General features: G+C 63.7%; 102 protein-coding genes, 1 tRNA gene and 2 pseudogenes (2 of these 105 cut by a window edge). 47 read left to right on the top strand and 58 right to left on the bottom strand.

All coding sequences use genetic code 11. From position 1 onward, the window contains the following. The 3 genes in view from LB532_RS03860 to LB532_RS03850 are tightly spaced (each overlapping or abutting the next) and all read right to left on the bottom strand, a layout consistent with a single transcriptional unit that may run on beyond the window. Nucleotides 1-311 carry the start of an ABC transporter permease gene (locus tag LB532_RS03860; RefSeq protein WP_140639349.1) on the bottom strand. Its footprint begins 598 nt before the window's first position, so 311 of the gene's 909 nt are visible here — the first part of the coding sequence; it begins with the start codon at nt 309-311; its stop codon lies off the left edge, out of view. Continuing rightward, nucleotides 289-906: an ANTAR domain-containing response regulator gene (locus LB532_RS03855; RefSeq protein ID WP_140639350.1), complete on the bottom strand. Its 618-nt coding sequence runs from the start codon at nt 904-906 to the stop codon at nt 289-291. The genes LB532_RS03860 and LB532_RS03855 overlap by 23 nt, the downstream gene beginning before the upstream one ends. Then, nucleotides 903-1,997, bottom strand: coding sequence for a transporter substrate-binding protein (locus LB532_RS03850; protein ID WP_140639351.1), 1,095 nt, complete (start codon nt 1,995-1,997; stop codon nt 903-905). The genes LB532_RS03855 and LB532_RS03850 overlap by 4 nt, the downstream gene beginning before the upstream one ends. 992 nt (nt 1,998-2,989) lie before the next feature. Between LB532_RS03850 and LB532_RS03845 the strand changes: the two genes are divergently transcribed. The 3 genes from LB532_RS03845 to LB532_RS03835 all read left to right on the top strand — a co-directional run bounded on the left by LB532_RS03845 (nt 2,990) and on the right by LB532_RS03835 (nt 5,654). Beyond that, nucleotides 2,990-3,844 carry a MetQ/NlpA family lipoprotein gene (locus LB532_RS03845; protein WP_224556383.1) on the top strand — a complete coding sequence of 285 codons (855 nt, stop codon included), beginning with the start codon at nt 2,990-2,992 and terminating at the stop codon, nt 3,842-3,844. An 87-nt stretch (nt 3,845-3,931) separates the two neighbouring features. After that, the gene (locus tag LB532_RS03840) at nt 3,932-5,020 is read left to right on the top strand and encodes a methionine ABC transporter ATP-binding protein (RefSeq protein WP_140639353.1); all 1,089 of its coding nucleotides are present in this window, start codon (nt 3,932-3,934) and stop codon (nt 5,018-5,020) included. Further along, nucleotides 5,001-5,654, top strand: coding sequence for a methionine ABC transporter permease (locus LB532_RS03835; RefSeq protein ID WP_140639354.1), 654 nt, complete (start codon nt 5,001-5,003; stop codon nt 5,652-5,654). Before LB532_RS03840 ends, LB532_RS03835 begins: the two co-directional genes overlap by 20 nt. A gap of 43 nt (nt 5,655-5,697) precedes the next feature. Here the strand turns inward: LB532_RS03835 and LB532_RS03830 are convergent, their stop codons facing one another. Continuing rightward, entirely contained in the window at nt 5,698-7,383 is a 1,686-nt protein-coding gene (locus LB532_RS03830; RefSeq protein ID WP_140639355.1) for a hydantoinase B/oxoprolinase family protein, read from the bottom strand. 1 nt (nt 7,384) lies between these two features. Then, nucleotides 7,385-9,469 carry a hydantoinase/oxoprolinase family protein gene (locus tag LB532_RS03825; RefSeq protein WP_140639356.1) on the bottom strand — a complete coding sequence of 695 codons (2,085 nt, stop codon included), beginning with the start codon at nt 9,467-9,469 and terminating at the stop codon, nt 7,385-7,387. Nucleotides 9,470-9,691: 222 nt separating this feature from the next. On the opposite strand from LB532_RS03825, the gene LB532_RS03820 reads away from it, so the two are divergent. The 5 genes from LB532_RS03820 (at nt 9,692) to LB532_RS03800 (ending at nt 16,211) form a co-directional block, all read left to right on the top strand. Further along, complete coding sequence (locus LB532_RS03820) at nt 9,692-10,519, top strand: ferredoxin--NADP reductase (protein WP_140639357.1); 828 nt, start codon at nt 9,692-9,694, stop codon at nt 10,517-10,519. A 208-nt stretch (nt 10,520-10,727) separates the two neighbouring features. After that, nucleotides 10,728-11,768 (top strand): deoxyribose-phosphate aldolase, encoded by a 1,041-nt coding sequence (gene deoC / locus LB532_RS03815; protein ID WP_140639358.1) that lies wholly within the window; start codon nt 10,728-10,730, stop codon nt 11,766-11,768. A gap of 69 nt (nt 11,769-11,837) precedes the next feature. Then, nucleotides 11,838-14,210, top strand: a complete 2,373-nt coding sequence (locus LB532_RS03810; protein WP_140639359.1) for an aldehyde dehydrogenase family protein — start codon at nt 11,838-11,840, stop codon at nt 14,208-14,210. Between the two features lie 255 nt (nt 14,211-14,465). Next, nucleotides 14,466-15,197, top strand: a complete 732-nt coding sequence (locus LB532_RS03805; protein WP_140639360.1) for an SDR family oxidoreductase — start codon at nt 14,466-14,468, stop codon at nt 15,195-15,197. 168 nt (nt 15,198-15,365) lie between these two features. Further along, a complete protein-coding gene (locus LB532_RS03800) occupies nt 15,366-16,211 on the top strand; it encodes a fumarylacetoacetate hydrolase family protein (protein ID WP_140639361.1) in 846 nt (281 codons plus the stop codon). A 52-nt stretch (nt 16,212-16,263) separates the two neighbouring features. On the opposite strand, the gene LB532_RS03795 is transcribed toward LB532_RS03800, so the two are convergent. From LB532_RS03795 to LB532_RS03770, 6 genes are all read right to left on the bottom strand, one after another. Next, nucleotides 16,264-17,262, bottom strand: coding sequence for an ABC transporter ATP-binding protein (locus LB532_RS03795; protein ID WP_140639362.1), 999 nt, complete (start codon nt 17,260-17,262; stop codon nt 16,264-16,266). Between the two features lie 226 nt (nt 17,263-17,488). Next, complete coding sequence (locus LB532_RS03790) at nt 17,489-18,550, bottom strand: Gfo/Idh/MocA family protein (protein ID WP_140639363.1); 1,062 nt, start codon at nt 18,548-18,550, stop codon at nt 17,489-17,491. Nucleotides 18,551-18,620: 70 nt separating this feature from the next. After that, the gene (locus tag LB532_RS03785; RefSeq protein ID WP_140639364.1) at nt 18,621-19,460 is read right to left on the bottom strand and encodes a carbohydrate ABC transporter permease; all 840 of its coding nucleotides are present in this window, start codon (nt 19,458-19,460) and stop codon (nt 18,621-18,623) included. Between the two features lie 10 nt (nt 19,461-19,470). Next, on the bottom strand, nt 19,471-20,400 hold the full coding sequence (locus tag LB532_RS03780) for a carbohydrate ABC transporter permease (protein ID WP_140639365.1): 930 nt from the start codon (nt 20,398-20,400) through the stop codon (nt 19,471-19,473). Between the two features lie 239 nt (nt 20,401-20,639). Further along, nucleotides 20,640-21,899 (bottom strand): ABC transporter substrate-binding protein, encoded by a 1,260-nt coding sequence (locus LB532_RS03775; protein WP_140639366.1) that lies wholly within the window; start codon nt 21,897-21,899, stop codon nt 20,640-20,642. A gap of 117 nt (nt 21,900-22,016) precedes the next feature. Beyond that, nucleotides 22,017-22,967, bottom strand: a complete 951-nt coding sequence (locus LB532_RS03770) for an N-acetylmuramic acid 6-phosphate etherase (RefSeq protein ID WP_140639367.1) — start codon at nt 22,965-22,967, stop codon at nt 22,017-22,019. 199 nt (nt 22,968-23,166) lie between these two features. Between LB532_RS03770 and LB532_RS03765 the strand changes: the two genes are divergently transcribed. From LB532_RS03765 to LB532_RS03745, 5 genes are read left to right on the top strand one after another with little or no spacing between them, the layout of a single operon-like run. After that, the gene (locus LB532_RS03765) at nt 23,167-24,045 is read left to right on the top strand and encodes an N-acetylglucosamine kinase (protein WP_140639368.1); all 879 of its coding nucleotides are present in this window, start codon (nt 23,167-23,169) and stop codon (nt 24,043-24,045) included. Continuing rightward, nucleotides 24,042-24,824 carry a GntR family transcriptional regulator gene (locus LB532_RS03760; RefSeq protein ID WP_140639369.1) on the top strand — a complete coding sequence of 261 codons (783 nt, stop codon included), beginning with the start codon at nt 24,042-24,044 and terminating at the stop codon, nt 24,822-24,824. The genes LB532_RS03765 and LB532_RS03760 overlap by 4 nt, the downstream gene beginning before the upstream one ends. Continuing rightward, nucleotides 24,821-25,873, top strand: coding sequence for an SIS domain-containing protein (locus LB532_RS03755; protein ID WP_140639370.1), 1,053 nt, complete (start codon nt 24,821-24,823; stop codon nt 25,871-25,873). The genes LB532_RS03760 and LB532_RS03755 overlap by 4 nt, the downstream gene beginning before the upstream one ends. Next, nucleotides 25,870-27,048 (top strand): N-acetylglucosamine-6-phosphate deacetylase, encoded by a 1,179-nt coding sequence (gene nagA / locus LB532_RS03750; RefSeq protein ID WP_140639371.1) that lies wholly within the window; start codon nt 25,870-25,872, stop codon nt 27,046-27,048. Before LB532_RS03755 ends, nagA begins: the two co-directional genes overlap by 4 nt. Nucleotides 27,049-27,057: 9 nt before the next feature. After that, complete coding sequence (locus LB532_RS03745) at nt 27,058-28,170, top strand: NAD(P)/FAD-dependent oxidoreductase (RefSeq protein ID WP_140639372.1); 1,113 nt, start codon at nt 27,058-27,060, stop codon at nt 28,168-28,170. Between the two features lie 65 nt (nt 28,171-28,235). Here LB532_RS03745 and LB532_RS03740 read toward each other — a convergent pair whose 3' ends face one another. From LB532_RS03740 to LB532_RS03730, 3 genes are all read right to left on the bottom strand, one after another. After that, entirely contained in the window at nt 28,236-28,766 is a 531-nt protein-coding gene (locus LB532_RS03740) for a hypothetical protein (protein WP_140639373.1), read from the bottom strand. A gap of 88 nt (nt 28,767-28,854) precedes the next feature. Beyond that, complete coding sequence (locus LB532_RS03735; protein ID WP_140639374.1) at nt 28,855-30,369, bottom strand: malonate--CoA ligase; 1,515 nt, start codon at nt 30,367-30,369, stop codon at nt 28,855-28,857. Between the two features lie 216 nt (nt 30,370-30,585). Next, nucleotides 30,586-31,332 carry a GntR family transcriptional regulator gene (locus LB532_RS03730; protein WP_140639375.1) on the bottom strand — a complete coding sequence of 249 codons (747 nt, stop codon included), beginning with the start codon at nt 31,330-31,332 and terminating at the stop codon, nt 30,586-30,588. A 118-nt stretch (nt 31,333-31,450) separates the two neighbouring features. Here LB532_RS03730 and LB532_RS03725 point away from each other — a divergent pair, with 118 nt between their 5' ends. Continuing rightward, on the top strand, nt 31,451-31,705 hold the full coding sequence (locus LB532_RS03725) for a hypothetical protein (RefSeq protein WP_140639376.1): 255 nt from the start codon (nt 31,451-31,453) through the stop codon (nt 31,703-31,705). A 49-nt stretch (nt 31,706-31,754) separates the two neighbouring features. Here LB532_RS03725 and rpe read toward each other — a convergent pair whose 3' ends face one another. The 3 genes from rpe to LB532_RS03710 form a co-directional block, all read right to left on the bottom strand. Next, on the bottom strand, nt 31,755-32,432 hold the full coding sequence (gene rpe, locus LB532_RS03720) for a ribulose-phosphate 3-epimerase (protein ID WP_140639377.1): 678 nt from the start codon (nt 32,430-32,432) through the stop codon (nt 31,755-31,757). Nucleotides 32,433-32,745: 313 nt separating this feature from the next. Then, nucleotides 32,746-36,495 carry a DUF11 domain-containing protein gene (locus tag LB532_RS03715; protein ID WP_140639378.1) on the bottom strand — a complete coding sequence of 1,250 codons (3,750 nt, stop codon included), beginning with the start codon at nt 36,493-36,495 and terminating at the stop codon, nt 32,746-32,748. A 10-nt stretch (nt 36,496-36,505) separates the two neighbouring features. Beyond that, on the bottom strand, nt 36,506-38,485 hold the full coding sequence (locus LB532_RS03710) for a hypothetical protein (protein ID WP_224556381.1): 1,980 nt from the start codon (nt 38,483-38,485) through the stop codon (nt 36,506-36,508). A 591-nt stretch (nt 38,486-39,076) separates the two neighbouring features. Between LB532_RS03710 and dnaK the strand changes: the two genes are divergently transcribed. The 9 genes from dnaK (at nt 39,077) to LB532_RS03665 (ending at nt 46,394) form a co-directional block, all read left to right on the top strand. After that, nucleotides 39,077-40,993 (top strand): molecular chaperone DnaK, encoded by a 1,917-nt coding sequence (dnaK, locus tag LB532_RS03705; protein WP_140514198.1) that lies wholly within the window; start codon nt 39,077-39,079, stop codon nt 40,991-40,993. Nucleotides 40,994-41,205: 212 nt separating this feature from the next. Then, nucleotides 41,206-42,336, top strand: coding sequence for a molecular chaperone DnaJ (dnaJ, locus tag LB532_RS03700; RefSeq protein ID WP_140551706.1), 1,131 nt, complete (start codon nt 41,206-41,208; stop codon nt 42,334-42,336). 200 nt (nt 42,337-42,536) lie between these two features. After that, nucleotides 42,537-43,142, top strand: coding sequence for a phospholipid N-methyltransferase PmtA (gene pmtA, locus LB532_RS03695; RefSeq protein ID WP_140582727.1), 606 nt, complete (start codon nt 42,537-42,539; stop codon nt 43,140-43,142). Between the two features lie 124 nt (nt 43,143-43,266). Beyond that, complete coding sequence (locus LB532_RS03690) at nt 43,267-43,863, top strand: NADPH-dependent FMN reductase (RefSeq protein WP_140639380.1); 597 nt, start codon at nt 43,267-43,269, stop codon at nt 43,861-43,863. An 11-nt stretch (nt 43,864-43,874) separates the two neighbouring features. Further along, a complete protein-coding gene (gene pyrF, locus LB532_RS03685) occupies nt 43,875-44,573 on the top strand; it encodes an orotidine-5'-phosphate decarboxylase (RefSeq protein ID WP_140639575.1) in 699 nt (232 codons plus the stop codon). A 27-nt stretch (nt 44,574-44,600) separates the two neighbouring features. Then, on the top strand, nt 44,601-44,888 hold the full coding sequence (locus LB532_RS03680) for a DUF1330 domain-containing protein (protein ID WP_140639381.1): 288 nt from the start codon (nt 44,601-44,603) through the stop codon (nt 44,886-44,888). Between the two features lie 278 nt (nt 44,889-45,166). Continuing rightward, a complete protein-coding gene (locus LB532_RS03675) occupies nt 45,167-45,487 on the top strand; it encodes an ArsR/SmtB family transcription factor (protein ID WP_140491640.1) in 321 nt (106 codons plus the stop codon). Continuing rightward, nucleotides 45,484-45,948: an SRPBCC family protein gene (locus LB532_RS03670; RefSeq protein ID WP_140639382.1), complete on the top strand. Its 465-nt coding sequence runs from the start codon at nt 45,484-45,486 to the stop codon at nt 45,946-45,948. Before LB532_RS03675 ends, LB532_RS03670 begins: the two co-directional genes overlap by 4 nt. A gap of 29 nt (nt 45,949-45,977) precedes the next feature. Beyond that, the gene (locus LB532_RS03665; RefSeq protein ID WP_140639383.1) at nt 45,978-46,394 is read left to right on the top strand and encodes a GFA family protein; all 417 of its coding nucleotides are present in this window, start codon (nt 45,978-45,980) and stop codon (nt 46,392-46,394) included. 26 nt (nt 46,395-46,420) lie between these two features. On the opposite strand, the gene LB532_RS03660 is transcribed toward LB532_RS03665, so the two are convergent. The 7 genes from LB532_RS03660 to LB532_RS03630 all read right to left on the bottom strand — a co-directional run bounded on the left by LB532_RS03660 (nt 46,421) and on the right by LB532_RS03630 (nt 54,396). Next, nucleotides 46,421-47,473, bottom strand: coding sequence for a D-alanine:D-lactate ligase-like protein (locus LB532_RS03660; RefSeq protein ID WP_224556379.1), 1,053 nt, complete (start codon nt 47,471-47,473; stop codon nt 46,421-46,423). Nucleotides 47,474-47,654: 181 nt separating this feature from the next. Next, nucleotides 47,655-48,536 carry an SMP-30/gluconolactonase/LRE family protein gene (locus tag LB532_RS03655; RefSeq protein ID WP_140639385.1) on the bottom strand — a complete coding sequence of 294 codons (882 nt, stop codon included), beginning with the start codon at nt 48,534-48,536 and terminating at the stop codon, nt 47,655-47,657. Then, nucleotides 48,533-49,177, bottom strand: a complete 645-nt coding sequence (locus LB532_RS03650) for a 2-dehydro-3-deoxy-6-phosphogalactonate aldolase (protein ID WP_140639386.1) — start codon at nt 49,175-49,177, stop codon at nt 48,533-48,535. The genes LB532_RS03655 and LB532_RS03650 overlap by 4 nt, the downstream gene beginning before the upstream one ends. After that, complete coding sequence (locus LB532_RS03645; protein ID WP_140639387.1) at nt 49,174-50,148, bottom strand: 2-dehydro-3-deoxygalactonokinase; 975 nt, start codon at nt 50,146-50,148, stop codon at nt 49,174-49,176. Before LB532_RS03645 ends, LB532_RS03650 begins: the two co-directional genes overlap by 4 nt. Continuing rightward, on the bottom strand, nt 50,145-50,912 hold the full coding sequence (locus LB532_RS03640) for an SDR family NAD(P)-dependent oxidoreductase (protein ID WP_224556376.1): 768 nt from the start codon (nt 50,910-50,912) through the stop codon (nt 50,145-50,147). Before LB532_RS03640 ends, LB532_RS03645 begins: the two co-directional genes overlap by 4 nt. A 157-nt stretch (nt 50,913-51,069) precedes the next feature. Then, entirely contained in the window at nt 51,070-52,419 is a 1,350-nt protein-coding gene (locus LB532_RS03635) for a putative bifunctional diguanylate cyclase/phosphodiesterase (RefSeq protein ID WP_140491655.1), read from the bottom strand. Nucleotides 52,420-52,572: 153 nt separating this feature from the next. Next, complete coding sequence (locus tag LB532_RS03630) at nt 52,573-54,396, bottom strand: GtrA family protein (RefSeq protein WP_224556374.1); 1,824 nt, start codon at nt 54,394-54,396, stop codon at nt 52,573-52,575. A gap of 168 nt (nt 54,397-54,564) precedes the next feature. Between LB532_RS03630 and LB532_RS03625 the strand changes: the two genes are divergently transcribed. After that, entirely contained in the window at nt 54,565-55,182 is a 618-nt protein-coding gene (locus tag LB532_RS03625; RefSeq protein WP_224556372.1) for a class I SAM-dependent methyltransferase, read from the top strand. 24 nt (nt 55,183-55,206) lie between these two features. Here LB532_RS03625 and LB532_RS03620 read toward each other — a convergent pair whose 3' ends face one another. Both LB532_RS03620 and LB532_RS03615 read right to left on the bottom strand, forming a co-directional pair. Next, nucleotides 55,207-55,614 carry a GtrA family protein gene (locus LB532_RS03620; protein ID WP_140639390.1) on the bottom strand — a complete coding sequence of 136 codons (408 nt, stop codon included), beginning with the start codon at nt 55,612-55,614 and terminating at the stop codon, nt 55,207-55,209. After that, nucleotides 55,611-56,855 (bottom strand): glycosyltransferase family 2 protein, encoded by a 1,245-nt coding sequence (locus LB532_RS03615; protein WP_140639391.1) that lies wholly within the window; start codon nt 56,853-56,855, stop codon nt 55,611-55,613. The genes LB532_RS03620 and LB532_RS03615 overlap by 4 nt, the downstream gene beginning before the upstream one ends. 270 nt (nt 56,856-57,125) lie before the next feature. Here LB532_RS03615 and gshB point away from each other — a divergent pair, with 270 nt between their 5' ends. The 5 genes and pseudogenes from gshB (at nt 57,126) to LB532_RS03590 (ending at nt 62,004) form a co-directional block, all read left to right on the top strand. Continuing rightward, nucleotides 57,126-58,067 carry a glutathione synthase gene (gene gshB, locus LB532_RS03610; protein WP_140639392.1) on the top strand — a complete coding sequence of 314 codons (942 nt, stop codon included), beginning with the start codon at nt 57,126-57,128 and terminating at the stop codon, nt 58,065-58,067. A gap of 184 nt (nt 58,068-58,251) precedes the next feature. Continuing rightward, nucleotides 58,252-58,899, top strand: a pseudogene (locus LB532_RS03605) (magnesium chelatase domain-containing protein); the annotation flags it as partial. Between the two features lie 113 nt (nt 58,900-59,012). Beyond that, nucleotides 59,013-59,441, top strand: coding sequence for a very short patch repair endonuclease (locus LB532_RS03600; RefSeq protein ID WP_224556371.1), 429 nt, complete (start codon nt 59,013-59,015; stop codon nt 59,439-59,441). Between the two features lie 134 nt (nt 59,442-59,575). Then, on the top strand, nt 59,576-60,937 hold the full coding sequence (locus LB532_RS03595) for a DNA cytosine methyltransferase (RefSeq protein ID WP_224556370.1): 1,362 nt from the start codon (nt 59,576-59,578) through the stop codon (nt 60,935-60,937). Continuing rightward, on the top strand, nt 60,934-62,004 hold the full coding sequence (locus LB532_RS03590) for a hypothetical protein (protein ID WP_224556369.1): 1,071 nt from the start codon (nt 60,934-60,936) through the stop codon (nt 62,002-62,004). Before LB532_RS03595 ends, LB532_RS03590 begins: the two co-directional genes overlap by 4 nt. A gap of 150 nt (nt 62,005-62,154) precedes the next feature. Here LB532_RS03590 and LB532_RS03585 read toward each other — a convergent pair whose 3' ends face one another. After that, nucleotides 62,155-62,916 carry a hypothetical protein gene (locus LB532_RS03585; RefSeq protein ID WP_224556368.1) on the bottom strand — a complete coding sequence of 254 codons (762 nt, stop codon included), beginning with the start codon at nt 62,914-62,916 and terminating at the stop codon, nt 62,155-62,157. Nucleotides 62,917-62,922: 6 nt separating this feature from the next. After that, nucleotides 62,923-63,495, bottom strand: coding sequence for a hypothetical protein (locus LB532_RS03580; protein ID WP_224556367.1), 573 nt, complete (start codon nt 63,493-63,495; stop codon nt 62,923-62,925). A gap of 283 nt (nt 63,496-63,778) precedes the next feature. Here LB532_RS03580 and LB532_RS03575 point away from each other — a divergent pair, with 283 nt between their 5' ends. Continuing rightward, a complete protein-coding gene (locus LB532_RS03575; protein ID WP_224556366.1) occupies nt 63,779-64,399 on the top strand; it encodes a hypothetical protein in 621 nt (206 codons plus the stop codon). Nucleotides 64,400-64,435: 36 nt separating this feature from the next. On the opposite strand, the gene LB532_RS03570 is transcribed toward LB532_RS03575, so the two are convergent. Continuing rightward, entirely contained in the window at nt 64,436-65,071 is a 636-nt protein-coding gene (locus tag LB532_RS03570; protein WP_224556365.1) for a recombinase family protein, read from the bottom strand. A 128-nt stretch (nt 65,072-65,199) separates the two neighbouring features. After that, the gene (locus LB532_RS03565) at nt 65,200-65,511 is read right to left on the bottom strand and encodes a hypothetical protein (RefSeq protein WP_224556363.1); all 312 of its coding nucleotides are present in this window, start codon (nt 65,509-65,511) and stop codon (nt 65,200-65,202) included. 152 nt (nt 65,512-65,663) lie between these two features. Here LB532_RS03565 and LB532_RS03560 point away from each other — a divergent pair, with 152 nt between their 5' ends. Next, on the top strand, nt 65,664-65,843 hold the full coding sequence (locus LB532_RS03560) for a DUF982 domain-containing protein (protein WP_224556362.1): 180 nt from the start codon (nt 65,664-65,666) through the stop codon (nt 65,841-65,843). Between the two features lie 20 nt (nt 65,844-65,863). On the opposite strand, the gene LB532_RS03555 is transcribed toward LB532_RS03560, so the two are convergent. The 3 genes from LB532_RS03555 to LB532_RS03545 all read right to left on the bottom strand — a co-directional run bounded on the left by LB532_RS03555 (nt 65,864) and on the right by LB532_RS03545 (nt 66,849). Then, complete coding sequence (locus LB532_RS03555) at nt 65,864-66,127, bottom strand: hypothetical protein (protein ID WP_224556359.1); 264 nt, start codon at nt 66,125-66,127, stop codon at nt 65,864-65,866. Then, nucleotides 66,117-66,449: a hypothetical protein gene (locus LB532_RS03550; RefSeq protein ID WP_224556357.1), complete on the bottom strand. Its 333-nt coding sequence runs from the start codon at nt 66,447-66,449 to the stop codon at nt 66,117-66,119. Before LB532_RS03550 ends, LB532_RS03555 begins: the two co-directional genes overlap by 11 nt. Before the next feature lie 220 nt (nt 66,450-66,669). Continuing rightward, on the bottom strand, nt 66,670-66,849 hold the full coding sequence (locus LB532_RS03545; RefSeq protein WP_224556355.1) for a hypothetical protein: 180 nt from the start codon (nt 66,847-66,849) through the stop codon (nt 66,670-66,672). A gap of 100 nt (nt 66,850-66,949) precedes the next feature. Here LB532_RS03545 and LB532_RS03540 point away from each other — a divergent pair, with 100 nt between their 5' ends. The 4 genes from LB532_RS03540 (at nt 66,950) to LB532_RS03525 (ending at nt 69,533) form a co-directional block, all read left to right on the top strand. Beyond that, nucleotides 66,950-67,270 carry a hypothetical protein gene (locus tag LB532_RS03540; protein WP_224556354.1) on the top strand — a complete coding sequence of 107 codons (321 nt, stop codon included), beginning with the start codon at nt 66,950-66,952 and terminating at the stop codon, nt 67,268-67,270. A gap of 84 nt (nt 67,271-67,354) precedes the next feature. Next, entirely contained in the window at nt 67,355-68,728 is a 1,374-nt protein-coding gene (locus tag LB532_RS03535) for a hypothetical protein (RefSeq protein ID WP_224556353.1), read from the top strand. Between the two features lie 8 nt (nt 68,729-68,736). Beyond that, nucleotides 68,737-69,126 carry a hypothetical protein gene (locus LB532_RS03530; RefSeq protein ID WP_224556352.1) on the top strand — a complete coding sequence of 130 codons (390 nt, stop codon included), beginning with the start codon at nt 68,737-68,739 and terminating at the stop codon, nt 69,124-69,126. Between the two features lie 23 nt (nt 69,127-69,149). Next, nucleotides 69,150-69,533 (top strand): hypothetical protein, encoded by a 384-nt coding sequence (locus LB532_RS03525; protein ID WP_224556351.1) that lies wholly within the window; start codon nt 69,150-69,152, stop codon nt 69,531-69,533. 49 nt (nt 69,534-69,582) lie between these two features. On the opposite strand, the gene LB532_RS03520 is transcribed toward LB532_RS03525, so the two are convergent. Then, complete coding sequence (locus LB532_RS03520; protein ID WP_224556416.1) at nt 69,583-70,293, bottom strand: SOS response-associated peptidase; 711 nt, start codon at nt 70,291-70,293, stop codon at nt 69,583-69,585. A 515-nt stretch (nt 70,294-70,808) separates the two neighbouring features. Further along, nucleotides 70,809-72,368: a recombinase family protein gene (locus LB532_RS03515; protein ID WP_224556350.1), complete on the bottom strand. Its 1,560-nt coding sequence runs from the start codon at nt 72,366-72,368 to the stop codon at nt 70,809-70,811. A gap of 35 nt (nt 72,369-72,403) precedes the next feature. On the opposite strand from LB532_RS03515, the pseudogene LB532_RS03510 reads away from it, so the two are divergent. Further along, a pseudogene (locus LB532_RS03510) lies at nt 72,404-73,306 on the top strand (YifB family Mg chelatase-like AAA ATPase); the annotation flags it as partial. 55 nt (nt 73,307-73,361) lie between these two features. Here LB532_RS03510 and LB532_RS03505 read toward each other — a convergent pair. From LB532_RS03505 to LB532_RS03470, 8 genes are all read right to left on the bottom strand, one after another. Next, nucleotides 73,362-74,939, bottom strand: coding sequence for an HNH endonuclease family protein (locus LB532_RS03505; protein ID WP_140639394.1), 1,578 nt, complete (start codon nt 74,937-74,939; stop codon nt 73,362-73,364). A 104-nt stretch (nt 74,940-75,043) separates the two neighbouring features. Further along, nucleotides 75,044-77,212: a malate synthase G gene (locus LB532_RS03500; protein ID WP_140639395.1), complete on the bottom strand. Its 2,169-nt coding sequence runs from the start codon at nt 77,210-77,212 to the stop codon at nt 75,044-75,046. Nucleotides 77,213-77,590: 378 nt separating this feature from the next. Next, nucleotides 77,591-79,630, bottom strand: coding sequence for a hydantoinase/oxoprolinase family protein (locus LB532_RS03495; protein WP_140639396.1), 2,040 nt, complete (start codon nt 79,628-79,630; stop codon nt 77,591-77,593). 146 nt (nt 79,631-79,776) lie between these two features. Continuing rightward, the gene (locus tag LB532_RS03490; protein WP_140639397.1) at nt 79,777-80,403 is read right to left on the bottom strand and encodes a CDGSH iron-sulfur domain-containing protein; all 627 of its coding nucleotides are present in this window, start codon (nt 80,401-80,403) and stop codon (nt 79,777-79,779) included. A gap of 106 nt (nt 80,404-80,509) precedes the next feature. Beyond that, entirely contained in the window at nt 80,510-80,881 is a 372-nt protein-coding gene (locus LB532_RS03485) for a hypothetical protein (protein ID WP_140639398.1), read from the bottom strand. A 115-nt stretch (nt 80,882-80,996) separates the two neighbouring features. Continuing rightward, nucleotides 80,997-81,353 (bottom strand): hypothetical protein, encoded by a 357-nt coding sequence (locus LB532_RS03480; protein WP_140639399.1) that lies wholly within the window; start codon nt 81,351-81,353, stop codon nt 80,997-80,999. Nucleotides 81,354-81,401: 48 nt separating this feature from the next. Beyond that, a complete protein-coding gene (locus tag LB532_RS03475) occupies nt 81,402-82,886 on the bottom strand; it encodes a pyridoxal phosphate-dependent decarboxylase family protein (protein WP_140639400.1) in 1,485 nt (494 codons plus the stop codon). Nucleotides 82,887-82,899: 13 nt separating this feature from the next. Next, on the bottom strand, nt 82,900-83,988 hold the full coding sequence (locus LB532_RS03470) for a PLP-dependent cysteine synthase family protein (RefSeq protein WP_140639401.1): 1,089 nt from the start codon (nt 83,986-83,988) through the stop codon (nt 82,900-82,902). A gap of 231 nt (nt 83,989-84,219) precedes the next feature. Between LB532_RS03470 and LB532_RS03465 the strand changes: the two genes are divergently transcribed. Both LB532_RS03465 and LB532_RS03460 read left to right on the top strand, forming a co-directional pair. Then, nucleotides 84,220-86,274 carry a transcriptional regulator gene (locus LB532_RS03465; RefSeq protein ID WP_140639402.1) on the top strand — a complete coding sequence of 685 codons (2,055 nt, stop codon included), beginning with the start codon at nt 84,220-84,222 and terminating at the stop codon, nt 86,272-86,274. A 96-nt stretch (nt 86,275-86,370) separates the two neighbouring features. After that, complete coding sequence (locus tag LB532_RS03460; protein ID WP_181165187.1) at nt 86,371-86,547, top strand: hypothetical protein; 177 nt, start codon at nt 86,371-86,373, stop codon at nt 86,545-86,547. Nucleotides 86,548-86,730: 183 nt separating this feature from the next. On the opposite strand, the gene LB532_RS03455 is transcribed toward LB532_RS03460, so the two are convergent. From LB532_RS03455 to LB532_RS03410, 10 genes are all read right to left on the bottom strand, one after another. Beyond that, nucleotides 86,731-86,815, bottom strand: a tRNA-Leu gene (locus tag LB532_RS03455). Between the two features lie 138 nt (nt 86,816-86,953). Next, the gene (locus LB532_RS03450) at nt 86,954-87,574 is read right to left on the bottom strand and encodes a 2,3-bisphosphoglycerate-dependent phosphoglycerate mutase (RefSeq protein ID WP_140639403.1); all 621 of its coding nucleotides are present in this window, start codon (nt 87,572-87,574) and stop codon (nt 86,954-86,956) included. Between the two features lie 92 nt (nt 87,575-87,666). After that, nucleotides 87,667-88,509 (bottom strand): 4-hydroxy-tetrahydrodipicolinate reductase, encoded by an 843-nt coding sequence (dapB, locus tag LB532_RS03445; RefSeq protein ID WP_140639404.1) that lies wholly within the window; start codon nt 88,507-88,509, stop codon nt 87,667-87,669. Beyond that, nucleotides 88,506-90,377: an ABC transporter ATP-binding protein gene (locus LB532_RS03440; protein WP_140639405.1), complete on the bottom strand. Its 1,872-nt coding sequence runs from the start codon at nt 90,375-90,377 to the stop codon at nt 88,506-88,508. The genes dapB and LB532_RS03440 overlap by 4 nt, the downstream gene beginning before the upstream one ends. Before the next feature lie 160 nt (nt 90,378-90,537). Next, nucleotides 90,538-91,563: a glucokinase gene (locus tag LB532_RS03435; protein ID WP_140639406.1), complete on the bottom strand. Its 1,026-nt coding sequence runs from the start codon at nt 91,561-91,563 to the stop codon at nt 90,538-90,540. Nucleotides 91,564-91,696: 133 nt separating this feature from the next. Continuing rightward, complete coding sequence (locus tag LB532_RS03430; protein ID WP_224556349.1) at nt 91,697-92,287, bottom strand: cation transporter; 591 nt, start codon at nt 92,285-92,287, stop codon at nt 91,697-91,699. A gap of 100 nt (nt 92,288-92,387) precedes the next feature. After that, complete coding sequence (gene mepA, locus LB532_RS03425; protein ID WP_140639408.1) at nt 92,388-93,473, bottom strand: penicillin-insensitive murein endopeptidase; 1,086 nt, start codon at nt 93,471-93,473, stop codon at nt 92,388-92,390. Nucleotides 93,474-93,629: 156 nt separating this feature from the next. Next, nucleotides 93,630-94,532, bottom strand: a complete 903-nt coding sequence (locus LB532_RS03420) for an SDR family oxidoreductase (protein WP_140639409.1) — start codon at nt 94,530-94,532, stop codon at nt 93,630-93,632. After that, nucleotides 94,529-95,683: a tRNA epoxyqueuosine(34) reductase QueG gene (gene queG / locus LB532_RS03415; RefSeq protein ID WP_140639410.1), complete on the bottom strand. Its 1,155-nt coding sequence runs from the start codon at nt 95,681-95,683 to the stop codon at nt 94,529-94,531. The genes LB532_RS03420 and queG overlap by 4 nt, the downstream gene beginning before the upstream one ends. Continuing rightward, nucleotides 95,664-96,356 carry a glutathione S-transferase family protein gene (locus LB532_RS03410; protein ID WP_140639411.1) on the bottom strand — a complete coding sequence of 231 codons (693 nt, stop codon included), beginning with the start codon at nt 96,354-96,356 and terminating at the stop codon, nt 95,664-95,666. The genes queG and LB532_RS03410 overlap by 20 nt, the downstream gene beginning before the upstream one ends. A 318-nt stretch (nt 96,357-96,674) precedes the next feature. Here LB532_RS03410 and LB532_RS03405 point away from each other — a divergent pair, with 318 nt between their 5' ends. Both LB532_RS03405 and LB532_RS03400 read left to right on the top strand, forming a co-directional pair. Beyond that, entirely contained in the window at nt 96,675-97,481 is an 807-nt protein-coding gene (locus tag LB532_RS03405) for an undecaprenyl-diphosphate phosphatase (protein WP_140639412.1), read from the top strand. A 201-nt stretch (nt 97,482-97,682) separates the two neighbouring features. Continuing rightward, entirely contained in the window at nt 97,683-99,323 is a 1,641-nt protein-coding gene (locus tag LB532_RS03400; protein ID WP_140639413.1) for an ABC transporter substrate-binding protein, read from the top strand. Nucleotides 99,324-99,871: 548 nt separating this feature from the next. Here LB532_RS03400 and LB532_RS03395 read toward each other — a convergent pair. After that, entirely contained in the window at nt 99,872-100,066 is a 195-nt protein-coding gene (locus tag LB532_RS03395; protein ID WP_140639414.1) for a hypothetical protein, read from the bottom strand. A 203-nt stretch (nt 100,067-100,269) separates the two neighbouring features. Here LB532_RS03395 and LB532_RS03390 point away from each other — a divergent pair, with 203 nt between their 5' ends. After that, nucleotides 100,270-102,726, top strand: a complete 2,457-nt coding sequence (locus LB532_RS03390; RefSeq protein WP_224556348.1) for a toll/interleukin-1 receptor domain-containing protein — start codon at nt 100,270-100,272, stop codon at nt 102,724-102,726. Nucleotides 102,727-102,729: 3 nt separating this feature from the next. Here LB532_RS03390 and lepA read toward each other — a convergent pair whose 3' ends face one another. Next, nucleotides 102,730-104,535, bottom strand: coding sequence for a translation elongation factor 4 (gene lepA / locus LB532_RS03385; protein ID WP_224556347.1), 1,806 nt, complete (start codon nt 104,533-104,535; stop codon nt 102,730-102,732). 209 nt (nt 104,536-104,744) lie between these two features. On the opposite strand from lepA, the gene LB532_RS03380 reads away from it, so the two are divergent. From LB532_RS03380 to msrA, 5 genes are all read left to right on the top strand, one after another. Beyond that, the gene (locus LB532_RS03380) at nt 104,745-105,824 is read left to right on the top strand and encodes a TadE/TadG family type IV pilus assembly protein (RefSeq protein WP_140639417.1); all 1,080 of its coding nucleotides are present in this window, start codon (nt 104,745-104,747) and stop codon (nt 105,822-105,824) included. A 104-nt stretch (nt 105,825-105,928) separates the two neighbouring features. Beyond that, a complete protein-coding gene (locus LB532_RS03375) occupies nt 105,929-106,300 on the top strand; it encodes an endonuclease domain-containing protein (RefSeq protein WP_140639418.1) in 372 nt (123 codons plus the stop codon). Nucleotides 106,301-106,568: 268 nt separating this feature from the next. Then, the gene (locus LB532_RS03370) at nt 106,569-107,279 is read left to right on the top strand and encodes a DUF1223 domain-containing protein (protein WP_140639419.1); all 711 of its coding nucleotides are present in this window, start codon (nt 106,569-106,571) and stop codon (nt 107,277-107,279) included. 125 nt (nt 107,280-107,404) lie between these two features. Continuing rightward, nucleotides 107,405-107,683 carry a hypothetical protein gene (locus LB532_RS03365; RefSeq protein WP_140639420.1) on the top strand — a complete coding sequence of 93 codons (279 nt, stop codon included), beginning with the start codon at nt 107,405-107,407 and terminating at the stop codon, nt 107,681-107,683. 133 nt (nt 107,684-107,816) lie between these two features. Beyond that, the gene (msrA, locus tag LB532_RS03360) at nt 107,817-108,542 is read left to right on the top strand and encodes a peptide-methionine (S)-S-oxide reductase MsrA (protein ID WP_140639421.1); all 726 of its coding nucleotides are present in this window, start codon (nt 107,817-107,819) and stop codon (nt 108,540-108,542) included. 94 nt (nt 108,543-108,636) lie between these two features. On the opposite strand, the gene LB532_RS03355 is transcribed toward msrA, so the two are convergent. From LB532_RS03355 to LB532_RS03345, 3 genes are all read right to left on the bottom strand, one after another. Beyond that, complete coding sequence (locus tag LB532_RS03355; RefSeq protein WP_140639422.1) at nt 108,637-111,246, bottom strand: mechanosensitive ion channel family protein; 2,610 nt, start codon at nt 111,244-111,246, stop codon at nt 108,637-108,639. Nucleotides 111,247-111,380: 134 nt separating this feature from the next. Further along, complete coding sequence (locus LB532_RS03350) at nt 111,381-112,385, bottom strand: cytochrome d ubiquinol oxidase subunit II (RefSeq protein ID WP_140639423.1); 1,005 nt, start codon at nt 112,383-112,385, stop codon at nt 111,381-111,383. Nucleotides 112,386-112,396: 11 nt separating this feature from the next. Continuing rightward, the gene (locus LB532_RS03345; RefSeq protein WP_140639424.1) at nt 112,397-113,758 is read right to left on the bottom strand and encodes a cytochrome ubiquinol oxidase subunit I; all 1,362 of its coding nucleotides are present in this window, start codon (nt 113,756-113,758) and stop codon (nt 112,397-112,399) included. 388 nt (nt 113,759-114,146) lie between these two features. Between LB532_RS03345 and LB532_RS03340 the strand changes: the two genes are divergently transcribed. Beyond that, a protein-coding gene (locus tag LB532_RS03340) for an ABC transporter ATP-binding protein (RefSeq protein ID WP_140639425.1) crosses the window boundary here: on the top strand, nt 114,147-114,333 show its 5' end (the start). It continues 740 nt past the right edge of the window; only the first 187 of its 927 coding nucleotides appear in the window; the start codon lies at nt 114,147-114,149; its stop codon lies beyond the right edge, outside the window.

The raw sequence follows: 114,333 nt of genomic DNA, 5'->3' as shown, positions 1-114,333 counted from the left end.
ATGATCAGCGAGGTGCGGGCGCCGTAGAGAATGCGGGTCAACAGGTCGCGGCCGAGCAGATCGGTGCCGAGCCAGAATTTTGCGTCGGGCGGCAAGGGCGAGCCTTCCAGCGTCAGCCCGTCGAACATCTGCTCATTCGGGTCATAGCTGGTCAGCCATGGCGCGAGGATCGCGCCGGCAAGGACGATGGCGACGATGAACAGACCAAGCAGCGCCAGGCGGCGTTTGACCAGCCGGCGCCAGACGCCGGCGCGCGGCTTGACCGGCATGCGTGCGGCCGCCGGAAGATCAGGCGCGATGGGACTGGTCATCGCCGCCTTCCTCACCCGTTATTTCGTCACTCGTCATCGCCACGATGCGGCGCGCCGCATCCTCGACGCTGATCTGCCAACTCATCGCCAGCGAGCGCAGCTGCGCGTAGGCGCGATCGTCATCGGCGCCTTTCGAAAGTGCCGCGACGGCGCGCACGATGGTCTGGCGCTCGGCGACGCGCTGGCGCAGCGAGGCGATCTCGCCGGCTAAATGTTCTCGCGCCTCGAAACTCTGCCTTGCGATCAGCAGCGCGCTGTAGACGCCGGCGGTGCCGACCGGCTTCAGGAGCTGCGCATCGGCCTTGTGCGACAGCGCCCATTCGATGCGGCCGGGCGCCTCCGAGCCGATCAGCGCCACCAGCGGCATCGGCGCCTCGCCGGCCTTCCACGGGAATTGCTCGTCGAAGCCGAGATCGGCGTCGAAGAACACGAAATCGGCGGCCAGCGCTTCAGGCGGCAGTTCGGGCCAGCAGTCCACCGTGACCAGGCCGATTGCCGACAATTGCCTGGTGATGGCCTGCACCGTCGGGTGCGGGCGATGCAGGATGAATGCCCTGGCGCCGCCGAGATTAGGGATTCGCGATGGCCTGGTCACGACACCACCCTCAGGCGCGGCCGGCCGAATGTCGTGGCTGGGTCGTAGCGTGACAAATAAGGATCGGGCGCGACCTCGTGATGCCGGCTGACGACCTCGAAGAAGCCGTCGGCGATCCGGCCGATGATCACCGGCAGCGTTGCGTGCTGGGAATGGGCGTCGATGGCGATCGGGCCGAGCCGGGTGGAGAAGCGCCGTTCGGCGAAGGCCTTGGAAAATTCCGCCGGACCGGCGTCGGTATCACGCGAGAGCACGTCGGCCATCACTTGCACGGAGGCATAGGCGGAGGCCTCGAAAGACGAGGCGAAGGCCGCGGGGCGAGGCGCGAAATACGGCCCGACCGACAAATGCCCCTTGCCGGTTTCGCCGATCGCCGGCAGCTCACCCTCGGTGAGGTTGCAGGAGATGACCGGGCACACCTCGGGGCTGAAGGCCGGGTCCTCAACGCCCAAGTCGCGGTAGGCCGCCAGGAAGGCGTAGGAGGAGGTGCCGATGAGATTGTTGAGGACGAAGTTCGGCCGCGTCGCCCGGATCTCGGCGATCAGCCGCGACACGTCGGTCTCGCCGATACGCAGATAGCGCTCGCCCAGAACCTTGCCGCCGGCGTCCGCGATCAGGTCGCGCGCGACGCGGTTCATCTCCCAGCCCCAGATGTAGTTCGAGCCGAGCAGGAAGCCGTTGGCGCCGAAGCGGGGCACGACATGGGCCATCAGCGGCACCAGATGCTGGTTTGGGCAAGCGTGCATGTAGACGACGTGCTCGTTGGCCTCGAAGCCTTCATAGGGGCAGGCGTACCAGAGCATGCCGCCGGCTTTCTCCAACACCGGAATGGTCTCCTTGCGGCTCCAGGAGGTCACGCAGCCGACAACATGGCGGGCGCTGCTGGTCTTGAAGATGTCCTCGCAGAGCGTCGCATAGCGATCGGCATTGCTTTGCGGGTCGCGCTCGACCGGCACCAGTTCGATACCCGAGCCGCGGTCGGCATTGATGTCGGCGATGGCGCGCATGGCGCCCATCCGGCACGCATCGGAGACGAGCTGGTAGCTTCCCGAGCGGGAATAGAGGATGCCGATCTCGATACGCCGTTTCAAACAGATCCCCAGAAATAACAATGCCCCGCAGCCACCACCGGAGGGCGAGGCATACGAGGCATTCTTGCCGCCCGGCGATCGGGGCCGGTATTTTCAGCCTAAACTATTCCCTGCGACCGCGCAGTCAAGCGGGAAAGTGCGATCTGTCCAAGTTTGAAATTAAGGCTTGGGCCGCAAGGCGATTGGGCAGGATCCTTCTACCCAGCGATGGGAAGATTTATGAACCCCTTCGACCAGGAGAACCTCTCACAGGCGAAGGAAGCCGACGACGTGATTGACGACGGCAAGGACCCGCCGCGAAGCGCTGGGGCGAGGGACGGAAAGAAGCGCCGAGGCCTGACACCAGAGCGGCGCGCCGGGATAGTCCGGAAGGCGGCTGAGAAACATTGGTCCGCTAAGAGATAAGTTTCTCTAGCTCCGCAGGTGTCTCGATATGGTCACCGTTCGAAAGCGGCGCGATTGGAAACATGTGACCTTTTGGACCGGTTGGAATCAGGCCGCCTTGCGCCGTATCAGAGATGCCAGGACGGTACGCATTCCTGAGTATGCCGGGCCGCCGATTGTCACTTCCCAGTCAGTGCCGCGTTTTCGGGGAAACTTAGCACTGCGTAGCGCTTCACGGAATGCTGTCGGCTCAACGCCTACGGTTTGAGCCATTTCCTCAGCGGTTGTGCATTTGGCTATCATGAAATCTCCTATGCTTTCCTCTAGGCATATAGGGATTCAGAGCGGGATGCGCCAGCAGACCGGCCAGATCTCAAACCGAAACACTACGGAAAGGTGTGTTCATCAGCTCAACGGCGGCGCTGCGGCCCGCTCGGTGCGGCTAGGCCGGCGTGCTCGCCGTCCAGCAAATTTTGAGAGAATATTCCGGACTTCCGGGCGAACCGGGGAACGCGGTTCTTTGATAATATTCCTAGAGTTTCTGATGATCAGGGCAAGGCTCGGCATCCCGCCCGGCTTTTGTGACTTCGCAACCGCAGAGATCGATCATGTCCGAGTTCAGGAACACTTTGTCATCTTCCCTTTCGTCACATTTCAACCGGCGCGCTGGTCTTGCTTTGCTTTTCGCCTCGGCGGTCGCGATCACCGGGCTGATGGGATCCAGCGCCTCATTCGCGGAGGACAAGAAGGCGATCAAGGTCGGCATCATCAGCGGCGAGGACGAGGATGTATGGCGCGTCGTCGTTGCCCAGGCGGCGCAAAAGGGCCTCAGCATTGAGACCGTTGTGTTCAACGATTACACCCAGCCCAACGAGGCACTGGAGCGCGGCGAGATCGACGCCAACGCCTTCCAGCACCAGCCCTATCTCGACAACCAGATCAAGACTCAAGGCTATCACATCGTGCGCGTCGGCTATACCGGCGTCTGGCCGATCGGCCTCTACTCCAAGAAGTACAGCAAGGTCGCCGACCTGCCGGAAGGGGCGGTGATCGGTGTGCCGAACGATCCTTCGAACGAAGGGCGGGCGCTGCGCGTGCTGCAGAACGAAGGCGTGATCAAGCTCAGGGACGGCACCGGCATTCTCGCCACCACAGCCGACATTGCAGAAAACGCCAGGAAGGTCGAGATCAAGGAGCTCGACGCCGGCATTGTCGGGCGCTCGGTCGTGGACCTCGACGCGGCCGTGGTCAACACCGACTGGGCGCTGAAGAGCGGCTTGACGCCGGACAACCGCATCGCGCAGGAACCCATCGCCGACAATCCCTATCGCAACTTCATCGCGGTCAAGGTCGGCAATGAGAACGAGCCCTGGGTGAAGACGCTGGTCGCCTCCTACCAGAACGACGCGGTCAAGGCCGAGTTCGACAAAGTCTACAAGGGCACCGGCCTCAGCGCCTATTGAGACTATCCAGGCACTGGTGTGCCTGCTCTGACAGGGAGAGGCGGTCCGCGCAATGCGCGGGCCGCAATCGCATTTCGGGATCCGCGTATGAACCAGCATTTCACCGCAACTACCGAGGCCAGGGATCAGGCCGCTACATCCCCGCAGGACGTGGTGCGTCTTGTCGACCTTAAGCGCCGCTTCGGCACGACCGCGGCACTCGACGGCGTGTCGCTGACGGTGCGCAGGGGCGAGGTCCTCGGCATTATCGGCCGCAGCGGCGCCGGCAAATCGACGCTGATCCGCTGCCTGAACGGGCTGGAGCGGCCGGATTCCGGTGAAGTCTTCATTGAAGGTCGCGAGATCAGCCAGCTCGGCGAGCGCGAGCTGCAGCCGCTGCGGCGGCGCATCGGCATGATCTTCCAGCATTTCAACCTGCTGTCGGCCAAGACGGTCGAGGACAATGTAGCGCTGCCGCTCAAGATCGAAGGCCGCCCGAAGGCGGAGCGGCTGCGGCGCGCCGCCGAACTGCTTGAACTGGTCGGCCTGTCGGAGAAGGCGAAGGCCTATCCGGCGTCGCTGTCGGGCGGGCAGAAGCAGCGCGTCGGCATCGCCAGGGCGCTGGCCGCGCGGCCGGCGCTGCTGTTGTCGGATGAAGCCACCTCCGCGCTTGACCCGGAGACGACGCGGTCCATCCTCGCCTTGCTGAGGGACATCAACCGGCAGCTTGGCCTGACCATCCTTTTGATCACCCATGAGATGGAGGTGATCCGCTCGATCGCCGACCGCGTGGCGGTGATCGACGCCGGGCGCTTCGTCGAGCAAGGCCCGGTCTGGTCGGTGTTTGCCGAGCCGCGGTCGCAGATCACGAAAAGCCTGCTTGGTGCCATCCGGCCGCAACTGCCGGCCGAGCTCTTGGCCCGGCTGCTGCCCGCGACCGGCGCGGAGACGATCCTGCGCGTGGATGTGGCCGGGGAGGCCGCGCAAAGCCCGCTCTTGTCCGATCTCGCGACGCTCGTGCCTGGCACGTTCCGCCTCGTCCATGGCGGCATCGACCATGTCCAGCAGCAGCCGGTGGGCACACTGTTCCTGTCTGTCCCCGGCAGCGATGCAAGCCATCTCGCGCGAGTGATCGCATTCCTGAAATCGCGCCAGGCGCGGGTGGAGGTGCTTGGCCATGTCGCCGATCCTGTTTGAGCTTCTGCTGCGGTCGATCTGGGAGACGGTGCTGATGACGGCCGCTTCCGGCCTCATCTCGCTGGTTTTCGGTCTGCCGCTTGGTCTCGCCTTGATCGCCACCGAACGCGGCGGCATCGCCGAAAGCCTGTGGGTCAACCGCGTGCTCGGTGCCGTCATCAACGGCTTCCGGTCGGTGCCGTTCATCATCCTTTTGGTGGCGCTGATCCCGGTGACGCGGCTGATCGTCGGCACCTCGATCGGCACCTGGGCGGCGATCGTGCCGCTGTCGATCGCCGCCACGCCCTACTACGCGCGCATCGCCGAAGTGTCGCTGCGCGAGGTCGACACTGGCCTGATCGAGGCGGCGCGCGCCATGGGCGGCAACCGCTGGACGATCATCCGCGAGGTGCTGGTGCCGGAAGCGCTGCCAGGCATCGTCGCGGGCTTCACCGTGACGCTGGTGACGCTGGTCGGCGCCTCCGCCATGGCCGGCGCGATCGGCGCCGGCGGCCTCGGAGACCTCGCCATCCGCTACGGCTACCAGCGGTTCGAGACGTCAGTGATGATTGCGGTGGTGATTGTGCTGATCATCCTGGTCTGCGGCATCCAGTGGGCCGGCGACCGGCTGGTGGCGCGGCTGGATCGAAGATGATGGTCTGCCGGTTGAACATTCGGATCGGCTGAGGCCGGCGAGTTCATGCCGCGCCGAACAAATCCCTGGCCTGTTCGGCCGTATAATAGCCAAGCCTGACGTCACGCGCGACCAGTTCCGGATCGCGCTCCAGCGGATCGCCATAGCCGCCACCACCCGGCGTACCGACGCGGACGCGGTCACCGGACTTCAAGGCGATATCCTGCTCCTTGGACAAATGCGGCGGCACATGCTCTTCGCCATTGCGGAAGACCGTGACGGTGTTGACCGCGCCGTCCTTGCCGCCGAGCGCGCCCTGCGGGCCGAAGCGGCCATGGTCCATGACAAAGGAGGCGCGGGCTTCTCCGCGCAGGATCTCGACCTCGTAGGCAAGGCCAAAGCCGCCGCGGTGTTTGCCGGCGCCGCCCGAGCCCTCGCGCAACGCATAGTGACGGTAAAGCACCGGAAAGGCCTGCTCCATGATCTCGACCGGCGGCGACTTGGAAATGCCGATGGTCGAGCAGCCATTGCTCAGCCCGTCATGGCCGGCATTGCCGCCATAGCCGCCGCCGGAGATCTGGTACATGACATAGTCGCGGCCGCGCGCCGGATCGTTGCCGCCGAGCGCAAAATTGCCGCTGGAGCCGGCGGGCGCCGCCGTCACCTTGTCCGGCAGCGCCTGCACCATGGCCGCGAACACCGCCTCGGCGATGCGCTGCGACACTTCCGCGGCGCAGCCCGAGACCGGCCTCGGATACCTGGCGTCGAGGAAAGTGCCCTCCGGTCGCTTGACCTCGAGCGGCTCGAAGGCGCCGGCGCTGATCGGCACATCGGGGAAGATATGGCGCATGGCGAGATAAACCGAGGACAAGGTGGTCGCCAGCACGCTGTTCATCGGCCCCGCGCAGGGCTTTGACGAGCCGGCGAAATCGAAAGTCAGGGTGTCGCCCTTCTTCTCGACGGCGAGCGCGATTGTCAGCGGCTCGTTGACCACGCCATCGGAATCGACGAAGGCCTTTGAGCGGTAGGTCCCGTCGGGAATGGCCGCTATGTTGGCCCGCATCTGCTCGGCGGCGCGGCGGCGCAGTTCTGCGATCGCCTGGACAACAGTTTCGTCTCCGTAACGATCCAGAATTCCATTGAGCCGATCCTGGCCGATCAGCAGTGCGGCAGCCTGCGCCCTGATGTCGCCGATGCGCTGGTCGGCGACGCGGATGTTCGAACAGATGATGGCGTAGATCTCCGGGTCGAGTACGCCTTTCTTGAACAGTTTGACCGGCGGCAGCCGCAAGCCTTCCTGCTCGACCGCCGTCGCCGAAGCCGAGAAGCCGCCGGGCACCGAGCCGCCAATGTCGGGCCAATGGCCGGTGTTCGACAGCCAGCAGAAAATCTTCCCGTCCCGGTAGGCTGGCATGACGAAGCGCACGTCCATCAGATGCGTGCCGCCGAGATACGGGTCGTTGACGATGTAGATATCGCCCGGCTCCGGGGCCAGGCAGCGGCCGTCGGCGATCATCTCGATCACCGTCCTGGTCGAATATTGCATGACGCCGACGAATACCGGCAGGCCCTGGCTGCCTTGCGCGATCAGCGAGCCGTCGACGGCCGAATAGATGCCGTCGGAGCGGTCGTTGGCCTCGGCGATGACAGGTGAGAAGGCGGCGCGGGAAAAGGTCAGGTCCATCTCATCGCAGACCTGCTGCAGGGCTGCCTGGAGGACCGAGAGCGTGATGGCGTCGAGCTTTTGCATCTCAGGCCTCGCCGATGTCGATGATGATGTTGCCGTCGGCGTCCGAGCGGGCGCGGTCGCCGGGTTCGAGCACCGTGGTAGCGTCCATCTGTTCGAGGATCGCGGGCCCTTCGATGATCACATCGAGCGGCAGTTCTTCGCGTGCGTATACGGGCGTGTCATGCCAGCGCCCGCTGTACCAGACCGGCCGGATCTCGCGCCGGGCCTCGTCGAGCGTCTTTGCCCGCCCGGCGGGGTCGATCAGCCGCGACAGATCGATCGCCGGCCTGACACCCGTCACCGAGGTGTTCAAGTTGACCAGATTGGCGCGGATTTCCGGCAGCTCGACCTTGAAGCGCGCGAAATAAGCCTTTTCGAACAGCGCCTGCAGCTGCTGCCGGGTCACCGACGAGGACGGCAGCGGCACGTTGATGATGTGGGTCTGGCCGACGAACTGCATGTCGGCGGAATGGGTGACGCGGATGACCTCCGGTTTCACGGCCTCCTTGGCGATCAGCTCCTCGCCTTCGTTTCGATGCCGCTCCAATACCTGATGGAGGCGGCTTTCATCAAAAACGCCTACCGGCTGGTTGATGGTGTTGACGAAATCGTGGCGCAGGTCCGCGACAACGCAGCCGAGCGCGTTGGTGATGCCCGGCCGGGCCGGCACCAGCACCCGGGGCAGTCCGAGTTCGCGTGCCAAAGCGGTGGCGTGCAGCGGGCCGGCGCCGCCGAAGGCGAACAGCGCGAAATCGCGCGGATCATGGCCGCGCGACACCGACACCATGCGGATGGCGCCGGCCATCTTCATGTTGCCGAGCCTGAGCACCGCGCCGGCTGCTTCGACGCCGGACAGGCCGGTCGCCTTGCCGATCCTGTCGGCAAAAATGCCGGTGACGCGCTCTGATGTGACCGGATTGTCGACGGCAAGCAGCTTCTTCGGTGCCATCCGGCCGAGCACCAGATTGGCGTCGGTGATGGTCGGCTCCAGGCCGCCGCGGCCGTAGCAGATCGGGCCGGGATTGGCGCCGGCACTTTCCGGGCCGATCTGGATCAGGCCGGCCGCATCGACGCGAGCGATGGAGCCGCCGCCAGCGCCGACCGTATGCACCGCCACCATCGGCACGTGGATGGGCATGGCATATTCGATCTCGATTTCGTTCGAGACGGCCGGCTCGGCGTTGCGGATCAGCGCCACGTCGGTCGAGGTGCCACCCATGTCGTAGGTGACGAGGTTTTCGAAGCCGGCGCGCTTGCCCGTATAGGCGGCGGCGATGACGCCGGAGGCCGGGCCGGACATCACGGTCTTGGCCGATTCACGTGTGACGAAGCGGGCCGAGATCATGCCGCCATTGCCGTTCATGATCAGGAAGTCGCGGGCATAGCCCTTATCAGCCAACTCCTTGCGTAGCCGCTCGACATAGCGTTCGAGGATCGGCTGCACCGAAGCGTTGACCGAGGCGGTGACGCCGCGCTCGAACTCGCGCGCTTCCGACAGCAGCGCATGACCCGTGGTGATGTAGCCGTTCGGCCAGAGTTCGGCGGCGATCTCGGCGGCGCGCCGCTCGTGCGAAGGGTTGGCGTAGGAATGCAGGAAGTGGATGACGAGGGATTCGCAGCCGGCATCGATCAGCGTCTTCACCGCACTGCGCATTTCGGTCTCGTCGAGCGGCGTGCGGATGGCGCCCGTCGCTTCGACGCGCTCCGACACTTCGAGCCTGAGATTGCGCGGGATGATCGGCACGAAGGTGCCGGTCATGCCGTAGGGCTGCGGCCTCGTGCGCCGGCCGAGCTCGATCACATCGCGGAAGCCGCGCGTGGTGATCATGCCGGTCTTCGCCAGCCTGCGCTCCAGCACCGCGTTGGTCGTGGTGGTCGTGCCGTGCACGATGAGGTCGATGCCGTCGATGGGAAAACTCGTGCCGCCAAGCGCCGACACGACGCCGAAAGCCTGGTTGTCGACCGTGGTCGGCGTCTTTGCGATATGCACCTTGCCACTGTGCCTGCCGTCGATCAGAAGCAGGTCGGTGAAGGTTCCGCCGACATCGATGCCGGCGACGACACTGCCCAGGGAATCCGGCTGCTGCACCGAAAAATTCTCTTTCATTGTCGAAACCCGAAATGCTGGGACTACGGATATGTCACAGTTTGGAAAGGTGTTTTACGGCGGCATCTTGACGCAAATATCGTTTGTATACTAATAAATTCCGGACACAAGAGCTTACCGCTTTGGAGTGTGCGAGCAGCATGCCGGGACCTGAACGGTTCGGGCGCGCAGGAATAAGGTTTGGCGCCCGCGTCCGTGAGTTGGGCCAGAAGGTTGGATTTGATGAACACCACATCCGCGTTCAACACCGCCGGCGCCCGCCCGCTGCAATTTCCGATTCCGGCCAATGTCTATGCCGAAACCGTGGTCTCGGTGAAGCACTACACCGACCGGTTGTTCTCGTTCCGCATCACCCGTCCGCAGTCGCTGCGCTTCCGTTCCGGCGAATTCGTCATGATCGGCCTGCCCAATGCCGAGAAGCCGGTGTTCCGCGCCTATTCCGTGGCAAGCCCGGCCTGGGACGAAGAGCTGGAATTCTTTTCCATCAAGGTGCCGGACGGCCCGCTGACCTCGGAGCTGCAGAAGATCCAGGTCGGCGACACCGTCATCATGCGCCAGAAGTCGACCGGCACGCTGGTGGTCGACGCGCTGACGCCGGCCAAGCGGCTGTTGATGATCTCCACCGGCACTGGCATCGCGCCCTTCGCCAGCTTGCTGCGCGACCCTGACACTTATGAAAAATTCGAACAGCTGATCCTGACCCACACCTGCCGCGACAATGCCGAGCTGACCTATGGCCAGGAACTGGTGGCGGCGCTCGAAAGCGACCCGCTGATCGGCGAACTGACCGGCGGCCGTGTTACGCTTTACAACTCCACCACCCGCGAGGAGTCGGCGTGCATGGGTCGCATTACCGCGCTCATCGGCTCCGGCAAATTCTACGCCGACCTCGGCATAGAGAAGCTCAATCCCGAGACCGACCGCATCATGATCTGCGGCTCGATGCATATGCTCAAGGATGTCAAGGAAATGGCCGAGAGCCTCGGTTTCCAGGAAGGCTCGCTCAGCCATCCCTCGACTTTTGTCGTCGAGCGCGCCTTCGTCGGCTGAGGTCTGCTCTTCCCCGACGATCGAGCTTTGACCTTCTGGTCAAAAATTAGCTGCTTTCGCGGCCTTTTTCAGCTATCCCTCGCTTGAGGACTCGTGAAGCGCGGCTTCGCGAGCTATCTTCGTGCGTGTCGCCCCAAAGTGCCCAACGGTTTTGGGAAGACGACATGCACCAAGACATAAGCGCAGTCGCTGAGTGAAAGGGCAGGAGATGAGCAGCACAATCCGCGAGGCCGAGGCCAAGGTGATGCCGCTGCCGGCGCGCGCCGCCGCCAACACCGCCCTCCCGCTGGATCATCGCATCGCGCGCAATCCCGGCATGAAGCTCGACCTGGGCTTCCTGGAATCGGTGCGCAGCGTCAATCGCTCGGCGCTGGAACGGCGCGTCGCCAGCCTGACCAAGCGGCGCTCGATCAAGGCCGACAACCAGGCGGCCTGGCTGCTGCGGGCGATAGCCTGCATGGACCTGACGACGCTGAACTCCAACGACACGGAAGAGCGCGTGCGCCGGCTCTGCGCCAAGGCGATCAACCCGTTGCGCCGTGACATCGTCGAGGGCTTGGGCATTGCGGGCGAGATCATCCGGCCCGCCGCCGTTTGCGTCTACCATCCCTTCGTCGCCACCGCGGTCGACGCCGTGCGCGGCACCGGCGTCCATGTCGCCGCCGTCTCCACCGCCTTCCCGCATGGTCTTGCGCCGCTGTCGACCCGCCTCCAGGAGATCGAGGCCTCGGTGCGCGACGGCGCCGACGAGATCGACGTCGTCATCCCGCGCGGTTTGGTATTCGGGGCCAAATGGCGGGAGCTCTACAACGAGATCGTCTCGATGCGCGCCGCCTGCGGCGATGCGCATCTGAAGGTCATTCTCGGCACCGGCGACCTCGCCACGCTGCGCAACGTGATGCTGGCCTCGATGGTGGCGATGATGGCGGGCGCCGATTTCATCAAGACCTCGACCGGCAAGGAAAGCGTCAATGCCACGTTGCCCGTCGGCCTTGCCATGGTGCGCGCCATCAGGGCCTATTTCGAGGAGACAGGCTATCTCATCGGCTTCAAGCCGGCCGGCGGCATTTCTACCGCCAAGGTGTCGCTCGACTGGCTGGTGCTGATAAAGGAAGAACTCGGCCGGCCATGGCTGGAACCGGAGCTGTTCCGCTTCGGCGCCTCGAGCCTGCTGACGGACATCGAGCGGCAGCTCGAGCATCACCTGACCGGGCACTATTCGGCCAATCATCGCCACGCGATGGCGTGAGGCGGAGTGAAGCCTTGAACGCCGCAGGGTGCTTTCTCTGATAACAATCTCCTCACAAAGGAGCCGACCATGAACATTCTCGAACGCTATCACGCCATGGAATACGGCCCGGCGCCGGAAGCCCGCAACGAGGCCGACGCCTGGCTTGCCGGGCGCGACTTTTCCAAGGCGCTGTTCATCGACGGCACCTGGAAGGCGGCTGGCGGCGGCAAGACCTTCGAGACCAGCGAGCCTGCTTCCGGCAAGCTGCTGGCCAAGGTGTCGGATGCCGGCGCCGCCGACATCGACGCGGCGGTCGCGGCGGCCACCAAAGCGCTGCCGAAATGGTCGGCATCCTCGGGCTATACCAGGGCCAAAGTGCTCTACGCCATCGGCCGCGCCATGCAGCGCCACCAGCGCCTGTTCGCGGTGCTTGAGACAATCGACAATGGCAAGCCGATCCGCGAAAGCCGCGATATCGACGTGCCTCTGGCGATCCGCCACTTCATCCATCATGCCGGCTGGGCGCAGGCGCTGGACAGGGATTTCCCCGGCCACAAGGGCGTCGGCGTCGTCGGCCAGATCATCCCGTGGAATTTTCCGCTGCTGATGCTGGCCTGGAAGATCGCGCCGGCGCTGGCCGCCGGTTGCACGGTGGTGCTGAAGCCGGCCGAGTTCACGCCGCTGACAGCCATCCTGTTCGCCGAGATCTGCGAACGCGCCGGCGTGCCGAAAGGCGTAGTCAACATCGTGCAGGGCGGCCCGGAAGCGGGTGCGGCCATCGTCAACCATTCCGGCATCCAGAAAATCGCCTTCACCGGTTCTTCCGAAGTCGGCAAGATCATCCGCAACGCTACCGCCGGCTCGGGCAAGAAGCTGTCGCTGGAGCTTGGCGGCAAGTCGGCCTTCATCGTATTCGAGGATGCCGATCTCGACAGCGCCGTCGAAGGTCTGGTCGACGGCATCTGGTTCAACCAGGGACAGGTCTGCTGCGCCGGTTCGCGGCTGCTGGTGCAGGAAGGCATCGCCGAAGCCTTCATCGCCAAGGTCAAGGTCAGGATGAGCCGGCTGCGCGTCGGCAGCCCACTGGACAAGAACACCGATATCGGCCCGCTGGTCGATCTGACGCAGCTCGACCGCGTCAGGGGCCTAGTGGCCGAAGGCGCAAAACAAGGTGCTGTCTGCTGGCAGCCAGATGTGGCGCTGCCATCGTCGGGCTATTACCACCTGCCCACACTGGCGACGGGCGTTTCGCCGGCTAACGTTTTGGCCCAAGAAGAGGTTTTCGGACCGGTTCTGGCCACTATGAGCTTCCGCAACACCGAGGAAGCGATCGAGCTCGCCAACAACACCCGCTATGGCCTTGCCGCTTCGGTGTGGAGCGAAAACGTCAATCTTGCCTTGCACGTCGCGCCGCAATTGAAAGCGGGTGTCGTCTGGGTCAACGGCACCAATATGTTCGACGCCGCCTGCGGCTTTGGCGGCTACCGCGAGAGCGGTTTCGGCCGCGAGGGCGGGCGCGAAGGCATGTTCGAATATCTCACGGCAAAGCTGCCGCTTGGCCCGGTCATCAAGCCGGCGGCAGCCTCGACACAACCGGTCGAGCAGGCCGATGGCACAGCAATCGACCGGACGGCAAAACTGTTCATCGGCGGCAAGCAAGTCCGGCCGGACGGCAACTACTCGCTGGCGGTTGTCACCGCCAAGGGCAAGCTTGCCGGCGAAGTCGGCTTGGGCAACCGCAAGGATATACGCGATGCCGTCTCCGCGGCGCGGGCCTGCAAGAGCTGGCCGGAGGCGACCGCTTACAACCGCTCACAGGTGCTCTACTATCTGGCGGAAAACCTCTCCGGCCGGGCGGAGGAGTTCGCCGCCCGTCTCGTCCAGCTCACGGGCGCGACCGCCAAGGCGGCACGCGAGGAGGTCGACCAGTCAATCGAGCGCTTGTTCCTCTATGCCGGACTTGCCGACAAGTTCGAGGGGCGCGTGCACCAGCCGCCGGCACGGGCCGTGACGCTGGCATTGCATGAGCCGGTTGGCGTCGTCGGCATCGTCGCGCCCGACAATCAGCCGCTGCTCGGGTTCATCTCACTGGTCGCGCCGGCGCTGGCGATGGGCAACACGGTGGTCGCGGTGCCTTCGGAGCGCCATCCGCTGCTCGCCACCGATCTCTATCAGGTCCTCGAATATTCCGACGTTCCGGCCGGCGCCATCAACATCGTCACCGGCCGCACTGCGGAGCTTGCCGGCGTGCTGGCCAAGCATGACGATGTCGACGGGCTCTGGCTGTTCGCCGATGCCGAGACATGCGCCAAGGCGGAGGCCGAGTCCGTCGGCAACCTCAAACGTATCTGGAGCGGCAATGGCCGTAGCCTCGACTGGGCCTCGGAAGAAGCCGCTGGCGATGCTTTGCTGCGCCGCGCCGTCGAGGTGAAGAATGTCTGGGTGCCCTACGGCGACTAAGCCGCCGTCGAGACAGACCGGGCAACGGCAGCAACAAGCCCGAGGATGGCGGCCCGCCTGGGCCGATTCCGGCGCTGCCGGCCTGCTGTCACAATGGAGATCCGGTTCGGGCTTGACGCTAGGACTTATGTTCTTTAACGAGAAAAAACATCTTTATCTGTGAACTGACAGAGCAGGCCACATCATGGCCTGTGACTGGCACATGACGCCTTTGCAGGCCGCCGATAAAGGCAGTTAACCCAGGAGGAGAACAGCATGGCGGATCTGGCAGGCAAGGTCGTCGTCATCACGGCAGCGGCGCAAGGCATCGGCAAGGCAAGCGCGCTCGCCTTCGCCAAGGCAGGTGCCGTGGTCCACGCCACCGACATCAACGAGACGCTGCTGGCGGAACTCGCCAAGACCGCAGGAATCAAAACCCGCAAGGTCGACGTGCTCAATGACGAGGCGGTCAACACCGCCTTCGCCGGCATCGGCCGCGTCGACGTGCTGTTCAACTGCGCCGGTTTCGTCCACTCCGGCTCGATCCTGGAGATGAAGGACAGCGATCTCGATTTCGCTCTCAACCTCAACGTCCGCGCCATGATCCGCACCATCCGCGCCGTGCTGCCCGGCATGCTGGAGCGCGGCGACGGGTCGATCATCAATATGGCCTCGCTGGCGAGCTCGCAGAAGGGCGTGCCGAACCGTTTCGCCTATGGCGTCACCAAGGCTGCGGTGATCGGCCTGACCAAGGCAATCGCAGCCGATTATGTCGGCAAGGGCATACGCTGCAACGCCATCTGCCCCGGTACGGTCGAAAGCCCGTCGCTGCAGGATCGCATGCATGCGCAGGGTGATTATGAAGCGGCTCGCGCCGCCTTCATCGCGCGCCAGCCGATGGGCCGGCTCGGCATGCCGGAGGAAATCGCCGATCTGGCCGTCTACCTGGCCGGCGCCACCTACACATCCGGGCAGGCCTACAACATCGATGGTGGCTGGTCGATCTGACCGGATCGAGGAGTCTGAAAATCCCGCTCACCGGCTATCACGATAGGATGTCCGCGCTTGCCCCGTATCAGGCCGATGGTACGGTCCGCCGGCTTCCTCAAAAGAGCCATTCGTTTCGGTGAAGAGTTTGCAAAAGGCCGCGAGGCCGCAACCAGGAGAAGGGTTTAAATGAAACTGCTGCGCTATGGCGAGGTGGGGAGCGAACGTCCCGGCCTGCTCGATGCGGATGGAACGATCCGCGATCTCTCCGCCCATGTCGCCGACATTGCCGGCACCACGCTTCATCCGGCCTCGCTGGAGATGCTGTCCAAGCTCGACGCGAAGTCGCTGCCGGTGGTTTCCGGCAAGCCACGGCTCGGCGCCTGCGTTGCCGGCACCGGCAAGTTCATCTGCATCGGCCTCAACTATTCCGATCACGCCGCCGAGACCGGGGCCACCGTGCCGCCGGAGCCGATCATCTTCATGAAGGCCAGCTCGGCCATCGTCGGACCGGACGATGACGTGCTGATCCCGCGCGGCTCGGAGAAGACCGACTGGGAGGTCGAGCTCGGCGTGGTCATCGGCAAAACGGCAAAATATGTCAGCCAGGCCGATGCGCTCGATTATGTCGCCGGCTACTGCGTCGCGCACGATGTCTCCGAGCGCGCCTTCCAGGCCGAGCGCCAGGGCCAGTGGACCAAGGGCAAGAGCTGCGACACGTTCGGCCCGACCGGCCCGTGGCTGGTGACCAAGGACGAAGTAGCAGACCCGCAGAACCTGAAGATGTGGCTGACCGTCAACGGCAAGACCATGCAGAACGGCTCGACCAAGACCATGGTCTACGGCGTCGCCTATCTCGTGTCCTATCTCAGCCAGTTCATGTCGCTGCATCCGGGTGACATAATTTCGACAGGCACGCCGCCCGGTGTCGGCTTGGGCATGAAGCCGCCGGTGTTCCTGAAGGCCGGCGACGTGGTGGAGCTGGGCATCGAAGGGCTCGGCCAGCAGAAGCAGACGTTCAAGGCGGACGAGTAGTACCGGCTTTCTTCCTTCTCCCCTTGTGGGAGAAGGAAGACCAGTCGCCAGCTTACTTCAGCACCTTCCCGTCCGCCCCAAACCGGTAGGTCCTCGCCGGATCCGGCGTCGCGTAGAGCGTCGCGCCGGGCTCGGCGTCATAAACACCGAAAATGCGCACGGTGATCAGCCCGGCTTTTTCGCAGTCGAGGTAGAGATTGGTGTCGGCGCCGAGGTGCTCGGCATGCACGACGGTGCCTTTCCAGGCGCCGGATTTCGGGTCAACGGTCAGATGCTCGGGCCGCACGCCGATGGTTTTGGCGGTTTCGCCGAGGCGAGCGCCGTCGATGAAGTTCATCTTCGGCGAGCCGATGAAGCCGGCCACGAACTCGTTTGCCGGCGCATTGTAGAGCTCCATCGGTCCGCCGATCTGCTCGATTTTTCCGGCATTCAGCACCACGATCTTGTCCGCCAGCGTCATCGCCTCGACCTGGTCGTGGGTGACGTAGATCATCGTCGCCTTGAGGCGGCGATGCAGCTGCGCGATTTCCAGCCGCGTGTTGACGCGCAGTGCCGCGTCGAGATTGGACAAAGGCTCGTCGAACAGGAAAAGCTTTGGCTCGCGCACCACGGCGCGGCCGATGGCGACGCGCTGGCGCTGGCCGCCGGAGAGTTCGGCGGGACGCCTTTCCAGATAGGGCTCAAGCGACAGCATGGACGAGGCGATGCCGATGCGCCGATCGATCTCGGCCGCCGGCGTGCCGGCCTGCTTGAGGCCGAGGCCCATATTGTTCTTGACCGTCAGGTGCGGATAGAGCGCATAGGTCTGGAACACCATGGCGATGCCGCGCTTGGCCGGCGGCGTGGCCGAGACATCCGCGCCATCGATGACCACCCGGCCCGAGGTCGAATCCTCCAGCCCCGCGATCACCCTCAGCAAAGTCGACTTGCCGCAGCCCGACGGGCCGACGAAGACGACGAATTCGCCATCCGTCACTTCGAGGTCGATGCCCTTCAGCACCTCGACCGGGCCGAAGGCCTTTTTGACATTCTCGATCTTCAGCGAGCCCACGGCAGTCCTCCAAATTGATGAGTGGGCGCCAGGGCACCCCCCTCTGGCCTGCCGGCCATCTCCCCCTCAAGGGGGGAGATTGGCAGCTTCAACCAAGGTACTCTTCTTGCAATGTCGGTGATTGGCGAAGATGGACGGGACAGATGATCTCCCCCCTTGAGAGGGAGATGTCCGGCAGGCCAGAGGGGAGTGCCGTAGCGCGCAGCCCCTGATGAGATATCACCCTTCAAAGCCGCACCGCCTTCCCGCTGCGCACGCTCTCGTCGGCGGCAAGGCAGACGGCGAGCGATTTCACTGCGTCCTCCATATGGCGGGTGAGATCGATATCCTCGCGGATCGCCTTGAGGACAAAAGCTTGTTCGAGATCGCAGAGATCCTGGTGGCCGGGTTCGCCTTCCATCGACAGCATCTCGTCCGGCTTGGCGAACTTGCCATCCGCGCCGGTCTCGGCACTGTGCAGGCGGATGGTCGACGTCTTGGTGTGAGTGTCGATGTCGTCGGACTTAACGCCCTCCTTCATGACGATCGACACGCAGCCCTTCGGCGAGATGACATCTTTGACGAAGAAAGCGGTTTCCGAAATCATCGGACCCCAGCCGGCCTCGTACCAGCCGACCGAGCCGTCATCAAACAGCACCTGGAGGTGGCCGTAATTGTACATCGTGGGCGCGACCTCGTCGGTCAGCCGCACGCCCATGCCGCGCACCTCGACCGGTCTGGCGTCGGTGATCTGCAGCATGACGTCGAGATAATGCACGCCGCAGTCGACGATCGGCGAGGTCGTGCGCATCAATTGCTTGTGCGTCTCCCAGGTATGGCCGGAGGACTGCTGGTTGAGGTTCATGCGGAAGACATAAGGGCCGCCGAGCTTGCGCGCCTCGGCGATCAGCCTGATCCAGGACGGATGGTGGCGCAGTATATAGCCGATCACCAGTTTCCTGCCATTGGCCTTGGCGGCCGCGACGACGCGCCTGGCGTCGGCGACCGTCGTTGCCAGGGGCTTTTCGACGAAGACATGGCAGCCGGCCTCGAACGCCCTCACCGCATAGTCGGCGTGGCTGTCGGAATAGGTGGCGATGCAGGCGACATCGGGCTTTTCGTCGCGCAGCGCATCGTCGAAGGAGCGCCTGATGCCATAGCCGGACAATCGTTCCGGCAGCGGCACGTCGGAACGGTTGATCAGCGCCGCGATCTGAAAACCCGGATTGGTGTGATAGGCCAGCGCATGGCTGCGGCCCATATTGCCGAGGCCGGCGACGACGACGCGAAGGGGCGATTCAGAGTTCACCGAGTTGCTCCAGATATTGCAGTTGTTCTTGAGAGGGTGAGGGCTCTGACAGATATTTGTCGGTCTCCGCTCACTTGACGGCTCCTGACGTGATGCCTCGGATCAGCTGCCGCGAGAAGATGACGTAGAGGATCAGCACCGGCATGATCGCCAGCGAGAGCGCGGCCAGGATGGCGTTCCAGTTGGTGACGAACTGGCCAAGGAAGAGCTGCGCGCCGAGCGTCACCGTCTTGGTCTCTTCCGACGGCGCCAGGATCAGCGGGAACCACAGATCGTTCCAGATCGGGATCATGGTGAAGACGGCGACCGTCGCCATCGATGGCCGCACCAGCGGCAGCACCAGCCGGAAGAAGATGGTGTATTCCGACAGGCCGTCGATGCGGCCGGCGTTCTTCAGGTCGTCGGACACCTGTTTCATGAATTCCGAAAGGATGAAGACGGCCAGCGGCAGGCCTTGCGCGGTGTAGACCAGGATCAGCGCCGTCAGCGTGTTGACCAGCCCGCTCGCCACCATCAATTGCAGGATGGCGACGGTGGCCAGCCGGATCGGGATCATGATGCCCAGCGCCAGATAGAGGCCCATCAGCGTATTGCCGCGAAAGCGGTATTCCGACAGCGCAAAGGCAGCCATGGCGCCGAACAGCAACACGAAGAACAGCGAGGCGACGGTGACGACGAGGCTGTTCTGGAAGTAGTGGATGAAGTCGCCCTGGCCGATCACCGTGGTGTAGCCGATCAGGTCGAAGGTCTTTGGCGTCGGCGGCGTCAAAGGCGCGCCGAAAATGCCGGCGCGGGATTTGAACGAATTCATGATGACAAGGATCACCGGGAACAGCGCGATCGCCGTGTAGGTCAACAGGACCGCATGGGCGCCGATGGCGCGGGGCAGCGAACGGGTGGCAGTGCTCATCTCTCGCCCCTCAGAACTGGTAGCGACGCAGGCGCGTCTGGATGAGGAAGAGGTAGACGCAGACACCGCCGAGGATGATCAGGAACATGATCGTGGCGATGGTGGCGCCCATATTGGGATCGCCGACCTGCAGCTGGAAGCCGAAGAAGGCGCGATAGAGGAAGGTGCCGAGAATGTCGGTCGAATAGTTCGGCCCGGCGAGCGCGCCCTGCGCGGTGTAGATCAGGTCGAAGGCGTTGAAATTGCCGACGAAGGTGAGGATCGAGATGATGCCGATCGAGGGCAGGATCAGCGGCAGCTTGATCTTCCAGAACTGCGACAGGCCGGTGATGCCATCGCATTCGGCCGCCTCGATCACCTCGTCGGGGATCGACAGCAGCGCGGCGTAGATCAGCATCATCGGAATGCCGACGAACTGCCACACAGAGACCAGGCTAAGCGCGGTCAGCGCGTACTGCTCCTTGCCGAGCCACGGCGTGAACAGGCTTTTGAGGCCGACCATGTCCATCATATGCGGCGCCACGCCCCACAGCGGCGACAGGATCAGCTTCCAGGCGAAGCCGACGATGACGAAGGACAGGATGGTCGGCACGAAGATCGCCGTGCGGTAGAAGGCCGAAAAGCGCAGCCTGGGGCTGGACAGAAGTGCGGCCAGCAGCACGCCGATCGGGTTCTGCACCAGCATGTGGATGATGAAGAACCAGACATTGTTGCGCAACGCATTCCAGAAATTCACCGACCAGTTGGGATCACCGAACAGAGTGCGGAAATTGTCCAGGCCGACGAAGACCTGGGATTGCTCGATGTTGCGGAACAGCGACAGCTGCAAAGTGCCGGCGAGCGGCAGGATCATGATCGCCGTGTAGACGAGCACGGCCGGCGCCAGAAAGACGGCGATATGCCAGCGGAACGGTCGTTTCGGTCTGATATCTGCGGCCATGAGTTCGGTCCCTGCCGATCAGGTCTGGGAAAATGCTTTCGACAACAGCGCTGCCCCTCATCCTTACCCTCCCCTGGTGAAGAACAGAGAGAGGAGGTCGCCAGCGTTGCGGCAACTCCCTTTCTCACCGGGGAGAAGGTGCCGGCAGGCGGATAAAGGGCGGCGCCGTCCTTCGCAGTCGATGCTATCGAAAAACGCTGGGCCGTCCACTTGGAACGGCCCAGCTCATTGCCCGAACCTTACTTGGCGGGCTTGTACCAGCTGTCGAGGCCGTCCTGCAGCTTCTTGGCAGCGGCTTCCGGCGTATCGGTGCCGTTGATGACATTGGCCGATTCGACCCAGGTCTCGTTCTCGAGGTTCGGCGTGCCGCGCGACAGGATCTGGTAGGTCGAGCGGATCGTCGACTTGCACTTGCCGCGCCAGGAGACGAACTCCTGCGCCAGCGGGTCTTCCATCTTCACCGGCGAGGAGTTCAGGCTGAAGAAGCCCGGCAGCGCGTTGGCGTAGATGGTGGCGAAATCCGGCGAGGCCACCCAGGACAGGAAGGTCTTGGCCGCGTCCGCATGCTTGGACCCCGCGTTCAGGCCCATGCCGATATCGGTATGGTCGGAGATGTAGCAGGTATCGCCGGCCTTCTCGACCGGCGGCGGGAAGGCGCCCATCTTGAACTGGGCCTGGGTGTTGAACAGGCCGATTTCCCACGAGCCGGCCGGGTAGATGGCGGCGCGGCCGAGCGTGAACAGGTTCTGGCTGTCCGGATAGGTCTGCGCCTCGAAACCGTCACCGAGATAGGGCTTCCACTTGGCCAGTTCCTCATAGGGCGCCACCCAGTCCTTGTCGGTCAGCTTCTGCTCGCCCTTGATGAGGGCCGCGCGGCCTTCCTCGCCCTTCCAGTAGTTGGGGCCGATGTTCTGGTAGCCCATGGTCGCGGCTTCCCAGAGATCCTTGGTGCCCATCGCCATCGGGATGTAGGTGCCGTCGGCCTTGATCTTGTCGAGCGCGGCGAAGAACTCGTCGCGGGTCTCCGGCACCTTGATGCCGAGCTTGTCGAAGGCGTCCTTGTTGTAGATGAAGCCATGGATGACGGACGCCATCGGCACGCAGAAGGTCGCCTTGCCGTCGTCGGTCTGCCAGGCGGACTTGGCCACCGGCGAAAAATTCTCCATGCCGGGCAGCGAAGAGAGGTCGGCGAGATTGCCCTTCTTGAACAGCTCGAGCGACTTGTCGAACGGGCGGCAGGTGATCAGGTCGCCCGCCGAACCGGCGGCGAGCTTGGCGCCGAGAGCCGCGTCATATTCGGTCGGCGCCGAGGGCGCGAACACCACCTTGATGCCTGGGTTCTTGGCTTCGAAAGCCGGGATCAGCTTGTCCTTCCAGATGGCAAGGTCGTCGCCGCGCCAGCTTTCGATGTTGAGCGTTACGTCCTCGGCGTAAGCCACCCCGGCGGAGCCGAGAATGCTGGTGCCCAGAAGCAGTGCCGTCAGTAGTTTCGTTGTCATGCTCAGTCTCCCTGTTGACCTTTTTCAGGTTCGGTTTTGATGAGAACAGAGGCGTTGCGCCCCTTGCTCCCCTCGCAAGCCTGTTTCACCCCGATGGACACCGGGATGAAACAGGCTCTATTTCTTTGTTCGAGCATGATCTTTCCAGAAAAGCGGTCTCCACTTTTCGGGATCATGCCCCAGCGCGGAAAGGGCCGGCCGCAGCTTCTGGCCGGCCTCTTCCAGTATCTTCTGCGCCGTGTCGGCGCTGTCGGCGCCGGCGGCAAGCAGGATGGCGGTCTTGACCGCACCGCCGCTCTTTTCGAGCAAGCGGGCCGCGTCGTCGCGGCTGCCGCCGCTGATGGCCGCGACGATCCGCGCCGCGCGGTCGCGCAGCTTGCTGTTGTCGGCCACGAGATTGACCATGTAGCCGTCATGGACATGGCCGAGATGGATGGCGGCGAGCGTCGACAGCATGTTGAGGGCGATCTTCTGGGCCGTGCCGGCGCCCATGCGCGTCGAGCCGGCGATCACTTCCGGCGGTGTTTCGAGCAGGATGGCGGTTCCAGACAGACGCAGCAGAGCTGAGTCCCGGTTGTTGGCGATGCCGATGGTGGTCGCACCGCGACGGGCGGCTTCCTCGATCGCCCGCAGCGCATAGGGCGTCGTGCCACTGGCGGAAACGGCGATCAGGCAGTCGCCCTTGCCGATGCCGGCGTTGGCGACCGCCGTCGCGGCCTCCTCGGTATCGTCTTCGGGGCCGCCGGCCAGCGTCCTGAAGGCGTCGTCGCCGCCGGCGATCAGAATGGCGATGCGGTCGCGCTGAATGCCGAAGGTGCCAGGCAGTTCCAGCGCATCGGCAAGCGCCATCAGGCCGGAGCTGCCGGCCGCGGCATAGGCGAGCTTGCCGCCGCCCTTCAGGCTGCCGGCGATACTCTCGGCCGCTTTGGCTAGGGAAGGGATGGCATCGCGCACGGTCTTCGCGGCCTCGACCTGCGCGTCGACCAGCGAAGCAAGGATGGCTTCGGGTGCCTGGATATCCAGCCCCTCGGCGTTCCTATGCAGCGCTTCGGTGCGCGTTTCGGCCATCCCAGTTCCTCCAACTCGGAAAACAATACCAAAAAAATACCACTTGTCCACACGCATTAACGAATTCGCGATGCCGAAATCGCTGGAGCAGGCAAACGGCCAAGTTTTTCAATAAAATACGCTCTGATCTTTTTGCAGCGGAAATTAACCCTTGGCTATTGGTATTTTATTGGTATTATCCGCCCGGAGGAGAAATCACGTGAAATTCGTGCTTGGCATCGATGGCGGCGGCACCAGCTGCAGGGCGGCCCTGGCAATGGCGGACGGCACGGTCCTCGGCCGCGCCAAAAGCGGCGCCGCCAACATCCGCACCGACCTGACCGGCGCCCGGGCGAACATCGTGGAGGCGGCGCGGCAAGCCTTTGTCGCGGCCGGCCAGGATCCCGAGATGATCCCGCAAACGCCGGCCATTCTCGGCCTCGCCGGCGCCAATGTCGGCACCTACCGGCAGCAGCTGGAGGCGATCCTGCCCTTCAGCACCAGCCGCGTCGAGACCGACGCCGAGATCGCGCTCGAAGGCGCCGTCGGTTCCGGTGACGGCGCCATGGCGATCCTCGGCACCGGCACCGCCTACATGGCGCGCAAGAACGGCAAGTCGCGCGCCATCGGCGGCTGGGGCTTCCAGGTCGGCGACCAGGGCAGCGGCGCCCGCATCGGTCGCGACCTGCTCGAACAGACCCTGCTTGCTCATGATGGCGTGCGCGCGCGCACGCCGCTGACCGACAGCATGATGGCCGTGTTCCGCGACAATCCGGAGGACGTGGTCGAATTCACCACCAATGCCAAGCCCGGCGACTTCGGCGGCTTCGCCCCCAAAGTGTTCGAACATGCCGAAAGGGGCGACGCGGTCGCCAATTGGATCCTCGACAAGGCGGTCGCCGATGTCGAAGCCTCGCTCGGCGCGCTGGAGTTGGCAGACGACGCGCCGCTCTGCCTGCTCGGCGGGCTGGCGCCGCTCTACGCGCCGCGCCTGTCGGCACGCTACCGGGCGCTGCTTCGGGAGCCGCTCGACGACGCGCTCGGCGGCGCCGTGCAGATGGCGGTCCGTCTGTTCGCGCCGAGGGGAGCGGCTCGATGAGCGACGCCGCCGACCAGATCTTCGCTACGCTCAAGCAATCCTCGCAAAGCGGTGCGCCGCTTTACCTGCAGCTCAGGAAGAGCATCGAGGATGCCGTCAACCGCGGCCTGATCGGGCCCGGCGACGCGCTGCCTTCCGAGCGCGACATTGCCATCAAGGCCGATATTTCGCGTGTCACCGTGCGCAAGGCGGTGCAGGACCTGGTCAAGGGCGGCATCCTGGTCCAGCGCCACGGCTCCGGCACCTTCGTGGCGCCGCGCATGGAGCGGGTCGAGCAGTCGCTGTCGCGGCTGACCTCCTTCACCGAGGACATGGCGCGGCGCGGCATGGCGGTGCGCTCGGCCTGGCTCGACCGCGGCCTTTACGCGCCCTCGCCCGACGAGATGATGGTGCTCGGCCTTTCGTCGAACGAACTGGTGGCGCGCGTGGCGCGCCTGCGCATCGCCAACGATACGCCGCTGGCGATCGAACGCGCCTCGCTGTCGGCCAGCGTGCTGCCGGACCCCGCTGGAATTGGCTCCTCGCTCTACGCAGCCCTGGAATTGACCGGCAACAGGCCGGTGCGCGCGGTGCAGCGCATCTCGGCAGCCAATCTCGGCGACGGCGACGCGCGCCTGCTCGAAGTGCCGCCGGGCATTGCCGGCCTGCACATCGAGCGTATCTCCTATCTGGCAAGTGGCAAGGTGATCGAGTTCACCCGCTCCATCTACAGGGGCGACGCTTATGATTTCGTCGCCGAATTGCGGCTGACAGGGCCGAGCGAAGAGGGCCGACCATGACGACCGAGCCGAACAAATCGACTGAGCCGACCCATATGCGGCGTGAGATCGAGGAGATCCCGCAAGCCGTCGCCCGCCTGCTCGACGGTTCCGGCGCCGTGCTTTCCGAAGCCGGCCGCGGCATTCGCGAGCGCGATCCGCATTTCGTCGTCACCGTGGCGCGCGGCTCGTCCGACCATGCCGCTACTTTCATGAAGTACGCGGTCGAACTCACCGCTGGTCTGGCTGTGGCTTCGGTCGGCCCCTCGATCGCCTCGATCTATGGTCGCACGCTCAGGCTCGGCGGCTCCGCGTGCCTCGCGATCTCGCAGTCGGGCAAGAGCCCCGACATCGTCGCCATGGCCGAAACCGCACGGGCAGGTGGCGCGCTGACCATCGCCGTCACCAACACCGCCGATTCACCGCTGGCGCGCGCCTCGGACCATGCGATCGACATCCTGGCCGGGCCCGAGCGCAGCGTCGCGGCGACCAAGACCTTCGTCAATTCCGCCGTCGCCGGCCTTGCTCTGATGGCGCATTCCACCGGCGACGAAGCGCTTCTCAAGGCGCTCGCCCGCTTGCCCGAGCATTTCGGCAAGGCGATCGCCTGCGACTGGATGAGCGTGCTCGTCGAAACGATCGAAAAGCAGAAGTCGCTGTTCATCCTCGGCCGCGGCCCATCCGCGGCGATGGCCAACGAAGCGGCGCTGAAATTCAAGGAAACCTGCGGCATGCATGCCGAGGCCTACAGTGCTGCCGAAGTCATGCATGGCCCGCTGGCGCTGATCGGCCCCGATTTTCCGGTGCTGGCGCTGGCCGCGCGCGACGCGTCCGAACCGTCCGTGGCCGAAGCCGCCGACAGCCTGGCTGCCAAGGGGGCGCCGGTCTTCGTCACCTCGATGCTGGCGGACAAGGCCATACGCCTGCCGCATGTCGCCACCGGCCATCCGCTGACCGATCCGCTGGCGCTGATCGTGTCCTTCTACGTGTTCGTCGAGGCGCTTGCCCGCCACCGCGGTCTCGATCCGGACACGCCGCGCAACCTTCGCAAGGTGACGGAGACCGTATGAGCGACCGTTTCGCCCTGACCGGCGCCCGTATCTTCGACGGCGACGACTGGCATGACGGTCATGCCCTCGTCGTGCGCGACGGCCTGGTCGAGGCCATCCTGCCCACCGGCGCGCTTGCTCCGGATATCCGCCGCGTCGACACCGGCGGCGGCATGCTGGCTCCGGGCTTCGTCGACATCCAAGTCAATGGCGGCGGCGGCGTCATGCTCAACGACCACCCCGATGTCGCCTCGATCGAGACCATCTGCCGGGCGCATGCGCCGTTCGGCACCACGGCGCTGCTGCCGACGCTGATCACCGATACAGCCGATATCACCGCCGGGGCGATTGCCGCCGGCGAGGCGTCGGCACTGCGGAAAGTACCGGGGTTCCTCGGGCTGCATCTGGAAGGTCCACATCTGTCGATCGCCCGCAAGGGCGCGCATGACCCGGCGCTGATCCGGTCGATGACGGACAAGGACGAGGCGATGCTGATCGCGGCGCGAGCCAAGCTCCCGGTGCTGCTCACCACGATCGCGCCCGAATCCGTCGAGGCGACCCGCGTGGCGGCCTTGGCCAAGGCCGGCATCATCGTCAGCCTCGGCCATTCCGACACCGGCTACGCCACAGCCAAAGCCTTCAGCGAGGCCGGCGCCAGCGTGGTCACGCATCTGTTCAACGCCATGAGCCAGATCGGCAACCGGGAGCCGGGACTGGCGGGCGCCGCCATCGACATCGGCGGCCTGTCCGCGGGACTGATCGCCGACGGCATCCATGTCGATCCCGCCACCATCGCAATAGCGCTCCGAGCCAAACGGGGGCCGGGCAGGATCGTGCTGGTCACCGACGCCATGGCGACGATCGGCACCGACATGACCTCCTTCACGCTCAACGGCCGCACCATCTACCGCAGGGATGGCAGCCTGCGGCTTGCCGATGGAACGCTGGCCGGTGCGGATCTCGACATGATCTCGGCCGTGCGTTTCACCCACCGCAGCGTGGGCGTGGAGCTTTCCGAGGCCTTGCGCATGGCGTCTCTCTATCCGGCACAGGCGGTCGGCCAGTCGCACCGACTCGGGCGCTTCGCCAAGGGTACCGCCGCCGACATCGTTTCGCTTTCGGACGATCTCGACATCAAAAGTGTCTGGATCGGCGGCGACAGGGTTTTTTCGGCCGGCGCCGGCGGTCAACAGTGAAAGCCGGCCATGGCTGACGTCGATTGCGTCGTTGCCGGAGCCGGCGTCGTCGGGCTCGCCATTGCCAGGGCGCTCGCCCTGTCGGGCCATGAGGTGCTGGTTATCGAAAAGGCCGCCTCGATCGGCACCGTTACCAGCTCGCGCAACTCGGAAGTCGTCCATGCCGGGCTCTACTACGCGCCGGGGAGCCTGAAGGCGCGGTTCTGCGTCGAAGGACGCGAACGGCTCTATGCCTATTGCCGCGAGCGCGACATCGGCCATCGACGCACCGGCAAGCTGATCGTCGCCGTCGAACCGGGCCAGTTGGCGCGGCTGGATGCAATCCGGGCCAATGCGGAACAATGCGGCGTCGACGACCTCGACTTGCTGACCGCCGCACAAGCAGAAAGCCTCGAACCGGCGCTGAGCTGCGCCGGCGCGCTGCTGTCGCCATCGACAGGCATCGTCGACAGCCACGCGCTGATGCTGTCGCTGCGCGGCGACGCGGAGGCAGCCGGTGCGTCGTTCGCCTTCCTGACCGGCGTGGCCGGGGCGGCAATCACGCCCGACGGCATCGAAATCGCCACGCGCGACGCCGATGGCGGGATTTTTCGCTTGAAAGCCGGCGCTTTCGTCAACGCCGCGGGCCTCGACGCACAGGCGCTCGCCGGCCGCATCGAAGGTTTCCCTCAAGATCTCGTACCGCCGCTCTGGCTGGCGCGCGGCAGTTATTTCGCACTTTCAGGCCGCTCACCGTTCTCGCGACTGATCTATCCGGTGCCGGTCAATGGCGGCCTCGGCGTGCATCTGACGCTCGACCTGGGTGGAAGTGCGCGCTTTGGGCCCGATGTCGAATGGATCGACCAGGTCGACTACACGGTCGATCCGGGCCGAAGCGCCGTCTTCTACGAGGCGATCCGACGCTATTGGCCCGCCCTTGCTGACGGTGCCTTGCAGCCGGCCTATTGCGGCATCAGGCCGAAACTATCCGGTCCCGGCCAGACGGCGGCCGACTTCGTGATACAGGGGCCGGCCGACCATGGCGCGGGCCGGATCGTCAATCTGTTCGGCATCGAGAGCCCTGGCCTGACGGCAAGCCTGGCGATCGCCGACCATGTTGCAGCGCTATTGTACCCAGGCTGAGAAGCTGCGCGTTGACGTTCAATTTGTGTCCGCCTGGAACAGAAACGCACTTTTCCTGCATTGCGCTAGCGATCCGGAAGAGCGGTCCATAGCTTCCTGGCGAATCCCCTTTTGTCGAGCTTCCATGTCTGACCGGTGACTTCGGCCTTGCCGTCACGGCATCTGTAGGAGAAGACCGTGTCATGGCCCGTCGCCACGGCCGGTACGCCATCCTCGTTCGGATTCCGCCGACAGAACTCGTCCGCTCCTGGATTGTCGCGGGTGGCATTCATCTTCACGCAAGGCAGGTTCGCACCGACGAAGCAGGCCATGACCTTGCCGTTCATGCAGCGATACTGGGCCTGTGTCCCAAGTTCGGAATCGTCGGGCGTGCCTTTTGCATCCGGAACCAGTTTCTTGAACGCTTGAACTGTCCCGTCGCGAAGCGCGGGGGAATAACCCCTGATGGTATCGTCATTGCGCACCTGGCGGCAAAACCGGTAGAGATCGTCAGCCGGTGGAGCCGCCGCGGCGCCGGCCATGGAAAGGGAAAAGAGAATCCCCAACAGCATTGCCGAACGGGAAATCCCGACATTCGAAAAACGCGACGCGGTCATTGCAACCTCCTCAGAAGGATGCACACGACGTGGGGCGAAATTGCGAAACGTCCAGGCAGGAGCGACAGGACCGGGCGCAACCGTGCAACTAGGATGTATAGAGATCTTTGTAGCTATCGCGCAAAAGATTCTTCTGCACCTTGCCCATCGTATTGCGCGGCAGTTCGTCGACGAAGATCACCCGCTTCGGGTGTTTGTATTTTGCCACCCTCCCGGCGATGGCGCCGAGGATCTCGGCGGCCGTGATGGCCGAGGCCGGCGCGCGAACCACGACAGCGGTGACACCTTCGCCGAAATCGGGATGGGCAACGCCGATGACGGCGCTTTCCAGGACGCCGTCAAGCGCGTCGATCTCGCTTTCGAGCTCCTTGGGATAGATGTTGTAGCCGCCCGAGATGATCAGGTCCTTGCCGCGGCCGACGATGTGGACATAGCCGTCGGCGTCGATCATGCCGAGATCGCCTGTGATGAAGAAGCCGTCGTCGCGGAATTCCGCTTTGGTCTTTTCCGGCATGCGCCAGTAGCCGGAGAAGACATTCGGCCCCTTGACCTCGATCATGCCGACCTCGCTTTGGGCAAGCGGCCCGCCAGTGTCGGGGTCGGCGATGCGCAACGACACGCCGGGCAAGGGAAAGCCGACGGTGCCGGCGCGGCGTTCGCCATCATAGGGGTTCGAGGTGTTCATGTTGGTCTCGGTCATGCCGTAGCGCTCGAGAATGGCGTGGCCGGTGCGCTCGCGCCAGGCCCTGTGCGTCTCGGCCAGCAGCGGCGCCGAGCCGGAAACGAACAGGCGGATGTTCCTTGCCGCCTCGCGGGTCAGCCCGTCCTGCTGCAAGAGCCGGACATAGAAGGTCGGCACGCCCATCAGCGCCGTGGCGTCCGGCAAGAGCGCGACGACGCGCCCTGCGTCGAATTTCTGCTCGAACAGCATTGAGGCGCCGGCCATCAGGATGACGTTGGTGGCGACGAACAGGCCATGGGTGTGGAAGATGGGCAGCGCGTGGACCAGCACATCGTCTGATGTGAAGCGCCAATAGTCGACCAGCACGCGCGCATTCGAGGCGAGGTTCTCGTGGCTGAGCATGGCGCCTTTCGAGCGGCCGGTCGTTCCCGACGTGTAGAGGATCGCCGCGAGATCGTCAGGACCGCGCGCCACGTCGTGGAAGTCGGGCGATTGCCGCGACGCCTGGTCCGTCAGCGATCCTTCCCCCTTGCCGTCGAGGGTGGCGGCAAGGGCTCCGCATTTTTGCGCCAGGGTTTCGATGTCGGCTGCCCGTGCCGGATCGCAGACGACCAGCCGGGGATCGGCGTCGCCGAAGAAATAGGCGAGTTCGGCCAGCGTATAGGCGGTGTTGAGCGGCAGGAAGACGGCGCCGGCGCGCAGGCAGGCGAGGTACAGCAACACAGCCTCCGGGCTCTTCTCGACCTGCACCGCGACGCGGTCGCCGGGCTCGACGCCAAGTTGCAAGAGCGCGTGCGCCAGTTGCGCCGAGCGCGCCAGCATGTCGCCATAGGTCAGCACGCGACCGTCATCCGTCCGCATCAACAGGCGTCCGGGCTTCGGCATCCGGGACCGGAAAATGTCGAACAGATGATTGCTCATGAGGTCTTCCTGCGTCTGGCGGAGAAAGGCATGCATCCGGACGGAGCCGGGCCTGCTTCCGGTTCGGCCGCTTTGCACGGCGCCAGACTGTTGGTGGTTCTTGCCGACCCGTCAAGCCCGCAAGGGCGGCTCCACGCGGCCGCCATGATCATGCCGTCGGGCGAAAGCGGAAGGCCTTGGCGGTGGGGCGGCAAAGGCTTGGGGCGCGATGCGGCGCTAACGTGGCGTGCGCTCGGCCCTGGCGCTGGCCGGCTCTGATGCTTCGACCTGCTTGAAGCGCTCCATGCACATTGCTGCCGTCAGGCGATAGTGGTTGAGCAGGGCTTCGACCGCGGCGTCGGCATTACCATCCAGCGCATTTTCCGCGATCAGGCGGTGCTCTGCAAAATCGTCGCGCTGGACGCCTTCCCCGTTGCTGGCCATTCGCCGGTAGCGGTAGGCGTGATCGGAAAGCTGGTCGCAAAACCCCACCAGCCATTGCGACCGGCAGGCCGAGATCAGCGCACGGTGGAAAGTGCGGTGCAGTCTCTCCCAGTCCGGATTGAGCGCCGACAGATCCGGTGGCATGAGGCGCGAGGTGCGCCCCAACCGATGCAGTGCCAGAACCAGCTGTTCTTCCCATTCGGCGGTGCGGTGGGCGATGGATTCGCGAAGCGCCAGTTCCTCGAGCCAGCAACGGGTACGCGTCAGTTCCTCGAGCTCTGCCGCGCTGACCGGCATGATGAAGAAGCCTCGCTGGTCATGCCGACCGAGAAGCCCTTCCGAGGCCAGGCGATTGAGAGCCTCACGAACCGGGGAAGCGCCTGCGCCATATTTGGAAACGACCCACTCGACCCGCAGCTTGCTCTCGGTTTCAAGGGCACCCCGCAGAAGATCGGCTCGGAGTTGATGATAGACGGTGCTGGCGAGCGTACTTTTCGAGCCTGTGCCGTCGTCGTTCAGATTGGCAGCTGCGTATGTCAAAATCGGCTCCTTGTCCCCAATTCCGGTCCTGGGCAATTCGAGTCCGAGAAACAGTTCCCTTTCCGTACACGTACCCTACCGCGCGCGCCTCGACGCGCTCAAGCGGGAGATCGCGTCATTGTACTTTAGAACAAAGAAATATGCACGATCCTATATCTGGTCGAACGAAATCGTGTTCGGCTACAACCGGCGGAAATTTAACGTGTTTTATATGCAGCATCACCTGTTCTTCCGTGCGCCCGCGCGAACCTCTTTTCTGTCGCGCGCAAAAGACACCGAACAGTGGGGACCGAATCAGGCCTTTTATCCTGCTCATCGCTTTTGTCGCGGGGCCAGCCGCAGCGAAGCGCTCAGTGCAGGTCTCCAGGATTGACCCCGTGGGTATCGTGGCCTCCGGCCCATAGGCTCCTTGTGCGGTGCCTTTAGCCGGCTGCCTTGTCGGCCGCCGTCCTGATCGCTTCGATGTTTGCCCTGTAGGCCTCCACGCTGCCGCCCTTGAAGATGGCGGCACCGGCCACCAGCACATCGGCGCCGGCGGCGGTCACCAGCGGCGCGGTTTCGGGCGAAACGCCGCCGTCGATCTCGATGCGGATCGGCCGGCCGCCGATCAGCGCCTTGACCCGCCTCACCTTGTCGACGATTGCCGGAATGAAGGCCTGGCCCCCGAAACCCGGGTTGACGGTCATGATCAGGATCAGGTCGAGCCTGTCGAGCACATATTCGATCGCACTTTCCGGCGTTGCCGGATTGAGCGAAACGCCGGCCTTCTTGCCGAGGTTCCTGATCGTCTGCAGCGAGCGGTCGAGATGCGCCCCGGCCTCGGCATGCACCGTCATGCCGTCGCACCCAGCCTCGGCGAAGGCGGCCAGATAGGGATCGGCCGGCGCAATCATCAAATGGCAGTCAAAGAAAGCCTTGGTGCGATTGCGGATCGCCTTGATCACCGGCGGACCGAAGGTGATGTTGGGGACGAAATGGCCGTCCATCACATCGAGATGGATCCAGTCGGCGCCGGCTGCCGCGACGGCCTCGACCTCGTCGCCCAGCTTCGAAAAGTCCGAAGCCAGCACCGAAGGTGCGATCAAGGTTTTTTTCGTCATGATGATGGGGCCTTTCCGAGCGCCTTTTTCTTCCGGTCACTGCCTAGGGCAGTTCACCGTTTCACGGAAACGGCGAACTGCTCTAACTCTTTGTTTTGACGCAATTCCGGACGGAAACCCGTACACACTTTTCCTGGAATTGCTCTAAAGCGCAGCCCATGACTTGTCGAGAGTGCGAGCGTGGCGGTTCCACAGGCTGGGATAGTGTAGCGGCGTCCTCGTCGTGTTGCAGCCAGTTTCGACTTGCTCCCGGGCTACGAAGAAACCCGCCGGATTGCTCCGGCGGGGTTTCCGATGTGCCTTCAGGCGATGGTTACTGCGGCTGGAGATTCAGGATTCTGTTTGGAGCCGTATCCTGTTGCTGTTCGGACTGCGGCCTGCGCCGTGGCAGAACCTGCTGCAGCAGCATGCCCGGGTTGAGTTCCAGCGAGGGCTGCCCGCGCACCGGCCTGCAGTTTGGATAGCGGCCGATCATGCCTTCCGGGCAACGCCGCCTGAAGATCGGCTGGCACTGGCCGTTGACCATTTGCGAGCCCGGCGCGCATTCGCTCTCTTGCCTGGACCGCCGGCATGCGCCGTCGATCACCTGGGTGCCCCGCGGACAGACACACTCGCCGCGCTTGTTGTGGATCTGGCCGCGTATGTCGCACTGCTCCACATCGGGCCGCTTGCGCCGGCACACTCCATTGCGCAGCTCGGTACCCCTTGGGCAGACGCATTCGCCGTCCGCGCCGTGGACCTGGCCACGAATGGTGCACTGCTCAGGCTTCGGCCGGACCTGGCGGCAGGCTCCGTTGCGCAGCTCAGTGCCCCTCGGGCAGACGCATTCGCCGTCAGCGTCATGGACCTGGCCGCGGATGGTGCACTGCTCAGGCTTCGGCCTGTCGCGTACGCAGGCGTTGGCGTCCCGGTCGAGATGCGTGCCCCGGGGACAGGTACAGCGATCGCCGTCCGATGTGGGCACCGATCCCGATATCGTGCAGCCCGGCCTGGATATCTTGACGCAGGCGCCATTCTCCAGCTCGGTTCCGCGCGGACAGACGCAGCGTCCGTCCTCTGTGCGGATCTGGCCCTCGAGCAGCACGCAACGCTTTGGCTCCTTCGGCGGGATGGCAACGCCGCCGGACGAGCACTGGCCGTTGCGATAGGTGGTGCCTTGCGGGCAGGCGCACCGGCCGGCGTCATTCATGACGAAGCCTGCCGAGCATTCCTTCTTCGTCTCATGCCTGATGGTGAAGGGGTGGCAGGCATAGGCCTTGCCGCGTTCGCCCTGGGCATGGTCGCGGGAAAGCACATCGCCGCCGCCCTGCACCCGCGTGTCGGGAGAGAGCACGCCGACGCAGTTCTGGCCGCTGACGCTGCCTTGCAGATTGGCCAGGCGGCCGTCGTCGGGGAGGACCACGGTGACGTTGTGGACGCGGCTTTCGCCGGCGCCAAGCGTCAGGTTGGCGATGCAGGACGCAGGCAAGGCCGCCGGTTCCGGCGAGCAGCCGAAGGGCGGCTCGATCGAGGTGATCGCGACGCCTTCCAGCCGGCCAAGGCCTTCGACGCCGATCGCATCGCCGATGCGGACCGGCCCGGAAAAGCCCGTCGGGCCGTCATTGGTGATGGTGATCTCGAACGAGCAGGGTTCTCCGGGCCGGCACTTGCTGTCGCCGGTCTTCTCGACGCGGATGGACGAGGGCCCGCCGCCCTTGGCGCAGGCCCGGCCGATCGAATGGATGACATCGTCGCCCTGCGCCGGGCCGTAGGAGCCCCGCGCGCAGTTCTCGAACTCGCCGTTGGCCGAAACGGTCACGTCGAAGTGCCTGCTGGTTCCCGGCGCCATGACGGCGCCGGGAATCTGGCACGCCAGCGTGTCGGCTGGAACTGGTCCGCACGCCCATTCCGCGCCGTCGGGAGTAGCGCCCTGGATCTGGGCGGGCGCGCCGCCCGACACCAAAGCGGCGGCGTCGTTGACCCGCACCGGACCGGTGGGAGCAGCCGTGCCGGCATTGCTGACGGTGATGCGGCAGGAGACGAGAGCGGCACCCGCCAGCGAGCCGCTGCATGTCTTGGTGATACGCAGGCCAGGCTGGCCGCCATTGGGACGGGGGATGCGTTGCTTGGCGCAGGCCCGGTTGTTGGTGAGGTCCGCCTCGCCGGGGATCGGTTTCACCTCGGCGCAGTTCTCGATCGTGTCGGACCGGTAGCTGGCCGGCACCACCGCCTTGACGACGATCGCCGTCGAGGCGCCCGGCGACAGCGAGATGCCGGCATTGTCGCAGCGGAACTGGCCGGGGCCGTTCGGACCGCATGTCCAGGGCGGGCTCGGGCCAAAGGTCGAGGAAGCCGGCGCGCCCTCGGGATAGGTGTCGATCACGGTCAGCGGCCCGTTATAGGTCGACGTGCCGTTGTTGATGATGTCGATGACGAAGCTGCACACGCCATCGGCGGTGCAGGCTTCGGCGCGAGCGCGTTTTTTCAGGATCAGGTCGGCCTTCTTCTCGACCGGCGGCCGGCAGTCGCGGTCGCGATCGCCACGTCGGCAGATCGGGATCGAGGCGCAGCCACGGTCGTCGGCCTGGCTGCCGAACAGCGGCTTGCCGCTGGCGGCATAGTTATAGGTGGCGCAGTTGCGCAAGCTTGTGCCTTGCCAGCCCCCGGCCGGCTTGAAGCCGAGCTCGAGGTCGACAAAAGCCCCCGGATTGAGCGTGGTCACCGGATGGGTGCAAATCATCGGAGTGGCGCCGGGCACACAGGCCCAGGGCGGATTGGGCCCTGAATCGAGCGTCGAGCCGGCTGGCAGCGTCACCTCGTCGAGCACGATCTTGCCGTTATAAGGCGCGTCGCCGACATTGGTGACCCGGATGGTGAAGTCGCAGCCGCCGGCCATCGTGCAGCGCGGGACATCGGCGCGCTTCTCGACCTTCAGGTCCGGTTCCCTGTCCTTGGGCGGACATCTCTGGTCACGCGGGATGACGATGTCGATGGTCTGTGTACAGCAGAGCCCCCAACCCTCTTTCGGCCCGGCATAGGTCTCGATGCCGGTGACGACGAGGTGGAGGACGTCGCCGGGCGAGGCGCCGACGATCTTCCAGTTCAGCACACCGCCGCCGGCCGGCACCTTCTGGGTGTCGGGGACGATGGTGATGCCTGGCGTGGCCGTCGAAAGCTGCACCCACTTGCCCCCCATCTCGGGACCGACAGGCATATGGTAGATGAACGCGCCGCCGCCGGGCACGCAGTCGACCGTGCCGCGCTCCACCTTGAAGCATTCCTTGCCGGGAGGTGGCGGTGGCGGATTGCACTTGGTCAGGTCGATCCGGATCGAGGTCTTTTCGCCGGTGAGAAAATTGCTGTCGTCCGGCTTGCCCGGATCCTGTGAGGGAATGATGGTTCCCGTGCCGGTGCCGACGGTGACTTTGATCAGGCCCTGATTGTCGACCGTCGCCGGCGCGGGGAACGCCGCGTGATCAATCCTGGCGGTGATGCGGAACGTGATGACGCGTTCGCCCAGTGCGCCCGAGCCGTCGAGATCGGAAGCGGAAATCCGGAAATCCGAAACCGTTGCCGTATCGTTGGGGCCTGCCGAATTGCTGATGACGGCCCCGGGCAAAGGTCCGCCCGACGCATCGGTGCCGTCACCGGAAACCTGCATGTTGACGATCTGCAAGCCATGCGGGAGCTGATCCTTGAAGTCGAGCCGGGCCCTCTGCAGCGAAGCCGACAGCCCCGGACTGGAGAAGGCTTGCGGGGTGCCGCGCAGGCCGAAGCTCAACGTGTAGAAGACATAGTCGCAGCTTCGCTGGCCGCCGGCCTTGGTGAAGAACGGCACGGCCCGTCCGGCCTCCGGATTGATGATGCGCGGATTGTCGAGCTTGAATTCCATATCCGGGCCGGTGGCCTGGCCGATCTTGGCCGGAGCCGTATCTTCCGCAAATGCCGGCAGCGCCGGCAGCATGGCGACCGCGATATAGGCCGCCACGAGCCAGCGCGCGCCACGCCGGGCAGATGACATGATCGTATCCATGACGGTTGCCTTGTCGGCGACGCCAAGCAGGGAGAGTGCGAGATTGTTCATCGTCCCCTCCTCAATTTTCGCAGCTGACGGCTGGCGTTCTGAGCGGCAAGGTCATCTTGCAGCAAGGGTGGTAGCCGCCCTTGTCCTTGTCGGACCTCCTGTAGAAGCAGAGCCCGACATCGACCGTGTCGCCCGGATCGTGGCCGGTGATGCCGATCGTGTATGGCTTGCCCGGCGCATGTGACATGGGGGAGGTCACCCCCACGCCTGGCGTCCTGGATTGGGCCTTGATCGAATCGCCGCCGAAGCCTGCATGGTCATGAAGGTAGAGGTCCGCCTCGAGCCCGCGCGGCGTGCAGAAATACCTGACATCGTCGACATCGAGACAGGAGGGCAGGTTGCCGGGCGGGGGGAAATCCGGCGGATAGAACGGTGGCAGATAGCCGCCCGGGATTTCCTCATAATAGCCGGCGCGGCCCTCGCAGGGATGCCACACGGCGACGTCGCCGACATGGCCTTCCACTTCCGCGTCTTCGAAATAGCCGTCGAAGTCGACGAACCAGGAGCCGAAAGGCGGCACATTGGCCGGCTTGGCCAGTTCCCTGGGCGTGATCTGCACGCCATGCACGGCGAGCGGCCCGCCAGCGGCGAGCCGCTCGGCAAGGGCCGGGTTGTCGCGCAATTTGTCGCCTGACTTGACCAGCGTCTGGGTGCAGGCCGACGTGTCGAGATTGCCTTCGGCGTCATAGCCATATTGCAGGTCCAGCCCGCCGGCCGACTGCCTGAAGCCTTGCGGGAAGCCGACGGCATATTCCTGCGGCGCTTCCACCCAGACCGATTCCGTTGCCGGATCGTCCGGAGACTCGCGCCAGTAGCGGATGACCTCGCCCTTGCCGGAATCGGCGAACTGGCTGTAGTCGTAGCGGTTCTCGACCGGGCCGCGCTGGGCCAGGTACATGAAGCCGCTATTGTCGAAAGCGATGTCGGTGACGGCATAGTCCTTGTCGGCCTTGACCGTCAGCTCCCAACGGGGATCGCCGGCGAAGCGGCCGTCGCGGGCAATGCCCACCGACCAGATCTCGGCCTTCTCGCCGACGGAATAATAGAGCCGGCCGCCATGATAGGCGACGGCCCAGACACGGCGCTCGTCCTGGGTGTAGCCCCAGGTCTCGGGGTCTTCCGTGTCGAAGGCGGCGCCCTTTATGTCCATGACGGCGCCATCGTCGGCGACCGGAGCCAGGCCATGCGCCGGGCGCCCGGCGACGCCATGGTCGAACGTGTCGACCAGCGCGCCATTGGCGTCGATGCGATGGATAAGGCCGGTATCGAGGTCGGAGGCGAAGACCTGGCGGTGGTTGGCATCGAAGGAGAGATTGCCGATGCCGGGCCCGCTGTTGGTGTCGATGTTGGCGAATTTCGACACGGCGCCGCTGATGCCGTCAATCTTCCAGATGGTGCCCGGCCCGCCGCCGTTCTCGGTGCCGAACTGGCCCTCCATGAAAGCAGCGCCTGCCATGCCGCGGCGCTGCCGCTCCGGACGGCCATCATCGTCGGCGTCAGGCGTGACGATGCGGATGCCGTGCAGCGAGGTGGCGCCGGCATAGAGATTGGGAATGCCTGACGGGACGCCATCGCGCATGCCGTCATCATAGGTGAGGCCGAACACCTGGCCGATCTGGCCTGATGTCACCTCGAAAGGCGGCGGCGTGTAGACGAGCTGGCCGGAGGCCGGCCCGCCCAGGCTTGAAACGTCGAAAACGCGCAAGGTGGCGCGCGCCGTGTCGATGAAGGTTTCGTCGACCGGATCGACGCCGGGCGGCAGGCCCCCCTTTTCGGAATCTGAAGGGTCGAAATCGGGAATGACGGTGCCGGAAAATCCGGTGACCGCCATCGAGCCGGGATAGATGATCCGGGTTTCCTGCGCCCGCGCGGGGCCGCCAAGCCATAGGCCGGCGGTCAGCGCCAGGACAAGAAATGCGGTGGCGGCCTTCGCCACGCGGCGCAAACGGCAGGCATGAGAGGGCGCGAACCGGCGGTGATCGCGAGACATGGAACTCCCCCCGAAGTCTAAGGGAGAACCAACCGATCCTGCCGCGCAAACCAGCGCAAGGCGCGGCGTTCCAGCACGTTCGTCCCCGATCGAATTGTCTGCTTTCCTCATGATTACGATACGCCGGCTCCTGTGCAGGGTCAACGGAACCAGCGGAAAGCCAAGCGCATCGACCTTGTCCCGAAGACGGTGGTCGCGCCGAGCTCCTGTTGGTCGGGGAGGCCATGGCGTCCCTGGGGTGCTGGTCATGGTGGCTCCCTTTCCCTGGCCGCATCATGCGGCGCCTGAGCGTCAGTCGCATGTGGAGGCGGAAAGGTTCACTGAGAGGCCTGGCTATTCTTTCAGACGCAGCGAAGCGGACGGACGCGAATGCCTCGGGCGCAGGCGTGATCGGGCCGTTTCCCCATGCGATGGCGAGGATGGTGGAAGCGTTGCGCAGAATGCTTGCGCCCGATGCCGCCTGTTCTTATATACGCGCCAAGCCGTCCAGCGCCGCAACAGCGGTTGCCGAACGGGATTTCTTGTGAACAGGGGCTTTCGTCGGAACGCCTTACGGGTCCTGAGAGCCTGCTTAGCGGAGAGACTAGAAAAATGGCAAAAGTAATCGGTATCGATCTCGGCACCACCAACTCCTGCATCGCCATCATGGACGGCAAGGAGCCGAAGGTGATCGAGAATGCGGAAGGCGCGCGCACGACGCCTTCCATCGTCGCCATCTCGGGCGACGGCGAACGTCTCGTCGGCCAGCCGGCCAAGCGCCAGGCGGTCACCAATCCTGAAAACACCATCTTCGCGGTCAAGCGCCTGATCGGCCGCCGCTATGACGATCCGGTGACGGAAAAGGACAAGAAGCTTGTCCCCTACAAGATCGTCAAGGGCGACAATGGCGATGCCTGGGTCGAGGCTGGCGGCAAGAAGCAGTCGCCCAGCCAGATCTCGGCCATGATCCTGCAGAAGATGAAGGAAACGGCGGAAGCCTATCTCGGCGAGAAGGTCGAGAAGGCGGTCATCACCGTTCCGGCCTATTTCAACGACGCCCAGCGCCAGGCGACCAAGGACGCCGGCAAGATCGCCGGCCTCGAAGTGCTGCGCATCATCAACGAGCCGACCGCGGCGGCGCTTGCCTACGGCCTCGACAAGAAGGACGGCAAGACGATCGCCGTCTATGACCTTGGCGGCGGCACGTTCGACATTTCGGTGCTCGAGATCGGCGATGGCGTGTTCGAGGTGAAGTCGACCAATGGCGACACCTTCCTCGGCGGCGAGGATTTCGACATGCGCCTGGTCGAATATCTGGCGGCCGAGTTCAAGAAGGAACAGGGCATCGACCTGAAGAACGACAAGCTTGCGCTCCAGCGCCTCAAGGAGGCGGCCGAAAAGGCCAAGATCGAGCTGTCGTCGACGACGCAGACGGAGATCAACCTGCCGTTCATCACCGCCGACGCGACTGGCCCGAAGCACCTGACGCTGAAGCTGACGCGCGCCAAGTTCGAAAGCCTGGTCGAAGACCTCGTCCAGCGCACCATCGATCCGTGCAAGGCGGCGCTCAAGGATGCCGGCCTGAAGGCGGGCGAGATCGACGAAGTGGTGCTGGTCGGCGGCATGACCCGCATGCCCAAGATCCAGGAAATCGTGAAGCAGTTCTTCGGCAAGGAGCCGCACAAGGGCGTCAATCCCGATGAGGTCGTCGCACTCGGCGCCGCCATCCAGGCCGGCGTGCTGCAGGGCGATGTCAAGGACGTGCTGCTGCTCGACGTGACCCCGCTGTCGCTCGGCATCGAGACGCTGGGCGGCGTGTTCACCCGGCTGATCGAGCGCAACACGACGATCCCGACCAAGAAGAGCCAGGTGTTCTCGACGGCCGAGGATTCGCAGTCGGCCGTGACCATCCGGGTCTTCCAGGGCGAGCGCGAAATGGCCGCCGACAACAAGGCGCTCGGCCAGTTCGACCTGGTCGGCATTCCGCCGGCCCCGCGCGGCGTGCCGCAGATCGAGGTTACCTTCGACATCGACGCCAACGGCATCGTCAATGTTTCGGCCAAGGACAAGGGCACCGGCAAGGAGCACCAGATCCGCATCCAGGCCTCGGGTGGCCTTTCGGACGCCGACATCGAGAAGATGGTGAAGGACGCCGAAGCCAATGCCGACGCCGACAAGAAGCGGCGCGCGCTGGTCGAGGCCCGCAACCAGGCCGAGGCGCTGGTGCATTCCTCGGAGAAGTCGCTGAAGGAATATGGCGACAAGGTCTCGGAAGCCGACCGCACGGCGATATCGGACGCGATCGCCGCGCTGAAGACCGCTACCGAGGGTGACGACGCAGCGGAAATCGAAGCCAAGAGCCAAGCGCTCGCGGAGGCTTCGATGAAGCTCGGCCAGGCCATGTACGAAGCCTCGCAGAAGGAAGCGGCGGAAGCCGACGCCAAGGCGGACGCCGCCAAGGACTCGGATGTGGTCGATGCCGATTTCGAGGAAATCGACGAGGACGACGACAAGAAGAAGTCGGCCTGAACCGGCTGACGGCAAGATAAAGCGGAAAGCCCGGCGCAAAGCCGGGCTTTTTTGCAACCCTGGCAGAAAAAGTGCGGAAAAATCGTCGAAAAGCACGAACAGCTCCGCACCGGCCCTAGCATCCGGGCTGCGCCGATCCTAAATCGTGGCAACGTGCCGGCAAGCGACGCAACACTGCATGAAGACGTTGAGCATCCGGACAGCGGGAAAAAATGAAAGCTGATTTCTACGAAACGCTGGGCGTGCACAAGGGTGCCGACGACAAGGAACTGAAGAGCGCTTTCCGCAAGCTCGCCATGCAGTTCCACCCCGACCGCAATCCGGGCGACCATGCCTGCGAGCACAAGTTCAAGGAAATCAACGAAGCCTACGAGACGCTGAAGGACCCGCAGAAGCGCGCGGCCTATGACCGCTTCGGTCACGCCGCCTTCGAGCAGGGCGGCATGAACGGCGGCGCACACGGCTTTGGCGCCGGCGGCTTCGCCGACATCTTCGAGGATATTTTCGGCGACATGATGGGCGGCCGCCAGCGCCGCTCTTCCGGCGGCCGCGAGCGCGGCGCCGACCTGCGCTACAATATGGAAATCTCGCTGGAAGAGGCCTTTGCCGGCAAGACCGCGCAGATCCGCGTGCCGGCCTCGATCTCGTGCTCGGAATGCTCGGGAACCGGCGCCAAGCCCGGCACCCAGCCGGTCACCTGCTCGATGTGTAATGGCCACGGCAAGGTGCGCGCCACACAAGGCTTCTTCTCCATCGAGCGCACCTGCCCGCAATGCCAGGGCCGCGGCCAGACCATCAAGGATCCGTGCCCGAAATGCGCCGGCCAGGGCCGCGTCACCGAGGAGCGTTCGCTGTCGGTCAACATTCCGGCCGGCATCGAGGACGGCACCCGCATCCGGCTTGCCAATGAGGGCGAAGCCGGCCTACGCGGCGGGCCGTCGGGCGACCTCTACATTTTCCTCGCAGTCAAGCCGCACGAATTCTTCCAGCGCGACGGCGCCGACCTCTACTGCAAGGTGCCGATCTCGATGACGACGGCCGCCCTTGGCGGCTCGTTCGAGGTGACGACGCTGGACGGAACGCAGACCAAGGTGAAGGTGCCGGAAGGCACCCAGAACGGACGCCAGTTCCGCCTCAAGGGCAAGGGCATGCCGGTGCTGCGCCAGCCCAATGTCGGCGACCTCTACATCCAGACGGCGGTCGAGACGCCGCAGAACCTGTCGCGCCGCCAGCGCGAGTTGCTTGAGGAGTTCGAACAGCTCTCCTCACAAGACAATTCCCCCCAGTCGAGCGGTTTCTTCGCCCGCATGAAGGACTTCTTCGAGTCGTTCGGCGAGCATTGATCGAGGGCCTGTGCGCGTATGGCTTGCCTTACCGGCGGCCTCCCCACCTGCCGGCAGCCAAGACACACCGTGAACCGCAGAAGGCGCGCATTTTTAGACGCGACGAAAACTATCTTATCCACGACATTGGCATGACCCTGCCTTGCCTTGGGCGGCTTAGGTGTTAAGTAGCTCTCAGGGGAGCGCTGAGGAGAGCTTGCATGACACGTGGTCCGGGACTGCGGAAGGCGCTTGCCGAAAAGTTCGACGACGAGCTGAAGTTCTTCAAGGGCTGGATCGACAAGCCGAAGACGGTCGGGTCGATCGTGCCGACCAGCTCCATCACCGCCCGCAAGATGGCTTCGATCGTCGACCCGAAGTCCGGCCTGCCGGTGCTCGAAGTCGGGCCCGGCACCGGCGTCATCACCCGCGCCATCCTGGCCCAGGGCGTGAAGCCTGAAAACCTTTACGCGGTCGAATATTCCACCGATTTCGTGCGCCATCTGCGCCGGCTCTATCCCGGCGTCAACGTCATCGAGGGCGACGCCTTCAATCTCAACGCCACGCTTGGCGACAAGAGCGGGATGATGTTCGATTCGGTGGTCTCGGGCGTGCCGCTGCTCAACTTCCCGGTCGCCCAGCGCATCGCCTATATCGAAAGCCTGCTCGACCGCATTCCGGCCGGCCGGCCGATCGTGCAGCTGACCTACGGCCCGATGTCTCCGATCCCGCCCGGCCGCGGCGACTACACGGTCAAGCATTTCGACTTCATCATCCGCAACATCCCGCCGACGCAGCTGTGGATCTACCGGCGCGAGGCGCATTAAGGATTGCGAAGCCGACCGCGAATGTCTTCGAAATCCTCGGGCTTGTCCCGAGGATGACGCTTTGCCTGATCTGCATTGATTTGAGCGGGCTCTGGCTGTACCTGTCCGGGAACAAGGTTGGCCAATGGCAGTGATCCCGAGAATCCTCGTCTTTGCCGGCTCGGTCCGGACCGGGGCCTTCAGTGGCAGGACCGCCGACGTGGCGCAGAAGGAACTTGCGGTGCAAGGCGCCGAGGTCACTCGCATCTCGCTTGGCGACTATCCCTTGCCGATCCTGGATGAGGATCTGGAGAAGGAAAAAGGCGTCCCCGAAAACGCCCTGAAACTTGCCCGGATGATCATTGCCCATGACGGGCTGCTGATCGCCACGCCCGAATATAACGGCTCCATTCCGCCGCTGCTCAAGAACACGATCGACTGGGTGAGCCGGGTGCGCAAGGATGGCGGCCGTGCGGTGAGGCCGTTTGCCGGCAAGGTCGCCGGCCTCAGTTCGTCCTCCAACGGACACTTCGCCGGGATACGCTGCATCAACCATCTGCGCGCCGTGCTGGTACGTTGCCAGATGGAGGTGGTGACGCCGGAATGCTCGGTGCCGGAAGGCGGCAACGCCTTCGACGAGGACGGGCGTTTCAAGGACGAACGACTGCACCGAACCATGGAGCACCTATGCCGCACGCTGATCGAAACCTCGCGCATGCTGTCGACCCGGGTCGAGCCGTGATCGCCAACGCCATGCAGACCGACACAATGCGCGAAAGGCTGATCGTCGGCCTCGACGTGCCGGGCTTGAAAGAGGCCGAGAAGGCGGTACGCGAACTCGATGGCGTCGTCTCCTTCTACAAGATCGGCTACCAGCTCGCCTTCGCCGGCGGGCTCGATTTCGCCAGGGAGCTCGCCAGCGGGGGCAAGAAGATCTTTCTCGACATGAAGCTGCTCGACATCGACAACACGGTGGCCAAGGGGGTCGAGAACATCGTCAAGATGGGCATGACCATGCTGACGCTGCATGCCTATCCAAAGACCATGCGGGCGGCGGTGGAGGCGGCGAGAGGCAGCGAGCTTTGCCTGCTTGCCGTCACCGTGCTGACCTCGATGGACGAACAGGACGTGATCGACGCGGGCTACGAATACGACCCGCACACGCTGGTACTGCGGCGCGCGGAACAGGCGCTGCATGCCGGCATGGGCGGCATCGTCTGCTCGGCCGCGGAAACAGAGGCGGTGCGCCGCATCATCGGACCCGACATGGCGGTGGTGACGCCAGGCATACGCCCCGCCGGCAGCGACCATGGCGACCAGAAGCGCGTGATGACGCCGGCCGATGCCATCCGCAGCGGCTCCAGCCATCTGGTCGTCGGACGCCCGATCATCGCGGCTAGCGACCGGCGCGCAGCGGCGGAGGCCATACTGGACGAAATGCGCTCGGCATAAATTTCCAAGGAACTGCGGAGAAAAAGAATGCCCAAGGGATACTGGATCGCCCGCGTCGATGTGCGCGATGCGGAAGGCTACAAGGATTATGTCGCCGCCGCCAAGCCGGCCTTCGAGCGCTTCGGCGCGAAGTTCCTGGCGCGCGGCGGCGCGCATGAAAAGGCCGAAGGGGCCGGGCGCGCGCGCAACGTCGTCATCGAGTTCGAGACGCTTGCCGCCGCGCATGACTGCTACCATTCGCCGGAATACCAGCGCGCCGCCGCCATTCGCCAGAAGGTCGCCGACGGCGAGATCGTGCTGGTCGAAGGCGTCTGAAGCTTATCGCGGCCGGCATCAGTGCCGGCCGCGGCCTTTGCACGAGTTCCTGAGCTTCACATCCCGCAGCCTGGCCCAGCAGGCGGCACCTCCACCGGCTATACTTGAGCGATGACCGGCGCAGCCGTTCGACAACGGCCGCTACATGGCCGGCGCACAACGCATTCAGCAATCGACGCTCGAACAGCCCTTAGCACGGGTAGTTGCGATGCCGCTGATCACCAGTTGACATGCAGGTATTTACCTGCATATTATGGCGTCATATCAGAGTGAACCCGATGGACGCGGACAAGGTTTTCAAGGCGCTGGGCGACCCGACACGCAGAAGGCTGCTTGATCTTCTGTGCGAGAAGAACGGGCAGACGCTGGGCCAGCTTTGCGAACATCTCGATATGGCCAGGCAATCCGCCACCCAGCACATCGACCTGCTGGAGGCGGCCAATCTGGTGAGCACGGTCAAACGCGGCCGCGAGAAGCTGCATTTCATCAATCCCGTGCCGCTGCACGAGGTCTACGAGCGCTGGGTGCGCAAATTCGAACGCCAGCGGCTCAGCCTGCTGCACGACCTGAAACAGGAACTCGAAGGAGAAGACAAATGACCGCAGAGACGACCAGCTTTGTCTACGTGACCTACATCCGCTCGACGCCGCAAAAAGTGTTCGAGGCCATAACCAGGCCCGACATCGCACGATGTTACTGGGGCCATGAGAACGTCTCGGACTGGAAGGCGGGATCGAAATGGGAACATATCCGCGCCAATGACGAGCGCACCGTCGAACTGGTCGGCAAGGTTGTCGAGATCTCGCCGCCGACGCGCCTCGTGATGACCTGGGCAAACGCTTCGCAGGCCGACGATCCGTCGAAATACAGCCGGGTGACGTTCGCCATCGAGGAATACGACACGATGGTGCGGCTGACCGTCAGCCATGACGAACTCGAAGCCGGCAGCGGCATGGCGAAGGGCGTCAGCCAGGGATGGCCGGCGGTGCTGTCCAGCATGAAATCCTTCCTGGAAACCGGCAGCGGCATCGATATTTTCGCCAAACCGAAATCGGCCTGACCAGCAAATCCGACTGCGGGAAAACGACAATGACCAAACGCTACACCGGCGGATGCGCATGCGGTGCGATCCGCTATGAAACGAGCAGCGAACCCATCTTCGAAAACCACTGCCAATGCCGCGAGTGCCAGAAGCGAAGCGGCACGGGCCACAGCTCCTATCTGACCTTCCCCCGGCGAGCCGATGTGACGGTAACGGGCGAAGCGAGCACCTGGCGGGTGGCGGGCGACAGCGGCAACGAAAAGATCCACGCCTTCTGCCCGACCTGTGGAACGCCGGTCTACCTGACGCAAGTCGCAAGGCCGGACCTGATAGCGGTTCACGCGACCAGCCTTGACGATCCCGGCCAGTTCAATCCGCAGGTGGTCACATATGCCATCCGCGGCCATGCCTGGGACAGGATCGATCCCTCCTTGCAGGCATTCGAGCGAATGCCTTTGGGATAGCGTACGGTAGGCAATCTTGCCGCACTTTAACGGGTCATCCGGTTCGCGGCGGTTTCCGCCATGGCGTCGGCAAGCCCCAGCCCCCATTGCGACCTGCAATAGGCGCGGAAATCGAAACAAGGCAGGCCGGGGCAGACCTCGAATTCTATGAGGTGAACGGTGTCGTCGGGCTCGATCCGGAGATCGATGGAAAACACGTCCCGCAGGCCGAGCCCGGTCATCAGCCGCTCGGCGATGGCGCGGACTTTTGCATCGGCCACCGGCTGGCTTTCGGCGACCGGAAGCAGAAGCGGCTCGGCGTATTTGCCCGCCGCCTTCGCCGCCTCGCCGGTCTCGCCGTAAAGCGCCAGGCTGTCTTCCATGGTCTGGAAATCGCCGCCGGACTCGACGAAGGCGACGCCGAGCGCTTCGACGCCGGTGTCCGGCCTCAGGCCGAGGAAACTGGCGCGCGCGTTGCGGCCGGCGACATAGGGCTGGACGACGACGTCGTCGCGATAGGCGGCGAAAACACGCCGGCTAAGCTCCAGCGCATGGCCGATATCGCCGCAGCGCGAATCCGGCCAGATGCCGATCTTGGCGCCGAGCCGGTTCGGCTTGACGAACCAGCCGGCGGCGGAAACCGGCGGCTCGACCAGCCATTGTCCGTTGCGCGCCAGGCCGGCCTGCGGCACAGGCAGGCCGAGCGCACCGAGCACGGCGCCGGAGCGAAACTTGTCCTGGCAGAGCGCGAACAGCGAATCCTCGGCGCCGATCGTCTTCAGGCCGTTCAGCCTGGCAAGCGCAGGCGCCGCGCCGCCCCGGAAATAGGCGATGCCGTCGGTCAGCGTCCAGACCAGCGTGGCCGCCGGATCTGCCTTGGCGAGCATATCGGCGGCATCGTCCAGCTCCACCGCCGCGAAGCCGAGATCGCGCCGTTTGAAGGCAGAAGCGAGCGCGTCGAACTCGTGCGCGAGATCGGTCGATTGCGCCAGGTAAGAAGCGATTTCGGCGGCACGCTCCGGCGCGTGGCCATCGGCGAGGAGCCGCTCGAGGCAGGCCTTTTCCGGCTCATGGACGAGGATCAGCCTTGGGCTGGACATGACATGATTCCCAATGGTGCAATTCCACACCATCGCATGGCGAACGCACCAGGCTTTCGCGAAACCGACGCGGGCCGGACGCCTGCGTGACAGCCGGCCGAATGATCCCGTCAGACGCGGTGCATCGGGGTAGCGAGACTCAAGTCAGGTCGAGCCGGCATCACCTGAATATAGAGATGCCCTAGGCGATCAGCACGCGCGGCTCGAACCGGCCATTGACCTCGATGTCGAGGAGGAAGGTCATGCCGGCCTGCGGGTCGAGCTGGCGCTGCTTGTCGTCCTTGCCGTGCCAGGCCGAGGTAACCGCCAGCCGGCTGGCGTTCCTGCCGACAAAGGCCGGGCAGGAAGGCTGCGTCACCGGCATGGCGATCGTGCGCACCAGCTTGCCGTCGGGCGCGTAGCCCTTGACCACCTTGCCGCCCCAGACGGCATTCCACAGGATGCCGTCGCGGTCGAGCACGGAACCGTCGACAAAGCCCTTGGCCGACCGGTGATCCACGAACACCTTCGGCTCGCCTGCCGGCAGGCCAGTCGCCGGATCGCAGGGAACACGCATCAACAGTCCGGTCGAGGTGTCGGTGTAATAAGCGAGCGCGCCGTCCGCGGAAAAACAGATCGAGTTCGACACGGTGATGTCGGAGAACAGCTTGCGCAATTCGCCCTTGAAGAACCAGTAGATCGCGCCGGCGCGCTTCTCCTCGCCCTTGCCCATCGTGCCGGTCCAAAGGGCGCCGCAGGGATGAACACGGGAATCGTTGGAACGGGTGACCGGATTGTCGGCCTCGACAGGCGTGTGCAGCGTCATCCTGCCGGTGGCGACGTCGCGAACAAAAAGCCCGGTTTCTGTGGCGATCAGCTGGCGTTTGTCGTCGATGATGGCGATAGCGCTGGCCATCCGGCCAAGCTCGTGCACCTGGGCCGCGCCGCCGGACAGGCGCTTTTCCAGGAGATGGCCCTTGACGATGTCGAACCAGTAGAGCGTGTCGGTGGCGGGGTCGTAGCTCGGCCCCTCGCCGAGCTGGCAGACATGGTCGGAAAAAACCGAAACGATCGCTTCGCTCATCCTGCGTCTCCGCCGAACACCGCGTCCCAGGCCGTCACCGCCGCCTGGGCCCGCGCGGCCACGTCGTCGACGCTCATGCCCGGCTTGAACAGGCTGGAACCAAGCCCGAAAACCGTGACGCCGGCCGCCTTGTAGCCGGCAAAGTCCTTCTCCGAGACGCCGCCGACCGCGCCGACCAATGTCGAAGCCGGCAGCACCGCGCGGATGGCGGAAATGCCCGACGCGCCGAGCACGCTGGCCGGGAAGAATTTCAACGCCGAGGCGCCGAGCCGGATCGCCAGGAAAGCCTCCGTGGGCGTGAACACGCCGGGCATGGTGACCATGCCGTAATGCGCGGCGCGGCCCATCACCTCGGCATCGACGTTGGGGCTGACCAGCAGCCTTCCACCGGCCTGGTGAAGGCCGTCGACGTCGGCCGCCGTCAGCACCGTGCCGGCGCCGACCAAAGCGGTTTTCGGCAGCACTTGAACAATCCTGGCGATCGACGAAAACGGCTGGGGCGAATTCAGCGGCACCTCGATCGCCTCGATGCCGGCATCGAACAATGCCTGGCCGATGGCGATCGCCTCGCTTGCCTTGAGGCCGCGCAGGATGGCGACCAGGCCACGCTTGAGTTTTGGAAAGGGTGCGGTCTCGGTCATGCCAAAGCTCCGGTTCTGGCGATCATGCCGTTTTCGCGCGCCGCCTCGACCAGGCCGGCACGCACCGCCCCGTCCGCGTCGACGGTCCGCACGCCAAGCCCGGCCAGGCCAAGCGCCTGCCGATAAAGCGCCGCGAGCGCGCCGGAGGCAATCAGCACCACCGATGTTGCGCCCGCGGCCTGGCGGCGCCTCGCCGAGGCGATCTCGCCGCCGATCAGCAGGCCCGACAGGCAGGCCGCGGCATCGTCGGCCTTCATATCCTGGAGCAGACCGGCGGCGCGGATCGAGAAGAGTTTTGCGGTGACGTCGCCGCCTTCGGTCAACGCCGCACCACACCAGCGGCGGAAGAAAGGGTTCTGCGGGTCGACCGGCTTGGGATGCTCGCCGAGCGAATGGCGCAGGATCGAATGCGCGGATAGCACCGAGAACAGCTCGCCGGTCGGCCAGGTGCCGAAACCGGCAACGGCGCCGTCCTCGACCAGAACCCATTTCGAATGGGTGCCCGGCATGCAGACGATTTCACGTCCCTTTGCCGGCAAACCGGCGCCGGCAAGCTGCGTCTCCTCGCCACGCATGACGTCGGGCGCATCGGCCAGGCGCTGGGCAAGGCCGGGCACGATGCTAATGTCGCGGCTCTCCCCCGGGATGCGGGCCGCGCCGGCCAGGATGGCGCCGATCGGCGCCGGGACGTTGACATAGGGCGCTTCGAGCCAGCCCTGGCGCGAGCCTGCCATGCCGCAGATGATGACGGGCAGCGTTTCGGGCGCGCCCATGGCGGCGAGATGACCCTCGAGAACCCGGGAAAAGCCCTTCTCGCGCGCGGTGATCAGTCCGTCGTCGCCGCGACGCTCGGCAAGCACCTTGCCGCCGCCGTCGATCAGCCAGGCACGAAGCCGGGTGGTGCCCCAATCGAGCGCCGCGACCGCCGGCACATTGCCGGAACCCCCGGGGCTGGCAAAGCCGGGGCTCACAGGAAACCTCCGTCGACGATCAGCATTTGCGCGGTCAGCATGCGCGAGGCATCCGAGGCCAGGAAAAGCACGGTGCCGACCAAATCGTCCGGCCGCATGACGTCCTTGATGCACTGTTTGGCGACATGAGAGGCAAGCGCCTGCTCCGTCACCCAGCGTTCCTGCTGCCGTTCCGTGATGACCCAACCGGGCGCGACGGCGTTGACGCGGATACGGTCGGGCCCGAGCTTGCCGGCCAAACCCTTGGTGAGGCCGAGTATGCCCGCCTTGGCCGCGGTGTAGGCCGGCATGTCGGGATGGTTGATCAGGTAGGAGGTCGAGGTGAAGTTGATGATCGAGCCGCCGCCGGTGCGCTTCATGCCAGATGCCACCGCCTGCGCGGTGAAGAAATGCGGTCTGAGGTTGATCGCCTGGTTGTTGTCCCAGAACTCCACCGTCACGTCTTCGACGGCGTGGCGTTCGTCCCAGGCGGCGTTGTTGACCAGCACGGTGACGTCGCCATGCGCTTCGGCCGCCTTCGCGGCAGACGCCCGCAGCGCTTCGATGTCGCGCAGATCGGTCTTGAGGTAGAGCGGCCGGCGGCCGAGCTCTTTCTCGATGCGGTCGGCAAGCGTGGTACTGGGCTTGTCGGCGATGTCGATGAAGGCGACCTTGGCGCCCTGGCGCATGAAACCCTCGGTCAATGCAGCGCCGATGCCGGAGCCGCCGCCGGTGATCAGCACCGAAGCGCCTTCGAGGTCGGCAAAACGTGCCGGTGGCATCATGGTTTTCGTCTCCCGGGTTGACCGGCGCGCATCCTAGCCAGACCGGTCCGGCGGGCAAGGGCGAAAAGACGGATTTTCCGGCTTATGTCTGACAAAAAGCCTGGAGGCCGCGCACACGCATGGCACCAGCCTCGATCGGAACGGGCCAATCGCCCGGTCAGATCGCCTTGGCGCGCAGGGCGCCACGGAAGGAGTCGCGGAGATAGCCGAGCGTGGCATCGGCATCGGCCGGCTTGCCGAACAGATAGCCCTGCCCACCGGCGCAGCCGAACTGGACGAGCCGGTCGGCCTGCGCCTCTTCCTCGATGCCTTCGGCGACGACATCCATGCCGAGCCCTTCGCACATTGCGAGAATGGCGCGGATGATGTGCTCCGACGGGCGGTCATCGAGAATGGAGGAGACGAAGGCGCGGTCGATCTTGAGCTTGTCGAAATGGAACTCGCGCAGCCGCCCGAGCGATGACTGGCCGGTGCCGAAATCGTCCAGCGAAACGCGGATGCCGACGCGGCGCAGGTCCTCGACGATCTGCGCGGCCGAGGCCGGATCGTTCATCAGGCCGGTCTCGGTGATCTCTATCTCCAGACGGCGCGGATCGAAGCCCGTGCGGTCGAGGATCGCCAGTATGTGCAGGCCGGTGTTCTGGTCGACGAGCTGCGAGGGCGACAGGTTGAAGGACAGGAACAGGTCCTTCGGCCAGCTCCTCGCCGCCTCGGTCGCCTTGCGCAGCACCAGCTGCGACAGCGGGCCGATGATGCCGCGCTCCTCGGCGATCGGAATGAAGACGGTCGGCGGCACCGAGCCGAGATCGCGGTCGGTCCAGCGCGCCAGCGTCTCGAAGCCGATGGTGCGGCGCGTGGTGAGGTCGACGATCGGCTGGAAATGCGGCTCCACCTCGCCGGCCGAGACGGCGCGGCGCAGCGCCTGCTCGATGCGGGTGACGCGCTTGGCCGCCTCTTCCATTTCGCGGGTATAAACGACGACCCGCCCGCGGCCGGACCGCTTGGCGTGGTAAAGCGCCGTTTCGGCCTTGTTGATAAGGATCTCGGTGGTCTCGTCGCCGGAATAGAACAGCGAACAGCCGACGGAGGCCGACAGCCTCGCGGTGCGTTCGCCGACATCGTAAGGGGCCGACAGGATTTCGATCAGCATGCGCGACTTTTCGGCCGCCGCCTCCTCGCTGAACACCAGCGGATAGAGGAAGGCGAATTCGTCGGCGCCGATGCGGCAGACGGTGGAATGACCGTCCATCGAGGCGCGCAGCCGCATCGCCACCTGGATCAGGATGTCGTCGCCGGCCTTGTGGCCGAACAGATCGTTGATCGGCTTGAAGCCATCAAGGTCGAGAATGCCGACGGTGAAGGGCGCGGGATCGTCGGCGCGGTCGCTGATCAGGCGATCGACCTTGTCGAAGAAGCGGCGATGGTTGCCAAGCCCGGTCAACGGATCGGTGAATGCCAGATCCGTGCTCTCCCTGTTTGCCTGACCGGTGCCAAACGAAGTTTGCATCGGTGTCCCTGTTTCTCGAAGTCGGAATTTATTCCCGAGACTGGCAGCAAACCCTTTAGGAAACGTATCGGGAAAATTGATTTTTCGCCGCTAAAGCGCGTTGCCCTCCGCAAAGCCGCCCGGGCTCAAGGGCGTCCTCGCTCACGCGGATTCTCAACCGGCGAGGCGAACGCGATAGAGCTCCAGCGGCGCGCCCTGGGTCTCCGCCACCGGTTCCAGCCAATCCGGCACACTGCCATGCATCAGCCCGGCCAGAAAGCCGTCAGGCGCCTTGGTTTCGAGAAGCCTGGTTTCGGGGTTGCCGCGGCAGAGCGCGACAATCCCGACACGATGGCTTGCCACGACGGCTTTCGCGTCAGTGGCCGAGCCCAGCAAGGCATCGAACACGAGCAGGTTTCCGGCAACGTTGCGGTGGTAGGGCCCAGCGAGCGCGCGATGGCCGGTAAAGGCCAGGATCGGCGAGCCGAGATTGGAGACGGCCAGCACCGTGGTGTCGGGCATGCGGGCGAGCGCGGCGAAGGAGGCCTTGGCCTGGCAGGACCGATCAGCGCCGGCGTCGTCGCTGGTGATTTTTGCTCCGGTTGCGAGCGCCGCCGACGCCGCCTGGGCGGCGCCTGACCAAATCGAATTGACCGAAATGAGCCACGCCGCGGCCATCCGCAGCACCGGGCCGCGCGACGGGCTGGTTTCCGCCCGCTGCCGCCATTTGGCGATCCAGCCGGATAGCGGGATCACTGCGAAAGCAATCGAGAATGTCGAGCCGCGTACTTGCCAGACGCTGACCAGGAACGCCACCACCAGCAGCACGCCGACAAGGCTATCCTGCCGCCCCCAACTGCCTTTGCCGAGGCGCAGCGCCATCAGAACGATCGCCACCAGCGGCGTGGCATAGCGCGCCGCCAGTTCGGCGGGATCGCGGACGGCTATGCTGAACAGCGACTGAGCCTCGTCGATATGATCGAGCCATAGCGTCTTCAGGCGAGGATCGAGCCCCGCATATGGGGAGGCCAGACATTGCGGGAACAGTAAAAGAAGGGCCGCGCCGAGCACGAACGCAAGCGCGCCGAGCGACAACAGGCGCCGCCCCGGCGTGCGGACCGCCGCTTCGATCGAAGCGATCGCCGCAAGGCCGGTTCCGGCAAGGGCCGCCACCACGAACTGCATCGCCGAGAAGGCATCGCATTGTGTCTGGCTCCAGCCCGATGCCGGGATGGTGGCCACGAAGACAAGTGCTGCAACGCCGGCAAAGCCAAGGCCGAAATCCCTGGCGATCGTTCTTTCACCGGCTGCGTCAACAGCAAACATAGCCGCCACGCAAACGCCGAGGGCGGCAACGTAGGGGGCGGTTTCCATGCCGACGGCCAAGGTCAGCGCGGTGCACAGGCCGGCAAGGAAAGCCGCCGGTCGGCATACAGATGCTTCGAGCAAGAAACCCAGGCTGGCGACGGTCAGCATCAGCTGGACGTTATGATGATCGAGCGCGCCCGGCTCGAAGATGCCGATGAAGTACAGCGCTGCCGCGCCGACGATGACAGAAGGCAGTACCGCGCCATCGCCGGCAAAGCGGCGCGCGGCGCGAATGATGAAGACCATGGTCAGGCCGAAGAGCAATGCCGGCCACGCTACTTGCGCTACGTTCTCGGCAAAGGTCGTGTTGCCGGTCAGGCTCGATACGGCGAGCACGATGGCGGCGATCGGCGCATCGACAAGCCGCGACCAATGCATAACGAAGCCGCCTTCCAGGCCCATCCGGTATTGGTGCAGGTCGAACCAGCTTTGGCCGGCCAGAAGGTCGCGCACCTCGACCAGCCGCAGCAGACTGTCATTGTCGCCGCCGGCATCGGTCAATTCCCGGAATCCAGTGCAGGCGTTGATGGCAACCAACACCAGCACAGCGATGAGCGCGAACGCGAGGTCGTTGCGCCATCGCGGGCGTGACGTGGCCTTGACGGACATCATGGCGGCGACAGGGACCACGGGACGGCCTTTTCACGAAAGAGAAGCGAGCAAAGAAACCTAGCGCGAACTCACTGCGCAAACCTTAAGCCCGCCTTGCGCTGCGAAGGGCAATCCATGTCGCGAAACGCTTTGTTTGCCATTCACGAATATGTTCCCGAAATAGGCAATTCGGTCCTGGATGCTGGCATGAGCGTTATAGCGGTCGAGAAGAAGATCCTGAACGCTGCCCATAGCCGGGCAGCGTTTCAACGCCGCATCAGGGTCCTTTCCGAACATATCGGCGCCATGCTGGGGGCGGACGGCACCGTTCTCGATCTCGGCTGCGGCGATGGCTCGCTCGCCAAGGCAGTGATGGACAGGAAACCGGGGCTGACGTTTCGCGGGATCGATGTTTTTGTCCGGCCGCATACGGCCATCCCCGTGGAGATTTTCGACGGCGTTACGATTCCGGCCGCTTCCGGGTCGTTCGACTGGGTGACCATAGTCGACGTTCTCCACCACACGGACCGTCCCGGCGATCTTGTCGCCGAAGCCGCAAGGGTCGCCCGGAAGGGGGTTGTCATCAAGGACCATCTGAGAGACGGGTCCTTTGCCCACGGCACACTCAGGTTCATGGATTGGGTGGGAAACAAGGGGCACGATGTAAGGCTGCCCTACAACTATCTGTCCAAGCGGGAGTGGGAGGCGATTTTCGGTCAGGTCGGGATCAAAGCCCGGAGCTGGCGCGAAAACCTGTCGCTATATCCTTTTCCGGCGAACCTCCTGTTCGACAGGGGTCTGCATTTCGTCGCATCGCTGCGGTAACTCGCGGACCGCGGCCGAACGTCTTCACGCGGCTCTTTGATCGTCGCGAAATACCCAGACGGATGAAAGGACATAGCTCGCCGCGCCCGCGGCGAGCGTGGCGACGGCTGACATGACTATCGGCGGCGCGGAAAACATCGACACCGCGACATGGGCGCACAGACCCGCAAACACCGCACAGGCCAGCTGCGCGACGAGATACCGGGGCAATGCATGGCCATGGTGGTGCTGTCCCTCGAATGTCCAGCCACGTTGTGCGGAATACGCCACTACGAACGCCAGCACATAGGCGATGACGCTTCCGGCAAATGGCGGCAAGCCAGCCGATAGCAAGGCCCACGACATTATAAAGAACAGCAGCGCCGCACCGATGCCGACCACGACGAACCGGATAAGCCGTACCGCGGCGATTTTTCGCACAAGCCCGTTCATTTTTCAGCAGACGCGACGGATTCGCCTGGTCGGCTGGCCTGGCCAGCTTTCAGTCTTTTCACCGGGATCTCCAGCACCCCGAGCAGAAAGGCCGAGAAGAAGGCCTGCAACGAGATGACGATCAGGCTCAAGCCGAGCACGACAATGCGCGGGATTTCCGAATCGTTGAGCGGGCCGAAGCCGAGATGCGCCCAGCGGGCCACGGCATAGCCGAAGAACAGCACGCCGGCGGCAAAGCAGATGCCGGCATTGGCGGCCAAACGGTCGGTGCTGATGGTTCTGGTCAGCCAGCCGGAACGGCGGTTTGGCGGCAGGATACCGGTTATCTCGGCATAATATCGCGAAATCGCGCCGAAGGTGATGAGCTGGACGCCGGTGACGATCATGAAGCAGGCAGCGACGAAGGTGTTGAGGTCGAGCGACAGATTGTCGATCACGCGCAGCGGCCCGAACACCAGCAGCGCCGCGAACAAAAAACCGAGGCTGGCGAGCACGACGCCGGGAATGAAGAAAATCCAACGCGGGTTATAGACCAGCAGGAATTTCAGGTGCCGCCAGCCGTCGCGCCAGGTCCTGAGATGCGGCGGCCGGCTGCGGCCGTCGGGCTTGAGCGTGGTCGGCACTTCCTCGATCCGCAGCCCGGCAAGGGCGGCGCGCACCACCATCTCGCTGGCGAATTCCATGCCTATCGTCTGCAGGTCGAGCTTCCTGATGCTGTCGGCGTTGAAGCCGCGCAGGCCGCAGTGGAAATCACCAGTCTTGATGCGGAAGAACAGGCGGCCGACGAAGCTCAGCACCGGGTTGCCGAGATAGCGGTGCAGCGGCGGCATGGCGCCGGCTTCGATGCCGCCCTGGAAACGATTGCCCATGACCAGGTCGGCGCCGTCGCGCAGCCGCGCAACGAAGGCTTGCAGCGCGCCGAAGTCATAGCTGTCATCGGCATCGCCCATGATGATGAAGCGGCCCTTGGCGGCGGCGATGCCACCCAGCAGGGCGGCGCCATAGCCCTTTTGCGCCACCGGCACGACACGGGCACCGTTTTCGGCGGCAATCGCCTGCGATCCGTCGGTGCTGCCATTGTCTGATATCAGCACCTCGCCGAAAATGCCCGCCTCGTCGAGGAAGGCTTTCGCTTTGCCGATGCAGACGGCCAGCGTCTCGGCCTCGTTGAGGCAGGGCATGAGAATGGTGAGTTCGAGCTGCTTGGTCGCGGCGGCGCGGATGGCGGTGACGGCGTTCATCGGTCGTTGTTCCATTGAATGCCCGGTGCTGCGTCAGCTCGGCCGGGCGAATTCGGGCTTACCTTGGCACGGCAAGGCTTAAGAAAGCGATGACGCGCCAGTTCGCCTTGTCTGCACCGGCCGCATCTCCAGTCAGGAGGCGTCTCCAATAAGAAGATGGGGCCGGGTTGCGGTTGTCTGATGCCAATCTTCAAAATGTCGCGATTGGCAGACGCCGGGCGAGCCTGTACAGGCAAGGCAATCGCCCATCCGAGCCGCCGGAGACCTGCCATGAAGCTGAAAATCGCCGTCCAGATGGACCACATCTCCACCGTGTCGATCGCCGGAGACACTTCTTTCGCGCTGTCGCTGGAGGCGCAGCGGCGCGGCCATCAGCTCTACCACTACACGCCCGACCGGCTGTCGCTGCGCGACGGCAAGGTGTTCGCCCGCGTCGAGGAGATGCAGGTGCGCGACGAGAAGGGCAGCCACTATTCGCTGGGCGAGAAGGTGCGCACCGACCTGTCGGCGATGGACGTGATCCTGCTGAGACAGGATCCGCCCTTCGACATGAACTACATCACCACCACCCACATACTGGAGCGCATCCATCCCAGGACGCTGGTGGTCAACGACCCGGCCTGGGTGCGCAACAGCCCGGAAAAGATCTTCGTCACCGAGTTTCCCGACCTGATGCCGGAAACGCTGATCACCAAGGATCCCCAGGAGGTGGCCGCCTTCCGCAAGGAATTCGGCGACATCATCGTCAAGCCGCTCTACGGCAATGGCGGCGCGGGCATATTCCACCTGCTGGAGGCCGACCGCAACCTCGCCTCGCTGCTCGAAATGTTCGGCCAGATGTTCCGTGAGCCCTACATCGTGCAGCGTTACCTGAAGGACGTGCGCAAGGGCGACAAGCGCATCATCCTGATCGACGGCGAGCCGGTCGGCGCCATCAACCGGGTGCCGGCCGAGCACGATTCCCGGTCCAACATGCATGTCGGCGGCCGCGCCGAAAAAACCGAGCTGACGGAGCGCGAGCGCGAGATCTGCGCCCGCATCGGGCCGGCACTGAGGGAACGCGGCTTCATCCTCGTCGGCATCGACGTCATCGGCGACTACATGACCGAGATCAATGTGACCTCGCCGACCGGCGTGCGCGAAGTCAAACGCTTCGGCGGCGCCGACATCGCCAGCCTGTTCTGGGACGCGGTGGAGGCCAAGCGGAAGTAGCCGTTTTCACTTTGTATTAACCATGTTCCGTTTTGCAACCGGAGACAATCGCGCCGCAACTTAAGCGATTGCGTGTTCCTGTAATGTTCTTGATTTAGCCGAGGAATTGTGATTGTCTCCGGCCCAGGCCCTTCGCGGCCTGATTGCAAAAGGCTTGGGGCAAGCCCAGATCCGGGGGCAAAACATGGTGGCGCGGGTTCGCACGGTTGCTTTCCAGGGCATCGAGGCCGTGCCGGTCGACGTGCAGGTGATGATCGCGCCGGGCAAGGTCGGCATTCAAATCGTCGGCCTTCCGGACAAGGCGGTGGCCGAAAGCCGCGAACGGGTGCAGGCGGCACTCCATGCTTCCGGCCTGTCGATGCCGTCCAAGAAGGTCACCGTCAATCTGGCGCCTGCCGACCTTCCCAAGGAGGGCAGCCATTACGATTTGCCGATCGCGCTTGGCCTGATGGCGGCGCTTGGCGCCATTCCAGGCGACATGCTGGCCGGCTATGTTGTGCTTGGCGAACTCTCGCTCGACGGCACCATTGCCGCCGTCGCCGGTGCCTTGCCGGCGGCGATCGGCGCGAATTCTGAAGGCAAGGGCCTGATCTGCCCCTTCGCCTGCGGGCCGGAAGCCGCCTGGGCCGGCAAGGACTTTGACATACTCGCGCCGCGCAGCCTGATTGCCATCGCCAATCATTTTCGCGGCACGCAGGTGCTGTCGCGCCCCGAAGCCGGCATCCATGCCGCGGCGCGCGACCTGCCCGATCTTGCCGACATCAAGGGCCAGGAAACCGCCAAGCGGGCACTGGAGGTGGCGGCGGCCGGCGGACACAACCTGCTCATGATGTGTACGAAAGACCCCAAGCTATTGGCTTGGTTTAGTCGGGCGATCTGAATAGCCTGGAAAGCCCGCCGCTCCGCCCTATCATCGGGTCGACCCTGCGGTTCCGAGGCAAGGAAATGGATCGGATCGAACCCGCCAAGCGGTCGGAGATCATGGCAAGGATTGCTAGCAAGAACACCGCGCCTGAGCTGCGCGTGAGGTCAGTGCTATTCCGTTCGGGCTATCGGTTCAGAGTGAACGTACGTAGTCTTCCCAGTTCTCCGGACATCGTGCTGCCCAAACACAAGACTGTAGTGTTCGTGAACGGTTGCTTCTGGCACGGCCATCACTGCCGATCCGGCGAAAGACGCCCTAAGACCAACGTTGGTTTCTGGGCAAAAAAGATCAACCGAACCGTTCAACGTGATGACGCTGCGCGGGCTCGCCTTACGGCTCTGGGCTGGAAGGTGCATGTGCTGTGGACGTGCCGTCTGGAGGCCGACATCAAGCACCTGCTGGAGGCACTTGGCGACGACGGAAACGTGATTTCCGCCACAGGGCGATGACATGCTCTGCTGCGACTGTCCTGCGCAACAAGTTGTTCAAATGCGGCACAGGGGAATGGCGGCGCACTCTGGGGCTGGTAGAACAAGTTGCACGTTCCACGTTAGCCTTGCCTCTGAAACCGGGGAGTTTCCTATTGACGACAGACAACAAAGGAACGCGGGGGACTTCGGCCTCAAACGCGGTGGTGTCTCTGTTCTCGGGCGCAGGCGGGATGTCGCTCGGCTTTGCAGCCGCAGGGCTCAAACCTAATCTCGCTGCGGACATCAACTCGGACGCCTGCGACACCTATCGCGCAAATCTTGGCGAAGCCATTCGGTGCGTCGATCTATCAGAGCCTCAGAGTGCCTTCGAGGCTGAATTGGCCCAGTTTGTCAGGCCCTTCCTGCTGATCGGTGGGCCGCCCTGCCAAGGCTTCAGCAGCGCGGGCGCCAAGCGCGGGGAGGATGAAAGAAATCGGCTGATTTTCAACTACTTCGACATCGTGCAGAGGCTGGAGCCCCGCTGGTTCCTGTTCGAGAACGTGGAGGGCCTTCTTACGTCAAACATGGGGCGCAGCGTCTTCGAGCTTGTGAAGCAGTTCATTGCCATCGGGTACAGGGTCCGGTTGGAGAAGGTCAACTTCGCTGGCTTCGGGCTTCCGCAGGCTCGGAAGCGGGTGGTGCTTCTGGGGAATGCGATGGGGGTTGATTTCGACCTACCTTCTATGACCCACGCATTTGATGCCGGTAAGCACCGTGGAGGCCATGGGCTTCCTTCCGCCCCGTCATTCGACGACGCGACACTGGGGCTGGGCGAGCCAGACAGTCTCGACTTTACAGCCTATGCCGCCACTGCGCCGCTGAGCCCCTACGACGCATCCATGAGGGCGAAGAACCCGAGAGGCGGGACGTCGCTTCACAATGCCGTTTCGCTCTCCAACAAGCTACGCGGTGCCGTGCGGCACTTGAAGCCGGGACAGACGATGAAGGACCTCCCAGAAGATCTTTGGCACGACAGCTTCAAGAGGCGCGCCAATCGCCGGGTTATGGATGGAACACCAACCGAGAAGCGTGGCGGTGCCCCAAGTGGTGTGAAGCGGCTCATGGGCAACCTCAACTCGTTGACCATCACGGGGGCTGCGACGCGGGAGTTCATTCATCCAGACCGGGACCGAACGATTACACTCCGCGAGGCCGCGCGGTTGCAGTCATTTCCCGACGTCTATGAGTTCGTCGGCAATGGCTTGAGCGTTGCCCAACAAATCGGAAATGCCTTCCCGCCCTTGGCCGCCGAAGTCTTTGCCAGGCACCTCATGAAGCTGGACGGATCATTCGGCAGCGGGGGCAAGGCTCCAAAACAAGCTGGCCCAGGCTTGTGCGGCTACCATTTGACCGATGCTATCGCTATGAGCCCTGCGCTGGCACAGACGGACGCTTACCTGTCGGGGCTTATGACCGTCCAGCAGTCGCTTTTTTTTGACGACGAGCCTCGCAAGGTCGCAGGGGGACGCCGATGAACCGCGACGTGCGCCTGAGCCTCGAACAGTCCAAGAGACTTACTCGCGTCCGTGCGCTCGGTACCGGCCGTGACATCAACATCACCTTGAGCGATGGCGAGCTTGCAAAGCTTCTTCGCGTCATCGTGACGGACCTCGAACGCAGCGACCTGTTTGAGGGCCTGCCCTCGCTCCCGGAAGAAGCGAATGGCGATTACTACGCAATTCCGCTGAAGTGGTTCGAGACGGAGGCTGAGCATCCCGATCTCGTGGCCAACTATGTGCGCTTGGCCGCGTCGTTAGCTGATTTCGAGACCTACTTTGAATGTCTTTGCGAGTTGCATAAACGCCGGCGCAAGTACGCCGTGATCCTCTCTGCTCAACCGCTTCCGACGATGGTGCAAGTCTCGCCCCGATCTCTCATGGAGTATGGCGGCCTGCGTGTCGATGCACTGGCGTCATGGCTGACTTGGCGGAAGTGGTTCTACGACATCGACAACCGGGCTGCCCAAGAAACAGGGTACTTGTTCGAGCCAATCCTGGCCAGTTCGCTTGGAGGAACCCGCGCTTCCGCAGGTTCGTCGCCAATTAGAAGGCGCTCGGATCAAAGGAAGGGACGTCAGGTCGACTGCATCGTCGGAAAGGATGCGTACGAGTTCAAGCTGCGGGTGACCATCGCGGCAAGCGGGCAGGGCCGGTTTGGAGAGGAATTGGCGTTCGCTGAAGACTGCCGCGCTTCAGGGTATCGGCCCGTCCTGCTGGTACTTGACCCGACCCCAAACCCTCGCCTCTCTGACCTCAAGTCAGCGTTTGAGCGGCATGGCGGAGTTGCGTTCATCGGGGAGGCAGCCTGGGCTCACATTCGGGAGCAGGCAGGGCCGACGATGGCGACGTTCGTCGAACGATACGTACATCTCCCTATCGCGCAAATCGACCACAATTCCGCGACGCTGCTCGACTTGTCCATCTCCACGAGCCCTTCCCGAAGACAGTTCCGCCTCATCTTCGGCTCCGATGTCGAGTGGCACATAGACCGCTACGAGTTGGCCGCGTTGGAAGCCGAGGTCGATGATCAGCCGGATGAATAGGCCCCTCACGAAATCAGAGAAGCTTGTTTTGAGGTCCTCACGATACCGACGTCGCTGGAAGCCTTGTGCTGCAAGGGTTTGCGCCTGACTTCGCCCCTATCGTTGTCTCCCTCAAATCACGAACTGGGCGTGGACTGGGGATTTCCCCACTTAGAAGTCATCGGCAATCGCCGGCAATCGCTTCGTGATTTCCTTCTCAAACTCGTTAAGCTCTGTCAGGATGGCTTGTAGGTCATCCCTGCCTTTGACCGCACGGGCTCTCAACGCAGCCTCCTGAAGAAGGCCAATCGCCGCGTCACGGTGCCTTGCATCAGGATTGTAGGGACCGTCGAAGGGTTCATCGGGTGCCTCTGCAAATTCCTCCGTCCGCTCTCTCTGAAGCTGCTGATAGGTCATCGGCGCGTCGGCCTTCAGCCACTTCAGAACTGTTTTGTGAGCGATCCCGCCGAGGTCGATGGCCATCTCTCTGGCCGACTTGATCTTGCCGTTCGCCCTGCCTCCTCGCGGGCCGGGATGGCGGTGCTGCTTGGCCTTCAGATAGTTGCGGAACGCCATCCGCTTCTCTTTGTTCGAGAGCTTCTCGCCGTGCAACAGGTTCGCCCGTGAAGCCAGCCAAAGGAGTTCCTCCGTGCCCGAGACCGTGATGATCTCGGCCTCGATCAACTCTTTGCCCAATTCCAGTGCGGCGGTCGCGCGATGCCAGCCGTCAATGATGGTGTAGACCTTCTTCGCGCCCTTCGCCTGCGCCTCAGCCACTTGAATGGCCTTGAAGCCCACGACCGTGTTTCCACTGGGGTCGTACTCGGCCATAGCCTGCCGATATCGGCGCACCAAGTCCGGCTTGGTCTTCTCCCTGATCTGGGTGTTGACATCGAACATGATGTCCTCAACGCGGATGTGCTTGGTGTTCAAGTCTAGTCAGTCCTTCAGTTTTGGCTTGGGCAAACTGGTCGCCCTGTGTTGGATCAGAAGTTCGGTGGTTTGCTCCAGCGCCTCGCCCATGTGCCTCAGGACCCTTCCGCGCGGCCTCGGATAGACATGCAGCTCGGTCGCGGTCGGACCCTCGCCCCACCGCTTGTGCGTGCCAGAGGCCATGCGATGGACGAGCTTGGCGGCCTGCACCTGCTTGAACTCGGCCTTCCGCTCGGCCTGCGGGTCGTCCTTGATGATCATCTCGACCGCCAGCCACGCAGCGACCACACGGCGCGGGTCGATGCCAGCCTTCCGCAGTCTGGCCCAGGCGGCCCTAGCGCGCTGCTCCGGTGACAGCCCGCGCAGCCGGAAAGCCTCCACGTGAGGCCCTGCGGTGCGCAGGAGGGTCGCCACTCGGTCGACTGCATTGGCCACGTAGGTATCGCTCTGGTTCGCCTCAAGCCATGCCAGCGCGGCGACCCGGTAAGGGTTGATCTCCTGCGCCCTGTAGGAGGCTTTGTAGGGGCTCCCGTGCCGGGCGAAATGATCTGCATGCGGCCTGCAAAACCGCGTGTCCAAGCCGTCCCCTGTTCCCGCACGGGCCGGCCTGCTGCACCCGACCACCCGGCATCGGGTGAACATCGCGCTGGGCTCATTCGCCCGGTCTTTCACTTCGGCCTTCCGCTCGCGCTTAGCGGTCCAGTTGGTCAATGATCGTCGTCCTCAAAATAGCCACCCCGCACCATCGGAGACGCGGGCGTGTAAACGGACAGATGTAGGACGGCAATAGGCATGATGACGCACTTTCGATCTGCGCTATGTTTGGCCGCGCTAAGCCCAACACACATGAAAGGAAGCTGAGATGAACCTGTTTCTTGTGCGGCGGATGGAAAGCCGCGAATTGGTCGGCCTGATCTATTGCCGCCGCGCAGAGGACCTGTTCGACTTCGTCGACGAATGCACCGACCCTTACCGCTGCGAGTACCGCGTCATAGACGTTGCGGGAAGCATTCTGTGGCTGGGACAAGCGGCGCAGGTGCCGACGCTCACGAAAGGCGTCTACAATCCGCATGGCGATCTCGATGACGTGGTGTCCGTCGATGATGCCGGCCAGGAGCAGGACCGGCCTGACCTGCTCGCCGGGGCCTCGCTGTCCGAGCTGTGGCGCGATTACTTCACCCGCAGGGTCGACTATGAAGACGATCAGGATAACCAATGGCTTCCGGTCCCGACCGACGACGCCGACGACCTGCCGAAGGATACTGCTCGCGCTCTGGGCTGGCAGCGTCCGCACGACGCCTCCGGACAAGCAGCGACTGGCTTGCGGAAGTGGGAGATCACGGCCCTGTTTCCTGATGGTCGCGAGATCAAACGCATTGAGTGGGCGAAGCGTTTGGAGGGCGCATGTGAGAAGGTCCGCCACAAGGTGATGAAGGAGTACAACATCGAGGGCGTCCACTGTTTCGGCAAGGAGGCTGGATGAGGCTGGCCGCCTCGGCACAACCGGGTGTTCTGTCAGCTATAAGTCCCACACTGCCAGCGCCTTCTCGGCTCCTGCCCGGTCAGCCCTGATCCTGAGAACTGCCTGTCTGGTCAATCCGGTGGCTGCGGCAATGGCCGAAGCTCCTGCCTCCATGTCCAGCATCGCGGTTACCTTGTCGAACACCTCGCGGTCATAGCTCGGTTTCCTGCCACGGTAAGCCGCCGGGTCGCGCTTGGCGTTCTCGATGCCGGCCTTCTGGGCCTCCTTGGTTGCCACCGCCTGGGCCTCGGCAGTCGCTGCCATGAAGGCAATCAGCGCGTCCCTGACGGCCTGCTGGATGGGGTCCTTGGTCGCCCCGTCGAACACCATGCTGTTGATCACGGTCTTGATCAGCACGCCATCGCGCATGAAGTGGCGGATGCTGTCCGACACGTCGCGATAGTCGCGCCCCAGCCGATCTACCCAGCGGACAACGAGCGTGTCACCGGGCCTCAGGATGTCGAACAGCCGCTTTCCCTCGGACCGCTCTGCCAGCTTGGTCGAGATGCCGGACACGCCATGGTCGGCAATCACCTGATCAAGCTTGAAGCCCGCCGCCTCAGCTTGCTTTCGCTGGTGTTCAAGCGTCTGGTCGGCTGTCGAGACGCGGGCATAGAGGACAGTCTTGGTCACGGGATCAGCTCCTATCCGAAAGGGTTCTGTCCGTTGAGTATCCTGTCCGTTGACCGCAGTCAACCCTAACGTACACCCTTTCGGGCACCTTCTTGTCGGACCGCTGAGGTATGCCTTAGCGGACACACTCAGGAGAGAAGGCGCGCAACCGGAGCCGCAAAGAAGAACGCTACGACTGGGCAAATGAATGCGCCCCAAGCGTAGAAGTCCGGGCTCGCATCTGGTGAGCCGCGCACGGCCTTCGTTAGGAAGGATGCCAACAGAGCAAACCCGCCGCCGATCACAATGGACGCCGCGAACATCCCAACGACGATAAGGAGGACCCATCCCCACCAGTGCGGCTGCTGCTCGCCAGCATAGGCCAGCCATGCCAGCCCCGCGAACCACCCCAATATGGTTGTCTTGCTGCTGTAAGAATTGGCGGTTTCAATCGAGATCATTCGTTTCCCCTGGCCGGTTAATTGAGTGCCCCCCATTGGTTGCCGGACCGTGCAAAGGAAAGCAAGCGCCGGCAGGGGTACGGGGGGACTGCGCGCGGGCAACTTATCCGATCACCCTCACGGAAATTTCCCCAATTTTATAGTGACCCCAGGTGAACAACGTCGAGGCTGCCGCCGCAGAACTCCTGAAGTGGACCAAGCGTGACCCTAAGTGGAACCTCGCGGTGCGCGTCTGCATGGCCGTCCTGGCTGGCCAAGCAAGCCCTGAGGAGGCCCGCAGGGTGTTCCGTCTGGCTGCAAAGGAGGCGGGGATGCTACTTCCGCCTAGCTAGGACGGTGGGCCGTTAATTCCTCATTCCATGTCCGGCACATCACCGCCAACAAAGAGCGTCCTCGGTTCCCCGTATTCGCCGAGCGACGGGTTGGCGTCGCGTGACCACGCAATGACACCAGCATGTTTCGTCGCCAAACCCTTTGCCGTCCTTATGGCGCGGTCCTCCGTCTGCTGTTCGGCAGGCCCGAAGACTGGCTGAAGGTCGCCGCTCTCGTCGCGGTCAAAGGCGGTCACGACGATGAGCTTAGGGGCTTTCTGGTGAGGAAGGACGTTATCCGACATGTTGATTGTCTCTCCGCCGGGTAGACGGTGGTGGCGCTAGGGAGTTGCGAATTAGCCGGCTCAGCGGGGCAGCCACAGAAGTTCCGGCTACAGGCACCAGAGAAGGTTCTTGTGTTGGTGCTTTCTGCTTCCCCTTTAGCTCCGCGATCTCCTCGTCACGCCTAGCAATTCGGCTTTCCAGATTGGCGATGCGCTCAGTCAGCAAATAGCGACCGACCGCAAAGCCACCACCACCGAAGAGAACAGCGAACGTGGCAAACGGGGTCGGGTTCGCCAGCACGAGCGCCGAGTTGGTTTGTAGGAAAGCGATAAGGTCTTGCATCACTCCACCCTTGGGGGCGTGTCCTCGAAGCTGACCGACAGAAGCTCCGGGTGCCGATGGGCAAGAGCAAGGATTTGCGTCTCTAGCTCACAATTATAGGCCATTGAGCGCCTTCACGGTGTCCACGGGGCTGTCGTACCGAGCGATCAGCTTGACCGCCTCGGCGTGTAGCTCGGCCTTGGCATCAGCGTCCAGGTGATAGGTGCCCATTTCCATTCTCCTAACGTGTTGCCCGACGCGGTGCCGAGAGCGCGTCAACACGTTCCTGAAGGTGCCCATTGGTGACAATCATTGCCTTGAGCGCCTTCATGACATCGCCCTTGTGGCTGGCGACGAACTTGTCTGCAATGGCCTGGAGGGCTGCCTCCTGCCGACTGTCGAGCCTGACAATATGGTCCATTTCAGTCCCTCCTCACGTTGGGTGCTGACAGTGAACAAAAACGGAACAAATTTGTCAAGGTCGAATTGACTGGAAGAGGAATGAGTTCCTATGTTGGATCATGCCCGACACTGGTGGACGACGTAAGCGCGGCAGCGGCTGGACCCTCAGCAATGCCCATGACATCGGGCAGCTTGTGATGATCCGTTGTGGTCTCTGCAACGTTAAGCGCTGGTATCAGCCGAGTGACCTGAGGGACATCTTCGGGGACATCGAGGCCGAACTGGTGGGCGGCAAAATGAGTTGCGAACGGTGTGGCAAGAACGAGTACATGCATGCCGAGACGCAGAAACCATCGGCACGAGAACGGCAGGGCATTCGGGTCACGCGGCTTGCTGAAATAAGGACGGTGCGGAGGGTTGTCTGGATAAATGAACAGTAGTGGGTGCCGCTTTCATACCCTTTGAACAAGTAAGGGACTATGCAGCCTTGACACTCATCTCAAGTGCCATCACTTCTCGACCCCATGGCGCTTATCAGACCTCGCTTAACTGACCACTATGGAATACTTCTCCCCCAAGCGGAGCTGGATTTCGCCATACCGTTTTTTGATGAAGACGTACCCCTGTATGTTGACCCGTTTCTATTGTGGCGCTCCCCTTCGCTTCAGGACCAGGCACTTCATACAGGTCTGTTAAACGCGTTCAATCACCTAGGCTACCTGGTCTCAAAGGGTGATGAAGCAAATGCGATTGCAACGCTTATAGCGGCTTCTGAATGCGATGAGGTTGGCCTTGGTTCATCGGCCACGCGACGGGGAAAACGCATAGGAGAGGCAAAGGCACAGGAGATTACATCGCTCTTCAAGAAGGTGCCGAGATATGCGCACACTGGGTTTCGGCATTTTGAGGAGATCCAGTTTTTTGTCGATGGAATATCAAAGGACCGGATCAGCGACATCACCTGTAGCTTTCTGAAGTCGTTCTTGATCGACTTCACAATTCAACAATGCGACAGGCTCGGTATTCCTAGGCAGCGCAGTGACGTCCATAACGTCTACAACGCGCGAAAAAACGCGTTTGAAACTGTGAGCGGCATCGATATGCCTGCCAATCCCCGAGACGGCAGGCCGTTGATTTTTGTGCCCAAGCGTTGGCTCAGGTTCGTCCCTTGGATCAATTACGATGAGTATTTTGAAAAGTATTGCCCGCAAGACGAAATCTCTCACGCCGCCGAAGAGCTTACGCGTGTTGAAGTGCTGACTTACAACAGGGAGCACTATGGCGTTATCGACAGTTTCATCGAGGCCAAGGAACGTTCGTTTGAGGACTGTCATAACGACCCGCTATTCTCGCAAATTCCGGTCACGTCGGCAAAGCGGAAACTTTCTCTCATCCAGAAACTTCCAACCGGCAAAGACGACAATGCAGACAAGAAATATGAAAACGTGATCGGTCAACTCCTACCTTCGCTATTTTATCCGAGGCTGGATTTCGCTCAGGAGCAGGCGCGGACAGACAGCGGAGTGAGCATTCGGGATTTGATCTTCTACAACACGGCATCGACGCCGTTTCTCGATGATATGTACAAGAGCTATGGTTCTCGCCAGATAACTATGGAGATGAAAAATGTTACGGCGATAGAACGGGAGCACGTTGACCAATTAAACCGGTATCTTGCTGACGAGTTGGGCCGGTTCGGCCTGTTCATAACTCGCAACCCTTTGAAAAAGGCTGAGATGACCCGTACGGTTGATTTGTGGTCGGGCCAGCGCAAGGCCATAGTCGTACTAACCGATGCCGACATATCTCAAATGGTCGAACTTTTTGAGAGTAAGCAACGTGATCCACTGGACGTGATTGTGAAGAAATATGGGGAGTTTAGAGCGAAATGTCCGTGAAGGGGCTCATGAAGACAAAAGAAGACGTTGAGCAACTCGAAAAACTTGTCGGGCAATTGCAAGGTTTGCATTCAGAAATATCGCAACTTGCTAAGAAATCGCCAAACGACGGCCTCAACGTCTTCAAGCTTAAATTCGTTAATAGGGTATTGGAAGTAGGCAATGAGACGTTGACGGACCAATACAGACCTTTTGACGATTTTACCCAGTTCGACGAAGCCTCTTTGCCCACTAACAGCGATGTGACAATGATGCTTGCACTTTATATCGAACAAGTAGAGCGCTTTCGATCGGACAACGTCGTTTACCATGGCCATCAGTGGGTTTATCTGGTTAGCGGATCGCCAAGCGACATTAAAGGACGCTCACCTACAGCCGTGGGAGGGGAGAGAAAGTGAGAACCGGAGACGAGTTTCCATATATGACCACACAGGCCATTGTAGATATCTATAAGGCCAGCACACCCATTTTCGAAGGAATATTGAGCGAAGTCAGGGAGCTATCGCGCAAGAAACCAGAGGCGACTATGAGCGCCAGCAAGGTGAAGCTGGTCAACCGCGTTCTAGTCGATCTGCTTGTTGTTCTGAAGAGCGAGCCTGCCGGAAAGTACCTTGACGAACTGGATGAAGATGCGTTGCCGCAGATGAGCGATGCGGTATTGAATATGGTGCAGTTTGAGAAAGCACTAGACGCTTTCAAGGGAAAGTATCTTCAATACTTTAGTGATCGGTCTCAAAATTATTGGCTCACAGAGGAGTTGCAAGAAGCCTGGGCGCAGCCTGATGATGAAGATGAAGTTGAATGAGTTGGGACGTTTCAGTCGCTGAATTGCAGCGTTCGTCCTACTAGCGCACCTATAGCAAACGAAGTTGGTCTCTCGGGGTCGACCCCAGTGGAAACTTGATCTGCGTGGCCGGCTTCTCAACGATCACAAGCGCGTCGTCCGGTGCCGTCCGCTGTAGCTGCTTCGCTTCGGACCAAGGGGCGGTAAGCCACATGTCCACCTCCGCCCGGGTGGTGAGGATTACCGGCATAGCCTTCTCGTGAATAGGCGCAATGAGGGTGTTGGGCATGGTCGTGAGGAACCCGTACAGCTCGAAGTCCCCCGGCCCGTCCTTGACCCTGCGGACCCCCTGCCAGCGCGTCCAAAGGCCCGCGAAGAAGAACAGCGGCCGGTCTTCGCTTCGGGCAAACCAGTAGTTACGCTGAATGCCAGTCTCAGGGTCCTTGTCGTTTGGCGTGGGGCTCGGCTCCGCAAAGCTCGTCACAGGCACCACACAGCGGTTCTCAACGCCAACGTACTGCTGCCAATGGCCATACTGCGGATTGCGAATGTTGGTGGTCCCATAGTCTGCCTTGCCCTTCACCCGCTCTGTCGGCGTCGGCATGCCCCAGAGAAGCTTGGCTAGCTCCCGCTCTCCGCCCCTGGCGTTGCGGACTACAGGGCCGGGCATATTGGGGTAGACATCAAGGGAGGGCTCAAGGTTGCCCATGATGTCCCGCATGGCGCGGGTCCACTCACGGATGGCGTCTTGGCTGGTGGTGATGTTGTAGAGGTTGCACATGTGGCGAATGTGCCCGAACTGTTCCTGTTTCGCTAGGTCATCGAGCACCACACATTCCGGCCACATCGCACCGCTGGCTTCGCCCCTCGACTGTTGCGAGCAGTTCCTGTTGCCACCTCAAGTGTCGGCTCCAGTCCCTCGTGATAGTGCTACAACATCCTTCGCAAGTACCTCGGCTTGAGGGAGCCATTTACTCGCCTGGTTCTTGAAGGCCACTGGGCTGAGCCGTTGCTGCCCCAAGTCGATGTAGAACCTCGCTTGCTTCAGTCGGTCGAGGTCTCCGGTGTGGGCTGCCTTGTGGAAGTCAAATACCCCGTGAGGGAGAGGACCCGCCACACCCTCCGAAAGTCCTCTTCAGTTGGTTCGGCAATCCTGACGGTATCGGCCCATCATCGAAACTACTTTGACCACCGGGCCCGATGAGTTTGGACCCCATCAGCCCGCCAGTCAGAGGCCCTTCTGGAAGGGGTCTCAGGATGGCTTGTACCGGGCAAAGGTTGTTGCGTTCTACACCCTCAGGTAGTTTCCTTGGGCCACGCATACATGATTTCGGTCGTTTCCCCCGGCGCGTGCTTCCAGTGGAACTGGAGGCGACCGCTCTGCCAATGCACCTCGACTTTGGTGAAGAGCTGCCGCAGGATCGTGTTGATCAGCGCCAAGTCTCGCGGTTCCTCCGCCTCAGCCGCGTCGACCAACTGCCCTGCGGTCACCTGAACGCGGTTCGTGAGGGTGTCCGCTATGCGCCTCTCAAGGTCCGCGATGGTGCGCCGGATGTCCTCCCGCGCCGCTTCGTGCCGCCTTAAGCTTTCAAGCAGGGCAGACGAGTGTCCCGTCCGTCCGATGGCTTCCACAATCCTGTCTATCGCATCATCAATCCCGCCTTCTGTCGCGGTCGCCTGCTCCAACTCCGCCTGCAACGCCTCATCCGTCGCGGGCAGCGATGCATTCAGCCATCCGGCGTTCCCGATGATCGCTTCTTCAACGTCTTCAATCCGAGCCTGTCGGTACTCACAGCCGGCCCCGGCCTTAGCCCTGGTGCATACCAAGTATGGCCTGCCGCCCTTCTTGCCGCCCTTGTTCACTCGGGTCATGGTCGACCCACATCCCGGGCACTTCGCGAGCCCTGCGAGGATATTTGCCGGCCCCCCGCCGTTGCTCTCCTTGACGCTCCGGCCGCTGGACAAGGCGTTGACCCTATCAAACGTCTCTCGGTCGATTACGGCCGGGAAATACCCCTCCACGGTGTCGGTCGGGATGCGCCGCTTCTTCGCGCCGACAGTCTCGACGCGGTGGGGTGTGAATGCCCCGGTGGTCGAGGCATCGGCCAGCATCTTCTTGATGTAAGTTCGGTGCCAATGGCTGCCCCTGCCGAACACTGGAACGCCTTCCCTGTTGAAAGTCTCCGCGATGGCGTGTTGCCCTTTGCCGGCCAGCGTCATGGCGAACACCCGGCGAACAATATCGGCCCGCTCCGATATCAGCTCGTAAGCCGTCCGGTCGTCCCGAAGGCGCAACCATCCAGGGCAAAGGGCGGTCAGCGGCCGTGTCGCCGCGTTGCGACGCTTATTTGCCCACGCCTCCCCTACCCGGCGTCCCTTCTTGGCGCTTTCTTCGTTCGCCCTGGCCGCCACCAGAAGCGCGACCATGAGCGCCGTGGGGTCGTCATCCAGAACCTCCTCCGTATACACCCGCCCGTCATCAAGGGTGACGACTGTGATCCCTGCATCGCAAATCCGCTCCAGCACCTTGACCGCTTTGCGGGGCTTCTGTCGGCTCAATCGATCGAGGCTCTCAACAAGAAGGTAGCTTCCCGCCTTGATGTCCTGAAACTCCACGGCGGCTAGGAACTCGCCCAGCCGGCCCGCCTCATTCGCGCCCTTGAATGCCGACACGCCGCGATCCTCGAACGTCAGCTTGTCATCTAGGTCGAGGCCGTGCAGCGAAGCGTACCGCTCAGCCGCCTCTGTCTGTCGCCGGAGGCTATCGCCGCGCTCCTGCTCAGGTGTCGAGAAGCGGACGTAGGAGTAGGCTTTTGGTCGATTGGTGAGTGCGGCTTGGGGGGTATGCATTGTCATGGGCTGGCCTTTACAAGAGGTGAGGGTCTTCTGTCCATAACATGCTCATGGTCGGACCGCCGGGGTCGGGAAAATCGATGCTGGCGCAGCGGCTGCCGTCGATCCTGCCGCCGCTGGCACCGAAGGAATTGCTCGAAGTGTCGATGATCGCCTCCGTCGCCGGCGAGCTTGGCGAAGGCAAGCTGACCGACCGGCGGCCGTTCCGCGCCCCGCATCATTCGGCCTCGATGGCGGCGATGGTCGGCGGCGGCATCCGGGCGCGGCCGGGCGAAGTGTCGCTTGCGCATCACGGCGTGCTGTTCCTCGACGAGTTCCCCGAATTCACGCCGCAGACGCTCGATGCGCTGCGCCAGCCGCTGGAGACGGGCGACTGCATGATCGCGCGCGCCAACCACCGCGTCACCTATCCGGCGCGCATACAACTGGTGGCGGCGATGAATCCGTGCCGGTGCGGCATGGCCGGCGAGCCCGGCTATCGCTGCCTGCGCGGCGAGCGCTGCCGCACCGACTACCAGGCCCGCATCTCGGGTCCGCTGCTCGACCGCATCGACCTCAGGATCGAGGTGCCGGCGGTCTCGGCCAGCGACCTGATCCGGCCCGACCGGGCGGAAAAGAGCGCCGACGTGGCGCTGCGCGTGGCGCGTGCCCGCACCCTCCAGCGCGAGCGCTTCGAACGGCTCGGCGTCACCAGCGCCACCACAAACGCGCATTGCGCGCCGGCGGTGATCGAGGAGATCGCCATGCCCGATGCGGCCGGCCTGTCGCTGCTCAGGGATGCCAGCGAAAAGCTCGCCTTCTCGGCGCGTGCCTATCACCGCGTGCTGAAGGTCGCGAGAACACTGGCCGATCTCGACGCCAGCGAGACCGTCGGCCGCATTCACTTGGCCGAAGCGATCTCCTACCGGATGAGTTCGGAGCGGGTGGCGCAGGCGGCGTAGAGACTACGCATAGCCGGCCTATATCCAAGACGGGAATAGTTGCCGATGGAAAATCCTAGTTATCCACGGTACTATTACAGAATGGATGCTGCATCATAGCGTTTGAAAGATTGCCCGATCCGCCATCCCGTTTGGGGCGCTTGTGACCAAACTGCATGCCATTTCTATGCAAGAGGCCTCCACAAGTTGGACATTTCGGAGCAGTGGGCAATGCATCTCGAATGAATGCTGCGCCTTTTACGTCGCGCGAGAACGATCCGCCCTCAAGATCGAGTTCGCCGGAACTTGTAATTAGAAATTCGAATTCCGGCATTTCCCTGAGTATTTTTGCGACATCTGACGCAGAGAATCCCTTTGTCAAATGCTCTACTATTGCCTTGTAGAAGGCAATGGCGCGGGGTCTGCTGCGAACGCCGCTTCCTAATTTCCTGACCGCTTCGCTCATGCCACGGTTCGCCATCAGAAATTCTTCAAACTTCGCTCTGATCTTCGTGAAGGTAAGGAAATCATCCGTTCCCCAGTCCCGGAACAGCGAAAGGAATGTAAGAAGTGAAGATGCCGAAAATGTCCCATTTCGACTGTAAAAATATAACGCGGGATGCAAGCCAAGTGATGAGGCGTGGGTCGAGCACAATCGCCAGATTGCCGCTCTTACCTTTACAAGATAATCAACGGTCCTGACTCCATCTTGATCAACGTCTAGTGGTTCTTCCTTGGTTGCTCCCTTGTAGCTCGAGTCCCTAACTTGAACTCGATTGGCCAAATTCACCAGGTCGAAAACTAACGGTAAAGCTTGCGGTCCGTAGCCTTGTCCTGCGGGCGGTAAATCAAGTGTTTTGATTGGTAGAGATATCGTGGGCTCGAACAGCAACGCTGATATTTCACGGCCAAGGTCCTCGATTTCCCTTTGGGACTCTTCAGCGAATTTCTTCCAATAATTGTGGCCGGTGCCAGCCCTCAGGATCGCTCGAGCTGCTAGGGCTGTTGAGGAACGTCTGGCGGCGAGGATACGGCGCTCTGTCGCGTCTATCTTCGTGCCTCCTTGATTGATTCGGAAGAAGGCTTTCTCCGCCTTGTCGTGGTCGGCGTTTCTAATCCATTGAGCTGGAATCTCTTGCCATCCAATTCTGGCCGCTCTCTCAGCAATATCTGGGCGGGAATTCTGCGGATACTCGATAGCCATTTTGTGATCGGCATATGAGCCAATTGATAGCGCCACCAAGTCTCTCGTTCTTCTCGCTGCTATCTGCTGATCGTCCGGAATTGCATTCTGAAAGAAATGCCTGGAAACCTCTCCGTCGCCGTAGTCGTTGTGAACCCATGCAACAAGAGCGCTAAGGCGATGCGCACCATCTATGACAAAAACATTCTGCCCTGCTCGCCACAGGATAACTGCAGGGATCAAATCCTTGCGAGCAAACGTGCCAATGAGATCAGCAACCTGTTCTGGACTCCAATTCGCAGTTTCTCTTTGAAAATCGGGCTTCCGCAGTGCGGGATAAAGAAAGCCTTTCGGTTCTAGCCCCGCGATAGATAAAGAACTTATGTCTTCGCCTACCTCACCGGGAGCAGCCAAATCCTCTCGACGGATGAGTGCATCCAAATTTACAATGTTGGTTGTCGCAGCAGCCATAGAGTCGTCCTCCCCAGTGAGCACTTACCTCACTTTCAGACGACAGAACAGCTGTACGAGTTTGCATAACTTATAGTGATAAGGGAACTCTTGGTATCCGCGGCCTATTTCTGCCGCGCCTTCAGTTCCAGCCGCCGCGCGTGCAGCACCGGCTCGGTGTAGCCGTTGGGCTGGATGCGGCCCCTGAAGACGAGGTCGCAGGCGGCCTGGAAGGCGACGGAGCCGTGGAAATCGGCGGCCATCGGCCGGTAGAGCGGGTCGCCTTCGTTCTGCTGGTCGACGATATCAGCCATGCGCCTCATCGTTTCCATCACCTGGTCGGCCGTACAGACGCCATGGTGCAGCCAGTTGGCGATGTGTTGCGAGGAGATGCGCAGCGTGGCGCGGTCCTCCATCAGGCCGACATCGTTGATATCGGGCACTTTCGAGCAGCCGACGCCCTGGTCGATCCAGCGCACGACATAGCCCAGAATGCCTTGCGCGTTGTTGTCGAGTTCCGCCTGGATATCGGCCGGCGACCAGTTGGGCCGCACCGCGACGGGCACCGACAGGATGTCGTCGAGCTTGGCCTTCGGCCGGCTCTTCAGCGCCGCCTGGACGGCGTGGACATCGACCTTGTGATAATGGGTGGCGTGCAGCGTCGCCGCGGTCGGCGAAGGCACCCAGGCGGTGTTGGCGCCGGCCTTGGGGTGGGCGATCTTCTCGGTGAGCATCGCCGCCATCAAATCCGGCATCGCCCACATGCCCTTGCCGATCTGGGCATGGCCGGCAAGCCCGCATTCCAGCCCGGTGTCGACATTCCAGGCCTCGTAGGCGGAAATCCAGGCGGCCTGCTTCATGTCGCCCTTGCGGATCATCGGACCGGCTTCCATCGAGGTGTGGATCTCGTCGCCGGTGCGGTCGAGGAAGCCTGTGTTGATGAACACGACGCGCTCCCTGGCGGCGCGGATCGCCTCCTTGAGGTTGACGGTGGTACGCCGCTCCTCGTCCATGATGCCCATCTTGATGGTATTTTTGGCCATGCCGAGCAAGGCCTCGACGCGGTCGAAGATCTCGACGGCGAAGGCAACTTCCTCGGGCCCGTGCATCTTGGGTTTCACGACATACATCGAGCCCGCGCGGGAATTGGCGCGGCGGCCGTTCGGCCCGACGTCGTGCAGCGCGATCAGCGCGGTCATCGCGGTGTCCATGATGCCTTCCGGCACCTCGTTGCCGTCGCGGTCCATTATCGCCGGATTGGTCATGAGGTGGCCGACATTCCTGACCAGCATCAGTGAGCGGCCGGGCAGCGTCACCGTGCCGCCATTGGGCGAGGTGTAGGACCGATCGGGGTTGAGCTTGCGGACGAAGGTCCGGCCGCCCTTGGTGATCTCTTCGGCCAGGTCGCCCTTCATCAGGCCGAGCCAGTTGCGGTAGACGACGACCTTGTCCTGCGCATCCACCGCCGCGACCGAATCCTCGCAGTCCTGGATGGTGGTCAGCGCCGATTCCAGGATGATGTCGGCGATGCCGGCCGGATCGGTACGGCCGATCTGGTTGTCGCGGTCGATCAGGATCTCGATATGCAGGCCGTTGCTGACCAGCAGCACGGCTTGCGGGTTGGCGGCATCGCCGCGAAAGCCGACGAACTGCCTGACATCGGCAAGCGTGGTCGAGCCGGCGCCGGCGCTGAGCCGCAGCGCGCCATTGGCCAGCGAAAGGCCGTTGACGCCGGCCCATTTGCCCGATGTGAGCGGGACCGACTGGTCGAGGAAATCCTTCGCCCAGGCGACGACTTTCGCACCACGCGCGGGGTTGAATCCCTTGCCCTTCCCGGCGCCGTCGGTCTCGGGAATTGCGTCGGTGCCGTAAAGCGCATCATAGAGCGAGCCCCAGCGGGCATTGGCGGCGTTGAGCGCATAGCGCGCATTCATCACCGGCACCACAAGCTGCGGCCCGGCGACGACGGCGATCTCGGGATCGACCTTTTCGGTCGTCACCGAGAAGGCCGGGCCTTCGGGGACGAGATAGCCGATCTCCTTCAGGAAGGTTTTGTAGCCTTCCATGTCGACCGGCGCGCCATTGGCGCGATACCAGTCATCGAGCTTTTCCTGGATAGCGTCGCGCTTTGCCAGCAGTGCCCGGTTCTTCGGAGCGAGGTTGTGGACGATGGCCGAAAAGCCGTTCCAGAATTTATCCGGATCGATGCCGGTGCCCGGAGCGGCCTCGTTGACAACGAAGTCATGAAGTTCGCGGGCGATCCGCAATCCGGCGATTTCGACGCGATCGGTCATCAGGCTGCTCCAGATGAAAGGCTTTCGCGGGCCTTTGGCATGTTGGGAGTGCAGGGTCAATTCAGCTTAGGGTGAGGCAAGGCAAGGAATCCGGGTTAACGGTCCCTTCGGAGCCTTCGTCGGCGCGCTGTTGATGGAGTAGGGGACGGAAAACCCGCCTGTGCGGCGGATCCCTGGCGCAACTCAGCACCATAACCAGATATCTACCATAGTTGCCTTCACCCTGTCAAGAAAAAATTCCTATTATGAGAAACTGGCACAGCGGGACCGGCCCGTCGTCAGGTCTTCGTTAACCCGAGTTCGGCCCTGGGTGGAGGGCGTCTTTCGTCGCCGGTGACGCTGCCGATCTTCCCCTTGTGGGAGAGATCGCTCACAGACTCACACCGCGATCCGTGGCCTGCCCGAAGCCACCGCCACCACATGCGCCTCGATGAACATACGCTGGGCTTCGACGGTGGAGACGCGGAATTCGGTCGCGACATCGATTTCGGCGCTGTCGGTGCCGGCATCCCTGGCGCGCTGCGCCGCGATGCTGCGTACATCGGCCTCGGCGGCCGCGATCGCCGCCGCCTCGTCGAGGAAATCGCGCACGGTTTCGCCCGAGGCAAGACGGAACAGACCTTCCTTGGGCTGGCTGACGCGCGCCTCCGCCGATACTCGGACCTGGCCGACAACGGCGCCGAGCGCGTTGGCGACATCGGTGTCATCAGGCACCACGCAGTCATTGCCGACCAATGGCGGGAGTCCGGCATAGTGCAGCGGCGCCGAGGCGCCGAGGCCGATCACCGGCCGGTCGAGGGCGACGCTCAGGCGCGCAATGCCGGGATGCGCGTCGACGGCGCGCTGCACCAGCGCATGCGCCACGGTGGCCGCGCCGTCGAGCCCGTCCTCGGCGAAGGCGGTTTCGAGGATATATTCGGCCGACCAGCGCGTCAGCGCCGCCAGCACGCGCTCCGAAATCGCCTCGGGAGAGGCCGCGATCGCCTGGCCGCGGCCGTCGCGCTTGCGCGCGAACAGCTCTGCGCCGAGGCGGGCGGCGGCGGCATCCCAGTTCGCCTGCTTGCCAAGCACATGCGCCGCATCCGACGGCGTGAACCCTGAAATGTGCACCAGCCCGCGCGATACCAGGCGGTTCAAGGTGGCGTTCTGGGCATTCGAGGTCAAAAGCCTGTCGAGGGGCAAGGGCAGTGCGCCGATCGCTTCGTAGAGCCTTGCTTCCGGAGCGGTCAGCCCGGCGGCAAGATGGTCGGGCACGCCGGTGCGCACCGCGAAACGGCCGTCCATGCGGCCGGTGTTCGGCGCGCGCAGCTGGCGCTCGAGTTCCGCCAAAACGGCCTCGCGATGCACCATGCCGGCCAGCGCCAGCGGCACCAGCCGGCGCGGTCCGAGCAGGAGCCTGGGGTTGAGAGCGCCGTCTTCCAACGCCACTTCGGAATCGCCGCCGAGGCCGAAGGTGCGCATGGCGACGGCCTCGACCATGGTGCGGAAGCCGCCGACGGTGGCGCCTTCCGGATCGAGCCGCGGCCGTCCCTTGTCGAGCACGGCAACGTCGGTGGTGGTGCCGCCGATGTCGGAAACCACCGCGTTTTCCAATCCGGTCATGTGGTGCGCGCCGACCAGGCTGGCGGCCGGGCCGGACAAAATGGTCTCGATCGGCCGCTGGCGGGCGAACGCCGCCGACACCAGCGCGCCGTCGCCGCGCACCACCATCAGGGGCGCCGCGATGCCGCGCGCCTCGAGAAAGCCTTCGGTCGCCGCCACCAACCGGTCGATCATCGAGATCAGCCGGGCGTTGAGCAGCGTCGTCAGCGCCCGGCGCGGACCGCCGAGCTTGGCCGACAATTCATGGCTTGCGGTGACCGGCAGGCCGGTTTTCTCCCGGATCAGCTCGCGGGCGGCGATCTCGTGCGCCGGGTTGCGGGTGGCGAAATAGGCGCAGACGGCAAAGCCCGAGACCGAGCCGCCGAGTTCGGACAGCGCCGCCTCGAGACCGGACAGGTCGAGCTTGGCGGTATTGCCGTGCACATCGTGGCCGCCAGGGCAGAACACGACCGGATCGGTGCCCAATGCCGCCTTCAGCCCATCGCGGGCAAGGTCCGCCTCGGAAAAGCCGATCATCACCAGCGCGACGCGGCCGCCCTGGCCCTCGACCAGCGCGTTGGTGGCAAGCGTCGTCGACATGGAGACAAGCTTGATGGCGGCCGGATCGGTGACCGCTTTTTCCAGAACCGCGTCGACGGCGCCGGAAATGCCGACGGCGAGATCGTGCCTGGTGGTCAGAGCCTTGGCCTTGGCCAGCACCTTTCCCTTGTTCGGCCCGCTCTGCGGGCCTTCGGTTTCGGACCACAGCACGGCATCGGTGTAGGTGCCGCCGGTGTCGATGCCGAGGAAAAGAGGTTTTGGCTTGGTCTTGGTCATTTCTGATGATTGCCCGGCTGGCGAATTTATTCTGGCTCAGCCCTTAGCCGATGCATGGCTGACGATAAAGCCGCGAGCACTGGGCCACGGTAGAGTGCAATCTCCCCACGAGGGGGAGATTGCAGCTTCATCGGCAGCGTCGGCGACTACCCTACGAACCCGACCTTCTTATGCGACCCATCGCAATACGGCTTGTTCGCCGAATGGCCGCAGCGGCACAGGAAGGCGCGTTGCGTGCGGTCGACCGTGTGGCCGGTGCCGGTGACGATTTCCATATTGCCTTCGAGCTTGAGCGGCCCGTCTTTCGTCGGCGTAACCTTGAGTGGCCCGTCGCGCGCGTCCAGCGCCGGCGTGTCCTTCAGCGCCGGCTCGCCGGTGGCGGCAAAACCTGATTTGCTGTGGCTGCCGTCGCAGAACGGCTTGTTCTGCGACGCGCCGCAGCGGCAGAGCGTGGCGCGGTGGAACGTCTCGCCGTCGAGCATAATCTCGGCGTGGACGGCCAGCGGGCCGTTTTCCCTGATGCGCACGGTGTTGACCACCGGCGGCCTTTCCTGCGGCCCGCCATCCTTCCTGACATAGGTGATGGCGCCTGACGGGCAGCTTTCGGCAATGGCGACGATCTTCTCGACGCTGGCCGCGTCGGGATGGATCCACTCTCCCGGCGCGTTCGGCACGAAGACATGCGGATCTCCCAGCACGCAGTTGCGCGAATGGATGCAGCGCCGGCCGGCAAAGCCGACATCTATCTTCTCGCCCTCGACCGGACCTGCCATCGCCTTGCTCCTGTTGCCTGACGCACGCCGCCTGGATGCGCGTGCTTTGGGTGCTGCCCTTGCAGGCTATGCCCCAGGCAGGAAAAGCGTCAAGCTGGCAAGCCGGTCAGGGAACCAGTTCGATCTCCTCGGTCTCGCCGCCGCTGCAGGTATAGCAGCAATCGTCGCATTTTTCCTTGTCGCCGGGGCCGACGCCCCAATAGGTGCCTTCGTCGCCGTCGACCCAGGCGCCATAGCAGATCGATTCGCCCTCGTCGCAGGAGACCGGCAGTTGCCTGGTCTCGCCGTCATCGAGGTAGAAATCCTTGCCGTTGCCCGGCCACACATAGTCGCGATCCTGGCTGTAGAGCTCGATGCGCATCGCATTGGGATGGCTGTTCTTGATGGCGAAGGTGACGTCGCCGGCATGGGCCGACGGCACCAGCAGCACGGCAAGAGACAGCGCGGCCAGCGAACGGCGCGCATAGGCGTAGAACATGATATCCCCCAAAAAATAAACGGCCCGCCCGGCCGCCCCGCGGGCATGGCACGGGGCGAGCGATCGCTGAAGGGTCGACCGCGACAATCCCGGACTAATTTTGGGGCGATTGGCGCTACTCGACCAGGTCGACGGTCTCGGTCGAATGGTCCACGCAGATGAAACAGCAATCGTCGCAGGGCCGGTCGTTGTCCGGCCCGACGCCGGCCGAGATGGCGTCGTTGCCGTTGACCCACGCGCCGTAGCAGATGCGTTCGCCCTCATTGCACGAAATCGGCACCGATTTGCGTGAGCCGGGATCGATCAGGAACACCTTGTCGTCGCCCGGCCAGACCGTTTCGCGGTCGCGGCTGAACAGTTCGACCGCGACGGCCTGCCCGCGCTGGTTCTTGACGAAGAAAGCCATGTCGGCCGCCCCGGCCGAGGTGGTGAAGACCAATGCCGCGAGTGTGGCCGTGCGAAAGAGCGTCACGATCGGACCTTTCGAATCATGCCGGCAGAATCGCATGGCCGCCGCGAACTAGGAAGCCGCCTCCGCCGCGATCTGGCGTCCCAGCCGCAGCGTTTCCCGCACCAGCAGGTGAAGATCGTCGCGCCGGGTCCGGTGGTTGGTGATCGCCACGCGCAGGCAATGCTGGCCTTGCACCGTCGTGTCCGACAGTGCCGCAATGCCTTGTTCCTGCAAACGCAGCATGATCTCCGTGTTGAACCGCTTAAGCTCCTCGCCGGACGCCCCGGCAAGCCGATGCCGGAAGCAGACGATGTTGATCGTGGTCGGCGCCATCAGCACCAGCGACGGCTCGGCCTCGATCAGTCCGGCGAGATAGGCCGCTTGCGCGATGTTCTGATCGATCAGGCGGCCGAATTTGTCGACGCCATGCTCCTTCAGCGCCATCCATATTTTGAGCGCGCGAAAGCCGCGCGACGTCTGCAAGCCGTAGTCGTGCAGCCATTCGCCGGAGGCGAGACCACGCGGCGTCGATTCCAGATATTCGGGCGTCACGGCGAAGGTACGGCGATGCGCGACGGCGTCCCTGACCAGGGCGCAGCCGGCCTCGAACGGCGCGTGCAGCCATTTGTGCGGATCGAGCGCGATCGAATCGGCCCATTCGACGCCGGCGACGCGATGGGCGTTCTGCGGAGCGATGGCGACCAGGGCGCCGATGCAGCCATCGACATGGAACCAGAGCTCTTCCTCATGCGCCAGTTTGGCAAGCGCCCGCAGGTCGTCGATCGCTCCGGTATTGACGGTGCCGGCGTTGCCGATGACGCAGGCCGGCTTGAAGCCCGCCTGGCGATCCTCGGCAATTGCCGCCCGCAAGGCAGCGATGTCGATGCGCAGCCCGGCATCGGTCGGTATTCGCCGCAAGGCCCGGTTGCCGAGGCCGAGCGCCTCCATGGCTTTGCGGTGACAGGAATGGAGCTGGTCCGAGCCATAGTAGCGCAGGGGCTTCTCGATGGCGGCAACGCCGTGCTCGCGCACGTCGATGCCGGCCTTGACGTTGCGCGCCACCGTCAGCCCGATCATGTTGGCCATCGAACCGCCGCTGACCAGCGTGCCGCTGGCCGAGACGGGAAACCCCAGCATTTGCTTGCACCAGTTGACGACCTGGCAGTCCATCAGCCCGGCGGCATGGTTGCCGCCGCCGAGGTTGGAACCCTGGATCGCCGCCAGGAAATCGCCGAGCGCGCCGGTGAAGTTGCTCGAGCCCATGTACCAGGCCCAGAAGCGAGGATGGATGTTGCCCATCGGGTATGACATCACGGTGCGGGAGACCTCGCCATAGACGGCGGCCAGCCGCGCCGGCGTTCGCGGCAGGGGTGCGGCGAAGACCTCCCTCACGTCAGCCGGCACGTCCCGCCAGACCGGACGGTCGCGCACGTCGCGCAGATAGTCGACGGCATCGTCGATGACCCGATGCGACAGGGCCTGCACATCGGCCCAGTCCAGGGGGTCAAGCGTCTCCTCGGCCACAGTGCCAGGGGTTTCCTGCGCGATGTCCATGACAGCCTCCCCGTCATGCCGCCGGGAACTGGCAGCCGGGCGTCGAGCGCGACAGCGCCATCTCGTCGGCGTCCATCTCGGCCTCGATGCCGTCGAACAGCGGCGTCGTCATGTAGCGTTCGCCGGTGTCGGGCAGCATGCACAGGATCACCGATCCGGCCGGCGCGTTCTGCGCGACCTGTCGCGCCACGGCGAAGGTGGCGCCGCCGGAAATGCCGGTGAAGATGCCTTCCTTCTGCGCCAGCGCCTTGGCCCATTTGATGCCTTCGGGCCCGGCGATCGGCATCACCTCGTCATAGAGGCCGGCGTCGACCGCTTCCTGCAGCACGTTGGGGATGAAATCAGGCGTCCAGCCCTGGATCGGATGCGGCTCGAAGGCCGGGTGGCTGGCGGCGGGCGCCCCGTCGGCACCGCGCTGCTGCGCCTTGCCGCTGCCGATGAGCTGGGCGTTGGCCGGCTCGGACAGGATGATGCGGACATCCGGCCGCTCACGGCGCAGCACGCGCGCCACGCCGACGACGGTGCCGCCAGTGCCGTAGCCGGTAACGAAGCAATCGAGCCGCGAGCCGGCGAAATCATTGATGATCTCGCGCGCCGTCGTCGCCTCGTGGATGGCGGCGTTGGCCCTGGTTTCGAACTGTCGCGCCAGGAACCAGCCATTGGCCTCGGCCAGCTCTACGGCCTTCTTGTACATGCCGAAACCCTTTTCGGCGCGCGGCGTCAGCACCACCTTGGCACCCAGCATGCGCATCAGCTTGCGGCGCTCGACGGAAAAGCTGTCAGCCATGGTGACGACCAGCGGATAGGCTTTCTGCGCGCAGACCATGGCGAGCCCGATGCCGGTGTTGCCGCTGGTGGCCTCGACGATGGTCTGGCCCGGCTTCAACGCGCCGCTGCGCTCGCCCTCCTCGATGATGTTGAGCGCCAGCCGGTCCTTCACCGAGGCAGCCGGGTTGAAGAACTCGGCCTTGACATAGATCGTCGCGTGGGCCGGGCCGAGATTGTTGATGCGGATGACCGGCGTGTCGCCGACCGTGTCCAAAATGCTGTCGAACAGGCGGCCGCGGCCGGCCGTGGTTCTGATTCTTGCTTGCTGCAACATATCTGTCTCCTCATCTGTGTTGGTGCCTTGCGGTCACGGGCCGGTTACAAACCGGCGGCTTGGGCGGCGAGGTTTCGAGACCTTGCCGCGCTAGGGTCGCTCGAGGTGCCGGCAATGCGGCTGCCCGCATCCCGGCGCGCAACTCGCAACCGGGTGCGTTCATGCCGTGTTCGGTGATAAAACGAGGGCCGACCGGCCAACGTGGGAGGAAGCGTGGGAGCAAGCGTGGAAATGCACGTGGAATCCGCTCGACCGAGCCTGGATCGCGGCAAGCCCGCTCTTGCCGTGCGCCTGCTCGGCCCGTTTGCGGTCGTGCGCGACGGCGTGCGGGCCGAATTGCCGGCATCGCGCAAGCTGCGCGCGCTGCTTGCCTATCTGGCGCTGGCGCCGCATCCGGTAGGACGCGCTCGGCTATGCGAGCTCTTGTGGGATGTTCCGAACGATCCCAGGGGCGAGTTGCGTTGGTGCCTCAGCAAGCTTCGCGCCGTCCTCGACGAGCCGGGGCACCGTCGGGTCGAGACACAGGACGACACGGTCGCATTGCGCCTCGACGGCTGTTTCGTCGACGCGCTGGAGGTTAGCGCCGCCGCCGCGCAAGGGATCGCCTCGCTCGACGCGGAGCGCCTGCGATCGCTGTCGGAACTGTTCGCCGGCGACTTTCTCGACGGTCTGGAGCTAGACCGCAGCCCGTTTTTCGAGAGCTGGCTGGCGGCGCAGCGCCGCCGCTTCCAATCTTGTCACGCCGCCGTGCTGGAGCACCTTGTCGCGGCGCTTCCGCCCGGTTCGGAGGCGGCAGCAGCCGGTCTCGACCGGTGGGTGGAGCTGGCGCCGTTCGACGGCCGCGCGCATCTGGCGCTGCTCACGCATCTGGCCGGGCGCGGCGCCATCGGCGCGGCCGAGCAGCATCTGACGGCGACGGGGCAATTGTTCCAATCGGAAGGGCTGGACTTCGGACCGGTGCGCGCGGCCTGGCAGGCGCTGCGCGACAAGCCGATTGTAGATCGGCCGTCGGTAGATCGGCCCGCTGTAGATCGGCTTTCGGCGCAGCCTGTCGGCATCGCGGCATCGCCGCCGTCGCCCGCTCAGGCGGGCGTGGAGCCCAGCCACGCGTCGCTGGCGGTGATGCCGTTCGTCGAAACTGCCGGCCCTTGCGGCACGCGCGGCGGGATCGCCGACGGCCTGACCCATGACATCATCACGCGTCTGGCCAAGCTCAGGGATTTCTTCGTCATCGCGCGCGGCTCGGTCTTCGCGCTCGCCGAGAAAAACATCGCGCCGCAGGAAGCGGGGCGGCAGCTGAATGTGGATTATGTCGCCACCGGCACGGTGCGCACCCTGGCCGGCCGCGTCATCATCGCCGTCGAGCTCATCGAGGTTCGCACGGCCAGGATCGTCTGGGCCGAGAGCTTCGAGCGCCGGGCTGACGACCTCTTCGGCGTGCTCGACGATATCGGCAACGCGATCGTCTCGTCTATCTCGGCCGAGATCGAGACGGTCGAACGCAACCGCGCGATGCTGAAGGCGCCCAACTCGCTCAACGCCTGGGAAGCCTATCACCGCGGCCTTTGGCATATGTACCGCTTCACCCAGCCGGAAAACGAGTTGGCGCAGCACTTCTTCGGCGTGGCGACGGCGCTCGACCCGACCTTCGCCCGCGCCCATGCCGGCCTGTCCTTCACCCATTGGCAAAGCGCTTTCCAGCGCTGGGGCGACCGCGACCACGAAAGCGCGCTGGCCTACGAGACAGCGGGGCACAGTCTCCTGGTCGACGAACAGAACCCTGCCGCGCACTGGGCGATGGGCCGGGCGCTATGGTTGCGCGGCGAACAGGACGGGTCGCTCTTCGAATTGGAACGGGCAGTGGAGCTTAGCCCCAATTTCGCGCTTGGCCACTATGCGCTGTCCTTCGTCCACTCGCAGTCCGGCGATCCGCAGGCGGCGATCGGCTCCTCCGACCATTCGCGCCATCTCAGCCCCTTCGACCCGCTGCTGTTCGGCATGCTGGGCGCGCGCGCCATGGCGCATGTGCGGCTCGGCCAGTTCGAGGAAGCGGCCGAATGGGCGCTGAAGGCGGCGGCGCGGCCCAATGCCCACGCCATCATCCTGGCGATCGCGGCACACTGCCTGGCGCTGGCCGGGCGGCTCGACGAGGCACGCAATTTCGCCGCCGCCATCCGCAAGGCGCTGCCGGACTACCGCGCCGACGATTTCATCGGCACGTTCCGGTTCGAAGCAGATGCCGAGGCATTGTTCCGGCAAGGCGCAAAGCGGATCGGATTGAACTGAATCCGCGCAATTTCCGTCGATTAACGATTTCGGAAGTGGTTGTTTAACCGTTCGTCGCTATGTCAGCGCCCGGAGGGGCATGACAGAGAGTGTATGATGAGCGACAGCCCTGACAAGCGCAATGAATGGCGCGCCATTCTTTACGTGCAAGCCCGCGTGGCGGTTCTTTTCGTCCCGGTCGTCGCCAGCCTGCTGATCATCGCCGCACTTGCCGGCAACGACCGCAAATCCGTCCCAGCCGTCGACCGGACGGTAACGGGATCGGTGCGATAAGGGCACGGTCATCGACAGCGCACGTTTCCCGAGAGGCGTGCGCATGATGTCGGGCAAGTCCCTGCGGCTTTCCGTTGGCAGGAATGACCATGCGAGCGATCGTGCACCCAACAAAAAAGCCCGGACGAGCCGGGCTTTTTTGTTGAGTCTCCGAACCTTCGAACGGTTCGAAACGGGAAAAGATGGTGCCCAGAAGAGGACTCGAACCTCCACTCCTTGCGGAACACGGACCTGAACCGTGCGCGTCTACCAATTCCGCCATCTGGGCTGGTGCGGGCTCAATAAGCGGGCAAGCGGTGTGTGTCAACGCGGTTTTTGGAACATGATCCCGAAAGGTGGGACCGGCTTTCACAAAAAGATCATGCCCGGCCAGAGCCGCAGCCTCTGACTGCCGGCCCCGGACCGGTCAGCCGTCCAGCACTTCCTTCGAGGCCACGGTGGAATCGGCGTTGAGCGTGTAGATGACCGGCACGCCGGTGCCGAGCTCCAGCTTGACGATCTCCTCGCCCGACTTGCCGTCCAGCGCCATGATCAGCGCACGCAGCGAATTTCCGTGGGCGGCCACCAGCACCGTGCCGCCGCGCAGCACATGAGGCTGGAGGTCGTGCAGGTAATAAGGCCAGACGCGGGCGCCGGTGTCCTTCAGGCTCTCGCCGCCGGGGGGCGGCACGTCGTAGGAGCGGCGCCAGACATGCACCTGCTCCTCGCCCCATTTCTTGCGCGCGTCGTCCTTGTTGAGGCCGGAGAGGTCGCCATAGTCGCGCTCGTTCAGCGCCTGGTCGCGGACGGTTTTCAGGTCGCTCTGGCCGACGGCGTCGAGGATGTGCTGGCAGGTTTTTTGCGCCCGGATCAGCGCCGAGGTGAAGGCGATGTCGAACTTCAGGCCGCGTGCCTTGAGCTTCTGGCCGGCCGCCTTGGCCTCGGCGTGGCCCTGTTCGGTCAGGTCGACGTCACGCCAGCCGGTGAACAGGTTCTTCAAATTCCATTCGCTCTGGCCATGGCGCACGAGCACGAGGGTTCTCGACATTTTTGCTCCTCTGGGATCTGAGCAATTCCAGCAGAAGTGGGAAGCGGTTTTCTGTCCGGAATTGCATGGGATGAAAACGGTCCAGGGTCGTTTCAGGCAAGCCCGAGCACGTCCCGCATCGAGTAAAGGCCGGGCTTCCTGCCATGCGCCCACAGGGCTGCCTTGACGGCGCCGCGGGCGAAGATGGTGCGGTCCTCGGCATGGTGGGCGAGCGTGATGCGCTCGCCGGTGCCGGCCAGGATGACGCTGTGGTCGCCGACCACCGAGCCGCCGCGCAGGGTTGCGAAGCCGATCGAGCCCGGCTTGCGCACGCCGGTGTGGCCGTCGCGGACGCGCACATCGTTGCCGGCAAGCGGCACGCCACGCCCCGCGGCGGCGGCTTCGCCCAGCAGCAGAGCGGTGCCGGACGGCGCGTCGACCTTGTGCCTGTGATGCATTTCGAGGATCTCGATGTCGAAATCCCCGGCGTCGAGGGCGCGCGCGGCCTGTTCGACCAGCACCGCCAGGAGATTGACGCCGAGGCTCATATTGCCCGACTTGACGATCGTCGCATGGCGCGCCGCGGCGGCGATCCTGGCATTGTCGTCGGCCGAGCAGCCGGTCGTGCCGATGACATGGACGATGCGCGCCTGCGCCGCATAGCCGGCGAATTCGACGGTCGCAGCCGGGGCGGTGAAATCGAGCACACCGTCCGCCCCGGCGAAGGCCGGCAGCGGATCGTCCGATATCGGCACGTTGATGATGCCGATGCCGGCAAGCTCGCCCGCATCCTTGCCGAGATAGGGCGATCCCTGCCGCTCGATCGCGCCGGCGACGCGTGCGCCCGGCATTGCGTGGATGGCGCGGATCAGCGTCTGGCCCATGCGGCCGGCGGCGCCCACCACCACCAGGCCCATATCGCCCGCGGGTCTGTCGGCTGTCGGCGTTTCACTCATCTCGCGCTCCCGGCGATGCCCTGCGTCTCGATAGTTTCCGTCGGCCCTGGCGCCGGAGTTTGGATCGGCGCGCCGTCATCGACAAGCCCCAGGCCCTTCCTGCCCTGCACCCGGTGGAAGCGGGAATAGACGCTGTGCGGGTCGGCCATCAGCGAGGCATGGGTGCCCTGTTCGACCAGATGACCCTGTTCCAGCACGATGATGTGGTCGGCATTGACCACCGTCGACAGCCGGTGGGCGATGACGATGGTGGTGCGCCCCTCCATGACATGGGTCAGCGCTTCCTGGACCTTGGCTTCCGCCTCATTGTCGAGCGCCGAGGTCGCCTCGTCGAGCAGCAGGATCGGCGCCTGGCGGACGATGGCGCGGGCGATCGATACACGCTGGCGCTGGCCGCCCGACAGCGACGCGCCGTTTTCGCCGACGGGCGTGTCGTAGCCCAGCGGCTGCTGGCGGATGAAGCCGTCGGCCTGGGCCAGCCGCGCGGCCTGCTCGATCTCGGTGTCGGTGGCGGAGAGCCGGCCATAGCGGATGTTGTCGCGGATGGTGCCTTCGAACAGATAGGGCTGCTGCGAAACATAGGCGATGGAGCTGCGCAGCGACTGCTTGGTGATCTTCGAAATGTCCTGGCCGTCGATCTCGATCGTGCCCGCCTCGACGTCGTAGAACCGCTGCAGCAGCGCCACCAGCGTCGTCTTGCCGGCGCCGGAGGCGCCGACGATGGCGGTCATCTTGCCGGCGGCGGCGACGAAGCTGAGGTCCTGGAGGACCGGTGCCTCCTCGACATAGCGGAAGCTCACATTGTTGAAGCGCACTTCGCCCGTGGTGAAATTCGCCTCGGCGGCTCCCGGCGCGTCGCCCTGCTGCGGTTCGAGATCGAGGATTTCGTAGATCATGCGCGCATTGACCAGCGCCCGCTCCATGCCGACCTGCATGCGCGCCAGCCGCCTTGCCGGGTCGTAGGCCAGCATCAGCGCGGTGATGAAGGAGAAGACGGCGCCCGGCGGCTGCCCGAGGACGAGCGCACGATAGCCGGAATAAGCGATGACGCCAGTGACGGCGAGACCGGCCAGCATGTCGGAAATCGGCGACAGCCGTTCCGAAACCCGGGCGATCTTGTTGCCGCGGTGCTCGGCGCTGTTGGCGAGCTGGCTGATGCGCCGCGACAGCTCGTCCTCCATGGTGAAGGCCTTGACGATGGCGATGCCTTGCGTGGCTTCCTGCATGGCGCCGATCAGCCGCGAGTTGATCTGCACCGATTCGCGGGTGATGCGACGCACCCGGCGCATCAGATAGACAACGGTGTAGATGAGCGGCGGCCCGATCACCAGCGAGCTGAGCGACAGGACCGGATCCTGGTAGATCATGACGCCGAGCAGCCCGAACAGCGTCACCCCGTCGCGCGCGATCGACGTCAGCGTCATCGACAGCAGGTCGCGAATGCCGTTGACGTTTTCGTTGACCTGCGCCGCCAGCCGGCCCGATCTCGTGTCGTTGAAGAAACCGACGCCGAGCTTCATCAGGTGGTCGAAGATGCGGCGCTGGTAGCGGGCAACCAGATTGTTGCCGACGGTAGCCAGCGTCACCGCCTGGCCGTAGCCGGCGAACCCGCGCACGAGAAAGGCGCCCATGATGCCGGCGCAAATCCACACGATCAGATCGCCGCGCCGCTCGTAGAAGATCTGGTTGACGACCGGGCTCATGATCCAGGCGGTGAAGGCTGTCGTGGCGGACACCGCCAGCAGGCAGGCGCCGGCAAAGATGTAGGACCACAAATAGTCGCGGCCGTTCTCGGCGATGATACGGCGCAGCACCGCCCAGACCTCGCCAGGGGTGGCTTTCTGCTTATGTGGAGCCTGGAGTGTCAAATCGGGAGCGCTTCGTGGTTTCCGCTTGGTGGGACCGGGCTGCACACGGCATCCCTTCTGGCGCCCCTCTTAACGCCAAGCGGCCGGCTTGCCTATGCCCGCGGCTGATTAACTTCGTCGCGGGCACCGGACCGACGCCTGGTCCGTCATGCGGCCCAGCCTAGGCCTGCCAGCGGCGGCCGGCGGTCTGGACGCCGAACAGCGAAGGGTTCCTGGCATAGGCGGCGAGGCCCAGAAGGGCCGCCAGCGGATGGGTGATGACGTAGACGGGCAAGGTGCGCATCAATTCGCTGTGCGGGGCCTTGTCCTCGAAGGCGGCGCGGAAATTGCCCTGTTTCAGCGCCGGCACGATCTTCTGCGCGATGCCACCGGTGAGAAAGACGCCGCCGCGGCTCATGAACACCAAGGCGAGATCGCCGGCGGTGCGCCCTAGGCAGGTGACGAAGATCTCCAGCGCTTCTTGCGCAACCGGATCGGTCCTGGCAAGCGCCGCTGCGGTGATCTCGGCCGGCGTGGTGAAGGGCGATGGGTTGCCGTCGGCCTTGGCCACCGCCCGGTAGACGTTGACCAGGCCGCGTCCGCTCAGGATCTGCTCGCCCGAAATGCGGCCCTCGAGCTTCTCGATATGCGGGAAAACCTCGAAATCTCTGGCAGTGCGCGGGCCGATGTCCATATGGCCGCCCTCGCCGGGCACCGGGATCCAGTGGCGCAGCGCGTGCACCAGCCCGGCGACGCCGAGCCCGGTTCCCGGGCCGAGCACCACGCGGCCGGCATCGGGCTCCGGCGCGCCGCCGCCGATCTTTTCCATGTGCTCTTCGCCGAGCGCCACGACGGCCAGCGCCTGCGCCTCGAAATCGTTGAGCACGACGATGTCGCTGAGGCCGAGGCTGGCGAACATCTGCCGGGGCTTGACGATCCACGGGCAATTGGTGAGCTCGATCTCGTCGCCGTCGACCGGGCCGGCCACCGCCAGCACCGCCGAATTGGGGCGGACCGAGGAGCGGTCGAGCACCGCCGCCTGGATCGCCTCGTCTATGGTGTTGTAACTGGCTGTCTGGACGATCGCCGGCTCGCCGGCTTCCGAATTGGCGTCGAGCACGACCGAGAAGCGCGCATTGGTGCCGCCGATGTCGCCGATCAGGATCGGGAACCGCAGCGCCGTGTCGTCGTCGCCTGTGTTTGGCATGCTTTGTCGTCCGTCCCCGGCGCCCGACGGCCCATTGCCGTTCTCCCGTTGACTAGCGCATGAGTTTGAAAAGGGAAACGGTTTTCGAAACCGATGGTGCGCACGACCGATTTATGAGCTCGAACGGCCGCGACTAGGCTGCCGCCTTGTGCTCCTCGCGGGCAGCGGACCAGACCTCGCGGGCCGCATCGGCGTTCATGGCGGCAATTCCCAAGCCGACAATCAGGTCGGGCCACGCAGAATGCCAGATCGCGGCGGTGACAAGGCCCGCGGCGATTATGGCGACGTTGGCAAAGGCGTCGTTCCGCGCGGAGAGGAACGCGGCCTTTGTCAGGCTGCCGCTGTGATGGCGGAAGCGCGCCAGCATGAACGCGCAAGTCAGGTTCACGGCCAGGGCCCCGGCGCCCGCAAGCGACAGTGGCAACGGCGACGGCGCGACCGGCAGGTTGAACTTGGCCCAGGCCGTCCAGAGCGTCGCCAACGCGGGCACCAGAAGAATCGCCGCCAGAGCCATGCCGACCCTTGCGCGGCTGCGTGCGCCCCAGCCCAGGGCGGCGAGAATGAGCAGATTGAGCGAGGCATCTTCCAGGAAATCGACGCTGTCCGCGAACAGCGACACGGAGCCGATCGCAGATGCCACGGCGAATTCGACGATGAAGTAGCCCAGGTTCAGAAGGACCACCCACCGGACGACGCGGCGAAGGCCTGTATCCTGCGTTTGCAATGCCGGCCCTCCTGCTCGCGGTATGGCGGGACTTTCAATGAACCGCGGTAAAGCGGCGCCCAAACCGATACACGAAAATCGGTTCTCGACGTCGCCGCGGTCAGTTGCCCGGCCGGGGGCGCGGCAGCGGCACACCGATTTCGGGGGTCGCCGTGAAAGCATTCAGCGAGGCCGGCAGGACGTTGGCGCCGCCGGTGGCGGCTGCCGGCTCCGCCGGCGCTTCAGGTTCCGGCGCGGCGACCGCGACCGGCACGGCGTCGCCGTGATAGGTGGCGGCCTCGACCGATGCCGGCCCCGGCGCGTCGAGCACGGCGCGGCACTCCCTGGGCAGGTTCGCCATCGTCATCAGGTCGCGCGCCTTGGGCGCGTCCGGGTTCTTGTTGGGTCGCCACGGCTCCTCGGTAAACCACCAGGCCAGCGGCTTGCCGCAGCCATCGTCGGCCGGGGTCGCTTCCTGCGCCTTGCAGTTGGGCGAGCCCGGCTGGCAGCCGATGCGCATATGGAAATGATAGTCGTGGCCCCAGAACGGCCTGATTTTGCGCAGCCAGGAGCGGTCGCCCCTGACGGTGTCGCAGAGCTTCTTCTTGATGCCGGGATTGACCAGGATGCGCTCGACCTCGGGATAGCTCGCCGCGCGCTTCAAAAGCCGCTTATGCGCCGGCGTCCACAGCGCGTCCTTCACCAGATGCGTCTTTTCGTCGACCATCAGGGTGGCGCTCATCGTCTCGCGCTGCGCCCTCGACAGCGGCCGGCGGGGCATCGGCGTCAGCCAGATGTCGGCATCGAGCCCGATCTGGTGCGAGGCATGGCCTGATAGCATCGGGCCGCCGCGCGGCTGCGCGATGTCGCCGATCAAAAGGCCCGGCCAGCCGTCGGCGACGGCATCGCGCGACAGTTTCTCGACCAGCGCGATCATCGCCGGATGGCCCCAGCGGCGATTGCGCGACGGCCGCATCACCTGCCAGGTCGGGCCGTCCATGGGGATGGCGACGCCGCCGGCAAAACAGCCCTTGGAGTAGAAGCCGAAGGATTGCGGGGCGGTCGCCGCCGGCAGTCTCTCGGCGCCGAACAGGTCCTTGGCCCGTTCCTCGGCCGTTGCCGGCCGCGCAGCAAGACTTGTGAGGGCGAACAGGCCAAAAGCCGCCGCCAGCCGTGAACGCTTGCCGAGCCGCATCGCTGTCTCCATGAACCCCCGCCGCAAACCCAAGCCCGAATCATAGCACGCAATGGACGTTGCTTCGATCGCCGGAGCGGTTCCGTTTTTCACAAACCGGTCAACCGCCCTGTTTTCTTTTCCGACGCATTCCGGACCGAAACCGTGTCACGTCTTTCCCGGCATGCGTCAGCGTTTCATCGGGCTGCGCGGCGCGCCGTCGCGCCAGTCGCCGCTTGCCCACATATGGTCGAAGGCGGCGCGGTAGTCCGGGAAGCGGAACCGGTAGCCCGTCGCCTTGAGCGCCGCATTGGCGACGCGCTTGTTCTCGCCATAGAAGGACCGCGCCATGGGCGAAAGTTGGGCGGCCTCGAAGGGAATTTCGGGCGGCGGTGTGACGCCCATCAGCGCGGCGGCATAGGCCACCACGTCCTGCGGCGGCGCCGGCTCATCGTCGGTGACGTTGAAAATGCCGCCTGTGTTGCTCCCGATCAGGTGCCACAGCGCGCCGGCTATATCGTCGCAATGGATGCGGTTGAACACCTGGCCGGGCTTGACCAGCCGCCGCGCGGTGCCGTTTTCCAGATTGACCAAGGCGTTGCGGCCGGGGCCGTAGATGCCGGAGAGCCGCAGCACCGCCACCGGCCTGCCGATCTCGCGGCCAAGCCGCAGCCAGTCCTGCTCGGCCGTCACCCGCATCACCGAGCGTTTCGAGACCGGCCGGCATTGCGCCGTCTCGTCGACCCAGGCGCCGCCATGGTCGCCATAGACGCCGACGGTGGAGAGATAGCCGATCCATTCGAGCGCAGGCATCCGCACGATCGCCGCGCGGGCGGCATTCAGCACGGGATCGCCGGCCTCTTCGGGCGCGATCGAGATCACCAGATGGGTTGTTGTTGCGAGCGCATCGCTGATTTCGTGGGTCAGCGCGCCATCGAACAGCAGCGGCGCGATGCCGGCCTGGCGGAGCGCCTCGAATTTCTCCGCTGAGCGCGTCGTGCCTGAAATCGTCGTGGCAGCATCGCTATTGGCGCGCGCAAAAGCCTTGCCCGAATAGCCGGCGCCGAAGATGAATATCCGCTTTTCACTCATGCAGGCGCCCTGGCTGGAACCGGCCGCGTCCATTCCTCGCGCACGGCCGCGTCGCTCTCGGTTTTCAGGCCGGCTGCGGCGCGTTCGGCATATTCGGCCTCGGGCACCAGCCGCGCCAGCGCCCATATTGCCGCGCCCCGCACCAGCGGCGAGGCGTCGGCGAGCAAGGCGCGCACGGCGCCGGCAAGCGCGGCATCGCGGGAATTGCCGGCGGCGATCAGCACGTTGCGGACAAAGCGGTCGCGGCCGATGCGCTTGACCGGTGAGCCGGAAAACAAGGCGCGAAAGGCCGCGTCGTCCAGCCGCAGAAGATCGGCCAGCGCCGGCTCGCGTAGATCCTCGCGCGCGGCGAGCTTGGCCTCGGACGCCACCTTGGCGAACTTGTTCCACGGGCAGGCGGCGAGGCAGTCGTCGCAGCCATAGATGCGGTTGCCGATCGCCTCGCGGAATTCATGCGGGATCGGCTCCTTGTTCTCGATGGTGAGATAGGAGATGCAGCGCCGCGCATCGAGCCGGTAGGGCGCCGGGAAGGCGTGGGTCGGGCAGGCGTCGAGGCAGGCGCGGCAGGAGCCGCAATGGTCCTCCTCCGGCATGTCGGGGACCAGTTCGGCCGTTGTGAAGATGGTGCCGAGGAACAGCCAGGAGCCGTGCTGCCGGCTGACCAGGTTGGTGTGCTTGCCTTGCCAGCCGAGCCCGGCGGCCTCGGCCAGCGGCTTTTCCATGACGGGCGCGGTATCGACGAAGACTTTGACGTCGCCTCCCGCCCGGGCCACGATCTTGCCGGCGATTTCCTTCAGCCGGCCCTTCATCACGTCGTGATAGTCGCGGTTTTGCGCATAGACCGAGATCGCGCCCCGGTCGCGCCTGGCCAACAGGTCGCGCGGATCGCGGTCCGGCCCGTAATTCATCGCCAGCACGACAATCGAACGCACCTGCGGCCACAGGTTCGACGGCTCACTGCGGCGTTGCAGCGTCTCGGCGATCCAGCCCATGGAGCCGTGGAACCCGTCCGCGACGAAGGCGGCGAGCCGGGCCGGCGCCAGCGGGATCGCATCGGGCGTGGTGACGGCGACCGCCTCGAAACCGGCGCGCCGCGCCTGCGCGTCGATCAGCGCGCGCAGTTTTGCGGCGTCAGAAGTCGAGGTCCGCATAATGCGACACCGGCGACAGGCCGCGCACCCGGTCGCTCAAGAGCGGCCGGAACGAAGGCCGCGACTTGACCCGCGTATACCATTCGCGCGCGGCAGTGTGCTCGCGCCAGTCGATCTCGCCGAGATAGTCGAGCACCGAAAGGGTGGCGGCGGCGGCAAGGTCGGCATAGGTGACCCTCGAGCCGGCCAGCCAGTGGCGGGTGCCGGCCAGCCAGTTGGTGTATTTCATGTGCTGGCGGATGTTGGCCCGCGCCGCGCGGATGGCGGCCGAATCGGGCGAGCCGCCGCCGGCGGTTTCCGGCATGACCGGCTTCAGCACGCGCTCGCGTACCAGATGCCGGGTGACCTCGCTCTCGGCCTTGTGGAGATACCAGTCGGTCAGCCGGCGGATCTCGGCGCGCTGCATCGGGTCCTCGGCGAACAGGCGCTTGTCGCGCTTCAGGACGCCGCGCGTCTCGTCGAGATATTCCGAGATGACCGTGGCGCCGACGATCGGCACGTCGCCCTCGGCCAAAAGGATCGGCAGCGTGCCGGCCGGGTTCAGCGCCAGGAACTCCTTGCGCCGCGTCCACGGCTTCTCCTCGATCAGCGCCAGCTCCTCGCCATACTCGCCGAAAGCGAGGCGCACGAACCGGCAGGAGGCGAACATGGGATGATGGAAAAGCGTCAGCATGATTCCGCGATGATAAAGCGCACTGGTGGTTTGGATTTGAAGTTCCTGTCCCCTCGACGGCATCCGCGTTCAGGAACTTCAAATTCAAACCACACCAGAACTTGAAGTTGGCAGTGTGGCTCAAAATCCGGAATTTGCGCATCGCGCTCCTCCCGGGTGTGGCGAATTCCGGATTGCCACACTGGCGAATCGCCCGGCGCACCGGTAAGTCTTGGCCGCCCGGTAAGCGGGCCGTCAGGGTGTTGCGACCTATAGGGGGAGTTCGGCGCCATGACAAGCAAGCCCTTCTAGCCCATCCCGCGAATGCCGAGGTAGCCAATGGAAAGCCAGACAATCGTCGAAGCCCTGCTGCTCGGTCTGCTGGAGGGACTGACCGAGTTCATTCCGGTGTCCTCGACCGGCCATATCCTGCTCGCCGGCCACTTCCTCGGCTTCCACTCGACCGGCAAGGCCTTCGAGATCCTGATCCAGCTCGGCGCCATCCTGGCCATTCTGAGCGTCTATTTCCGGCGCTTGTGGCAGATGCTGCTCGACCTGCCGCATGATCGGCTGACGCGGCATTTCGTCATCGGCATCCTCATCGCCTTCCTGCCGGCGGCCATCATCGGCGCGCTGGCGCATGATTTCATCAAGACCATCCTGTTCGAATCGCCGCGGCTGATCTGCATCATGCTGATCATCGGCGGCGTGGTGCTGCTGGCGGTCGACCGCATGAAGTTGAAGCCCGTCTACCGCGACGTCGAGCGCTTCCCGACGCGGCTTTACCTGCAGATCGGGCTGTTCCAGTGCCTGTCGCTGATCCCCGGCACTTCACGCTCGGGATCGACCATCGTCGGCGCGCTGCTGCTTGGCGTCGACAAGCGGGCGGCGGCGGAATTTTCCTTCTTCCTCGCCATCCCCACCATGGTCGGCGCCTTCGCCTTCGACCTGTTCAAGAACCGCAACGTGCTGACGTCGGCCGACCTGCCGATCATCGCCGTCGGCTTCGTCGCCGCCTTCGTCACCGCGCTGCTCGTGGTGCGCCTGCTGCTCGATTACGTCTCGCGCAAGGGCTACGCGCTGTTCGGCTGGTGGCGGCTGGTGGTCGGCATCGTCGGGCTCGTCGCGCTGATGATCTGGGGTTAGCAGCCCCTCTTTCCTCTCCCCCGCGAAGCGGGGGAGAGAAAACTCGCCCCCGCCTCCTGCGGAGCAGCGCACAAGTCTTGCGGATTCCAGAACACTCCGCTGCGTAAGCTCGCCCTATCATCCCTCAGGCAATGGCGTCCGGCGAGCCGCATCCGCCCCCGCGCACGCGGCTGGCCGGGCGCCCAATGAGAGGGAACGACGATGAAATTCATGCTGACCGACAGGAAACTGCACCCGCGGGCCAAACCCGTCGCCGAGGATTTCAGGAGCGGCGCCATCAACCGGCGCGAATATTTCGCGCTCATGGCCGGGCTCGGCGTCAGTGCCGCCGGCGCCTTTGCCCTGGGCGGGCTGGCGCCCACGCCTGCCCGCGCGGCGGAGCCCAAGAAGGGCGGCGTGCTGCGCGTCGCCATGAACGTCAAGGGTTTCAAGGACCCGCGCACCTTCGACGGCGTCGAAATGTCCAACGTCGCGCGCCACTGCAACGAATACCTCGTGCGCTGGAACACCGATTTTTCGTTCGAGCCCTGGCTGCTGGAAAAATGGGAGATGAGCGATGACGCCAAAACGCTGACGCTCAATGTGCGCAAGGGCATCACCTGGTCGAACGGCGACGCCTTCAACGCCGACGATGTCGTCCACAACCTCACCCGCTGGTGCGAGGCCGGCGTTGCCGGCAATTCGGTCGCCGCGCGCATGGGCGCGCTGGTCAATGCCGACACCAAGAAGGTGGTCGATGGCGGCATCGAGAAGGTCGACGACTTCACGATAAAACTCAATTTGCCGAAGCCCGACATTTCGCTGATCGCCGGCATGGCCGACTATCCCGCTTTGATCATGCACCGCTCCTATGAGGGCGACGGTGATCCCCTGAAGGCGCTTTCGATCACCACCGGCCCCTGCGAGCTGGTGAAGTGGGACGCCGAAACCGGCGCCGAGGTGAAGCGCAAGGACAAGCCCTGGTGGAAGGGCGAATTCTACCTGGATGGCATCCAGTGGATCGACTACGGCTCCGACCCCAACGCCATGCTGTCGGCGTTCGAATCCGGCGAGATCGACACCGACCACGAAACCGCTTCCGACGCCGTCTCGCAGACCGAGCAGATGGGGTTGAAGAATTCCGAGATCGCCACCGGCTCCACCATCGTCGCCCGCTTCAACGTCGCCAACGCGCCCTATGACGACGTGAAGGTCCGCCGCGCCGCCCAGCTCGCCGTCGACAATTCCGCCGTGCTGGCGCTCGGCCTCGGCGGCCGCGGCAAGCCCGCCGACAATCACCATGTCGGCCCCATGCACCCCGAATATGCCGATATCGGCCCGGCCAAGCGCGATGTGGATCAGGCGAAGAAACTGCTCGCCGAGTCCGGCAAGGCCGACCATGAATACGACCTCATCTCGGTCGACGTCGAATGGCAAAAGAGCACCGGCGACGCCATCGCCGCGCAGATGCGCGAGGCCGGCCTCAAGATCAAGCGCACCGTGCTGCCCGCCGCCACCTTCTGGAACGACTGGAGCAAATATCCCTTCTCCTGCACCGAATGGCTCGGCCGCCCGCTCGGCGTCCAGGTGCTGGCGCTGGCGTATAAATCGGGCGCCGCCTGGAACGAAAGCGCCTATGCCGACAAGGAGTTCGACGAACTGCTCGACAAGGCGCTCGCCACCCCCGACGCCGCCCAGCGCAAGGAGATCATGGCCGGCATCGAGAAGAATTTGCGCGACTCAGGCATCATCATCCAACCCTACTGGCGCTCGGTCTACCGGACGTATCGCAAGGGGGTCGAAGGCTGCGAACAGCACCAGGCGCTGGAGCAGCATTTCGAGAAGGTGTGGCTGGAGGGGTGAGACAAGTGCTGCCCTGATTTCCTCGCCCCCGCTACGCGGGGGAGAGGTGGCCCGGCGAAGCCGGGACGGAGAGGGGGACGCCCTCCACGAAGCCAAAGCCGGCTGAGAAGAAGGCGCGGCCATGGCGATCCGTCGTTGAGTCCCTGAAATAAATCTCCAAACCCGGCGCTGCCCCTCTCCGTCCCGGCTTCGCCGGGCCACCTCTCCCCACTTTCGTGGGGCGAGGAACCAGCCCCTCTCCGCCCGGACTTCACCAGCGTTCAGATCCAGCCCACAAAGGTCAGCACCAGGAAGGGATAGCCAGCCGCCGGCAGCGGCGCCGAGGTCGGCAGCAAGGGCGGCACCCCACAGCACCATGCCCACCGAGACTGTAAACAGAATGGCGGCGATGAAACCGGTGACCCGCATCCATAGCGCGAAAGTGTTCGGCGCGCTGATCAGCACAAGAGCCGCCGCCCACAGCGAGATACCGCCGGCATAGGAAGGCACGCTGGCCTGCAGCCCCGCCGTAGTGCCGGATAAAAGCAGGCTCTCGCCGGCAAGGAAGGTCAGGGCCGCGACGCAATCATTGCCAGCCGCTGATACTTCATCGTCAGAAGGGCTGATGCCACCACCAGCGCCACGCCGTCGATCGCCCACAGCGTCTCGCGTAGCGCATCGCTCACCACGAAGGCGCCGGCAAGGCCGAAGATGCCGCCGATGGCGAGGCCGAGAGCGGCGGTGGTGTTTAGAGTGGAGCGCATCTGATGTCTCCCCAAGCTAAGGGCGGGGGATAGCTCAGCGTGGGATGTTCTGCAAAGTTCGAGCCATGGGCAAGCCATCGCGTTAGCCGTCGGGCGTTTTGCACACGTCCAAGGCAAAGCACCATTCATTTCGTGCAAATTCTAATGGCGACAGCGAGATACATGTCCTATCAATCTGCGTAAACGGGGGGATCTACCGCGAAATGAAGAGCTTCCTTTCTCACAGCAGTACGGACAAGGCCTCATTTATAAGCATTGTTGCCGATCGCTTAGGTGATCGGGCCGTATACGATGGGTATAATTTCGAATCCGGGATGAATACCCTGGATGAGATCATGCGAGGTCTTAGCGAGTCGGAAGTTTTTGTTCTCTTTATATCCAACGCTGCTCTGGAGTCAGCCTGGGTAAAAAAGGAAATTGTGATCGCAAAACCCATGCTAGATGCATCGACCATCAAGCGATTTCTTCCGATATTAATCGACAAAAATGTTGACCACACGGATCCGCGGATCCCAAAATGGATTACCGAGAACTACAATCTTCGTTTTGTGGCCAAGCCAACTGTGGCTGTTCGTCGCATTACAACAGTTTTCAATCAGCTATCTCTTGGTGTTCACCCAAAGCTTGATGCGCGCCGCAAACTTTTTGTCGGCCGAAATAAAGAGCTTGATCGCATCGAGCGTCGTATAGACGACTACTCAAAACCCCTTCCTTCAGCGTTGCTAATATCTGGCATGCGGGAAATTGGAAGAAAGTCTCTTTTGTTACATTCTCTTCGGAAAGTGAATAAGATCTCTTCGACCTATACGCCTATAACAATTCCGTTGCAGCAGGAAGATGGCATCGATGGGCTGATTAGCAAGATATATGACGTCGGGATCTATGATGGGCCTCTTGATGTAGCTGACCTTCCGTCCATGACCATGGGCGAGAAGGTCGCTTTTCTGATCACGCTACTTTCGGAATTTTCTGCTCAGAATGAAATATTGCTTATAGACGATTGGCGATGTATTGTACGCTATGGGGGAGTGACCCCCGAGTGGTTTGTCCCAGTTTGCGAGGCTCTTCCGCCAAATCGACTTGTGCTGGCCATTGCCTCCGCCACGCGGCCGAAACTACCGCCAGCGCACAGGCAAACCACAGCGGTTTATATTGAGAAGTTAGATGAGCTAGATCCGGAAGAGCGAATTGGGTTGCTCGTTCGTTATCTGCGAGACATTGAAGGGATCTATAACCTTACTCCCGACCAGATTGGTTGGGTTCGGCCCGCGCTGAATGGATACCCAGAGCAGGCAATTTACGCTGGACAATTGATAGCGGAGAAAGGCGTCTCTTTGGCAAAAGAGGCCGTTGGGGAAATATACGATTTTTCCGCAATGCGAGCGAGCATCTATGTGGATAAATATTTATCTAACGACGATGTGTACGAATTCCTAACGTTTCTTAGCTGGTTTGATTTTTTGTCAATTGATGTTATATCGAAAATACGCGATATCGTTGATCTGCCTCTTATAGAATACATTAACGAATTCCTGGACTATGGCATATGTTCCCTTATTGGTTCTGTGGGGGAATACTTGCGCCTGAACGATGTAATCCGCGACTACGTAGCCCGAGGCAGCCTTGAGCTACCTCGAAGGTATTCGAAAGCTATGCTGTCCATATCCCGGCAAGTTTTCTCGACGGAAGATTCGTCGATGTTCGATTATTCTGAAACTTATGCGTCCGTTAGAGCCGCCTTGCTCGCCGGAAGGGACGTTCCGGGACGACTACTCATCCCAGCTCATTTCTTGGGGGCAATCTCCCAAAGCTACAAGAACAGGCGCTATAAGGACGTGATCGAACTTAGCTATAGAGTCCTTCAACGCTCTAATTACGAGACTTTTGTCAAAGACCAAGCCAGGCACTACCTATGTATGGCACTTGCTAGGACGAGAGATAACCGCTTCCTTGCCGAGGTTCAGCACGTAAAGGGAACTGAACATAATTATATCCTCGGCTTTTATTATCGAGTGATGGGCAGGTATGACGAAGCAATACCACGGCTGCAGAAAGCTATTGCGGATGGTCGGTGGGAAGAGAACGCGAAGAGGGAGATCGTTCTGATCCACAACATACAGGAGGACTACAAAGAGGCCTACGATCTAGCCAAAGAAAGCTACACGGACTATCCCGGCAATGCGATTACGGTTCAGGCGTATTTTGAAGTTCTACTGAATATGCCTCACGACGAAGGAAACGTTTTGGAGATCAAGGCGGCACTCGAAACGATTAAGAAGGTAAAAGGGGAAAAAGCCGAGGAAGTTAGGTTATGTATGGAGGCTAGATACGACTTCCATATTTTACACTCGGTGCAGACGGCGGTTAGTAAGGCCGATACAGCGATAGGTCGTTTCCCTCGATCGCCTTACCCAGTATTGGCAAAGTTGGAAATAGGCGTCTCAAAAAGAGATATCCAAGTAATTAATAGTGCACTTGAATCTTTACGAAATTTCGATCAATCAGACCAGCAGGTCCGAGTTCCTGTTAAGAAGGCTGAAATATTCGTCCTGGCACTAACTGGTCAGAAAGATGTGGCGCTATCCAAAGTAGATAGCGAACTGCGCTTTATGCATCCTTCGGCGAAGGAGCGGCTCCGTAAACGCATATTGTCTGCCTAGCCCTCAATCCCCCATCTTAAGCGCCTGGATAAACGCCTCCTGCGGGATATCCACCTTGCCAAACTGGCGCATCCGCTTCTTGCCCTCTTTCTGCTTGTCGAGCAGCTTGCGTTTGCGTGAGACGTCGCCGCCGTAGCATTTCGCCGTCACGTCCTTGCGCAGCGCCGAGATGGTTTCGCGGGCGATGACCTTGCCGCCGATCGCAGCCTGGATCGGGATCTTGAACAGATGATGCGGGATCAGCTCCTTCAGCTTCTCGCACATCTGCCTTCCGCGCTTTTCCGCCGCCGTGCGGTGCACCAGCATCGACAGCGCGTCGACCGGCTCCTCATTGACCAGGATCGACATCTTCACCAAGTCGCCCTCGCGGTAGTCGGTCAGGTGATAGTCGAAGGAGGCATAGCCCTTGGAGATCGACTTCAGCCGGTCGTAGAAGTCGAAGACGACCTCGTTGAGCGGCAAATCGTAGATCAGCATGGCGCGCTTGCCGACATAGGAGAGGTCGGCCTGGATGCCGCGCCTGTCCTGGCAGAGTTTCAGGATGCCGCCGAGATAGTCGTCGGGCGTCAAAATGGTGGCGCGGATCCATGGTTCCTCGATGGCGGAGATTTTGACCACGTCGGGCATGTCGGCCGGGTTGTGGAGTTCCTTGACCGAGCCGTCATTGAGGAGCAGGCGGTAGACGACCGAGGGCGCGGTGGCGATCAGGTCGAGGTTGAACTCGCGCTCCAGCCGCTCCTGGATGATTTCGAGATGTAGCAGGCCGAGGAAGCCGCAGCGATAGCCGAAGCCGAGCGCCGCACTGGTTTCCATTTCATAGGAGAAGGAGGCGTCGTTGAGGCGCAATTTGCCGACGGCGGCGCGCAGGTCCTCGAAATCGGCGGCGTCGACCGGGAACAGGCCGCAGAACACCACCGGCTGCGCCGGCTTGAAGCCGGGCAAAGCGTGCGCGGTCTGGCGCTTGTCCTCGGTGATGGTGTCGCCGACGCGGGTGTCGGCCACTTCCTTGATCGAGCCGGTGAAGAAGCCGAACTCGCCGGGGCCGAGCTCGTCGACATTGATGCGGGCGGGCGTGAACACGCCGGTGCGCTCGACCAGATATTTGGCGCCGGTGCCCATCATGCGGATGGTCTGGCCCTTCTTCAAGACGCCGTCGATGACGCGCACCAGAACGATGACGCCGAGATAGGCGTCGTACCAGCTGTCGACCAGCATCGCCTTCAAGGGGGCGGTCGCATCGCCCTCGCGCGGCGGCGGCAATTGGTGGACGATGGCCTCCAGCACGTCGGGAATGCCGAGGCCCGTCTTGGCCGAGATCAGTACGGCGTTGGAGGCGTCGATGCCGATCACCTCCTCGACCTGCTCGCGGATGCGCTCGGGCTCGGCGGCCGGCAGGTCGACCTTGTTCAGCACCACGACGATCTCGTGGTTGTTGTCGATGGCCTGGTAGACATTGGCCAGCGTCTGCGCCTCGACGCCCTGCGAGGCGTCGACCACCAGCAGCGAGCCCTCGCAAGCGGCGAGCGAGCGCGACACTTCATAGGCGAAGTCGACATGGCCGGGCGTGTCGATGAGGTTGAGGATATAGTCCTCGCCATTGTTGGCGCGGTATTTCAGCCGCACGGTCTGCGCCTTGATGGTGATGCCGCGCTCGCGCTCGATGTCCATCGAGTCCAGCACCTGCTCCTTCATGTCGCGCAGCTCCAGCCCGCCGGTCAGCTGGATCAGGCGGTCGGCAAGGGTGGATTTGCCATGGTCGATATGGGCGACGATGGAAAAATTCCTGATGTGGTCGAGGGGCGTGCTCATGCCGCGCGCTTTAGCAGGGGCGGCTTGCTGCGGCAAGGCTTGCGGCGCAAGGGCCGCCCTGGCAATCACAAAGCGGTGAGCCGGGGGCAAAAGCCCGAAACGGCGGGCGAGCGCGGCCGGATGCTTAAACTTTGAACGATCCTCTTAGACCCGGGTTTGCCGGCGCATGTTAGTTCCCTCGCAGATAAACCGTTTTTGGGGTAGAAAATATGCTGGGGCTTGCAGGAAGGTTCGCCCGTTCGCGCGGCGGCTCGATGATGCCGCTGTTCCTCGTCATGCTGGTGCCGCTGATCACCGCCGTCGGCTTCTCGGTCGATTATACCAGTGCGGTGCAGACCCGCTCCAACATGCAGCAGGCGCTCGACGCGGCGACGCTGGCCACCACCACGCTGCCGAAGACGACGACGCTGGCGGCCCGCCAGCAGATGCTCCGGGACACCTTTGCCGCCAATGGCGGGCAAGGCACCGCCACGCTGGTGAGCTTCACCATCGCGGCCAACGGCACGGCCACGGCGCAGGCCTCGGCGAGCTTCGCCATGCCGACCGACTTCATGCAGATCGCCAGGATCAACACCGTGCCGGTCGGCGTCACCTCGGCGGTCAACAAGGCGCCGGCCCTGGTGCAGACCACCTTCAAAATCGAGAAGGCGTCGGGCTGGTGGGACAAGACGATGTATCTCTACGGCACGCAATTCGGTTCGACCACGAAGCAGAAGCTGCTGCAGATCAGCTATGTCTACAACAAGGGCGGCGATCCCAAGGGCTATGGCACCACCACCGTCTCCACCGTCAGCGGCACCACGCTTACCCAGGTGCAGCAGCAGGTGTGCAACACCACGACGGTCGCCAATTTCGACAACACGCCCTCCGGCGCCATCACCAGCATCGACGGCAACGGCGTCATGCGGCAGACCGTCTGCACCACCAGCCCGGCCAACAGCGCCGGCGCGGTCATCGACGTCAGCCGGATGGACCAGCTCTATCTGGAGATGGACGTGCCTTCCGCCGCGACGGCCAAACCGGCCCAGCCGACCACGCTCCGGTCGAACGACCCGAACACTTCGAACCGGCTCTATATCGGCACCAACCCGACCGACATGCCCGAAATCGCCACGGGCCAGACCGTCGACATCTTCACCGCCGTGCCGTGCGGCCAGACAGGCTACCAGGCCTGGGAAGACGGCGGCTCGGCGGTGCCGGCGCCCGTCGTCAACGCCGACTTCTTCTACACCGTGATGGGCAAATGCGACTTCAACCAGCGCCCCTCGCAAACGGTGCTGACGCAGTAGGGGATCCTTCCCTTCTCCCCTTGTGGGAGAAGGTGGCTCGGCACTACGCGCCGAGACGGATGAGGGGTGCTGGACGAAGTGCGGCGGTCAGGTAATCTGCTGCCATGCCGCATCAACCCGTCCCCCCAGCCAAGCGCAATTTTGCCCGCTCTCTCAGGCGCGAAATGACAGAGGCTGAAGACAGACTTTGGCATGAGTTGCGCGGCCGCCGACTCAACCAAATAAAGTTTCGGCGCCAGGTTCCTCTCGGAAGATACATCGCCGATTTCGTTTGCCTCGAAGCTGGTCTCATCATCGAGATCGATGGCAGCCAGCATGCGGAGTCGGAGTCTGACCGGAATCGTGACGCCGAGTTAAAAGCGAGAGGCTTTCGTGTCCTGCGCTTTTGGAACGACGATGTCCTTAAAGACATGAACGCCGTCTGCGATACCATCATCGCCTATGTGCAGGATACCAGTCTGCTGCCTTGGCGGTAGGAGCTCCGACCTCCCTTCTCCCCTTGTGGGAGAAGGTGTCGCCGAAGGCGACGGATGAGGGGTGTTCCAGTGAATGCTAACGTCTTACTTCGTCCAACACCCCTCATCCGTCTCGGCGCTGCGCGCCGATCCACCTTCTCCCACAAGGGGAGAAGGAAGAAACGCCGCCTCCCGATCACAAACCGGTGAGCGCTGTAACGAAGTATCCGGCTGCCGCGAAGTGGGGGCATGACCGGCGCATTGGCGCGCCGCCCGTGGGAGCCAGCCAATGTCGGGACCGCAAACCAAATCCAGCAAGCTCGTTGCCGGCGCGTTGGTGTTTGCCACTTCGGTGCTCACCTCGCTCGGCACCGCCGCGGCGCAGCCGCTCACCGTGGTCGAGCTGTTCACCAGCCAGGGCTGTTCGTCCTGCCCGCCGGCCAATGCCAATCTGATCAAGGTGAAGGACCAGCCCGGCGTGCTGGCGCTGTCCTTCAACGTCACCTACTGGGACTATCTCGGCTGGAAGGACATTTTCGGCCGGCAGGAATTCACGCAACGCCAGGTGAGCTACGAGCCGCCGCTCGGCCGTGACGGGCCGTTCACGCCGCAGGTGGTGGTCAACGGCCATGCCGATGCGGTCGGCGCCGCGCCCGGCGAGATCGAACGGCTGATTGCGGCGAGCGGCCGCATCAAGGGACCGTCGCTGTCGCTCGATGGCGGCAAGGCCAGCATCGGCGCGGGGAGCGTGCCGGGCGGAAAAGCCGACATCTGGCTGGTGCGCTATGCCAGGGGCGTCGTCGAGGTGCCCGTGGCGCGCGGCGAGAACACCGGCCGCACCTTGCCGCACGGCAATGTCGTGCATGCGCTGAAAAAGCTCGGCAGCTGGACCGGTGAGGCCGTGACGCTCGATCTGCCGGCGGCGGCCGCTGGCCTCAGCACCGCCGTGCTGGTGCAGTCGCCCGGCGGCGGACCGATCCTGGCCGCCGCCGCCGATTAGCTTACCTCCGGGAACTTCCCGTTGCGGGGAGAGACCATGCCCGATCAGAAATTGCGCAACGCCGCGCCTGCGGCGCCGCAACAGCCGGCCGCCGCGAGGGCGCGCCACCAACCAAGGAGACCCTCATGACCGTTCTTTTCCGCCTGACGCTGCCGGCACTTGCGCTCGCCTTGTGCTCGACGGCATTGCTGGCCGGCGGCATCGCCCGTGCCGACGAGGCCACCAACGCCATGAAACCCGCCGCCGACGCGATGAAGCCGGCAACCGATGCGATGAAGCCGGCCGACCCGATGGCCACCAATGCCATGAAGCCCGCCGCCGATGCGACGAAACCGGCGGACGCCATGAAGCCGGCGGCGGACGCGATGAAGCCGGCGACGGATGCGATGAAGCCTGCCAACTAGGTCAAGCCGCGGCGGAGCGTTACGCACCCGCTGGGGCCGCACGAGAATGTGAGCCTCCGCCGCAACTCGCGCATCGCACCGGCGACGCTAATTCAATAGACTGGACCCTATGCAAGCCATGAGGAGTGCAACCATGACCGACATCAAGAAGCGTTCGAGCGGCTTCGTCCGCGGCGCGCTCGCAGCTTTCGCGCTCGCCGTCGCGGGCGCCGCCTTCTGGCTGACGCCGGCCGTCTCGGCGGAAGACGCCGTGGTGATCCCGCCGCCGGCGCTGGATGAAAAGGCCGCGGGCGGCAGCGAGACGGCAATCTTCGCCGGCGGCTGCTTCTGGGGGGTGCAGGGCGTGTTCCAGCACGTCAAGGGCGTCACCAAGGCGGTCTCGGGCTACACCGGCGGCGCCAAGGACGACGCCGTTTACGAGACGGTGGGCACCGGCCGCACCGGCCATGCCGAATCCGTCGAGATCACCTACGATCCCTCCAAAGTCACCTATGGCCAGCTGCTGCAGGTGTATTTCTCGGTCGCCCACAATCCGACCCAGCTCAACTATCAGGGGCCGGACCAGGGCACGCAATACCGCTCGACGATCTTCGCCGAGAACGAGGCGCAGAAGAAGATCGCGCAGAGCTACATCGCCCAGCTCGACCAGGCCAAGCTATTTTCCAAGCCCATCGTCACCACGATCGAAACCGGCAAGACCTTCTACCCGGCCGAGGAGTACCACCAGGATTTCCTGACCCTCAACCCGACCTATCCCTACATCGTCTACAACGACCTGCCAAAGGTGGCGAATCTGAAGACGCTGTTCCCGAAGCTTTACAGCGACAAGCCGGTGCTGGTGCTGTCGGCCAGCAATTGAGGTTCAGAACTGGAGGCGCTGGCGGGAAGCGCCTCCTGCTGCCCTGCCGGCCAGAGGGGGGCGCGAGGGATCGCGGCCTCTCCTGCGAAGAAGGCTACACCCTCTTCCGCCACGGCAGGCTCCAGCGCGCCTTCTCCAGCGAGGCCTTGGCTTCGACCCTGGCGGGGGCGGTCTGGGCTTCGCGGTATTGCACCGAGCCCTGCGGCGGATAGGGCAGGCTGTCGTTGAGCTCCAGCCTGTCGAGCTGGCTGAAATCGGGGAAAGGCAGTTTTTCCTCTTCACGCCAGGCGCTGACCCGCTTTTCCGCGGCGATGCGCTTTTCCTGGTCGAGCGGCAGGTCGGCGGCGCTGTATTCCAACTGCGCCGGGAAGGCGAACTGGGCGCCGGCCTCGTCCATCACCGCGATCATCGACAGCAATATGTCCTCGCGGATGGCGAGAAACTCCGAGGCATCCGCGGTCATGATGTAGGTGAAGACGTCGATGTCGAGCGAATAGGGGCCGAAGCCGACGAAGCGCACACGGCACGGGTCGTCGATGACGCGCGGATGCGCGATCAGGAGCTTGCGCAGCGCCGCCAGCGTGTAGCGCAACTGGTCGGGCGTCGTCTCGTAGCGCAATTGCAGCGTCGTGGCGAAGCGGGTGCGGTCGCGATGGGCGTAGTTCTCGATCTGCATGCCGGCGAAGTCCGAGTTCGGCACCGAGATCACCGTGCGGTCGACCGAGCGGATGCGGGTCGAGCGCATGCCGATATGCTCGATGGTGCCGGACTGGTTGCCGAACTTGCAGAAGTCGCCGACGCTGACCGGCCGGTCGGCATAGAGCGTCAGGCCGGAAAGGAAATTCTGCAGCGTCGGCTGCGCCGCCAGCGCCACCGCCAGGCCGCCAATGCCGAGGCCGGCCAGCACGCCCTGATAGGGGATCGCCAGCACCTCGGCCAGGAGCAGGAAGGCGACCACCAGGGCGGCGATGCGCGCCACGCCGGTCAGCAGCGAGATCAGCGTCTCGTGATAGCCGGGCACGTTGAAGGTGGCGCGGTAGCGTTCGGCGATCTTGCCGATCAGGTGCCAGACCACGGGAACCGCGCCGATCAGGATCAGGCTCCAGGCCGCCGCCTTGGCGGATGCCGCGATCACCTGCGGCAAGCCGAGCGGCCGCAGCGCAAACAGCAGGAACAGGCCGAGGAAGATCGAGCGCACCGCCCATTCGACGACGCGGAAGAAGCCGGCCCGCCCGGAACTGCCGCGGCGGGCGAAGAACACGATGACGGCGTTGGCAAGGAAACCGAAGGCGATGCCGGCAAGCACCGCAATGCCGAGCCCCAGCCATTGCCAGCGTTCGATCGGCCCGGCGCGGGTCAAAAGGGCAGGGCTGATCTCGCGGGCAAGGCCCCTCGTGGCGAAGAACGGATCGTTGCTGGCGAAGGCGGTGAATTCCGGCGCCACCGGCGCATCCTCGATATCGGCATAGAGCGTGCGGATGTTGGCCAGCGTTTCCGGCGTGAATTTCCACAGCTTGCCGCCTTTCTCGGTGCCCACCGGGGCGACGACGATGTTGCCGGCCGGGTGCTCGAAATACACATAGGGCGTGTTGCTTTGGGGATCGTCGGGAATTTCCTGCCAGTAGACGTAGCCGATGCGGTCGATGACTTTCTTGAGATAGCTCTCGAGCAGAACCGCCTCGTCGGACCGCACCGCCGGATTGTAACCGCGCATGTCGAGCGCCGTTTGCGTCGAACCGCCATTCTGGTCGGCGATGCCGCCGAGCAGCATCTTGAACGTGTCGCGCGGCGAGGCGAGCTTGGCCGGATCGTCGACCATGTCGGGGGCTTCGCCACGCGCCGCCTGGAACTCGGCGAGCTTGGCCTGCAGCACGGCGAGCTGCGGCCCGACGATGAACCATTCGCCGGCCTTGCGGCGGAAGGTGACGTCGAAGAAAACCTTGCTGCCATATTGCTGCAGCCTGGCTGTCACCTCGTCGCCGGGGATCGCATCATGCGGCAGGTTCCACAGGCGCAAGGTGGCGTTGTCGATCACCGAAAACAGGAGCTTGGTGTAATCGGGCATGTTGAGGCCGCCGCGGTCGGCCTCCGTGACGTCGACGAGGCCGGCCGCCAGCGCGGCAAGGCCCATGCCGCCGCCGGTGGCGCGCGGCACATTGTCGGCGCCGCTCTCGTTCATGGTCTGGAGGAATGAGCGCATCGTCGTCATAGGGCTGGTCTGGTCGACCTTGAGGGTCTCGGCGGCGTCGACGCGCACGCCCGTCCACCATTCGGCGGTGGCGGATTCGAAACGGCCCATGAAGCTCGCGCCGTCCGGCGCCATGACGAAGCTGAACTCGCCCTGGCGACTGCCCTCGAACCAGCGGCCGAACAGCTTTTCGCCTTCGGCCTTGGCTTCGATGCGGCCGCCATACAGGGGATAGACGCCCTTCACCTCGGCGCCGGCCTGCTCGAAGGTGATCTGGGCGCCGCCGCCGCGCCATTTGGTGTCCCAGACACCGGCCCAGTTGGCCGTCTGCTGGGCATGGGCGGGCTGAATGACAGGCAGCAGGCCGGCCAGAGCAAGCGCGGCGATCAGCGTGACCAGACGGATCAGGACCAGAGCAATTCCAGGAAAGCGGCGTAGCGATTTTCTCGGGAAAGCTGCGTAGCGCTGCCGCGCCTGCGGATCGTGTTCTATCGAGGCAACCGGGACACCGCGCATTGCATTGCCCTTCTTCTCGCACCATCAGGCCGCAGCATGTCGGGGAAGGTTATTCCGCGTGAAGATGAATATTGTCTTTCCGGCCGGCGACATGCGGCAGGCGGAGGCGAGGATTTCGCGCGTCGCTTGGGCCCTCAGTCGTAGGTCAGGTCCGTCGCCTTGCCGCCGAACACGCGGTAGGCATAGAAGGAATAGAAGATGATGATCGGCAGCACGACCACGGTGCCGGCCAGGATGATGGCAAGGCTTTCGGGTGCGGAAGCCGCCTGCCAGATGGTCAGCCTGTCGGGCACCACGAACGGATAGAACGACCAGGCGAGCCCGGCGAAGCCGAGCGCGAAGATGGCGGCCAGCGTCAGGAACGGCGTCAGCGAATGGCGGTCGTCGGGCCTGGGCAGATGAAAGGTCTGCCGCCACAGCCACAGGAACAGCAGCGCCGACAGGATCGGCAGCGGCGACAGATAGAGCATTTCGGGCAGCACGAACCATTTGGCGAAGATGCGCGGGCTGGCGAAGGGCGTGGCCAGCGACACGGCGGCCATGCCGAGCGCGGTCAGCACCAATGTGGTGCGCAGCCAGCGCACCGCCTTCTTCTGCAGGTCTCCTTCGGCCTTGTAGATGACCCAGGCAGCCCCCATTGCGGCGTAGGCCGCCGCCAGGCAGAACGCCACCAGCACGCCGAACGCCATGCCGCCCAGGCCGAAGTCGAGGCCAAGCACATAGACGCCCAGCATATAGCCTTGCGCCAGCGAGGCGATGAGCGAGCCGAGGAAGAAGATACGGTTCCAGCGGTGCTTGCGCTCGGTCGCCACCTTGGCGCGGAAGTCGAAGGCCACGCCGCGCAGGATGAGGCCGACCAGAAGCACGAACACCGGGATGTAGAGCGCGCTGAGGATGACGCCATGCGCCATCGGAAAAGCGACCAGCAGAAGGCCGACGGCCAGCACCAGCCAGGTCTCGTTGGCATCCCAGAACGGGCCTATTGCCGCGATCATGGTGTCCTGCTCGGCGTCCTCGGCCGACGCGAACAGGATGCCGATGCCGAGATCGAAACCGTCGAGAATGACGTAGATCAGGATGGCGAGGCCCATCAGGCCGGCGAAGATGAGGGGGAGCAGGGTCGGCCAGTCATAGGTCATTTCACTGTCTCCTACTCGCCAGCCGCCGGCTGCGACATCGGCCTGTTGAGCACGCCCGGCAGCGGCGATGTGTCGCCGTCCTTGGCCGCCTTCAGCGCCAGATGGACCAGCACGCCGAGATAGGCGATCAGCAACAGCACGTAGAGAACGAGATAGACGGCCAGCGTCAGCGCCACATGGCTGCCGGCCACCGGGCCGACGGCGTCGGCGGTCCTCAGCACGCCCGTCACCAGCCAGGGCTGGCGGCCGATCTCCGTCGTATACCAGCCGGCGAGCGTCGCCACCCAACCGGAGATGGTCATCGGCACCATGAGCAGCGCCAGCGGCCTCGGCAAGCTATGACGGCGCTTGAGGAAGAAGGCGGCCGACCAGGAGACGGCGAGCATCAACAGGCCGGTGCCGACCATGACGCGAAAACCCCAGAACACCGGGAAGACGGGCGGATGGTTGCCGGGATAGTCGTTGAGCCCCGGCACCACGCCGCCGGCGCTGTGCCGCAGGATCCAGCTCGCCCCGTCGGGAATGGTCACCTCGAACCTGTTTTCCCTGGCCGCTTCATCCGGAATGGCAAACAGCACCAGCGGCACATTGGGGCCGGTGTTCCAGTTGGCCTCCATGGCGGCGATCTTCTGCGGCTGGTGCTCGAGCGTGTTCAGGCCGTGCTGGTCGCCGGCAAGGATCTGGATGGGGATGAGGATGGCGGCTGTGAAGACGCCGGTGCGCAGCGCCTTCCACATCGATTCCGAGCGGTCGCCCTTGAGGTAGCGCAGCGCCGACAGGCCGGCGATGAGGAACGATACCGTAAGCCCGGAGGCGAGCAGCATATGGACGAGACGGTAGGGCATGGAGGGGTTGAAGAGGATCGCCCACCAGTCGACGGCATGGGCGACGCCGTCGCGCATCTCGAAGCCGACCGGCGTCTGCATCCACGAGTTCAGCGCGATGATCCAGAAGGCCGACACGGTGGTGCCGCCGGCGACCAGCACGGTCGCCAGCGTGTGGATGCGGTTGGAAACGCGGCGGAAGCCGAACAGCATGATGCCGAGGAAGGCCGCCTCGAGGAAAAAGGCGGTGAGGATTTCGTAGGCCAGCAGCGGCCCGGCGATGTTGCCGACGGTTTCCATGTAGCCCGGCCAGTTGGTGCCGAACTGGAAGCTCATGGTGACGCCGGAAACCACGCCCATGGCGAAGGACAGCGCGAACACCTTCACCCAGGTGAAATAGGCGCGCATCCAGGCCGAATCATTGGTCGCGTTGTAGCGGAGCTTGAAGAAAAGCAGCACCCAGCCGAGTGCGATGGTGATGGCTGGAAACAGAATATGAAACGAAATATTCGCACCGAACTGGATGCGCGAAAGGATGAGCGGGTCCATGGCGGGCTCCGGCTGCTTCTAATAAGCGGAGAATAGGCTTGTAGGGCCGGCCGGTCAAAGCGGCGTCCCGCCGCGAGGCGGAACGCCGCAGCGCCGAGCCAAGATGACGCAGAACCGGGCCGGCCGCGCTTCGCGAGCAGTCCAATCCCCCCAGCCCCATCCCCCATTGGCGGACGTCGAACAGGCATGGGCCCGGGACGACAGCACCCGGCGCACCGTGTTTACCTTGGAGGGGCGGCACGCGCGATCTCGGCCTGTCTCTTCATCCGCGGGAATGGCCTGTCTGCAACGACTGTCGAGAACTGTCAGCAACTTCATTGACTTCCGGTTGCATGGGGCGACATTCGGCCTATATCTGGGATCCTCTTTCAAGTAGCCGTTTTCAGCCATGCAGCCTGTCATCTCCATTTCCGGGGTCACCAAGACCTACGCCACCGGCTTCAAGGCGCTGAAGGAAATCAATCTCGACATCGAGCGCGGCGAGATTTTCGCGCTGCTTGGCCCCAACGGCGCCGGCAAGACGACGCTGATCTCGATCGTCTGCGGCATCGTCAACCGTTCGTCTGGCAGCGTCA

Source organism: Mesorhizobium sp. ESP-6-2 (assembly GCF_020164675.1).
GTDB lineage: Bacteria > Pseudomonadota > Alphaproteobacteria > Rhizobiales > Rhizobiaceae > Mesorhizobium.
The sequence above is the reverse complement of the archived record's forward strand: the minus strand, read 5'-3'. Positions and strand labels throughout refer to the sequence as shown.

Excerpts from the sequence above, each read along its gene's own strand:
- LB532_RS03530 (WP_224556352.1), top strand. The coding sequence starts at position 68,737 with ATGAAGACAAAAGAAGACGTTGAGCAACTCGAAAAACTTGTCGGGCAA.
- LB532_RS03550 (WP_224556357.1), bottom strand. The coding sequence starts at position 66,449 with ATGCAAGACCTTATCGCTTTCCTACAAACCAACTCGGCGCTCGTGCTG.
- LB532_RS03350 (WP_140639423.1), bottom strand. The coding sequence starts at position 112,385 with ATGACCTATGACTGGCCGACCCTGCTCCCCCTCATCTTCGCCGGCCTG.
- LB532_RS03355 (WP_140639422.1), bottom strand. The coding sequence starts at position 111,246 with ATGCGCGGTGTCCCGGTTGCCTCGATAGAACACGATCCGCAGGCGCGG.
- LB532_RS03745 (WP_140639372.1), top strand. The coding sequence starts at position 27,058 with ATGGCTGACGTCGATTGCGTCGTTGCCGGAGCCGGCGTCGTCGGGCTC.
- LB532_RS03400 (WP_140639413.1), top strand. The coding sequence starts at position 97,683 with ATGAAATTCATGCTGACCGACAGGAAACTGCACCCGCGGGCCAAACCC.
- LB532_RS03800 (WP_140639361.1), top strand. The coding sequence starts at position 15,366 with ATGAAACTGCTGCGCTATGGCGAGGTGGGGAGCGAACGTCCCGGCCTG.
- LB532_RS03670 (WP_140639382.1), top strand. The coding sequence starts at position 45,484 with ATGACCGCAGAGACGACCAGCTTTGTCTACGTGACCTACATCCGCTCG.
- LB532_RS03635 (WP_140491655.1), bottom strand. The coding sequence starts at position 52,419 with ATGCAAACTTCGTTTGGCACCGGTCAGGCAAACAGGGAGAGCACGGAT.
- rpe (WP_140639377.1), bottom strand. The coding sequence starts at position 32,432 with ATGACGAAAAAAACCTTGATCGCACCTTCGGTGCTGGCTTCGGACTTT.
- LB532_RS03775 (WP_140639366.1), bottom strand. The coding sequence starts at position 21,899 with ATGACAACGAAACTACTGACGGCACTGCTTCTGGGCACCAGCATTCTC.
- dnaK (WP_140514198.1), top strand. The coding sequence starts at position 39,077 with ATGGCAAAAGTAATCGGTATCGATCTCGGCACCACCAACTCCTGCATC.
- LB532_RS03505 (WP_140639394.1), bottom strand. The coding sequence starts at position 74,939 with ATGGCTGCTGCGACAACCAACATTGTAAATTTGGATGCACTCATCCGT.
- LB532_RS03555 (WP_224556359.1), bottom strand. The coding sequence starts at position 66,127 with ATGTCGGATAACGTCCTTCCTCACCAGAAAGCCCCTAAGCTCATCGTC.
- LB532_RS03395 (WP_140639414.1), bottom strand. The coding sequence starts at position 100,066 with ATGCGCTCCACTCTAAACACCACCGCCGCTCTCGGCCTCGCCATCGGC.
- LB532_RS03405 (WP_140639412.1), top strand. The coding sequence starts at position 96,675 with ATGGAAAGCCAGACAATCGTCGAAGCCCTGCTGCTCGGTCTGCTGGAG.
- dapB (WP_140639404.1), bottom strand. The coding sequence starts at position 88,509 with ATGAGTGAAACGCCGACAGCCGACAGACCCGCGGGCGATATGGGCCTG.
- LB532_RS03735 (WP_140639374.1), bottom strand. The coding sequence starts at position 30,369 with ATGAGCAATCATCTGTTCGACATTTTCCGGTCCCGGATGCCGAAGCCC.
- LB532_RS03810 (WP_140639359.1), top strand. The coding sequence starts at position 11,838 with ATGAACATTCTCGAACGCTATCACGCCATGGAATACGGCCCGGCGCCG.
- LB532_RS03375 (WP_140639418.1), top strand. The coding sequence starts at position 105,929 with ATGCCGCATCAACCCGTCCCCCCAGCCAAGCGCAATTTTGCCCGCTCT.
- LB532_RS03620 (WP_140639390.1), bottom strand. The coding sequence starts at position 55,614 with ATGAACGGGCTTGTGCGAAAAATCGCCGCGGTACGGCTTATCCGGTTC.
- LB532_RS03845 (WP_224556383.1), top strand. The coding sequence starts at position 2,990 with ATGTCCGAGTTCAGGAACACTTTGTCATCTTCCCTTTCGTCACATTTC.
- LB532_RS03520 (WP_224556416.1), bottom strand. The coding sequence starts at position 70,293 with ATGTGCAACCTCTACAACATCACCACCAGCCAAGACGCCATCCGTGAG.
- LB532_RS03785 (WP_140639364.1), bottom strand. The coding sequence starts at position 19,460 with ATGAGCACTGCCACCCGTTCGCTGCCCCGCGCCATCGGCGCCCATGCG.
- LB532_RS03655 (WP_140639385.1), bottom strand. The coding sequence starts at position 48,536 with ATGAGCGAAGCGATCGTTTCGGTTTTTTCCGACCATGTCTGCCAGCTC.
- LB532_RS03545 (WP_224556355.1), bottom strand. The coding sequence starts at position 66,849 with ATGGACCATATTGTCAGGCTCGACAGTCGGCAGGAGGCAGCCCTCCAG.
- LB532_RS03475 (WP_140639400.1), bottom strand. The coding sequence starts at position 82,886 with ATGGACATCGCGCAGGAAACCCCTGGCACTGTGGCCGAGGAGACGCTT.
- deoC (WP_140639358.1), top strand. The coding sequence starts at position 10,728 with ATGAGCAGCACAATCCGCGAGGCCGAGGCCAAGGTGATGCCGCTGCCG.
- LB532_RS03715 (WP_140639378.1), bottom strand. The coding sequence starts at position 36,495 with ATGAACAATCTCGCACTCTCCCTGCTTGGCGTCGCCGACAAGGCAACC.
- LB532_RS03435 (WP_140639406.1), bottom strand. The coding sequence starts at position 91,563 with ATGCCAAACACAGGCGACGACGACACGGCGCTGCGGTTCCCGATCCTG.
- LB532_RS03365 (WP_140639420.1), top strand. The coding sequence starts at position 107,405 with ATGACCGTTCTTTTCCGCCTGACGCTGCCGGCACTTGCGCTCGCCTTG.
- LB532_RS03485 (WP_140639398.1), bottom strand. The coding sequence starts at position 80,881 with ATGTTCTACGCCTATGCGCGCCGTTCGCTGGCCGCGCTGTCTCTTGCC.
- queG (WP_140639410.1), bottom strand. The coding sequence starts at position 95,683 with ATGCGGACCTCGACTTCTGACGCCGCAAAACTGCGCGCGCTGATCGAC.
- LB532_RS03675 (WP_140491640.1), top strand. The coding sequence starts at position 45,167 with ATGGACGCGGACAAGGTTTTCAAGGCGCTGGGCGACCCGACACGCAGA.
- LB532_RS03465 (WP_140639402.1), top strand. The coding sequence starts at position 84,220 with ATGCACGTGGAATCCGCTCGACCGAGCCTGGATCGCGGCAAGCCCGCT.
- LB532_RS03495 (WP_140639396.1), bottom strand. The coding sequence starts at position 79,630 with ATGACCAAGACCAAGCCAAAACCTCTTTTCCTCGGCATCGACACCGGC.
- LB532_RS03680 (WP_140639381.1), top strand. The coding sequence starts at position 44,601 with ATGCCCAAGGGATACTGGATCGCCCGCGTCGATGTGCGCGATGCGGAA.
- LB532_RS03820 (WP_140639357.1), top strand. The coding sequence starts at position 9,692 with ATGAACACCACATCCGCGTTCAACACCGCCGGCGCCCGCCCGCTGCAA.
- LB532_RS03380 (WP_140639417.1), top strand. The coding sequence starts at position 104,745 with ATGCTGGGGCTTGCAGGAAGGTTCGCCCGTTCGCGCGGCGGCTCGATG.
- LB532_RS03780 (WP_140639365.1), bottom strand. The coding sequence starts at position 20,400 with ATGGCCGCAGATATCAGACCGAAACGACCGTTCCGCTGGCATATCGCC.
- LB532_RS03590 (WP_224556369.1), top strand. The coding sequence starts at position 60,934 with ATGAACCGCGACGTGCGCCTGAGCCTCGAACAGTCCAAGAGACTTACT.
- dnaJ (WP_140551706.1), top strand. The coding sequence starts at position 41,206 with ATGAAAGCTGATTTCTACGAAACGCTGGGCGTGCACAAGGGTGCCGAC.
- mepA (WP_140639408.1), bottom strand. The coding sequence starts at position 93,473 with ATGGAGACAGCGATGCGGCTCGGCAAGCGTTCACGGCTGGCGGCGGCT.
- LB532_RS03625 (WP_224556372.1), top strand. The coding sequence starts at position 54,565 with ATGAGCGTTATAGCGGTCGAGAAGAAGATCCTGAACGCTGCCCATAGC.
- LB532_RS03515 (WP_224556350.1), bottom strand. The coding sequence starts at position 72,368 with ATGACAATGCATACCCCCCAAGCCGCACTCACCAATCGACCAAAAGCC.
- LB532_RS03420 (WP_140639409.1), bottom strand. The coding sequence starts at position 94,532 with ATGAGTGAAAAGCGGATATTCATCTTCGGCGCCGGCTATTCGGGCAAG.
- LB532_RS03710 (WP_224556381.1), bottom strand. The coding sequence starts at position 38,485 with ATGTCTCGCGATCACCGCCGGTTCGCGCCCTCTCATGCCTGCCGTTTG.
- LB532_RS03755 (WP_140639370.1), top strand. The coding sequence starts at position 24,821 with ATGACGACCGAGCCGAACAAATCGACTGAGCCGACCCATATGCGGCGT.
- LB532_RS03770 (WP_140639367.1), bottom strand. The coding sequence starts at position 22,967 with ATGGCCGAAACGCGCACCGAAGCGCTGCATAGGAACGCCGAGGGGCTG.
- pmtA (WP_140582727.1), top strand. The coding sequence starts at position 42,537 with ATGACACGTGGTCCGGGACTGCGGAAGGCGCTTGCCGAAAAGTTCGAC.
- LB532_RS03370 (WP_140639419.1), top strand. The coding sequence starts at position 106,569 with ATGTCGGGACCGCAAACCAAATCCAGCAAGCTCGTTGCCGGCGCGTTG.
- LB532_RS03830 (WP_140639355.1), bottom strand. The coding sequence starts at position 7,383 with ATGCAAAAGCTCGACGCCATCACGCTCTCGGTCCTCCAGGCAGCCCTG.
- LB532_RS03470 (WP_140639401.1), bottom strand. The coding sequence starts at position 83,988 with ATGTTGCAGCAAGCAAGAATCAGAACCACGGCCGGCCGCGGCCGCCTG.
- LB532_RS03345 (WP_140639424.1), bottom strand. The coding sequence starts at position 113,758 with ATGGACCCGCTCATCCTTTCGCGCATCCAGTTCGGTGCGAATATTTCG.
- LB532_RS03540 (WP_224556354.1), top strand. The coding sequence starts at position 66,950 with ATGCCCGACACTGGTGGACGACGTAAGCGCGGCAGCGGCTGGACCCTC.
- LB532_RS03640 (WP_224556376.1), bottom strand. The coding sequence starts at position 50,912 with ATGATGCCACCGGCACGTTTTGCCGACCTCGAAGGCGCTTCGGTGCTG.
- LB532_RS03825 (WP_140639356.1), bottom strand. The coding sequence starts at position 9,469 with ATGAAAGAGAATTTTTCGGTGCAGCAGCCGGATTCCCTGGGCAGTGTC.
- LB532_RS03490 (WP_140639397.1), bottom strand. The coding sequence starts at position 80,403 with ATGGCAGGTCCGGTCGAGGGCGAGAAGATAGATGTCGGCTTTGCCGGC.
- lepA (WP_224556347.1), bottom strand. The coding sequence starts at position 104,535 with ATGAGCACGCCCCTCGACCACATCAGGAATTTTTCCATCGTCGCCCAT.
- LB532_RS03690 (WP_140639380.1), top strand. The coding sequence starts at position 43,267 with ATGGCAGTGATCCCGAGAATCCTCGTCTTTGCCGGCTCGGTCCGGACC.
- LB532_RS03460 (WP_181165187.1), top strand. The coding sequence starts at position 86,371 with ATGAGCGACAGCCCTGACAAGCGCAATGAATGGCGCGCCATTCTTTAC.
- LB532_RS03525 (WP_224556351.1), top strand. The coding sequence starts at position 69,150 with ATGACCACACAGGCCATTGTAGATATCTATAAGGCCAGCACACCCATT.
- LB532_RS03615 (WP_140639391.1), bottom strand. The coding sequence starts at position 56,855 with ATGAACGCCGTCACCGCCATCCGCGCCGCCGCGACCAAGCAGCTCGAA.
- LB532_RS03390 (WP_224556348.1), top strand. The coding sequence starts at position 100,270 with ATGAAGAGCTTCCTTTCTCACAGCAGTACGGACAAGGCCTCATTTATA.
- pyrF (WP_140639575.1), top strand. The coding sequence starts at position 43,875 with ATGCAGACCGACACAATGCGCGAAAGGCTGATCGTCGGCCTCGACGTG.
- LB532_RS03535 (WP_224556353.1), top strand. The coding sequence starts at position 67,355 with ATGGCGCTTATCAGACCTCGCTTAACTGACCACTATGGAATACTTCTC.
- LB532_RS03740 (WP_140639373.1), bottom strand. The coding sequence starts at position 28,766 with ATGACCGCGTCGCGTTTTTCGAATGTCGGGATTTCCCGTTCGGCAATG.
- LB532_RS03450 (WP_140639403.1), bottom strand. The coding sequence starts at position 87,574 with ATGTCGAGAACCCTCGTGCTCGTGCGCCATGGCCAGAGCGAATGGAAT.
- LB532_RS03805 (WP_140639360.1), top strand. The coding sequence starts at position 14,466 with ATGGCGGATCTGGCAGGCAAGGTCGTCGTCATCACGGCAGCGGCGCAA.
- gshB (WP_140639392.1), top strand. The coding sequence starts at position 57,126 with ATGAAGCTGAAAATCGCCGTCCAGATGGACCACATCTCCACCGTGTCG.
- LB532_RS03500 (WP_140639395.1), bottom strand. The coding sequence starts at position 77,212 with ATGACCGATCGCGTCGAAATCGCCGGATTGCGGATCGCCCGCGAACTT.
- LB532_RS03760 (WP_140639369.1), top strand. The coding sequence starts at position 24,042 with ATGAGCGACGCCGCCGACCAGATCTTCGCTACGCTCAAGCAATCCTCG.
- LB532_RS03840 (WP_140639353.1), top strand. The coding sequence starts at position 3,932 with ATGAACCAGCATTTCACCGCAACTACCGAGGCCAGGGATCAGGCCGCT.
- msrA (WP_140639421.1), top strand. The coding sequence starts at position 107,817 with ATGACCGACATCAAGAAGCGTTCGAGCGGCTTCGTCCGCGGCGCGCTC.
- LB532_RS03660 (WP_224556379.1), bottom strand. The coding sequence starts at position 47,473 with ATGTCCAGCCCAAGGCTGATCCTCGTCCATGAGCCGGAAAAGGCCTGC.
- LB532_RS03665 (WP_140639383.1), top strand. The coding sequence starts at position 45,978 with ATGACCAAACGCTACACCGGCGGATGCGCATGCGGTGCGATCCGCTAT.
- LB532_RS03650 (WP_140639386.1), bottom strand. The coding sequence starts at position 49,177 with ATGACCGAGACCGCACCCTTTCCAAAACTCAAGCGTGGCCTGGTCGCC.
- LB532_RS03575 (WP_224556366.1), top strand. The coding sequence starts at position 63,779 with ATGAACCTGTTTCTTGTGCGGCGGATGGAAAGCCGCGAATTGGTCGGC.
- LB532_RS03410 (WP_140639411.1), bottom strand. The coding sequence starts at position 96,356 with ATGCTGACGCTTTTCCATCATCCCATGTTCGCCTCCTGCCGGTTCGTG.
- LB532_RS03565 (WP_224556363.1), bottom strand. The coding sequence starts at position 65,511 with ATGATCTCGATTGAAACCGCCAATTCTTACAGCAGCAAGACAACCATA.
- nagA (WP_140639371.1), top strand. The coding sequence starts at position 25,870 with ATGAGCGACCGTTTCGCCCTGACCGGCGCCCGTATCTTCGACGGCGAC.
- LB532_RS03600 (WP_224556371.1), top strand. The coding sequence starts at position 59,013 with ATGGATCGGATCGAACCCGCCAAGCGGTCGGAGATCATGGCAAGGATT.
- LB532_RS03835 (WP_140639354.1), top strand. The coding sequence starts at position 5,001 with ATGTCGCCGATCCTGTTTGAGCTTCTGCTGCGGTCGATCTGGGAGACG.